General features: G+C 38.0%; 109 protein-coding genes and 1 pseudogene (2 of these 110 cut by a window edge). 54 read left to right on the forward strand and 56 right to left on the reverse strand.

Features of this window, described 5'->3' with window-relative positions:
• From AC0L3W_RS11160 to AC0L3W_RS11190, 7 genes are all read left to right on the forward strand, one after another.
• Positions 1-306 carry the 3' end of a YggS family pyridoxal phosphate-dependent enzyme gene (locus tag AC0L3W_RS11160; RefSeq protein WP_409438872.1) on the forward strand. 387 nt of this gene lie to the left of the window's left edge, so the window shows 306 of its 693 coding nt (coding positions 388-693); the start codon falls outside the window, past its left edge; the stop codon is at positions 304-306.
• A 24-nt stretch (positions 307-330) separates the two neighbouring features.
• On the forward strand, positions 331-1155 hold the full coding sequence (proC, locus tag AC0L3W_RS11165; RefSeq protein WP_290039390.1) for a pyrroline-5-carboxylate reductase: 825 nt from the start codon (positions 331-333) through the stop codon (positions 1153-1155).
• Positions 1156-1192: 37 nt separating this feature from the next.
• Positions 1193-1738, forward strand: coding sequence for a YggT family protein (locus AC0L3W_RS11170; RefSeq protein WP_290039391.1), 546 nt, complete (start codon positions 1193-1195; stop codon positions 1736-1738).
• A gap of 166 nt (positions 1739-1904) precedes the next feature.
• Positions 1905-2519 carry an XTP/dITP diphosphatase gene (locus AC0L3W_RS11175; RefSeq protein ID WP_290039392.1) on the forward strand — a complete coding sequence of 205 codons (615 nt, stop codon included), beginning with the start codon at positions 1905-1907 and terminating at the stop codon, positions 2517-2519.
• A gap of 175 nt (positions 2520-2694) precedes the next feature.
• Positions 2695-3837, forward strand: coding sequence for a radical SAM family heme chaperone HemW (gene hemW, locus AC0L3W_RS11180; RefSeq protein ID WP_409438871.1), 1143 nt, complete (start codon positions 2695-2697; stop codon positions 3835-3837).
• A 17-nt stretch (positions 3838-3854) separates the two neighbouring features.
• The gene (locus AC0L3W_RS11185; protein WP_290039394.1) at positions 3855-4607 is read left to right on the forward strand and encodes an AzlC family ABC transporter permease; all 753 of its coding nucleotides are present in this window, start codon (positions 3855-3857) and stop codon (positions 4605-4607) included.
• On the forward strand, positions 4604-4921 hold the full coding sequence (locus AC0L3W_RS11190; protein WP_290039395.1) for an AzlD domain-containing protein: 318 nt from the start codon (positions 4604-4606) through the stop codon (positions 4919-4921). Before AC0L3W_RS11185 ends, AC0L3W_RS11190 begins: the two co-directional genes overlap by 4 nt.
• 91 nt (positions 4922-5012) lie before the next feature.
• On the opposite strand, the gene recA is transcribed toward AC0L3W_RS11190, so the two are convergent.
• On the reverse strand, positions 5013-6062 hold the full coding sequence (gene recA / locus AC0L3W_RS11195; protein ID WP_409438870.1) for a recombinase RecA: 1050 nt from the start codon (positions 6060-6062) through the stop codon (positions 5013-5015).
• 94 nt (positions 6063-6156) lie between these two features.
• Positions 6157-6663 carry a CinA family protein gene (locus tag AC0L3W_RS11200; RefSeq protein ID WP_290039397.1) on the reverse strand — a complete coding sequence of 169 codons (507 nt, stop codon included), beginning with the start codon at positions 6661-6663 and terminating at the stop codon, positions 6157-6159.
• A gap of 45 nt (positions 6664-6708) precedes the next feature.
• Here AC0L3W_RS11200 and mutS point away from each other — a divergent pair, with 45 nt between their 5' ends.
• The 4 genes from mutS (at position 6709) to AC0L3W_RS11220 (ending at position 12905) form a co-directional block, all read left to right on the forward strand.
• Positions 6709-9309 carry a DNA mismatch repair protein MutS gene (mutS, locus tag AC0L3W_RS11205; protein ID WP_409438869.1) on the forward strand — a complete coding sequence of 867 codons (2601 nt, stop codon included), beginning with the start codon at positions 6709-6711 and terminating at the stop codon, positions 9307-9309.
• Between the two features lie 286 nt (positions 9310-9595).
• A complete protein-coding gene (locus AC0L3W_RS11210; protein ID WP_473575073.1) occupies positions 9596-10741 on the forward strand; it encodes a Na/Pi symporter in 1146 nt (381 codons plus the stop codon).
• Positions 10742-10953: 212 nt separating this feature from the next.
• Positions 10954-11655 carry a response regulator transcription factor gene (locus AC0L3W_RS11215; RefSeq protein WP_290039399.1) on the forward strand — a complete coding sequence of 234 codons (702 nt, stop codon included), beginning with the start codon at positions 10954-10956 and terminating at the stop codon, positions 11653-11655.
• On the forward strand, positions 11652-12905 hold the full coding sequence (locus AC0L3W_RS11220) for a sensor histidine kinase (RefSeq protein ID WP_290039400.1): 1254 nt from the start codon (positions 11652-11654) through the stop codon (positions 12903-12905). The genes AC0L3W_RS11215 and AC0L3W_RS11220 overlap by 4 nt, the downstream gene beginning before the upstream one ends.
• Positions 12906-13165: 260 nt before the next feature.
• Here AC0L3W_RS11220 and AC0L3W_RS11225 read toward each other — a convergent pair whose 3' ends face one another.
• A complete protein-coding gene (locus AC0L3W_RS11225) occupies positions 13166-13741 on the reverse strand; it encodes a nucleoside triphosphate pyrophosphohydrolase family protein (RefSeq protein WP_409438867.1) in 576 nt (191 codons plus the stop codon).
• 84 nt (positions 13742-13825) lie between these two features.
• Positions 13826-15133, reverse strand: a complete 1308-nt coding sequence (guaD, locus tag AC0L3W_RS11230; RefSeq protein WP_409438866.1) for a guanine deaminase — start codon at positions 15131-15133, stop codon at positions 13826-13828.
• A 299-nt stretch (positions 15134-15432) separates the two neighbouring features.
• Here guaD and AC0L3W_RS11235 point away from each other — a divergent pair, with 299 nt between their 5' ends.
• Positions 15433-16893, forward strand: a complete 1461-nt coding sequence (locus AC0L3W_RS11235) for a hypothetical protein (protein ID WP_290039403.1) — start codon at positions 15433-15435, stop codon at positions 16891-16893.
• A gap of 46 nt (positions 16894-16939) precedes the next feature.
• Here the strand turns inward: AC0L3W_RS11235 and AC0L3W_RS11240 are convergent, their stop codons facing one another.
• The 11 genes from AC0L3W_RS11240 to leuA all read right to left on the reverse strand — a co-directional run bounded on the left by AC0L3W_RS11240 (position 16940) and on the right by leuA (position 26244).
• The gene (locus tag AC0L3W_RS11240; RefSeq protein WP_290039404.1) at positions 16940-17821 is read right to left on the reverse strand and encodes a metal ABC transporter solute-binding protein, Zn/Mn family; all 882 of its coding nucleotides are present in this window, start codon (positions 17819-17821) and stop codon (positions 16940-16942) included.
• Between the two features lie 2 nt (positions 17822-17823).
• Positions 17824-18699 (reverse strand): metal ABC transporter permease, encoded by an 876-nt coding sequence (locus tag AC0L3W_RS11245; RefSeq protein ID WP_290039405.1) that lies wholly within the window; start codon positions 18697-18699, stop codon positions 17824-17826.
• Positions 18699-19430 carry a metal ABC transporter ATP-binding protein gene (locus AC0L3W_RS11250; protein WP_409438865.1) on the reverse strand — a complete coding sequence of 244 codons (732 nt, stop codon included), beginning with the start codon at positions 19428-19430 and terminating at the stop codon, positions 18699-18701. Before AC0L3W_RS11250 ends, AC0L3W_RS11245 begins: the two co-directional genes overlap by 1 nt.
• The gene (locus tag AC0L3W_RS11255; RefSeq protein ID WP_409438864.1) at positions 19430-20332 is read right to left on the reverse strand and encodes a metal ABC transporter solute-binding protein, Zn/Mn family; all 903 of its coding nucleotides are present in this window, start codon (positions 20330-20332) and stop codon (positions 19430-19432) included. Before AC0L3W_RS11255 ends, AC0L3W_RS11250 begins: the two co-directional genes overlap by 1 nt.
• Positions 20333-20389: 57 nt before the next feature.
• Positions 20390-20965, reverse strand: a complete 576-nt coding sequence (locus tag AC0L3W_RS11260) for a DUF6162 family protein (protein ID WP_409438863.1) — start codon at positions 20963-20965, stop codon at positions 20390-20392.
• Positions 20962-21288, reverse strand: coding sequence for a hypothetical protein (locus tag AC0L3W_RS11265; protein ID WP_409438862.1), 327 nt, complete (start codon positions 21286-21288; stop codon positions 20962-20964). Before AC0L3W_RS11265 ends, AC0L3W_RS11260 begins: the two co-directional genes overlap by 4 nt.
• Positions 21288-22121 (reverse strand): DUF4198 domain-containing protein, encoded by an 834-nt coding sequence (locus AC0L3W_RS11270; protein WP_409438861.1) that lies wholly within the window; start codon positions 22119-22121, stop codon positions 21288-21290. Before AC0L3W_RS11270 ends, AC0L3W_RS11265 begins: the two co-directional genes overlap by 1 nt.
• A gap of 32 nt (positions 22122-22153) precedes the next feature.
• Positions 22154-22672 carry a DUF2271 domain-containing protein gene (locus AC0L3W_RS11275; protein ID WP_409438860.1) on the reverse strand — a complete coding sequence of 173 codons (519 nt, stop codon included), beginning with the start codon at positions 22670-22672 and terminating at the stop codon, positions 22154-22156.
• A 13-nt stretch (positions 22673-22685) separates the two neighbouring features.
• Complete coding sequence (locus AC0L3W_RS11280) at positions 22686-23321, reverse strand: PepSY-associated TM helix domain-containing protein (protein ID WP_290039412.1); 636 nt, start codon at positions 23319-23321, stop codon at positions 22686-22688.
• A gap of 335 nt (positions 23322-23656) precedes the next feature.
• Complete coding sequence (locus tag AC0L3W_RS11285; RefSeq protein ID WP_409438859.1) at positions 23657-24349, reverse strand: response regulator transcription factor; 693 nt, start codon at positions 24347-24349, stop codon at positions 23657-23659.
• Positions 24350-24507: 158 nt separating this feature from the next.
• A complete protein-coding gene (leuA, locus tag AC0L3W_RS11290; protein ID WP_409438858.1) occupies positions 24508-26244 on the reverse strand; it encodes a 2-isopropylmalate synthase in 1737 nt (578 codons plus the stop codon).
• A gap of 280 nt (positions 26245-26524) precedes the next feature.
• Here leuA and AC0L3W_RS11295 point away from each other — a divergent pair, with 280 nt between their 5' ends.
• Positions 26525-27001 (forward strand): Lrp/AsnC family transcriptional regulator, encoded by a 477-nt coding sequence (locus tag AC0L3W_RS11295; RefSeq protein ID WP_409438857.1) that lies wholly within the window; start codon positions 26525-26527, stop codon positions 26999-27001.
• Positions 27002-27054: 53 nt separating this feature from the next.
• Complete coding sequence (locus AC0L3W_RS11300) at positions 27055-27723, forward strand: alpha/beta hydrolase (RefSeq protein ID WP_409438856.1); 669 nt, start codon at positions 27055-27057, stop codon at positions 27721-27723.
• 99 nt (positions 27724-27822) lie between these two features.
• Here AC0L3W_RS11300 and AC0L3W_RS11305 read toward each other — a convergent pair whose 3' ends face one another.
• Positions 27823-28689 (reverse strand): LysR substrate-binding domain-containing protein, encoded by an 867-nt coding sequence (locus AC0L3W_RS11305; RefSeq protein ID WP_290039417.1) that lies wholly within the window; start codon positions 28687-28689, stop codon positions 27823-27825.
• A 107-nt stretch (positions 28690-28796) separates the two neighbouring features.
• On the opposite strand from AC0L3W_RS11305, the gene AC0L3W_RS11310 reads away from it, so the two are divergent.
• The 4 genes from AC0L3W_RS11310 (at position 28797) to AC0L3W_RS11325 (ending at position 34318) form a co-directional block, all read left to right on the forward strand.
• A complete protein-coding gene (locus tag AC0L3W_RS11310; protein ID WP_290039418.1) occupies positions 28797-29930 on the forward strand; it encodes an S-(hydroxymethyl)glutathione dehydrogenase/class III alcohol dehydrogenase in 1134 nt (377 codons plus the stop codon).
• A 71-nt stretch (positions 29931-30001) separates the two neighbouring features.
• A complete protein-coding gene (gene fghA, locus AC0L3W_RS11315; RefSeq protein WP_290039627.1) occupies positions 30002-30856 on the forward strand; it encodes an S-formylglutathione hydrolase in 855 nt (284 codons plus the stop codon).
• Between the two features lie 276 nt (positions 30857-31132).
• The gene (locus AC0L3W_RS11320) at positions 31133-32812 is read left to right on the forward strand and encodes a methyl-accepting chemotaxis protein (RefSeq protein ID WP_290039419.1); all 1680 of its coding nucleotides are present in this window, start codon (positions 31133-31135) and stop codon (positions 32810-32812) included.
• A gap of 522 nt (positions 32813-33334) precedes the next feature.
• Positions 33335-34318, forward strand: a complete 984-nt coding sequence (locus tag AC0L3W_RS11325) for a hypothetical protein (protein ID WP_290039420.1) — start codon at positions 33335-33337, stop codon at positions 34316-34318.
• A gap of 67 nt (positions 34319-34385) precedes the next feature.
• On the opposite strand, the gene arsH is transcribed toward AC0L3W_RS11325, so the two are convergent.
• On the reverse strand, positions 34386-35117 hold the full coding sequence (gene arsH, locus AC0L3W_RS11330) for an arsenical resistance protein ArsH (protein WP_409438855.1): 732 nt from the start codon (positions 35115-35117) through the stop codon (positions 34386-34388).
• A 365-nt stretch (positions 35118-35482) separates the two neighbouring features.
• Here arsH and AC0L3W_RS11335 point away from each other — a divergent pair, with 365 nt between their 5' ends.
• Both AC0L3W_RS11335 and AC0L3W_RS11340 read left to right on the forward strand, forming a co-directional pair.
• The gene (locus AC0L3W_RS11335; protein ID WP_409438854.1) at positions 35483-37711 is read left to right on the forward strand and encodes a TonB-dependent siderophore receptor; all 2229 of its coding nucleotides are present in this window, start codon (positions 35483-35485) and stop codon (positions 37709-37711) included.
• Positions 37712-37776: 65 nt separating this feature from the next.
• Complete coding sequence (locus AC0L3W_RS11340) at positions 37777-38448, forward strand: Fe2+-dependent dioxygenase (protein WP_409438853.1); 672 nt, start codon at positions 37777-37779, stop codon at positions 38446-38448.
• Positions 38449-39055: 607 nt separating this feature from the next.
• Here AC0L3W_RS11340 and AC0L3W_RS11345 read toward each other — a convergent pair.
• Entirely contained in the window at positions 39056-40267 is a 1212-nt protein-coding gene (locus tag AC0L3W_RS11345) for a BaiN/RdsA family NAD(P)/FAD-dependent oxidoreductase (RefSeq protein WP_473573030.1), read from the reverse strand.
• A 280-nt stretch (positions 40268-40547) separates the two neighbouring features.
• Positions 40548-42035, reverse strand: coding sequence for a UxaA family hydrolase (locus AC0L3W_RS11350; RefSeq protein WP_409438852.1), 1488 nt, complete (start codon positions 42033-42035; stop codon positions 40548-40550).
• A gap of 244 nt (positions 42036-42279) precedes the next feature.
• Between AC0L3W_RS11350 and AC0L3W_RS11355 the strand changes: the two genes are divergently transcribed.
• Genes AC0L3W_RS11355 through AC0L3W_RS11370 form a run of 4 tightly spaced genes read left to right on the forward strand, consistent with a single transcriptional unit; the run spans position 42280 to position 46605 of the window.
• On the forward strand, positions 42280-43737 hold the full coding sequence (locus tag AC0L3W_RS11355) for a tagaturonate reductase (RefSeq protein ID WP_409438851.1): 1458 nt from the start codon (positions 42280-42282) through the stop codon (positions 43735-43737).
• Between the two features lie 13 nt (positions 43738-43750).
• Positions 43751-44737: a C4-dicarboxylate TRAP transporter substrate-binding protein gene (locus AC0L3W_RS11360; RefSeq protein WP_409438850.1), complete on the forward strand. Its 987-nt coding sequence runs from the start codon at positions 43751-43753 to the stop codon at positions 44735-44737.
• 45 nt (positions 44738-44782) lie between these two features.
• A complete protein-coding gene (locus AC0L3W_RS11365; protein ID WP_409438849.1) occupies positions 44783-45319 on the forward strand; it encodes a TRAP transporter small permease in 537 nt (178 codons plus the stop codon).
• Entirely contained in the window at positions 45319-46605 is a 1287-nt protein-coding gene (locus AC0L3W_RS11370) for a TRAP transporter large permease (RefSeq protein WP_409438848.1), read from the forward strand. Before AC0L3W_RS11365 ends, AC0L3W_RS11370 begins: the two co-directional genes overlap by 1 nt.
• Before the next feature lie 59 nt (positions 46606-46664).
• Here AC0L3W_RS11370 and AC0L3W_RS11375 read toward each other — a convergent pair whose 3' ends face one another.
• Entirely contained in the window at positions 46665-47594 is a 930-nt protein-coding gene (locus tag AC0L3W_RS11375) for a GntR family transcriptional regulator (protein ID WP_409438847.1), read from the reverse strand.
• Between the two features lie 138 nt (positions 47595-47732).
• On the opposite strand from AC0L3W_RS11375, the gene AC0L3W_RS11380 reads away from it, so the two are divergent.
• Both AC0L3W_RS11380 and AC0L3W_RS11385 read left to right on the forward strand, forming a co-directional pair.
• Positions 47733-48746: a zinc-binding alcohol dehydrogenase family protein gene (locus AC0L3W_RS11380; RefSeq protein WP_409438846.1), complete on the forward strand. Its 1014-nt coding sequence runs from the start codon at positions 47733-47735 to the stop codon at positions 48744-48746.
• A gap of 267 nt (positions 48747-49013) precedes the next feature.
• A complete protein-coding gene (locus AC0L3W_RS11385) occupies positions 49014-49610 on the forward strand; it encodes a histidine phosphatase family protein (protein ID WP_409438845.1) in 597 nt (198 codons plus the stop codon).
• Positions 49611-49681: 71 nt separating this feature from the next.
• On the opposite strand, the gene fkpA is transcribed toward AC0L3W_RS11385, so the two are convergent.
• The gene (gene fkpA, locus AC0L3W_RS11390) at positions 49682-50458 is read right to left on the reverse strand and encodes an FKBP-type peptidyl-prolyl cis-trans isomerase (protein ID WP_290039426.1); all 777 of its coding nucleotides are present in this window, start codon (positions 50456-50458) and stop codon (positions 49682-49684) included.
• 125 nt (positions 50459-50583) lie between these two features.
• Between fkpA and AC0L3W_RS11395 the strand changes: the two genes are divergently transcribed.
• Both AC0L3W_RS11395 and AC0L3W_RS11400 read left to right on the forward strand, forming a co-directional pair.
• Entirely contained in the window at positions 50584-51570 is a 987-nt protein-coding gene (locus AC0L3W_RS11395; RefSeq protein ID WP_409438844.1) for a WD40 repeat domain-containing protein, read from the forward strand.
• 8 nt (positions 51571-51578) lie between these two features.
• Positions 51579-51803 carry a SlyX family protein gene (locus tag AC0L3W_RS11400; protein WP_290039428.1) on the forward strand — a complete coding sequence of 75 codons (225 nt, stop codon included), beginning with the start codon at positions 51579-51581 and terminating at the stop codon, positions 51801-51803.
• Positions 51804-51846: 43 nt separating this feature from the next.
• Here the strand turns inward: AC0L3W_RS11400 and AC0L3W_RS11405 are convergent, their stop codons facing one another.
• The 4 genes from AC0L3W_RS11405 to AC0L3W_RS11420 form a co-directional block, all read right to left on the reverse strand.
• Positions 51847-52584 (reverse strand): NRDE family protein, encoded by a 738-nt coding sequence (locus AC0L3W_RS11405; RefSeq protein WP_409438843.1) that lies wholly within the window; start codon positions 52582-52584, stop codon positions 51847-51849.
• A 3-nt stretch (positions 52585-52587) separates the two neighbouring features.
• A complete protein-coding gene (locus tag AC0L3W_RS11410; protein WP_290039430.1) occupies positions 52588-53088 on the reverse strand; it encodes a DinB family protein in 501 nt (166 codons plus the stop codon).
• 147 nt (positions 53089-53235) lie between these two features.
• Positions 53236-53895, reverse strand: a complete 660-nt coding sequence (locus AC0L3W_RS11415; RefSeq protein ID WP_290039431.1) for a type IV pilus modification PilV family protein — start codon at positions 53893-53895, stop codon at positions 53236-53238.
• Positions 53895-55265, reverse strand: a complete 1371-nt coding sequence (locus tag AC0L3W_RS11420; RefSeq protein WP_409438842.1) for a hypothetical protein — start codon at positions 55263-55265, stop codon at positions 53895-53897. Before AC0L3W_RS11420 ends, AC0L3W_RS11415 begins: the two co-directional genes overlap by 1 nt.
• Before the next feature lie 333 nt (positions 55266-55598).
• Here AC0L3W_RS11420 and acs point away from each other — a divergent pair, with 333 nt between their 5' ends.
• The 3 genes from acs to AC0L3W_RS11435 all read left to right on the forward strand — a co-directional run bounded on the left by acs (position 55599) and on the right by AC0L3W_RS11435 (position 60201).
• Positions 55599-57548, forward strand: a complete 1950-nt coding sequence (acs, locus tag AC0L3W_RS11425; protein WP_409438841.1) for an acetate--CoA ligase — start codon at positions 55599-55601, stop codon at positions 57546-57548.
• Between the two features lie 153 nt (positions 57549-57701).
• Complete coding sequence (aroQ, locus tag AC0L3W_RS11430) at positions 57702-58145, forward strand: type II 3-dehydroquinate dehydratase (protein ID WP_290039434.1); 444 nt, start codon at positions 57702-57704, stop codon at positions 58143-58145.
• A 388-nt stretch (positions 58146-58533) separates the two neighbouring features.
• Entirely contained in the window at positions 58534-60201 is a 1668-nt protein-coding gene (locus tag AC0L3W_RS11435) for a hybrid sensor histidine kinase/response regulator (RefSeq protein ID WP_409438840.1), read from the forward strand.
• Between the two features lie 46 nt (positions 60202-60247).
• On the opposite strand, the gene AC0L3W_RS11440 is transcribed toward AC0L3W_RS11435, so the two are convergent.
• Positions 60248-60886: a response regulator gene (locus tag AC0L3W_RS11440; RefSeq protein WP_290039436.1), complete on the reverse strand. Its 639-nt coding sequence runs from the start codon at positions 60884-60886 to the stop codon at positions 60248-60250.
• Positions 60887-61272: 386 nt separating this feature from the next.
• Here AC0L3W_RS11440 and prmA point away from each other — a divergent pair, with 386 nt between their 5' ends.
• The 6 genes and pseudogenes from prmA to AC0L3W_RS11470 form a co-directional block, all read left to right on the forward strand.
• Positions 61273-62157: a 50S ribosomal protein L11 methyltransferase gene (prmA, locus tag AC0L3W_RS11445; protein WP_290039437.1), complete on the forward strand. Its 885-nt coding sequence runs from the start codon at positions 61273-61275 to the stop codon at positions 62155-62157.
• Between the two features lie 126 nt (positions 62158-62283).
• Complete coding sequence (gene dusB / locus AC0L3W_RS11450) at positions 62284-63246, forward strand: tRNA dihydrouridine synthase DusB (RefSeq protein WP_290039438.1); 963 nt, start codon at positions 62284-62286, stop codon at positions 63244-63246.
• Between the two features lie 18 nt (positions 63247-63264).
• The gene (fis, locus tag AC0L3W_RS11455) at positions 63265-63564 is read left to right on the forward strand and encodes a DNA-binding transcriptional regulator Fis (protein ID WP_113820037.1); all 300 of its coding nucleotides are present in this window, start codon (positions 63265-63267) and stop codon (positions 63562-63564) included.
• A 255-nt stretch (positions 63565-63819) separates the two neighbouring features.
• A complete protein-coding gene (locus AC0L3W_RS11460; RefSeq protein ID WP_290039439.1) occupies positions 63820-64398 on the forward strand; it encodes a YjaG family protein in 579 nt (192 codons plus the stop codon).
• 169 nt (positions 64399-64567) lie between these two features.
• A complete protein-coding gene (locus AC0L3W_RS11465) occupies positions 64568-64843 on the forward strand; it encodes an HU family DNA-binding protein (RefSeq protein WP_113820039.1) in 276 nt (91 codons plus the stop codon).
• Between the two features lie 225 nt (positions 64844-65068).
• Positions 65069-65812, forward strand: a pseudogene (locus tag AC0L3W_RS11470) (alpha/beta hydrolase family protein); the annotation flags it as partial.
• A 289-nt stretch (positions 65813-66101) separates the two neighbouring features.
• On the opposite strand, the gene purD reads toward AC0L3W_RS11470, so the two are convergent.
• From purD to nudC, 5 genes are all read right to left on the reverse strand, one after another.
• Positions 66102-67388, reverse strand: coding sequence for a phosphoribosylamine--glycine ligase (purD, locus tag AC0L3W_RS11475; protein WP_290039441.1), 1287 nt, complete (start codon positions 67386-67388; stop codon positions 66102-66104).
• Positions 67389-67654: 266 nt separating this feature from the next.
• The gene (purH, locus tag AC0L3W_RS11480; protein WP_409438839.1) at positions 67655-69247 is read right to left on the reverse strand and encodes a bifunctional phosphoribosylaminoimidazolecarboxamide formyltransferase/IMP cyclohydrolase; all 1593 of its coding nucleotides are present in this window, start codon (positions 69245-69247) and stop codon (positions 67655-67657) included.
• A 172-nt stretch (positions 69248-69419) separates the two neighbouring features.
• Positions 69420-69917 (reverse strand): GNAT family N-acetyltransferase, encoded by a 498-nt coding sequence (locus tag AC0L3W_RS11485; protein WP_290039443.1) that lies wholly within the window; start codon positions 69915-69917, stop codon positions 69420-69422.
• A gap of 150 nt (positions 69918-70067) precedes the next feature.
• Positions 70068-71132, reverse strand: a complete 1065-nt coding sequence (hemE, locus tag AC0L3W_RS11490; protein WP_409438838.1) for a uroporphyrinogen decarboxylase — start codon at positions 71130-71132, stop codon at positions 70068-70070.
• Between the two features lie 129 nt (positions 71133-71261).
• Positions 71262-72068 (reverse strand): NAD(+) diphosphatase, encoded by an 807-nt coding sequence (gene nudC, locus AC0L3W_RS11495; protein ID WP_290039445.1) that lies wholly within the window; start codon positions 72066-72068, stop codon positions 71262-71264.
• 428 nt (positions 72069-72496) lie between these two features.
• On the opposite strand from nudC, the gene rsd reads away from it, so the two are divergent.
• A complete protein-coding gene (rsd, locus tag AC0L3W_RS11500; RefSeq protein WP_409438837.1) occupies positions 72497-72970 on the forward strand; it encodes a sigma D regulator in 474 nt (157 codons plus the stop codon).
• An 88-nt stretch (positions 72971-73058) separates the two neighbouring features.
• On the opposite strand, the gene AC0L3W_RS11505 is transcribed toward rsd, so the two are convergent.
• Positions 73059-73400, reverse strand: coding sequence for a DUF3802 family protein (locus AC0L3W_RS11505; protein ID WP_290039447.1), 342 nt, complete (start codon positions 73398-73400; stop codon positions 73059-73061).
• Positions 73401-73468: 68 nt separating this feature from the next.
• Positions 73469-74770 (reverse strand): murein DD-endopeptidase MepM, encoded by a 1302-nt coding sequence (gene mepM / locus AC0L3W_RS11510; RefSeq protein WP_290039448.1) that lies wholly within the window; start codon positions 74768-74770, stop codon positions 73469-73471.
• A gap of 279 nt (positions 74771-75049) precedes the next feature.
• On the opposite strand from mepM, the gene metK reads away from it, so the two are divergent.
• Positions 75050-76198 (forward strand): methionine adenosyltransferase, encoded by a 1149-nt coding sequence (gene metK, locus AC0L3W_RS11515; RefSeq protein ID WP_113820049.1) that lies wholly within the window; start codon positions 75050-75052, stop codon positions 76196-76198.
• A 24-nt stretch (positions 76199-76222) separates the two neighbouring features.
• On the forward strand, positions 76223-76717 hold the full coding sequence (locus AC0L3W_RS11520) for a SprT family zinc-dependent metalloprotease (protein WP_473573094.1): 495 nt from the start codon (positions 76223-76225) through the stop codon (positions 76715-76717).
• A 681-nt stretch (positions 76718-77398) separates the two neighbouring features.
• Here AC0L3W_RS11520 and AC0L3W_RS11525 read toward each other — a convergent pair.
• Genes AC0L3W_RS11525 through AC0L3W_RS11535 form a run of 3 tightly spaced genes read right to left on the reverse strand, consistent with a single transcriptional unit; the run spans position 77399 to position 78997 of the window.
• Positions 77399-78142, reverse strand: coding sequence for an RNA methyltransferase (locus AC0L3W_RS11525; protein WP_409438836.1), 744 nt, complete (start codon positions 78140-78142; stop codon positions 77399-77401).
• Between the two features lie 11 nt (positions 78143-78153).
• A complete protein-coding gene (gene rimI / locus AC0L3W_RS11530; RefSeq protein WP_409438835.1) occupies positions 78154-78648 on the reverse strand; it encodes a ribosomal protein S18-alanine N-acetyltransferase in 495 nt (164 codons plus the stop codon).
• Positions 78602-78997 (reverse strand): DNA polymerase III subunit psi, encoded by a 396-nt coding sequence (locus tag AC0L3W_RS11535; RefSeq protein ID WP_290039453.1) that lies wholly within the window; start codon positions 78995-78997, stop codon positions 78602-78604. Before AC0L3W_RS11535 ends, rimI begins: the two co-directional genes overlap by 47 nt.
• A gap of 543 nt (positions 78998-79540) precedes the next feature.
• Between AC0L3W_RS11535 and AC0L3W_RS11540 the strand changes: the two genes are divergently transcribed.
• From AC0L3W_RS11540 to AC0L3W_RS11555, 4 genes are all read left to right on the forward strand, one after another.
• Positions 79541-81247: a dipeptide ABC transporter ATP-binding protein gene (locus AC0L3W_RS11540; RefSeq protein WP_409438834.1), complete on the forward strand. Its 1707-nt coding sequence runs from the start codon at positions 79541-79543 to the stop codon at positions 81245-81247.
• 59 nt (positions 81248-81306) lie between these two features.
• Positions 81307-82857, forward strand: a complete 1551-nt coding sequence (locus AC0L3W_RS11545; RefSeq protein WP_290039455.1) for an ABC transporter substrate-binding protein — start codon at positions 81307-81309, stop codon at positions 82855-82857.
• Between the two features lie 79 nt (positions 82858-82936).
• Entirely contained in the window at positions 82937-83914 is a 978-nt protein-coding gene (locus AC0L3W_RS11550; protein ID WP_290039456.1) for an ABC transporter permease, read from the forward strand.
• A gap of 1 nt (position 83915) precedes the next feature.
• Positions 83916-84863: an ABC transporter permease gene (locus AC0L3W_RS11555; protein ID WP_290039457.1), complete on the forward strand. Its 948-nt coding sequence runs from the start codon at positions 83916-83918 to the stop codon at positions 84861-84863.
• 71 nt (positions 84864-84934) lie between these two features.
• Here the strand turns inward: AC0L3W_RS11555 and AC0L3W_RS11560 are convergent, their stop codons facing one another.
• Positions 84935-85231, reverse strand: coding sequence for a Fis family transcriptional regulator (locus tag AC0L3W_RS11560; protein ID WP_290039458.1), 297 nt, complete (start codon positions 85229-85231; stop codon positions 84935-84937).
• Between the two features lie 133 nt (positions 85232-85364).
• Between AC0L3W_RS11560 and AC0L3W_RS11565 the strand changes: the two genes are divergently transcribed.
• Positions 85365-85523: a hypothetical protein gene (locus tag AC0L3W_RS11565; RefSeq protein WP_409438833.1), complete on the forward strand. Its 159-nt coding sequence runs from the start codon at positions 85365-85367 to the stop codon at positions 85521-85523.
• Between the two features lie 8 nt (positions 85524-85531).
• Here the strand turns inward: AC0L3W_RS11565 and AC0L3W_RS11570 are convergent, their stop codons facing one another.
• Complete coding sequence (locus tag AC0L3W_RS11570; RefSeq protein WP_290039460.1) at positions 85532-86362, reverse strand: ion transporter; 831 nt, start codon at positions 86360-86362, stop codon at positions 85532-85534.
• Between the two features lie 64 nt (positions 86363-86426).
• Positions 86427-87377, reverse strand: coding sequence for a YeiH family protein (locus AC0L3W_RS11575; RefSeq protein ID WP_409438832.1), 951 nt, complete (start codon positions 87375-87377; stop codon positions 86427-86429).
• A gap of 131 nt (positions 87378-87508) precedes the next feature.
• Between AC0L3W_RS11575 and AC0L3W_RS11580 the strand changes: the two genes are divergently transcribed.
• Positions 87509-87949, forward strand: coding sequence for a dCMP deaminase family protein (locus AC0L3W_RS11580; protein ID WP_290039462.1), 441 nt, complete (start codon positions 87509-87511; stop codon positions 87947-87949).
• Between the two features lie 1042 nt (positions 87950-88991).
• Here AC0L3W_RS11580 and AC0L3W_RS11585 read toward each other — a convergent pair.
• The 14 genes from AC0L3W_RS11585 to urtA all read right to left on the reverse strand — a co-directional run bounded on the left by AC0L3W_RS11585 (position 88992) and on the right by urtA (position 100624).
• Complete coding sequence (locus AC0L3W_RS11585; protein ID WP_113817810.1) at positions 88992-89198, reverse strand: cold-shock protein; 207 nt, start codon at positions 89196-89198, stop codon at positions 88992-88994.
• A gap of 303 nt (positions 89199-89501) precedes the next feature.
• Positions 89502-89690, reverse strand: coding sequence for a hypothetical protein (locus AC0L3W_RS11590; protein ID WP_290039463.1), 189 nt, complete (start codon positions 89688-89690; stop codon positions 89502-89504).
• A gap of 30 nt (positions 89691-89720) precedes the next feature.
• Positions 89721-90332 (reverse strand): urease accessory protein UreG, encoded by a 612-nt coding sequence (gene ureG, locus AC0L3W_RS11595; RefSeq protein ID WP_290039464.1) that lies wholly within the window; start codon positions 90330-90332, stop codon positions 89721-89723.
• 56 nt (positions 90333-90388) lie between these two features.
• Positions 90389-91084 (reverse strand): urease accessory protein UreF, encoded by a 696-nt coding sequence (locus AC0L3W_RS11600; protein ID WP_409438831.1) that lies wholly within the window; start codon positions 91082-91084, stop codon positions 90389-90391.
• A complete protein-coding gene (locus AC0L3W_RS11605) occupies positions 91074-91550 on the reverse strand; it encodes an urease accessory protein UreE (RefSeq protein WP_409438830.1) in 477 nt (158 codons plus the stop codon). The genes AC0L3W_RS11600 and AC0L3W_RS11605 overlap by 11 nt, the downstream gene beginning before the upstream one ends.
• Before the next feature lie 59 nt (positions 91551-91609).
• Entirely contained in the window at positions 91610-93313 is a 1704-nt protein-coding gene (gene ureC, locus AC0L3W_RS11610; RefSeq protein ID WP_409438829.1) for an urease subunit alpha, read from the reverse strand.
• Positions 93314-93315: 2 nt separating this feature from the next.
• Complete coding sequence (locus AC0L3W_RS11615) at positions 93316-93645, reverse strand: urease subunit beta (protein ID WP_290039468.1); 330 nt, start codon at positions 93643-93645, stop codon at positions 93316-93318.
• A 13-nt stretch (positions 93646-93658) separates the two neighbouring features.
• A complete protein-coding gene (gene ureA, locus AC0L3W_RS11620; protein ID WP_113817803.1) occupies positions 93659-93961 on the reverse strand; it encodes an urease subunit gamma in 303 nt (100 codons plus the stop codon).
• A gap of 12 nt (positions 93962-93973) precedes the next feature.
• Positions 93974-94888 (reverse strand): urease accessory protein UreD, encoded by a 915-nt coding sequence (locus tag AC0L3W_RS11625; protein ID WP_290039469.1) that lies wholly within the window; start codon positions 94886-94888, stop codon positions 93974-93976.
• A 39-nt stretch (positions 94889-94927) separates the two neighbouring features.
• The gene (gene urtE / locus AC0L3W_RS11630; RefSeq protein ID WP_290039470.1) at positions 94928-95623 is read right to left on the reverse strand and encodes an urea ABC transporter ATP-binding subunit UrtE; all 696 of its coding nucleotides are present in this window, start codon (positions 95621-95623) and stop codon (positions 94928-94930) included.
• A gap of 1 nt (position 95624) precedes the next feature.
• A complete protein-coding gene (urtD, locus tag AC0L3W_RS11635; RefSeq protein ID WP_409438828.1) occupies positions 95625-96434 on the reverse strand; it encodes an urea ABC transporter ATP-binding protein UrtD in 810 nt (269 codons plus the stop codon).
• Positions 96434-97594, reverse strand: a complete 1161-nt coding sequence (gene urtC, locus AC0L3W_RS11640; protein WP_409438827.1) for an urea ABC transporter permease subunit UrtC — start codon at positions 97592-97594, stop codon at positions 96434-96436. The genes urtD and urtC overlap by 1 nt, the downstream gene beginning before the upstream one ends.
• The gene (gene urtB, locus AC0L3W_RS11645) at positions 97594-99216 is read right to left on the reverse strand and encodes an urea ABC transporter permease subunit UrtB (RefSeq protein ID WP_409438826.1); all 1623 of its coding nucleotides are present in this window, start codon (positions 99214-99216) and stop codon (positions 97594-97596) included. Before urtB ends, urtC begins: the two co-directional genes overlap by 1 nt.
• Before the next feature lie 124 nt (positions 99217-99340).
• On the reverse strand, positions 99341-100624 hold the full coding sequence (urtA, locus tag AC0L3W_RS11650; RefSeq protein ID WP_409438825.1) for an urea ABC transporter substrate-binding protein: 1284 nt from the start codon (positions 100622-100624) through the stop codon (positions 99341-99343).
• A 284-nt stretch (positions 100625-100908) separates the two neighbouring features.
• On the opposite strand from urtA, the gene AC0L3W_RS11655 reads away from it, so the two are divergent.
• The 5 genes from AC0L3W_RS11655 to acuI all read left to right on the forward strand — a co-directional run bounded on the left by AC0L3W_RS11655 (position 100909) and on the right by acuI (position 109140).
• On the forward strand, positions 100909-104274 hold the full coding sequence (locus AC0L3W_RS11655; RefSeq protein WP_409438824.1) for an ATP-binding protein: 3366 nt from the start codon (positions 100909-100911) through the stop codon (positions 104272-104274).
• The gene (locus tag AC0L3W_RS11660; protein WP_354669228.1) at positions 104261-105151 is read left to right on the forward strand and encodes a response regulator transcription factor; all 891 of its coding nucleotides are present in this window, start codon (positions 104261-104263) and stop codon (positions 105149-105151) included. The genes AC0L3W_RS11655 and AC0L3W_RS11660 overlap by 14 nt, the downstream gene beginning before the upstream one ends.
• Positions 105152-105301: 150 nt before the next feature.
• Positions 105302-107386, forward strand: a complete 2085-nt coding sequence (locus tag AC0L3W_RS11665; protein WP_409438823.1) for an EAL domain-containing protein — start codon at positions 105302-105304, stop codon at positions 107384-107386.
• 89 nt (positions 107387-107475) lie between these two features.
• On the forward strand, positions 107476-108108 hold the full coding sequence (acuR, locus tag AC0L3W_RS11670) for an acrylate utilization transcriptional regulator AcuR (protein WP_290039477.1): 633 nt from the start codon (positions 107476-107478) through the stop codon (positions 108106-108108).
• 48 nt (positions 108109-108156) lie between these two features.
• Positions 108157-109140, forward strand: coding sequence for an acrylyl-CoA reductase (NADPH) (gene acuI, locus AC0L3W_RS11675; RefSeq protein WP_409438822.1), 984 nt, complete (start codon positions 108157-108159; stop codon positions 109138-109140).
• Positions 109141-109198: 58 nt separating this feature from the next.
• Here acuI and ald read toward each other — a convergent pair whose 3' ends face one another.
• Positions 109199-110329: an alanine dehydrogenase gene (gene ald / locus AC0L3W_RS11680; protein WP_290039479.1), complete on the reverse strand. Its 1131-nt coding sequence runs from the start codon at positions 110327-110329 to the stop codon at positions 109199-109201.
• A 179-nt stretch (positions 110330-110508) separates the two neighbouring features.
• Between ald and lrp the strand changes: the two genes are divergently transcribed.
• The gene (gene lrp, locus AC0L3W_RS11685) at positions 110509-110973 is read left to right on the forward strand and encodes a leucine-responsive transcriptional regulator Lrp (RefSeq protein ID WP_409438821.1); all 465 of its coding nucleotides are present in this window, start codon (positions 110509-110511) and stop codon (positions 110971-110973) included.
• A gap of 79 nt (positions 110974-111052) precedes the next feature.
• Here the strand turns inward: lrp and AC0L3W_RS11690 are convergent, their stop codons facing one another.
• Both AC0L3W_RS11690 and AC0L3W_RS11695 read right to left on the reverse strand, forming a co-directional pair.
• Complete coding sequence (locus tag AC0L3W_RS11690) at positions 111053-111820, reverse strand: SDR family NAD(P)-dependent oxidoreductase (protein WP_409438820.1); 768 nt, start codon at positions 111818-111820, stop codon at positions 111053-111055.
• A 150-nt stretch (positions 111821-111970) separates the two neighbouring features.
• The gene (locus AC0L3W_RS11695; RefSeq protein WP_409438819.1) at positions 111971-113341 is read right to left on the reverse strand and encodes an aminotransferase family protein; all 1371 of its coding nucleotides are present in this window, start codon (positions 113339-113341) and stop codon (positions 111971-111973) included.
• Between the two features lie 261 nt (positions 113342-113602).
• Between AC0L3W_RS11695 and AC0L3W_RS11700 the strand changes: the two genes are divergently transcribed.
• Positions 113603-114340, forward strand: coding sequence for a sulfite exporter TauE/SafE family protein (locus AC0L3W_RS11700; protein WP_290039483.1), 738 nt, complete (start codon positions 113603-113605; stop codon positions 114338-114340).
• A 616-nt stretch (positions 114341-114956) separates the two neighbouring features.
• On the forward strand, positions 114957-115343 hold the 5' portion of the coding sequence (locus AC0L3W_RS11705) for a glycerophosphodiester phosphodiesterase family protein (protein ID WP_290039484.1). 321 nt of this gene lie beyond the right edge of the window; 387 of the gene's 708 nt are visible here — the first part of the coding sequence; it begins with the start codon at positions 114957-114959; the stop codon falls past the right edge of the window.

The following is a 115343-nucleotide window of genomic DNA, read 5'->3' on the forward strand; positions in this document are numbered from 1 at the left end:
GTTAATATTAGCGGAGAACAGAGCAAATCGGGTACTACTTTATCGCAAGTATTAGAATTAGCTGCACAAGTTCAAGATCTTCCGCGCATAAAACTTCGTGGTATCATGGCGATTCCGCAAAAAAGTGACGACCCAAAAATAGTCGAGCAACAATTTTTAGCATTGCATGAGATTTACCAAACCTTGCAACAGCAATATAAAGATATTGATACGCTGTCGATGGGAATGAGTGGTGATTTAGAAAGTGCAATTAAATGCGGCAGCACCATGGTACGCATTGGTACCGACATTTTTGGCGCACGATAAACGTTAATAGAAAGGAAAAACATAATGCAAGATAAGAAAATCACCTTTATTGGTGCAGGCAACATGGCTGGCAGTATCATTAATGGTTTAGTAAAAGGTGGCTACCCTGCCAACTTGATTTGCGCATCAGCACCCAGTTTAACCAATACTCAAAAACTAGCGGACGACCTTGCAATTACAGCAAGCCAAGACAACAACCAATCAGCATCTTGGGCGGATGTGATTGTGTTAGGTGTTAAACCACAAATGATGGCCGATGTATGCCAATCATTAGTTGATGGTGGCGTTGATTTTACTAATAAATTAGTTATTTCAATCGCAGCCGGTGTGTCAGTGACACGTTTCCAATCAGTGTTAGGAGAGAGCACCGCTGTTATCCGTACTATGCCAAACACCCCTTCTTTATTACAAAAAGGCATGACAGGTCTATTTGCATCTCAACAAGTCTCTGCACAAGATAAAGACTTTGCTAGTGAATTAATGAGCGCCGTGGGTGAAATTGTGTGGGTTGAAGATGAAGCCCAAATTAATGGTGTGATTGCAGCAGCAGGTTCAGCGCCCGCTTACTTTTTCCTATTCATGGAGTCAATGCAAAAGAAAGCAATGGAAATGGGTTTCAGTAAAGAAGATGCACGTTTACTAGTCCAGCAATCAGCCATTGGTAGTGCAGAAATGGTAAAACAAAATGCTCACTTAGACCTTGAAACTTTACGTAATAACGTTATATCTAAGGGAGGTACAACTGCTGAAGCTATTCGTACCTTTAACGAACTCGACTTACCAGAAATCGTAGGTAAAGCGATGCAAGCGGCATCAGATCGTGGTGCAGAAATGGAAAAACTATTTTAACCCATTGCAATAAACATTCTATAAAAGGTAGAAATAAATGAATGCAGTTAACTTTTTAATCGATACCGTATTTGATCTGTATCTAATGGTTGTTTTACTACGCGTATGGTTACAATTGGCTAGAGCTGATTTTTATAATCCGTTTAGCCAATTCATCGTAAAAGCAACGCAACCTGTTGTTGCTCCTCTACGTCGTATTATTCCGCCAATTGGAGGGTTAGATACCGCCACGGTGTTATTTGCATTTGTTGTTGCAGTTGCAAAGATCTTAGTGCTCAGTGCTGTACTTAATTACGGTATTAACGTACCTATTGTCTTAGCTTCTGGATTATTTATCTTAGTAACGGCTATCTTTAAAATGCTTTTCTGGGTGTTAGTTATCCGCGCAATCTTAAGTTGGGTTAGTCAAGGTCAACATCCAGTTGAAGCCGTAATGATTCAACTAACGGAGCCGCTACTTCGACCTATTCGTCGTATCATTCCTCCATTAGGCGGTTTTGATTTATCGATGTTAGTTGTATTACTAGGCTTACAATTCGTAGAAAAACTAGTCACAGATCTACTAGCACAAATACTTGGTTAATCACCTCTGAATACCCATATTCAAGCAGTATGGCGAAATATCCTCGCCATACTTACCTCCTCTTCATAACTTTCCTTCACCTCAGCTAACAAAACAGTATAATTACCTAACCAACACTAAAAAAATCAAATACGCTTCACTTTCAACATCAATGTTAGGAATAAAAATGAAACAGAAATGGGTACTGGCAACAGGCAATCAAGGCAAAGTAAAAGAGATGAGCGAATTACTCAATAGCTTTTCAATTGAGGTATTGCCGCAAAGCCAATTTAATGTGCCAGATGTACCAGAAACCGGTACGACTTTTGTTGAGAATGCGATCATTAAAGCACGTCACGCGTCTAAATTGACTGGCCTACCAGCTATTGCTGATGACTCTGGTTTAGAAGTAGATTTTTTAAATGGCCAACCAGGCATTTACTCTGCTCGTTACTCAGGTGAAGCTGCGACAGACAGAGAGAACATCGACAAATTACTATCGAAATTAGTCGGTATTAACCCAGAGCAACGTAAAGCACGTTTTCAATGTGTACTGGTTTATATGCGTCATGAACTAGACCCGACACCAATTATTTGCCAAGGCACTTGGGAAGGTAGCATTACAGAAGAGGTATTCGGGGAACAAGGTTTTGGTTATGACCCAATATTTTGGGTTGAAAGTGAACAATCAACCTCAGCTCAGCTGACTAAACAGCGTAAAAGTGAATTAAGTCATCGTGGTAAAGCGTTAACTCAATTAGTGAGTTTATTAAAAGAACAATTATCAGCTAACGTGTCATAACGATTACATTAAATATATTATCTAAATTTTTCGCTGAAAAAACAGTTCAATTCAAGGCGAAAATTGACGTAAATAAAATAGATAAGCTATTTATTGTGATTGGTATGAACTCAGCTTTCACCATACAAGTATTTTAAAGCGACTTTTATAGTCGCTTTTTAGATTGGAAAAATTAATGTTACAACTTCCCCCACTCAGTTTATATGTTCATATCCCTTGGTGTATTGAAAAATGCCCCTATTGTGATTTTAATTCTCACAAACTAAAAGGAGAGATACCTGAGCAAGAATACTTAAATGCATTAATTGATGACTTAAAACAAGATTTACGTTTTGTGCAAGGACGCCGTCTATTTAGCATTTTTATTGGTGGCGGAACACCAAGCTTAATTTCAGCATCGGGTATTAAATCGCTATTGGATAATATCCAAACGTTAATTCCATTTAACGATAATATTGAGATCACCCTAGAAGCTAATCCAGGTGCCATTGAAAACCAAAAAATTGCAGACTTCAAAAGCGCAGGTATTAATCGCTTTTCATTTGGTGTACAAAGCTTTCAACAAGAAAAACTCACCAAGCTTGGTCGAATTCATGGGGTCGATGAAGCTAAAACAGCGGCAAAGCAAGCCCACCATGTAGGAATGAAAACCTTCAATCTCGACTTAATGCATGGTTTGCCAAACCAAAGTTTAGAAGATGCAATGAGTGACTTAAATACAGCGATCGAGCTTAATCCAACTCATCTATCTTGGTATCAATTAACCATTGAACCAAACACTCAATACTTTTCTCATCCACCTAAATTACCCGATGATGAAACACTTTGGAGTATTCAAGAAGCCGGTCTGAAATTATTAGCAGAGCATGGCTATCAACAATATGAGATATCTGGTTATAGTCGACCAGGCTGGCAGTGTCAGCACAATTTAAATTATTGGCGTTTCGGTGATTATCTAGGTATTGGCTGTGGAGCTCACGGCAAGCTGTCATTACCACTTGAAAACAAAATAGTGCGAACCACTAAAATAAAACATCCAAAGGGCTATTTGAATCCCTCTCGGGCTTACATGGACGACTGCATTAACGTTAACAAAGAAGATTTAGTCTTCGAATATATGATGAATCGTCTGCGATTAATGGAAACCTTCTGTTTTTCTGAGTTTGAAGATTACACAGGATTACCCCGTGCAGCGTTAAATCCAGCACTCCAACAAGCAGAAAAAAATGGATTATTAAAAGTGCAGTCTGAAACCTGCCAAGTAACAGAATTAGGCCATCGTTATTTAAATGAATTATTAACCATGTTTATGGATTAACTAACGGATATTTGAATATGCAAACAAACAATAACTCTAACAGCATTAAAAAAGCAGAATTCCTCGGCGGGGCAAAAGCAGCTGTGCCTTTGATCGTGGGGGGAATTCCTTTTGGTATTTTATTTGGCACCCTCGCTCCAAGCAGTGGCTTATCAGTTTGGGCAACCATGGCGATGTCATTAATTGTATTTGCCGGGTCAGCGCAGTTTATTGTGTTAGCACTGATTGCAGTGCAAGCTCCTTTAGAAGTTATCCTATTAACCACTTTTGTAGTGAACTTACGCCACTTATTATATGCGACAGCCTTAGTGCCTCATATTAGCCATTTGTCACTTCCATTGCGTAGCTTATTGGCCTTTGGTTTAACCGATGAAACCTTTGCAAATATGAGCCAACGCTATCAACCTAACTCACCATTAGGTGATGATCACCAGTTTGCCCACTTCTTCTATCTTGGCTCTATGTTTAGTTTTTATGTCAGCTGGTCATCTGCCACGGCAATAGGATTAATATTAGGCAATGTTATCCCAGATATGACCAGTTGGGGGTTAGAATTTGCTATGTCTGTCACCTTTATTGGTATGGTTATTCCATACCTCAACACAAAAGCGATGTTCAGTGCCATGCTAAGTGCTGCTATTGCTTCTTTATACTTTGCTCATTTACCTAATAAATTAGGCTTAATTGTGAGTGCATTAATTGGGGTTGCTATTGGCTTAACTGTTGTACATTTTCAAAAAGCATCTATTCCGCAGGAGAAGCAAATATGAATGAAGTTTGGTTAATTGTAGGTATGTTTGTGATCACTTTCGGGATTCGATTTATTATGTTCGCATTTGCAGGCAAAATCACCTTTCCAATCTGGATGCAACAATCCTTAAAATTTGTGCCACCAGCGGTATTAACAGCCATTATTGTTCCAGCAGTAGTGATGCCTACGGGTGAGATCGACTTCAGTTGGCACAATGTCTATCTACTCGCCGCAATATTTAGTGTTGTGATTAGTGTGGTCACTAAAAGCCTACTTAAAACTATCTTCTTTGGTATGTTGCTATTTCTATTACTGAAATTTTTGATGGGCTAATATCAACTATATTAAACACCAACAAAAAAGCCGATGTGGTTTAAACATCGGCTTTTTCATTTAAGGCTAACGGGTAGCTTGAGTTAATAGCTTACTCTGGTGCTGGGCCGTCTTGCTCTTGAGTTTCTGGTGTTAGTACTGGTTTAGCCAGTAAAATCTCACGTAACTTGCCATTTAGCTCTTCAGCTAACGCTGGGTTTTCCTGTAAGAATTTACAAGCATTAGTCTTACCTTGACCAATTTTGCTACCGTTGTAAGCGTACCAAGAACCTGATTTTTCAACTAACTCTTGCTTAACACCTAGGTCGATTAATTCACCCAAGTTGTTAATACCTTGACCGTACAAGATTTGGAATTCAGCTTGTTTAAATGGCGGTGATACTTTGTTTTTAACCACTTTAACACGTGTTTCATTACCGGTAATTTCATCACCATTTTTAACAGCACCAATACGACGAATATCTAAACGAACTGACGCATAGAATTTAAGTGCATTACCACCTGTAGTGGTTTCAGGGTTACCAAACATAACGCCAATTTTCATACGGATTTGGTTAATAAAGATAACCATCGTATTAGTTTGTTTAATGTTACCAGTTAATTTACGTAATGCTTGCGACATTAGACGAGCTTGAAGTCCCATGTGAGAATCCCCCATGTCTCCTTCAATTTCAGCTTTTGGTGTTAACGCCGCAACCGAATCGACAATCACCACGCCAACAGCGCCCGAACGTACTAACATGTCACAGATTTCTAACGCTTGCTCACCGGTATCTGGTTGAGAGATTAATAGGTCATCAACATTTACGCCTAATTTTCTTGCGTAAGATGGATCAAGTGCGTGCTCAGCATCGATAAATGCACAGGTTTTGCCTTGCTTTTGCGCTTCAGCAATTACTTGTAATGTTAATGTCGTTTTACCTGAACTCTCTGGACCGTAAATTTCAACAACACGGCCGTAAGGTAAACCGCCTATGCCTAAAGCAACATCTAGACCTAATGAGCCAGTTGACACTGATTCAACTTCCATCATGGCTGCTGCACCGTCTCCAAGACGCATGATTGAACCTTTACCAAATTGCTTTTCAATTTGGCCTAACGCCGCCGCTAATGCTTTATCTTTATTTGCGTCTTGACTCATTATTCTCTCCAGTGATTGGGTTTTTACTGTATATGCAAGCAGTATACTGACCATTTATACAGTATCAAGTTTTTTATTCAAAAAAGGGTTATATTTATACTGATCCTAGCGCATCCGCGTTCTCTATTAAACCTAAGAGTGCTAAACGAATGGCCTGTGTTCTTACTGCACTTCGATCACCAACAAACAGGTAACTCTCAGTTTTATGACCGCTATGTGCGTTATACCAAGCAATACATACAGTGCCTACAGGTTTTTCTTCGCTACCTCCATCGGGCCCTGCAATACCACTGATTGCGACAGCGATATCTGCATCTGAATTTTTTACTGCGCCAATGGCCATTGCATTAACCACTTCTTTGGAAACTGCGCCAAATTCATTAATTAAATCTGGATCAACACCTAGCATCTGGGTTTTGGCACCATTACTATAGGTAATAAAACTACGATCAAACCACAGTGAACTTCCAGAAATTTCAGTAATAGCGTATGCTACACCACCACCGGTACAGGATTCAGCGGTTGTCGCTACTAAGCCAGCATTAGTTAATTTTTCACCTAATACTTGCGCTAATTCTTGAACGGTTTTTTCAGTCAGCATAGTTTTCCGCCTTTTTTAGAAATAGTTATTTTAAGTGTATTCATTATGAAGCCAACAGCGCAAGAATTAAAACAACATACTCCCATGATGCAACAATTTTTAACCTTAAAAAGTGAGGTACCAGACACCTTACTATTTTATCGTATGGGAGATTTCTACGAATTATTCTTTGACGATGCACGTAAAGCATCACAATTATTAGGCATCTCTCTTACCCAACGCGGTAAAACCGGTGGTAATGCAATCCCAATGGCCGGTGTTCCTTATCATAGTGTAGAAGGATATTTAGCAAAGCTAATTAACCTAGGTGAATCCATTGCCATTTGTGAGCAAGTTGGCGACCCTGCCACTAGCAAAGGTCCAGTTGAACGTAAAATTGTACGTATCATTACGCCAGGTACGATCACAGACGAAGCTTTGCTAGATGATAAACAAGATAACTTACTGTGTTCTGTGTATCAGCAAGGTGATAACTTCGGCATCGCATCTCTTGATATTGGTAGTGGTCGTTTCATTGTTAATGAATTTACTAAAGCAGAGGCACTACAAGCAGAGATACAACGCTTGAATCCGGCAGAGTTGCTTTATCCAGATAACTTTGAATCAATAGAACTGATTGAGCATCTACCTACGATTCGTCGACGTCCAGAGTGGGAGTTTGAATTTGGTACCTGCAAGAACTTATTAACGCAACAATTGGGCACACAGGATTTAGTAGGTTTTGGCATTGAACAATCACACTTTGCAATTTGTGCCGCTGGTGCCGTATTACAATATTTAAAAGATACCCAGCGTACCGCCTTAACGCATATTCAATCGGTGACACTAGAGCAAAGTACTGACACCGTTATTTTGGATGCAGCGACGCGTCGTAACTTAGAGCTTACCTTTAACCTCTCGGGCGGAACCGATAACACCTTAGCACAAGTACTTGATACCACTGTTACCCCTATGGGTAGCCGTTTATTAAAACGTTGGATCCACCAGCCAGTACGTAATCTAACTGTCCTTAATTATCGTCAAACCATGATCCAAACATTAATGGATTTTGATTTAACTGATGCCTTATCAATTCCACTAAAACAAATTGGTGATATTGAACGTGTCATTGCACGATTAGCATTACGATCTGCGCGTCCACGCGACTTAACCCGTTTGCGTTGTGCTTTTTCTTTATTACCTGAGTTACAACACCTTATTGCAGAATTACCCAAAGAGTTGGTTACAACATTAAGTGAAGAGATGGGAAATTATCCTGAATTACTCAACTTATTAGAAACAGCCGTCATCGATAATCCTCCCGTATTAATTCGTGACGGAGGAGTCATTAAAGAAGGTTATAACGAAGAACTAGATCATTGGCGTAACTTATCCAAAGGTGCAACGGATTACTTAGAAGCGCTTGAGCAACGTGAACGTGAAAGCACAGGGATTAGCACCTTAAAAGTGGGCTATAACCGAGTGCACGGTTACTTCATTGAAATTGGTCGTAGCCAATCAGATAAAGTACCTGAGCACTATGTGCGTCGCCAAACCCTTAAGGGGGCAGAACGTTACATTATTGCGGAACTAAAAGAGCACGAAGAAAAGGTGCTATCTAGCCAAGGTAAAGCATTAGCATTAGAGAAGAAGCTTTATGAGCAACTTATCGACCTATTACTACCACACTTAAGAAGCTTACAATTTACCGCAAAAGCCCTAGCTGAGTTAGATGTGCTTAATACCTTAACTGAACGAGCATTAACCTTGAATTACGTTCGCCCTGTTTTACAGAAAGACAACGGCATCAATATTCAAGAAGGCCGTCACCCAGTAGTGGAGCAAGTGAGTAAAACACCTTTTATTGCCAACCCAGTTAATCTGCATAATGACCGACGTATGTTGATCATTACAGGTCCGAACATGGGCGGTAAATCAACCTACATGCGCCAAGTTGCTTTAATGGTATTGATGGCACATATTGGTAGCTTTATTCCAGCAGAAAGTGCAACTATTGGCCCTATTGATCGAATTTTCACGCGTATTGGTGCATCCGATGATTTAGCCAGCGGACGTTCAACCTTTATGGTTGAGATGACTGAAACGGCTAATATTTTGCATAATGCAACACCTAATTCATTAGTATTAATGGATGAGATTGGCCGAGGAACTAGTACTTTTGATGGTTTATCACTTGCCTGGGCTTGTGCAGAGCAACTGGCTGAGAAAATTCAAGCTTATACCTTATTTGCAACACATTACTTTGAATTAACTCGATTACCAGAAACTATTCCAGAGTTAGTCAATGTACATCTTGATGCCGTAGAGCATGGTGATAGCATCGCCTTTTTGCATGCCTTACAAGAAGGTGCTGCGAATAAGAGTTATGGTTTACAAGTTGCAGCCCTAGCAGGTGTCCCAAAATCAGTATTAGATAATGCAAAAACGAAGTTACAGCAATTAGAAGCATCTTCAATACAGGCTCAAGACAGCAATACAAACCAAGCAGTTGAAACACTAACAGTACCGAGTAATCCTCAAGGTAGTTTAGACTTTACAACTATTGAAGAGCATAAAGCCGTGACGCTATTAGCGAGTTTAGACCCTGATGAATTAACTCCTAAACAAGCCTTAGCCGCTTTGTATCAACTTAAAGAGCAACTATAAAAATATCAATGAGTTTATCTGTGTTCAAACAGATAAACTCATTTTATTCACTCCCTCATCACTTACAACTACTCCCCTACTCTGTTCACTAAACCCATAGATTTACCCGAAAAACTCAATAATCTCATTTAACTCTCAATTCTCGCCAAGTGTGACAGTAATATTTCAAAAAAATTATCAAATTATTACAATTGAAATATTTCTGTCACATTCCTCTGTTCTAATCGCCACGATAAAAAAATAAACAAATTAAATAATTGAAAACATCACGTTAGTAATAGGCTTAATAATTATGAAAAACGAAAATCACAACACAACACTAAATCAATACTTCAATTGGGCTGCAGTGGTGTTTTTAGTTTACTGTATGTTGGTTGCTGTTAGCAGTGTAAGTAGCGGCTTCAAACTATTTTCTGGTGGTGCTGCAGGCGCTGCTGAAATATTTCAATTTGCGAGCAACCCGTTAGTTGCACTTATTTTAGGGACATTAGCAACTGCATTAGTACAATCATCTTCCACTGTTACCGCTGTAACTGTTGGCCTTGTTGCAGGTGGATTACCTATCTCAATTGCAATCCCATTAATCATGGGGGCAAATATCGGAACAACAATTACTAATTCTATTGTGTCAATTGGTCACGTCCGTAACAGTGATGATTTTAAACGTGCCTTCAGTGCCGCAACTGTACATGACTTCTTCAACCTAATTGCAGTACTTATCTTCCTACCATTGGAGTTAATGTTTGGTTTATTAGAAAAAATGGCCGGTGCAACTTCACACCTATTAGTTGGCAGTGCAGATATGTCGTTGAAAGGTTTCAACTTTATGAAACCTTTAACGAAACCTGGCGTAAATGTTGTGTCAGATATTGCATCTGTTATACCAGGTAAGTTTGCTGGTATTGCAATGGTCATCATCGGTGTGACACTTATTTTATTCTCTGTTACTTTCCTAGGAAAAGTCTTACGTAAAGTATTAGTAGGCAAAGCAAAAGCTGTATTACATAGCGCATTAGGTAAAGGCCCAGTAGCAGGTATTACATCTGGCGCATTAATGACGGTAATGGTGCAATCCTCTTCAACAACAACAAGCTTGATGATTCCATTAGCCGGTAGCGGTATGTTTACCACACGTCAAATCTACCCTTTCACATTGGGGGCAAATATCGGTACAACCATTACAGCGCTATTAGCGGCTACCGCTATCTCAGGCGAAATGGCAGAAGCAGCATTAACCATTGCTTTGGTGCACTTTCTATTTAATTTATTGGCAGTAATCGTGATTTACGGTATTCCATTCCTACGTGAACTACCGTTAAAAGGTGCTGAAAAATTAGCTGAAGTAGGCACTAAGAACAAGTTCCTCGCCTTTGGTTATGTGATTGGGACTTTCTTTATCTTACCGGGTCTAATTTTGGTAGGTGTTCGTTAATTATAACTAGGTTTCCCATTTTTATTATAAAAGCGACTTTCGAGTCGCTTTTATCCTTTCTATAATATGCCTGTTAGCAAACAATCTATTAGTAGTGAACTCTTGTAAATTCAGCTTATGATAGTTGATTATAAATTAACCTCTAATTAACCCATTTATTGCTAGTATCATGTATCAAAATAAATTCTTTGTCGCATAAATCGAGGTTGTTCATGGATATAGATAAATTACAGTTATTATTAGTTGAGGATGATATTGACTTAGCCACCGCTGTAATCGATTACTTTGAACTTGAAAAGATCCAATGCGACCATGCTGCTAATGGCCTATCAGGGTTTAACTTAATCAAATCGAATCACTACGATGCCGTTATTCTCGACTTGAATTTACCAAAAATGGATGGACTAACGGTATGCAACACATTAAGAGCTGAAGGTGTCGATGTGCCTATTTTAATGTTAACAGCGAAAGACACACTGGATGATAAACTACAAGGTTTTGCCAAAGGTGCCGACGACTATTTAATTAAACCTTTTGCTATGGAAGAATTAATCGTACGCATTAAAGTATTATCTCGCCGACGCAGTGCACAAGCCAAAAAACTGATCATTAGTGGACTTTCATTAGACAACGAACAACAAATCGTAATGCGTGATGGTAAACGTTTAAAGCTATCCCCTATTAACTTCAAAATTTTAGAAACATTAATGTTAGCAAGCCCTAATCCGGTTAATCGAGAAAAGTTAATACAAAGTGTTTGGGGGGAGGAGCAACCCGACAGCAATAGCTTAAAAGTACATATGTTTAACCTTAGAAAAGCTGTAGATGGTCAAGGTGAAAATAAGCATCAAACAAAACTTATCCACACCTTAGTAGGTTACGGGTTTGTCTTAAAAGATGAGCAGAGCCAATGAAGATAAAACCTAGCTTACGCGTCTACTTTCTTATCGTAATGATCATTACCGGTATTACGACTATTTCTATTATGTCTGTAGTGAGTTTTAACTATTTTATCAATGGTTTAGATTTCTCAATACGTAAAGAGATGCGCACACAGGCTTATCAATTGCCTGTTTCTGAAGGCAAGCCAGTTAAACTGAATAATTTTATTATTGCCAGTACCTTTAATGATTTGCCAGAGTCTATTAAAAGCAAGATAGATGAAAAAAAGATGGAGGTTGGAGAGTTAGTTAAGAGCGTTGAAGGAAACCTTTTATTTGCTCCTCCTAAAGCCGGATATTTTGCGATGAAACTAGAACGCAATGGCGAAATACGTTTTGCTGCGACTTCATTCTTTTCTGATGTAGATAGGCCTTATACGGATAAATTATTCCCGCCTTTTAAATATTTAGTCATGATAGCCTTTACGGCAATGGCGTTATTTGCGTTAGTTCCTTATTTCATTTTACGTAAAGTGACTAAGCCAATTGAAAACTTAATGGCTTGGGCAAAACAACTTAATAAACAACAATTAACTAAACCAGCCCCTGACTTCCACTATAGCGAGCTTAACAGCTTAGCGGAAATCGTAAAGTCGAGCTTACAATCAGTACAAGCAGGCTTGGAACGAGAACAACAATTTTTAGGGTATGCTAGCCACGAATTACGAACCCCTATTGCGATCACGCGCACCAATACTGAATTATTGCGCAAAATGATTGAGAAAGAGATCAGCACAGAAAAGCAACTACAAGTCTTAGATAGGATAGAGCGTGCTAGTTTAAACATGACCAACTTGACGGAAACGCTGTTATGGCTAAATCGCCAAGCGGATAAATCGATTCCATTAAGTACCGTTTCACTTGGTCAATTAACCGAACAATTATTCAATGAATTACAATATTTACTCAATGATAAAAAGGTTGATATACAAATAAAAACCGATCAAACACAACATCAATTGCCAGCAGTATTATGCAGAATAATTATCAACAACCTAATCCGAAATGCACTACAGCATACTAATGAAGGTAAAATAGTGATCACGCAATCATCCCATCAACTGATAATTCATAATCAAGAGGTATCTGAAAATATGGTGGAGAACGATTTAGGGTTTGGCTTAGGACTTGAGCTAATAGAACGCTTAGTAAATCACTATGAATGGCAGTATAAGAATATAGCCACAGATAATGGTCATTATGTAGAGATTAACTTTGCCTGACCAAACTAATATTGAATAATACCAATGCACAAAAAAGCCAAAATACATTGCTGTATTTTGGCTTTTTTATGGTTATTTATTCGACATAATAACGGTATTATACCAATTATATTAAATAAATGATCTAAATTTCACGCAGGAAAAATGACTGAGTTCAAGGCGTAATTTAAGTTAAATAGCTGTTCTATTTGCGAAAATTACAACGAAGAAATAAGTTATTTTAACAAGTAAAATAGATCAGTTAATTAGTGTGATTAGTATTAGTTTACTAATGGGGCTAAATCAGCAGGACGGTAAAACACTGACTTTAATACCTTGCCTTTGCGTACGAGTTTGTTTTCTAACTGCACATCTTCAGCACACTTAGCGATGATAAAATTCCCTTTAACACTATCTGTTAATTGCACACCTTGCTTCGCATAAAAAGCAACAGTATCGTCGTACTCTTGTTGATTGCGACATACCTTACTCATGTTGCTTGAATGAACTTCATTCCAACAAGTAATGAAATCAATATCACGTTGCTTAGCGACATTTAAAAATAGATCAATTAAGTAAGCAATCGCTAGGTTATCTTCAACCTGCGTATCACCTAAATGTACCAAGCGTCCCATCAATACATAAACACTATCGACAATGGCGTCAGCCTGTTCTACTTTACAAGGTGCTTCAGCTAACTCAGTTAACTCTTCGATGATTAATGAGGTATGTAATTCATCGGCTTTTTCATCCATGCTTTCAGGAGCATTACACAGTAGATCAAAAGTTTCTCTAAACTGCGTAATATCTGTATAAAGCTTAGTATAAAGTTCAGTAGTTAATTGCGTTAATTTCATGGTGTTTCCTATCTGTAACAGAGTAATAGCAAAGTCTAAATTTAGCGCCCTATTATAGACAGGAAAAGTATTTAAATATATGGATTACGCTGCGCTATACACTAATTTACCTGCAACGTAAGTCGATTGGATATTACGCTCATCACCCAACATCATTAATGCAAATAACTTATCTTGTAGATTGGTTGAATTCTCAAGGCGTAAAGCTTGTAAATCGGTTGCAGCCCAATCTACAACAATAAAGTCAGCTTCTTTACCCGCAGTTAAATTACCTACTTTGTCAGCCATACTTAATGACTCAGCACTGCCTAAGGTCGCCATATATAAGCCTTTAAAGACTGATAGCGTTTGTCCTTGTAACTGCATAATTTTATAGGCTTCACTTAAAGATTGCAGTTGAGAAAAGCTAGTACCGCCACCCACATCAGTCGCTAAGCCAACACGTACTTTAATATCATCCGCTTTTTCTAGGTTAAATAAGCCACTCCCTAAAAACAGGTTCGATGTTGGACAAAATGCAATCACCGAGTCACTATCTGCCATGGTTTGCCACTCTTGCTCAGTTAGGTGAATACAATGTGCAAATACACACTTATCGCCTACTAATCCGTAATGGTCGTAAACATCAAGGTAGCCAGCACGTTCAGGGAACAATGATTTAACCCATTCGATCTCATCTTTATTTTCAGAAAGATGAGTTTGTACATACACATCTGGATATTCCGCTTTTAATTTACCAGCCATCGCTAATTGTTCGGGTGTAGAGGTGGGTGCAAAACGCGGTGTGATCGCATATTGCAAACGGCCTTTGTTATGCCATTTATCGATTAATGCCTTGGATTGGTCATAACTTGATTGCGCGGTGTCTAATAGATAATCTGGTGCATTTCGGTCCATCATGACCTTACCCGCGATCATGCGCATATCTATTTTATCGGCTTCTTCAAACAACGCATCAACTGACTCAGGATGCACAGTGCCAAACACTAACGCACTAGTTGTCCCATTCTTTAATAACTCATTAACAAAGAACTGCGATATTTTTTTCGCGTAGGCTTTATCTGAAAATTGTTTTTCTGTTGGAAAAGTATAAGTTTCTAGCCATTCTAATAATTGCTCGCCATAAGCGGCAATCATCTCTGTTTGTGGGTAATGGATATGTGTATCGATGAAACCAGGCATAATCAGTTGCCCACGTTTATCTTCTAATTGAGGGTATAAATCTGCACTTTCTTGTGAAAAAGTAGTCAATGAACTGACTTTACCATTTTCAGTGACCAGAATTCCGTCAGCAATGTATTGATATGCGTCTTCAATATTGTCGACTTTTGCAGGATCATTAAGGAAGTGTAAAAAGCTCGCGCGGATAGCTGTAATAGATTTTTGGTTCATAAAATTCGCCCATAGTTAAATTGAGATTAAAAAAATAACTATGATTTTTGACTTGAATTCAACAAGCCCTTGTTCAAGCGTTTTTATTATTAACAACCGAAAATCACCAAAAGCTAAGTTAATATATCCAATTTTTTTCAAATCCGAAAGTACTAATTACATATTATTAACATCTAAAAAAACACTTTGATTTAAAATATAAATAAAATAAATAATATAAAAAGTTAAATTAATTCACAGCTTTACCATTACAAAGTGTAATGACATAGCTATAATAGAGTCCCACTAAGGAGGACCCATTGCCCAACATCGCTCTAAAGCAAGACGGAAAATTATCGTTTAAACTCACCCACCACATGACACAAGGGACGTTTCGACGTATCGATTTATATTTTTCTTTGCCAAAAGAGATGGGTATTAATAAGAACACCTTATCTGAAAGTGATTACTTTAACGCAGGTATTGATGGTCGCCGTGCTTACCATACTCATGGTTTGCATTTACCTTTATTACACCGTCGCTTTGCAAGCCGAATGAAACGCTCTACTGCAGAGTACAAAAGCAACCTAAACATGTTTGCTTACCAATATATTTCAGCGTTAGAAACAGATGCCAATGAAGTGCTCGCTATTGGTGAAAATGAAGGATTAGAAGCTTTCTATGAGTCAGCAACTGAGCTAGCAGAGCATTGTTTAGATATCTTAAAAAAGCATCGTGGTCACCACCCTAAAAGTACAAAACTCAACTCGATCTATGAAAATGTGGATAACTATTTATCTTGGTTTACTGAGCAAACTATTCTTCGTATGTTAGTTAAAAAACCACGTCAAAGTGCTTTTTCAGAGGTCCGTTTATCATTACTGGCAATTTGTGAGTCAGAAAGTGAATACCGAAAGAAGAAAGGTTACAACTCAGATTCGACTCTGAAAGACGCTAACCGTATCGCCAATAAAATGCGCTTATTACGCCGCTTAATTGAATACAGTGTTATCTTCAAGAGTAAAACTATTGTACTTGGTAATATTACTCGTAAAGTAGTTACGGGCGTTGCCACAGCATTATTAATGAGTGTGGTCTTAGTATTAATTATCAAAACTCAGGGGGCCTTTAGCCAATTAACTGCACTCATGGTATTTATACTGTCGATTATTTACGGAGTCCGCGAAGTATTTAAAGATGACTTTAAAAATATTTTGTGGCGCTGGATACGTAAGGGCAAGCCGAAATGGGCTCGTACTTTGTATGATTCAACCAATCAACATGAAATGGCAAAACAAAAAGTTTGGCTGGATTACACCAGTAATGCCAGGTTGCCTCAACAAACCAAAGCCTTATTAGCTGAGCGTAATACTCAAAATAAACAAAGTGCACAGCTATTACATTACCGTATTGAAAGCCGCATCAGCAAAAATGGCTTTCAAGCTGGCTATGATACAATTGAAGAGAATATTTTATTTAGCTTACGTCCGCTTACTCGCTATGCAGAAGGTGGAACAGGTAAGGTATTTGAGCGTTTAAATGCAACCAATAATAAAGATAAAATACAAAGCACGACGATTGAAAGACGCTATCAAATCAACATTATTGTGGCTGTTGACCAAGGCCAATACTTAGAGCAATTCGAGCGCTACCGAATTACCTTAAACCGTTCTGGTATTGTAGAAATAGTGAAAGCGGGAGAGGCAAAAATTAAAGACCCAGCAGATAAAAAACGTCAATCGAAACTCTCTTCGTTATTACATATCAAACGACGTACTTAACTCATAAAAGTCGTTATCCAATAGCGGATAACGACTAGATACACTGCTAAAACAACCAAGATTGTAATGGCTGTTCTAAGCTGATCCCTTTACTGCCCCAACGGTCGATACTATTTACATGTAAGATACGCTCGAACTCTGGTAATAATTGTTTCAATCGAGCAGATACTTTTCTAGTGGTTAAGATCCACACTCCCGGAGATTCATCAATTAACGCTTTTAATTGTGCTTTATCTTGCTCCGTCCAGTTCAATTCCTCTTTAAACAAACGGTCTACTACAAACAATTGATTCGCAGAAGCAAAGTCTTCTAACTGCTCTGACAATAACACGACTGAGTCAATCTCTTTATCAAATAGCGTGGTTTGTTGCTGATTAATCAATTGACGAATATCAATCAACAATTGCTGTTGGTTTTTTTCAATGATCTGTTGTTGCTCTGGCCAAATTCGTTTTAAGTCATCACTAACAATACTCGACATAGTGCTTAAGTTATTCGGATTAAGCCAGGCATAAAGCGACGTGTTACCACTTGCTAATTGCACTGTCGCAACCCCTTTTGCTCTTGGTGAAATTGACTGAGAAGCATCGACTTCGATGATCTTAATATTACCCTGTCGCGCATAAGCAAATAGCGGGTCTTGTGGCCAAAGAGAACGCAATGTAATTACCACAGAAGCTTGTTGAGCTTCAGCCATCACTTTGCCTTCACCTTTTGTCGCAAACCAATGACCTAATCGTTCAATACCATATCGTTTAGGTGCAAGATACGTTGTTGTGATCGGCGTCCCCTTCATTAGCTGAGTCGCGAGCATATAGGTTACAGGGGTTGTAGTTAGGATATCTTTAGCCTCTGCATGGCTAGGTAGTAACAAGCTTGCAAACAGGATTAAACTAGACAAAGATTGTAAATAAATCGTTTTTTTCATGATTACTTTCTCCCAACAATACGCGTAACCGTAGCAATTAAAAAGAAACTTGCAGCCACTAAGATGATTGATGCGCCAGATGGTATAGGCAGTTTAAGCTCCATCGGCAATAAGGTACCGATAATACAACTTAAGGTCGCGAGCAGAGATGATAACAACACAAAGCTGCCCATGCTTTTAGTCATTAAGCGTGCCGTTGCACCTGGAATTAATAACAATGCCCCCACTAAAACAGCACCAACAATCTTGACCGCGGCTATGGTTACGAGCGTGATCATCATTACAAACAGATAATCATAGAAGTGCGTGTTATAACCACGTACTTTTGCAATATCTGGACTAATAGACGCTAATAGAATGCGATTAAAAGTAAACATTAAACCTACAATTATCAGTAAACAACTGAGGCCTAAGACTAATAAATCAAAGTCTGTAATGGTTAAGATTGAACCAAATAAGACGTTCTCTAGCATGTGGATATTAATTTTACGTGCTACATACATTAACAACGCCGCGCCACCAGCTAAAGCTACCGCAAGGAATACACCAACTAGGGTATCGTAAGGCACTGCTGTGCGATTGCGCACAAAATGCAATAGCAAGGCAAATATCATACAGAAACAAAATAACCCGATAATTGGATTTTCTGGTGGCTCTCCTAATAACACACCAATGGCAATACCAGTTAATGCCGCATGGCCAACCGCTTCAGAGAAAAATGCTAAACGTTTTGCAATGACTAAGGTACCTAGCCCTCCCAACAAAGGGCCGACTAGCAAAGCTGCGACTAAGGCATTGACCATAAATGCATAGGAAAAACTTTCACTTAACCAACCGGCTTCAGCCCCTTGGTTTGCTAATAAACGCAACGTATCCATTATGCGTCCCCACTTTTTTGCTGACTTGAATGATGACGATAATGGTTAAATAGTCGTTCTATTTTACTTGGTTTTAAAACGTCTTCCGCTTGCCCACTCTCTAATAAAATACCATTCACTACGTGTACAGTGGCTTGCAAGCGACGTACAGCACTGATGTCATGATGAACAATCAGAATAGTTTTCTTCTCTTTAACCAAGTCATTAATTAACGATTCAAAGTAACGTACACCTTGATCATCCATACCATTGGTTGGTTCATCTAAAATCAGTAAATCAGGATCATCTAATAACGCTTGTGCAAACAACACTCGTTGTTGTTCACCTCCGGATAACTGCCCCATACGAAACATTGCGCGCTTTTCCATGCCTACTCGAGCGAGTTGCTGTAATGCTTTTAATTTATGCTTTTTATTAAAGTTGAAAAACAAAGGAGAACGACTTTGATTTAATAATATAAAATCTAATACGGTCAGCGGTAAGCTCGGTTCAAAGGTGGCTTTTTGTGGTACATAACCGATCTTGCCTTTACATTGTTGCCATTGAAATTGAATATCACCTTTAAAGGGGGTTAGTCCAAGTATTGAACGCAGCAGTGAGGTTTTTCCGCCACCATTAGGTCCCATCACAACATGGCATTGTCCTGCTTCTAGCGTTGCAGTAACCTTTTCTAAGATGATGTTGTTTTCATAGCGTAAACTAACATCATTTAATATAATTGTTGGCCCCATTACGCGCCACCTGTTTGCTGTGCGGTATACTTCATCGCTTCGACCAAGGTGTCGATATTTTGTTGCATTTCGATCTCTACTTTATCTAACCGATAAGCTCCATGGGTCATGTGCGAGAACCGATATAATTTAATCCCAGTCTCTTTTTCAATAGTATCAACGTAACGATTAGGCATATTCAATTCATAAAACAGCACATCAATGCCCGATGAACGAATCTTTTCTATGGTTTCTTGTAATTGACTAGCGCTTGGTTCAACGCCATGAGCAGGCTCTATAACTGCAGAAACCTCAACACCAAACTCTTGTAGAATATAGCCATAGGCATTATGTGTGGTTGCTACCTTCATGCCCGCGGTATTGATGTCGCTCAATTCCATCATTGCCTGATGTTTCATCTTCCTAAACTTCAGCGCATAGGCTCTAGCGTTAGCACGATACAACTTAGCATTATCAGGATCAATTTTGCTCATTTCAGTGGCAATGGTATAAACCTTTTGAATCGTCGTAGACACTCCAACGAAGGTGTGAGGGTTTACGACACCGCTCCCCACTGACTGTCCCATTGCTGGCAATAAAGGCACATCTTTATTGGCTTTAATCACGATTAAGTCGTCACGATTAGCAGCTTTAATTACCTTTAAAGCGAAGTCATCATGACCAATGCCATTCACAATAATCACATCCATTTGGTTTAAACGACGTAAATCATTAGCTTGTGGTTGGTAGTTATGTGGATTAAAACCTTCATCGACTAATGGTAATACATCAACATGGTCACCCACTACCGCCTTTACATAACTAAAGTAAGGTTGCAGAGTAATACCAACAGTGAATTTCTTGGCATAAATTGAGGTGCTACAGACCAACAACAATAAGGTGATTGAGAGGCGTTTAAACATGGTAATGGTCTCGCTGCTACAATAAGGCCAAATATAATTTGGCCTATATAAAAATAATTAATGGTGGTGTGCTGTATCTTCAACTTCATTGTTAAAAATAACTTGTATCCAACCAGCGCTAATAAATTGCGCTACAGATAAATCTATTGAGTTGCTTTCTATCGACGTTAACGCATGTAGCAAGCTAGCTTGTTGATCTTTATCCAACCAAATATCTACTGTCTGACCTTGGCTATTTAATAAATAACGTGTTCCACTTTCAATTGGTTCGCTTTGATACACTCCCGGCGCAACCAATAACCATTGATGTTGGCCTCGGTGTTCCCAACTTTTATCTTTGACAAAAGGAGCTAACCAACTTTCCTCTAACTGCACCACGTCAGGCCATGTTTGATTCGTCTCATATAAATAACGAATCTCTTCATGAGCTAATCGAAGATCAGCAATCATAGCTAATGGAGAAGGGGTCAAGTCGTCGATAAATACCTGATGCTTTGCCAATGTATGATGGTCATCATGGGTGCGATTAAAAGGTAATAACAAGGCACCGAATACAAGGATAAGGGCACATAAAAAGGCAATCCAATACCCTTCATGCCCCCTATTTTCGCTAACAACGGATTGCGTGATCATTTTTCATCAATCTCTACACCGTCAACTTCAACTGGGTACTCGTGTCCAGAATCAAAGACAATGTAAAATTCATCAGCACTAAGCTTGAACGTTGCAATAGAACGCTTATCAGTTTTAACTTTAGCAATTAAGTTATCGTCATAATCATACATTTTAACGGCATAATCAGTTGCTTTACTGCCATCGCTATAACCTGCCTGGCATTCAATAATATCGCCTTTTGACCAGCACTCCATCAAAGGATAATGGGCTAATGCTGCGCTACTAATGAATAGCAAGCCAGCCCCGGCCACACTATTTCCGATGCGCTTAACCAATGACACTAAGGTAGTACCGCTTCAAAGGTTAGGTGCACAGCAACATTCATGTTGTCTGCTAATGGATTATTTTCAATTGGGGCTCTATGTGATGCTTTTAATAAATAACGACCAGCGATTTCAGGTGTAAACTCAATAAAACCTTGTTCATCACTTACCACATCTATTTGCTCTTGTTGGTTACGGTATAATGTGCCGTCGCGTGTAATTTCAGCTTTTACACCTGCTTGCGCTTTACCATTAAAGAACAACTGAAAACGCACAGGCTCTGTTGCCACGATATCAGCCGGGTTAGTTTCTGGTTGCAACTCTAAGTATTTACCTTCTAATGGGAAAGGCTTATCACTAGGTTTACCCACAGTAATGTAAGCTTCTGCACGGGTGTAGTTAAGTGTACTGCTTACATCGCGAGCACCTTCTGGTAATAATGCATCTCGCTCTATTTTGCTTGCTCGTAATCTTTTACGTGTATCACGTTTACCCGCTTTATATTGAGTTACGTAGCTTGGGAAGTTGTTAATTTGTACGCGGTGCGTACCTTCTTCAGTAAAATGAAAATCAAATACAGAGCGACGCTTGCCACGTAAAATTGTATCAGGACGTTCTTGTCGACCATCAGGCATAACAATACGTGCATTTTCAGCACCAGCTGGTTTATCTAATACAAAAGTACCATGTGATGCAGTTACATCAAATGTTAACCAATCACCACCTTCTTTAGAAATACTAAAATGAGACGGCAATATCCAACGCGGATGAGCATTCGCTACAGTAGAGAAGGCAAGACCAGCCACCATAGAGCAAAGAACAGTAACTATACTTATTTTTTTAGATAACATGTGATTCTCTCTTTTCATTGTTAATAGTAAATTTATTGAATATGGTAATGCAGATTAATCAAGCCAGTTTCTTCGGTAGGTTGCAACGTCAGCTTAAAATCTTGTTCGGCAAGTTGTATTTTTTGACGTAAATAGTTACGTCCACCATGCTCACGTACCACTTCAACATAGAAGGTATAATTACCTTGCTCAACAGGTTTACCTTGTTGGTCTAATCCATCCCATGAGAAACGGTACTGGCCAACAGGTCGAGTTGCAGAAGTCACGGCATCTACCACAGCGCGATCATTGCGCCCTACTTTACGCCACCAACTTCTTAAATCTTTTAACCACTCATCTTCACCAACCCATAGTTGGATAGTACGTACTGGTTGACGCTGTTCATCTTCAACCCAAACAGCAACATAAGGGCGTGCATAAATGCTCGCTTCTACAGCAGGAATAGTGAATTCAACATCCATCACAGCTTGTTCAGGAAGAGTCTTTGCATTCACCCAACTAGGTAAGGTAAGTAATAAACTCAATACATAAAACACACTTTTAAATTTCATTTTTAAACTCTCATTAAGGTACAGCAAATAGATAAATTAACAGGGTGACTACAGAACCAAAGGTCATCCATTTCAGTCCTAAACTAAAACTTTTCTTTTTCGGTACTAATAGACACACACCTGTTAAAGCAAAAAAGACCATTAAGAAACCACTAATATCAATAAACCACGCCCATACTTGACCGCTATTACGGCCTTTATGAAGGTCGTTTAGTACCGCCACGACACCATAATGTGTTGACTCTATTTCTGCTTCTTTAGTGACGAGGTTAATAAATACGGTGCTATTGAAGCCAGGGCCTTTGTAATCTAAAGAGACTTCTCCTTCGAGCATTTCCCCTTGCTCAATATCACTGAAAACCTGCATAGAAGAAGGTGTGCCAGAAAGGTTTGCTTTATGATTAAGGTAATCAAGTAAGCCGACTTTATTCACCGTCAAACGTGAGTTTTTCATGCTAAAAAAATGATCTGGAATAATTAATGTTTGCTGCTCGACCTGTGGAGTATCGCTGGTATATAAATTTGGGCGATTTAAAGTAATACCGCTAATAGCAAAAAACAAAACAACAAGTAATAAAGCCATCGAAACATAAATATGTAAGCGTCTTGCCCATAGTTGTACTTTTTTGTTTTTTAAAGAGAGAGCCATGAAAAAAGATCTTAATTAAGGAGCTGCTTATAAGGAATGCAAATGTAATTCATTATCATTTAATTAATAAATAAATTTACATTCTTTACATTTGGTAATTAAAGATAAGAACATAAAAATATATTAAAAGAATCGACTGAATTAAGATAAAAATCGACCTATAAAAAACGTTAATTTAAAAAAATAGTTTTTGGGAACGATTAAAAGAGAGTGCTTTTACTCTGTAGATAAAAATATTTTAAAGGCTTTCTATGGTTGGGAGAAAGTCCTTAAAAGTAGTTAACTAAAAAAAATTGAAAGGTGGACAGAAAATAGGCCGCTAGATTCCAATATTATTAAAGGAAAAAGAATAATAGAGGGGCAACTTTACTTAACCTCTCGCTAAAACTATAACCTTTACCGTGGACTGTTTTAATATGTAACTTAGACAAACCAGCATTAGACATTTTGCGGCGAATATTACTAATATGCACATCTAAATTTCGGTCAAACATCGAAAGATCTTTCTTTAACACCTCTTTCTGTAAGGTCGCTTTAGAAATGATATCTCCCTCTTTGCTTGTTAAATATTGCACTAATTGCTCTTCAGTATCAGTGAAAGGTAAGCGTGATATTTTAAAGGAGAATTGTTGGCTGCAATGGCTAAAGTTAGCGCGTTTTTTCTCTAAAGCGACCCGGCGAAGTAGTACATCTGTATGCACCAATAAAGCGTTGGCAGAGAAAGGCTTCATCAAGTATTGATCTGCCCCTGCTCTAAGCTGTTCAAGTAATGTATCTTGCTTATCTGGCTCACTTAAAAGCAAAATAGGAGCAGCAAAATCTTCATAGATCTTAGCAATCAACTCTACAATGAGTTCCGAGCTTGTGCAGTCATTAATAATAACAAGGTCTGCACCTTGTTGTTCTAGGAGGTTAAGTACACTGTCACTATTACTTAAGCAGGTCACTTGATGTGAAGCTTTGATCAGTATTTTAGTGATTAATGATCGACTTTCTAGATCGGTGTCAACCACTACTATATTAGACATAACAACCCTTATAAATGATAATGAGTCGTATTCTACTTTATGATTAATGTTTTATCAATATATGATTGTGGATATCTTGGCGGGAAAGGCGTGTCTCATGATTAATCGAGGAAAAACTTCGTAGAAAGAAGTATCTACGAAGTTTTCTTATACATTTATTAAGCTGAGATAGCCGCTGTTTTTGCTACTGATACATCACTACGACTTAATGCGTTTAACAACGCTTGCATTGAAGCTGTAACGATATCATCACAATGAGAGGCTGCACAGTAACGTTGGCCTTGAATACTAATTTGCACATAAGCCATTGCTTCAGCTTGTTCGTTCTCTGCCCCTAACTTACTTGGTAAAGCATGCTCATTGTAATCAAGTAACACGATGTCGTGTCCAATAGCGGCACTTAATCCCTTCACAAAGGCGTCTAATACACCTTTACCTTTACCAGATAGCTCAATATGTTGGCCCTGTGCCTGTACTTTAGCCTCTAAGGTATCAACACTGCCTTCTCGGCTTAACTGATAACTATCAATCGTTACCGCATGCACAGGGTTTAAATAAGTGTTCGAGAATATCTCATGAATTGCTGTTGGCCCTACTTCAGCTTCACTTTGCTCGGCAAAAGCTTGGATGTGAGGACTAAAATCAACCTGCATCCAACGTGGCATTTGAATACCGTAATCTTGTTCAAGTACGTACGCCACGCCACCTTTTCCTGATTGACTATTAATGCGGATAACTTGTTGATAGCTGCGTCCTAAATCACGAGGATCAATCGGTAAATAAGCCACCTCCCAATGTGCATCTGGGTCATCTTTACGTTTTTCTGCATCGATACTCATGCATTTGTTAATCGCATCTTGGTGACTACCAGAAAATGCTGCAAAGACTAACTCACCCGCATAAGCATGACGTGGATGAACGGCTAACTGAGTACAACGTTCAACCGTAGAAATAATACGGTCCATATCTGATAAAACTAATTCTGGATCAATACCTTGGCTATAGATATTCATAGCCATAGTCACGATATCCATATTACCTGTACGTTCGCCATTACCTAATAACGTGCCTTCAATACGGTCAGCGCCTGCCAATACACCTAACTCGGCAGCAGCAACACCACAACCACGGTCGTTGTGTGTATGTAAGCTAATTCTTACTGAATCACGATGACTAATATTATCGTTGATCCATTCAATTTGGTCTGCGTAAACATTTGGTGTTGATACTTCAACTGTCGCAGGTAAATTAATGATAACTTTATTATCTGGCGTTGGTTGCCATACATTGATCACTGCGTCACACACTTCTAATGCATAATCCATCTCTGTTCCAGTAAAACTTTCTGGAGAATATTGGAATGACCATTGTGTCTCAGGCTGTTGTTCAGCCATCTCTTTAACCCATTCAGCACCTTGAATAGCAATACCTTTAATCTCATCGCGAGATTTTTTGAAAACTTGCTCGCGTTGTACAGTAGATGTTGAATTGTATAAGTGTACAATCGCTTTTTTAGCCCCTTTTAATGCTTCAAAGCTACGTGCAATAAGTGGTTCTCTTGCTTGTGTCAATACTTGGATAGTCACATCGTCTGGAATATGGTTTTCTTCAATTAATTGACGTACAAAATCAAAGTCAGGAGCTGATGCAGCAGGGAAACCAACTTCAATCTCTTTGAAGCCAACATCCACTAATAACTTAAACATTTCTAGTTTTTGAGTTGGGCTCATTGGCTCAATCAATGCTTGATTACCATCTCTTAAGTCAACACTACACCAATCAGGCGCATGGTCGATTACCAGGTTAGGCCAACGGCGATCAGTCTTTTGAATAGGTGCAAAAGCACGATATTTTTTATGATTGAAACTAGATGCTTGATTATTATTGGCTGACATAAGACATTCCCTAAAAACGATTCTTTAATGGTTACTATTTGCTGGGTATCATACTAAGAAATTACAGATAAAGATAAAAGAATTAGCGAGTTGGCTCATCATGGTAAGAATATTGCCCCCCATTTCCGGTTAGAAACTTTGCTCGCTATCCATGGTGTAAACTATAGCGAACTTTTTTGAGTGAGTGATTGCAAAGTGACCATTAAAAAGTAAAAATATTGCAATAAATCACTACTAATAACAATAATAGTAGTGATCAATAACATTTTAAGGAGTTAGCATGCAATCAGTCGTAAAATTAGATCGGATAGATAAACAAATATTACAGCTCATGCAAGATAATGCCCGTATTAGTAATTTAGAATTAGCAGATAGTATTGGGTTATCACCGACTCCTTGCTCACGACGCGTAAAGCGCTTAGAGGAGTCTGGTATCATTGATAAACATGTCACACTATTAAAGAGCGCAGCCTTAGGCTTAAATCTAACGGCCATGATCGGTATCAGTATGGATCGACATACGCCGGAACGTTTTGAAAACTTTGAAGCATCAGTAACCGCGCTACCAGAAGTATTAGAGTGTTTAATTGTTACAGGGCAATCAGCTGACTTTTTATTAAAAGTCGTAGTACGTGATATGCAGCATTATGAACAGTTTCTATTAGGTCAAATCACTAAATTAGAGGGTGTGACAGGTGTCCATTCTAGTTTTGTGTTACGCGAAGTCTTAAAAAAGACTGCATTGCCATTAGATTAGCGTAACCTCTTTATACAAAATTACATTATTAAGTTATTTATAAGGAATACAATATGTCTTCAACTTTAGATAAAATCATCATAAACCCCACAGTGGAAGCTACTTCTTGCGTCATTTGGTTGCACGGTTTAGGGGATTCTGGTGCAGGTTTTTCACCTATTGTACCAGCATTAAAGTTACCAAAAGACCACGCTATTCGTTTTATTTTTCCGCATGCACCGGAGCAAGCAGTAACTATTAATCAAGGTGCAGTGATGCGATCTTGGTACGATATCAAAAGTATGGACTTGCATAACCGAGCAGATATCACAGGAGTCATGGAATCAGAACAACGTTTGCATGCTTTAATTCAAGAACAGATTGATAGTGGTATTACTGCAGATAAGATTGTACTAGCTGGTTTCAGTCAAGGTGGTGTAATTAGTCTATTTTCAGGATTACGCTACCCGCAAAAGTTAGCCGGTGTACTTGCTATGTCTTGTTACCTACCAAGCCCAGATCATTTACCTTCAGAGTTATCTATAGCCAATCAGCAAACCCCGATTATGCAGCACCATGGAGAGCAAGATGAAGTTGTTGCAATCAGTGCCGGTAAAATGGCAAATACACTATTGGTTGATGCAGGTTATCCGGCTCAATGGCAATCTTACATGATGCCACATTCAGTCGTTGCAGAGCAGTTAGTTGATATCGCTGAGTGGATCCAAAAAGTATTGAAGTAAAAGTAAAACTATCGCCCCGAAATCACTACATTTCCTATCAAAATCAAATAGAGATCGGGGTAAAAGTTAAATGGCTATTTTAAATAAAGGTTAGCATCACTACTTTAAGTTGGCAGATAAATGATCTATCAATAACCTTATCTTAGGTGATAAATAACGATTCTGTGGGTAGACGGCCCAAATCCCCTCCGATGGTTCTCTGAATTGATCTAAAATAGTCACTAACTGCCCTGATTCAATGTAGGATTGCACGTAATAATCAGGTAACTGTACAATGCCAATATTCTTTAAAGCGGCATCCACTAGACTTAAACCACTATTACAACGCAAATTACCTTTTACTCTGATATTTTTTTCTTTACCCAGCTCAATAAAACGCCAATAGTCACGAGTGCCTAGTAAACAGTTATGCTGTTTTAATTCAGACAATGAATGTGCTTCGCCGTGTTTTTGTAAATAAGCTTTAGATGCACACACGAAATTAGAACGCTGGCTTAGTTTTTTAGCAATCAAGCTGGAATCTTGTAATTGACCTAACCTGATCGCCACATCAAAACCACCATCAATAAGATCTACACGATTATTGGTTAACTCAGTTGTCACTTCAATACCATCATGTAAAGCGACAAAGTCATTAACCAGTGGTAGTATTTTTTGTTCGCCATAAGTCACGGGAACGGTAAGTTTGATATTCCCCTGTGGTTTACTTTGCAGATTAGTGATTGCTTGCTCTGCATTATTCAAACCATCCAGTAAATTACGACAATGTTGGTAGAATAATTGTGCCTCTTCGGTGAGTGATACTCTACGTGTGGTTCGATAAAAAAGTTTGACCTGTAAGCGTTTTTCTAAGGTACTAATTTGCCGGCTAACCTGTGCCGTTGATATATTCAGTTGTTTAGCCGCGAGCGAAAAGCTATTGCTCTCCGCGACGGCAACAAATTCATTAATCCCTTGCCATGACATTGTTACCACCTAGTAAAAGTAATTTTCATTTTAGATAGATTATCATTATTGTAGAAACAAATATAATAGTTACACAAAAATGACATACACACATAATTGGAGTAGATATGACAGATCAATTTATTAAATCAAAAGCAGCTATTGCATGGGGCCCAAATCAACCGTTAGTTGTTGAAGAAGTTGATGTAATGTTACCAAGAAAAGGCGAAGTGCTCGTTAAAGTTATCGCTTCGGGTGTTTGTCATACAGATGCATTCACATTATCAGGTGAAGATCCTGAAGGCTTGTTTCCAGTTATTTTAGGTCATGAAGGTGGTGGTATCGTTGAACAAGTTGGTGAAGGAGTAACCAGTGTAAGTGTTGGTGATCATGTCATCCCATTGTATACCGCTGAATGTGGTGTTTGTAAGTTCTGCACATCAGGTAAAACTAACTTATGTAGTGCCGTTCGTGAAACACAAGGCCGTGGGGTAATGCCAGATGGCACAAGCCGTTTTTATAAAGATGGTCAACCTATCTTCCATTACATGGGTTGTTCAACTTTCTCTGAATACACAGTATTACCTGAGATTTCACTAGCAAAAGTAAACAAAGAAGCGCCACTTGAAGAAGTCTGTTTATTAGGTTGTGGTGTAACAACAGGTATGGGTGCAGTATTAAATACAGCTAAAGTAGAAAAAGGCGATAACGTTGCGATCTTTGGTTTAGGTGGCATTGGCCTATCTGCAATCATCGGTGCAAAAATGGCCGGAGCAAATAAAATTATTGGTATTGATATCAATGAGAGTAAGTTTGAACTAGCGAAGCAATTAGGTGCGACAGATTGTATCAATCCTAAAAACTTCGACAAACCAATTCAAGATGTGATTGTTGAAATGACAGACGGAGGCGTTGAATACTCTTTTGAATGTATTGGTAATGTTGATGTAATGCGTAGTGCGTTAGAATGTTGTCATAAAGGCTGGGGTGAATCAGTAATTGTTGGTGTGGCTGGTGCAGGACAAGAAATTTCAACTCGCCCATTCCAATTAGTAACAGGTCGTGTATGGCGTGGTACTGCATTTGGTGGGGTTAAGGGGCGTTCTCAATTACCAGCCATCGTTGAACAGTATTTAGCTGGAGAATTCAAATTAAGTGACTTTATTACCCATACCATGCCACTTGAAGACATTAATAAATCATTTGATTTAATGCACAGTGGTGAAAGTATCCGTAGTGTAATTCACTTCGAACACAAATAAATAGATCGCTTACTTATGGCTAAGCATGTATCAATGCTTAGCCTCTTCATTGTTTTAAAAGGGCTATAATGATGATCCTTGAAAATATCAGTAGTAATAAACTCTTTGAAGGATGGCACAAACAATATACTCACCCTTCTTCTGTATTAAATTGTGAAATGCGTTTTGCTATTTATTTACCTCCTCAAGCAAGTGCTAATAACCCAGTACCTGTCATGTATTGGTTATCCGGTTTAACTTGTAGTGATGAGAACTTCATGCAAAAAGCAGGCGCTCAGAGATTAGCTGCTGAGTTAGGTATAGCAATTGTTGCACCTGATACTAGCCCACGTGGAGAGCATGTAGCAGATGATGAAAAACAAGCTTATGACCTTGGCTTAGGCGCAGGTTTTTACGTTAACGCGACACAAGCGCCTTGGAATAAACATTATCAAATGTACGACTACATTGTGCATGAACTACCAACCTTGATAGAAGCCAACTTCCCTGTCACTCAACAGCGAGTAATCAGTGGGCATTCAATGGGTGGACACGGTGCATTAACTATTGGTTTACGTAATCCAAACTTGTACACATCAATCAGTGCATTCAGCCCAATTTGTAATCCAACCAATTGCCCTTGGGGACAAAAAGCATTTACGGCTTACTTAGGTGAAGATCGCAATGCTTGGAAGGCTTACGATAGCTGCGAACTACTAGCACCATTAACTGAGCATCAACCTATTTTAATTGATCAAGGAACCCAAGATTCATTTTTACAAGAGCAGTTAAAACCAGAAAACCTTTCTGTACTGGTCACTAAAAATACTAATTACTTTAAACTTAATATGCGTGAAGGTTATGACCACAGTTACTACTTTATTAGCAGCTTTATAGAGTCTCACCTACGCTTCCACGCCTTAAATTTAGGTTTGCTTAACAAATAAATGCCTAAAAATTAATTAAGCTTTTTCATTTTCCGCCGATACAGTAAAGGCAGTATTTGCCTTTACTTTCTTCCATATCAACACTCGAAGATAGTTAAAAAGTTCATGCTTAGTCTCCTATTCAATCGTTTAAAGTTAAATATTATGCTTAATCGTGATAGGTGACGGTGATTTTTCAAACAGCTTGAGTGTAATTTTCACTCTCACTTTTTAGGTAGTAGTGATACAGTCTAATTATCGTATTTCACAATAACTTTTATACTATAAGGATTTAGTTTGAATTTATTTAGAAACTTAACGTTATCATTTAAGATATCAGGCTTGGTGCTGCTTCTATTATGCGCCCTCTTATTTATCTCGATTAACCTAGTCAACAACAGCAGGGAAGTGGTTAAAAATATCACTTTAGACTCAGAGATTTTAAAGTTTTACTCCCTTACCAACAACCAATGGAAAGAGATCACTAAAGCTTATCAAGACTCGGAAGAGATGGGCATGAAGTTTTCTGCTCGCGCCATTGAACAATCAGAGCTAGAGGCATCAACCAATAAAGTAAAAACACTGCTAGCAAGCTATCAAGGTAATTTATTGGCAATTAGTCCCACACTTCAACAACAATGGGATGAGCAACTTTCATTACCCCAAGATCAAGGTTTAATCGTAGCGCGCGACCAATTAGTAACGCAGATTAAGCAATTAGAAAGCGCTTTATCAGACTTAACAAACGTCTGGTTAACCCAAGCGACCTTTGTAGCACGTAAAAAAGCAGAAAAGGCTGCGCGTTTAGCCGTTCCTCCAATTCTAGACAGTATCGAGCGCATTAATAATATGCATGATGAATTAGTGAATATTCGTGCAACCAACATTATTGAAAAAGAAAATTACATCATGATTCAATCAATGGTGTTAGCCGTGAGCATCTTCTTTATCGTGATTGTGATTTCTTTTTTAATCATTAGGAAACTCAAAACAGACCTGCATAGTATTGTTTCTGCTACTTCTTCTTTAGCTCAGGGAGATCTGAGTAAAAATATTGATGTAGGTAACAATAAAGACGAGATCAGTGAAATTAAACGCTCAGTCTCTTCGATGACCAGTAATTTAAAAGGTATTTTCCAGTCAGTGATTGCGATGGCTAATAATTTAAATGACTCAACCAATGGCTTACTAAAAGATAATCAGCAAAGAATTGAAGATGCTGAATTTCAACGCACTAGAATGACAACCCTATCAAATTCAGTGGATGACCTTTATCAAGTGTCGACACAGCTTGCTGAACATGCGGACAATGCGGTCGCTAAATCAGACAATGCTATTGAGTCGGCACAAAAAGGTAAAGAGATAGTGTACGACACTATTAATTCTATTGAAGATTTAGCTAGTGAGATCGAAAACTCAGTGACAGCTATTCAACAGTTAGATATTGAAGCAGATAATATTACCAATATTTTAGAGGTGATAAAAAGTATCGCTGACCAAACTAATTTACTCGCATTAAATGCAGCTATTGAAGCAGCACGAGCCGGAGAACAAGGCCGAGGCTTTGCTGTAGTCGCCGATGAAGTTAGAAATTTAGCACAGCGTACACAAGATTCTACTGGTGAAATTCAAGTCACATTAGAAACCCTAAAGCGCAGTACTTTGAGTGCAGTCTCTGTGATTAATAATAGTCACAATAAATCACTACAAAGTGTTGAACATGTTTCCAATACAGGTCATGTAATTGATGAAATTAATATTTCCGTGGAGCAAATTAAAGATATTTCCAAACAAACCTCTACAGCATCGCTTATACAAACCAATACCTTGGATGAGATCCGCGCCAATGTGAAAGAGGTTAACCAAGTTACCGAAGAGAACAATAATCGAGCTCAAGTCTCAATGGCTTCTGCTTCTTCATTATCGGACTTAAGTGAAGAACTACTGAGTTCTGTTAGTTACTTCAAATTAAAATAAATTTGGCTCTTATAATTTAATTAGCCATAGATAATTAGGTATTCATCTATGGCTTTTCTCTTCTAGCTTTGCCTACCACTTCCATCACTTTAAAAATTGCCACAATAGTAATAAATACTTCATGGTTGTCGCTTATATTCCCCACAACATATAACACTGTCTCATACTAATTATATTAAAAAATGATCTAACTTTTGCATAGAAAAATGACTTAGTTTAAGGCGTAATTTGAGTCTTTCGAAGATTAACTTCGTTAATAATATATCGAAGAATTAACGACAAAATAAGTTATTTTAACAACTAAAGTAGATCCATTAATCAGTGTGATTGGTATCAGTCACTTTGAATATAAAGAGACTGTTATTATGCAAAGTTTAAGTTGGGCGAAAATCAGTGTGTGATGAAATTATTCTAACGTTTTACAGGTCTTTATCTGGACTTTTTATCAATTCAGTGAACTTTCACGAATTGCATGGCGTATATGTTTTAAACTGTAATAATATTCCTTAGAAGGTTTCTCAGATGGTGAAAGAAGTCGTGCTGCGTTTAGGTGAAAAAATGATGCCTAAAGCGCCAAAAGTATTACTGAGCAATGGTGATTATTGTGTTCCTCAACACTATTTGACCTATCATCACACGCTAGCAAGTGTGGAAGCATTAATATGTGATATTGAATACGATCCAAGGTATGTGGTTTTTGCTGCACAAGAAGCCAATGGTTTATATATTCAAGTCGGCGTAATTGGACACGATAACTATCACAAAAAATCGTCACTAAAACAGAATAAAGAAAAGTTATTATTTGGCAGAAAATGGCGTGTTGAGCCTGAACTACCAACCTCCGAAATCATTCAAAGCGTTTTTTTAGCAATTAAAAAATCTCGTGAGCATGAAGTAAGAGAACTATTTAAACTAACACTTAATGACAGTACAACCACCCCATTCAACACACATATAGATTTACCTTTAATGGCTGAGTTTTATAATAAAGATGAGCTGGTTAATGAGCAGCACATCACCTTTAATGCACAGCAAGAAGTGGAAAATACACTGGCTAAAATTAGTTACGATCACAGCACGTTAAGCTTACTTGATGTACAGCAGCGACCAAATGGCCTGTGGTTAGTGGATATCAATGTCCATCAAAGTGAGCGCAGTACCTTGATAGAAATGACTAATGCGACATTATACCTAATGGTTGAAGACCTTTCGTTGAATACTTTGAGTAGAGGGTTAATGCATGAGTTTGTTAGATTAAGTGATTTACATGTGGATAAACATTTTAATTACCGAGGCTTTCACCGTTTTGATCCAAGTATAGACATTGCAGATATTGCCGACCTATCACAACAAACTCGTAAGCATGAATTAGCTGCTCACTTTGCTAGTGAGTTTTCTAAAACGAATCAAAAAGTAGATTTGATGCGTATTCCTCCAGTGCAAGCCGGAGCCCTAGCCAAAAAGCATAAACAAGTTATCGAACAATATTTACAACCTGCTAGTTAATACAAGCTTAATCTAAAACTCTATTTGAACATCGCAATGATTAACGATGTTCAAATCAGTAACTTATTTATATCGTCTTTTGATTAACTCGTTCACTCAACTGAGCTGCACTTTCGACTCGCTCAGAATAACGGTCAACCATGTAATCTTTATTATCACGTAGTAATAAAGTAAATTTCATCAACTCTTCCATCACATCCACAATACGATTGTAATAAGATGAAGGTTTCATACGCCCATCTTCTTCAAATTCCAGGAATGCTTTTGCCACCGAGGACTGATTTGGGATAGTAAACATACGCATCCAGCGACCTAGAATACGCATTTGATTTACCGCATTAAAAGATTGAGAACCGCCACATACTTGCATAATCGCTAAGGTTTTACCCTGTGTTGGCCTCACTGCACCAATACTTAATGGCATCCAATCAATTTGGCTTTTTAGAATACTTGTCATCGAACCGTGACGCTCTGGCGAACACCAAACCTGCCCTTCAGACCAAATCATCAATTCACGTAACTCTTTTACTTTAGGGTGGCTTTCATCTTCTGTATCGGGTTGCGGTAAACCCGTAGGATCAAAAATTCGAGTTTCCGCCCCCATTGCTTCTAATAAGCGAGCACTTTCTTCCACTGCTAAACGGCTATAAGAACGTGTTCGTAATGACCCATAAAGTAATAAGATCCTTGGCTTATGAATACCTTCAGTCACTAAAGGTGTAATAGCTAACTTATCTATAGTTGGACTATCAAAAGCTTGTTCGTTGATATTGGGTAGATTTGAATTGGTATTGGACATTTTATTCTCCTAAAGGACCTACAAACTAAAAACACTAAACTAAACGTGTAGACTTCACTCAGCAAAACAAACATAACATAAATAATATATACAAATAAACACATATAAAATCACATCATTAAACCAAAATAAGATAATCCATCCACTTAAAATAATTTATTCAAATTCAGTGGCTTATCTTCCTATCATTATTTGGTGAAAATATAGCGACTGATGCTTTAGAAGGCCAAACAACAAATGTAAAAAATGTAAATTAGCCCTCCAAATAATGGTAATAATTATCATTTAGTTTAAAGTCCGCGCCAGTATATTGGATATACATAAATGGATTAACAAAATCATTATCTAAAAGGAAACTATGGAGCATGTCTAGCAAGTCTTTCAACACCTCAAAATCTCTTTCTCATTTAGCAGTAGGATCAGCGCTGATCACAGCACTATCTCCAACCTCATTTGCCACAGAAGTAGAGGCTGAAGATGGAGCATCGAGCCTTGAAACAATTACTGTAACAGCAGAGTCAGAACAGCAAGGTATTAATAATACCGTTGACTCAACAGCAACAAAAATGAACCTAACATTAAAAGAAACAGGTCGTTCTGTTGTACAAGTATCAGAGAAAGAAATCAGTGATATGGCTGCTGAAGATACACGTGATATATCTGAATATGTTGCAAGTTTCCACACTGAAAGCTCTGCTGCTCGTCGTGTGATTGTTCGAGGAATTGAAACTAATATCGATAATTTTATGGTGAATGGTTTACGTTCATTGCAAGGTGGGGAAACAGGTACAGGGTCACGTTTACCGAGCACTTATAACCTTGAGTCTGCGACTTTCCTAACTGGATCTGATGCAATTTTATATGGAACTGGTGTTGGTGGCGGTATGGTAAATGTCACCACTAAAAAGCCTAAAAAAGAATCTGAAACAACCTTAGGCATTAAAAATCGTTCTTTTGTTTCTGATGACACGGGTTACTTTGAAAGAAATCAAACATCAGTAAATATCGACTCCACAGGAGAATTAGTGAGTGACAAAGTATTGTATCGAATCAATGCAGAGCTCACACCTGATGCTGATGGCTACCAAGAAGGTCGTTCTTATGATGACCAACTAGTTGATGCTTCATTAACTTTCTTAATCGGTGAAGACACAAAAATCACACCACGTGTAGAATATAAAAACCAAGAAAGAGTTGGCGGAAGTGCTTGGACAGATGGAGTATTCACCACTAATTTTGCGAACGGCACATTAGGTGATACCACCAATAGTTACGGTAGTGTTATCAATCGAGGTAGTTACTATGGTAGCCCCTTGGATAAAGGTACAACTGAATCTACTACATTAGAACTCAGTATTGAACACCAATTACAAAATTGGACATTAAATGCTCGAGCTGCCGCTGTTCAAACTGAATCAGAATCTCAAGATTTATACATTAGTAATAGTAGTGCTTTAGGTAACAGTATCGGTGATACCACCTTCGAAAGAAAATGGGTATACGCTAAGGGTGAAGATCAATACGCATTATTAGATATGAATGCTGAAGGCAAGTTTGATACTGGTGAGCTTGAACATCATATGATTGTAGGGGCTAACTTCCGTTATAAAGAAACTAAGTTTATGCGTAACTTCCAAGATAACGCAGAAGCAGTAGGCCTTTATACAATTGACCTTTATGATCCTGATAGTCAGTTATACTCTGCTATGCCTGACTCTTTAAAAGAAGGCGACTTCTCTACCGCTACTGATAAAGAGCTTAATTTATACCTAAAAGATCGTATTTCGCTTAACGACTTTACCCTTGCATTAGGTGTTGGTTTTACTAAATACGTCGGTGAAGAAACAAGCTCAAGTGATGATGCTTACGATCAAGACCTGACTAACTTCATTTATGATGTAGGTGTTGTCTACCGACTTAACCCTGAAATCAATCTATTTGCTTCATACAGCCAAGCTTATGAGCCAGTTGATACTTCAAACCTAATTCAATATGGTCAAGATGGTGTTGAGTATGAGTCAGAAGAAAGTGACAACTATGAAATAGGTGTAAAAGGCGATTTCTTTGATAAGAAACTAGATGCAAGTGTTACATTGTTCTACATTAACACTAAAAATCCAACGAGCACTGAAACCATCGATGGAGAGCGCGTCTTAACACAAGAGTTAGGCGAAGCATTTAGATCAACAGGTGTAGAAGTTGATGCCATCTTCCACTTTAATGACCAAATATCTAGCCGCGTTAGCTATGCTTACACAGATGCACATGATACTTCTGGTGATGATGCAGGTAGACAGGCTAACTATACTCCATATCATGCATTCTCAGTATGGAATAGCTATGCGATGCAAAATGAACCAATGCGTTTTGCCTTAGGTATGCGTGCGGAAGGTTCTCGCAACGATGGTGATTATACTATTCCTGGTTATGCAGAGTTCGACTTTGGTGCTTACTACGAAATGGAAAAATGGGATGTATCACTTGTGGTACGTAACCTATTTGACAAAAGCCGTGTAGTAACTACACCAAACTGGGTTTCAGCAGAAGCCAATGACCCTCGTTCAATCACCTTGGACTTTAAATACCGTTTATAACGGTTAAAATGGGTGGGCAGTAATATTACTGTTCACCCTCATTAACAAAGGTAATATAAAACCTCATGATCACCATTCTAGAAAATGTATTAGATAAAGAAACCTTAGTTAACATCCATAATACACTTACACTAGGAGAATTTTATGCAGGTTCCGACACGGCAGGTTGGGCTGCTAAATCAGTAAAAACTAATCAGCAATGGCAAGCAACGCCAGAATTAGAATCTGAAGTAACTAACGCCCTAACCAGCCAATTGGTTACACACTCAGAATTTTCCACCAGCACTTATGCTAAAAAAATAGCCCCTTTTTTGATTAGTCAAAGCCAACATTCTGGTGGTTATGGTGATCATGTAGATGATGCGTTAATGGGTAGTGAAGCAATACTCAGATCTGATCTTTCTTGTACATTATTTCTTTCCGATCCAGAGGATTACCAAGGAGGAGAATTAGTTTTTTCGTTCGGAGTACAGCAACTCAGTTATAAACTACCCGCAGGACATGCCATTATTTACCCTTCGACATCACTACATCAAGTCACGCCTGTTACTCAAGGAGTAAGGCATGTTGCGGTAACCTGGCTAGAGAGTTACATACGTCATGCAGAACAACGTGAAGTACTGAAAGATCTTGATAGTGCCAGACGAGATATAATGAAACAACAAGGTAAAAGCAGCGCCTTTGACAAAATCAGTAAATCACACGCTAACTTATTACGTTTATGGGCTGAAACCTAAGCTAGGCCGATAGGCAGTAATAAAAAATAGTGAATTTAACCTGTATATCGAAGATAAAGCCAGTTCAAACTGAGGACTCCTGCAGTACTTGCCACTTAAAGCGAAGAGAAAAGTTAAGTAGATATTTAAACTGTTAATTGAAGAGATAACATATAGTTATGTACAATAATATATGTGATAAAGCTTAAGCCGTTCATATTCCACAATCTTTACTCCACCACTAACCCATAAATATTCCTATTTCATCAAGTAATATTTCAATCATAATTTGAGTCGCTTTAGTCTGATATTTACGCTCTTTCTAGACTAAATATGCCTTATACTTTGATTGCTCATACTCTTCAAAAGTACATACCAGTTTTTTATTATCTTTAACAACATTTACAGATAGAGAAGCAATACAATCTGGTTTTGAAGTTGGGACTCGAACTACCGTTGATGTCTTAGACACTGTAAATGATTTATACGGATCAAAAAATGAACTAGCTGATGCACCTTTTGATTACATCATCAATATGCTAGAAGAAAAGTAAAATAAAAATTAGCCTCTGTAAAACACTAATGAGTAACAGAGGATAACTCAATGTTAGTAAAACTCACCTTCTCACTAAACAGCTTGCCCTGCAGCCCAACCACAGCTCCAGCACCAAGCAAAGTTAAAGCCACCTAACCACCCTGTTACATCCATTGCTTCACCTACAAAGTATAATCCTTTAACTGATTTACACTCCATGGTTTTAGAAGAGATAACATCAGTATCAACGCCGCCTAAAGTTACCTCCGCAGTGCGGTAGCCCTCTGTACCGTTGATTAAAGGTTGCCATTGATGGAACAGCTCTACAACTTGTAATAACTCTTTTTCAGTGAACTGTTTTAAAGGGCGGCTTTCAATTTCGGCAATACTTAATAAACATTCCACCACTCGTTTTGGTAAATGTTGTGATAGCAGTGTTTTTAACGCTAATTCGGGGCGGTCTTGCTGGGTTTGAGTCAGTAATAAGTTTAAATCTTCACTTGGTAATAGATCGATTGAGATCGTATCACCAGCTTGCCAATAGTTCGATATTTGTAAAATAACTGGGCCACTTAGCCCTCTGTGGGTGAATAATAACGCTTCACTGAAACTCATTGGACGATCTTTTTTAGTCGCATTCTTTTTAATTGCAGTGGCCGATGCGGGTAAACTAACACCTGATAATTCAGTTAGTTTCTCTTTTTGAGTCGGCTGTAAAGTAAAAGGCACTAAACCAGCGCGTGTTGGTTTCACTGGCAAATTATACTGTTCAGCCAATTGGTAAGCAAAAGGCGTCGCACCTAGCTTAGGTAATGACAACCCGCCTGTTGCAACGACTAATGATTGGCATTCAAAATCACCTTGTGAGGTTTGCAGACTGAAATGGTCATCGCCTAGTTGTTGATGTGTTATTACTTCACATTGCGTTTTGATAGTCACGCCTGCTGCTTGGGCTTCATCTAATAACATTTTTACTATCTGTTTAGCACTATCGTCACAAAAAAGTTGCCCATGATCGCGCTCATGCCATGCAATATTATGTTTATCCACCATGGCAATGAAATCCCATTGCGTGTAACGACTTAAAGCTGATTTAACAAAATGAGGATTACTACAAAGAAAATTACTTGGCTCCACATATAAGTTAGTGAAATTACAACGTCCACCGCCACTCATAATAATCTTTTGACCAATACGCTTAGCATGCTCGATAACCAGTACTTTTCGTCCTCGTTTACCTGCCTCAATAGCACACATTAAACCAGATGCACCAGCACCAATTACCACTACGTCAAAACCAATCACATCAATCACCTAACACTTGTTCATTATCGTCTAAAATTTATCGCACAAGGATACACTATTTGCCATTTTATAAGTGCTTAAATTTACCTATATCGTCACCATAATATAGTGAGAGTTTAACCATAGGAAGGCCTCTTTGAGGATGAACGAAGAAATTACAAAAGAAGGAAAAGTATCGCTAGATGTGATGTTAATGGCCATATCTTTTATAGACAAATATGGCCTTTGAATGTTTCAATACCGCATCAAAGACCATACTTCATATCACGTAAAATTTTAATTAAAGCGTTACCCCTGATTTAAATAACGCTAACTCTCTGATGTTATTTTTTTCATTACATGTTTTTTGACCATTCACTATTTTTATAATTTCATTTAAAAAATCATTTGAAATATCTATCATCTCTCCACCTTCAACGAGTGAACCAGCATTAAAGTCTATCCAGTGGCCTTTTCTTTGGAATAAGTCAGAATTAGTAGATATTTTAACTGTAGGTACAAACCCACCATAAGGTGTTCCTCGCCCAGTTGTAAATAACACTAAATGGCAACCACTAGCAGCAAGTGCCGATGTGGCAATAGCATCATTGCCTGGGGCACTTAATAAATTTAGCCCTGGTGTTTTTAATAGCTCACCATATTTTAACACGTCAACAACTGGGCTATTACCGGCTTTTTGAGTACAGCCAAGCGACTTATCTTCTAATGTACTAATGCCTCCACTCTTATTACCTGGAGAGGGATTCTCATAAATTGGCTGGTTATGATCAATAAAGTACTGTTTAAATTCATTGACCATTGCAACAGCTTTATTAAATATGTCTTCATTAATGCAACGTTCAAATAGGATATGTTCCGCACCAAACATTTCAGGTACCTCGGTTAATACGGTTGTTCCTCCTTGTGTCACTAAATAATCAGAAATAACGCCAAGTAAAGGGTTTGCAGTGATCCCAGATAACCCATCTGACCCACCACACTCCAGCCCAATTCTTAACTTACCTATTGAACATGGACTTCTCTTATCCTGAGAGATAATTTGATAAATCTCATTAATGTGCTCTAGACCTACTTCTACTTCATTCATTTCCTGCTGGGTCACCATAAAATGAATACGTTGTTCATCATAATCCCCCAATAATTCCTTAAGAGGTTCTACTTGGTTGTTTTCACAACCTAGCCCGATGACTAAAACGCCACCTGCATTAGGATGAAGTGCCATATCAGCTAAAATTTTCTTTGTGTTTTCATGATCATCCCCCAATTGAGAGCACCCAAATTGATGAGGGAAAACGTATATGCCATCAATAAGTAACTGCGGGTTATTTTCTATAAAGCGATTAACAATTTGTTGTGATATACCATTCACACAACCTACTGTAGGAATAACCCAAAGCTCATTTCGGATGCCTATTTCTCCATTATTTCTTTGGTAGGCTTGTATCTCTCTCTCTGCGATGTGCGTATCAAAATGTACTGGCTTAGGCTTATATTGGTAATCATTTACATTAGATAAATTAGTTTTAATATTATGAGTGTGCACTATTTGTCCGGATTTTATATCTTCAATAGCGTGGCCAATAGGGCTTCCATACTTAATAATGGATTCTGCATTGTTAATATCTTTTATCGCTATTTTGTGGCCTCTACCAACCATCTCTTTCGCGATCACAGATTGGCCATTAATATTAATAACTTGACCAGTTTCTATATCTTTAAGTGCGATAATAACGTTATCTGTAGGGTGTATATGGGTAAACTGTTTCATATTTTGTCTCTTCTGTTGAACTTCACCTCACCCATTTAAGTATTTTATATTTAAAAACACAACAAAAAGGCGACATACGCCCCGAAAATCCGGTTTTTTATAATAAAAAACCAATAAAAATCCGTTTTAAACGATTTATATCTCGTTATTAGCTATTTTGCATAAGCCCCCTGTTTTTATTACTTAAGATGCCTTCAGTTTTTAAGTACGGCTAGATTAATAAATATTTGAGGCATTATTTACCATGAAAAAATTAAATCGTTCAACTCACACACTGCCGATATATCCAGTCAAGATTATTCAATTTGGTGAAGGTAATTTTTTACGTGCATTTGTAGACTGGCAGGTGGATTTATTAAATGAGTTCACTAATTTTAATGCTGGCATCGCTGTTGTTAGACCTATTAAAGCCAATCATCCTAAATTAGATGAACAAGACGGACTTTATACAGCTTTGATACAAGGAATTAATGAAAAGGGAGATATTGTTTCACAGCCAAGAATTATCTCTTCAATTAATAAAGAGATTCAAGTTTATGGTGAATTTGATTCTTTTTTACGTGAAGCTGAAAATGAGCACTTGGAATGGATTATATCTAATACGACAGAAGCAGGTATTACTTTTGATGCCGAAGATCGTTTAACAGAGGATCCTGCTAAAACTTTCCCAGGTAAAGTTATTCAATTTTTGTTACATCGTTATCACTATTTTTCAGGGGACTTAACGAAAGGAGTTATCTTCTTACCTTGCGAGCTCATTGATTATAACGGAGAACAGCTAAAATCCGCTTTATTACAATATTGCTCATTATGGGAACTAAGTGATAATTTTAAAACCTGGCTAGTCAAAGCCAATACCTTTTGTTCAACATTAGTGGATCGTATCGTAACTGGTTACCCCAAAAGTAACATTAAAGAAATTGAATCTACACTTGGTTATCAAGATGACTTTTTAGTATCTGCTGAATACTTTTATCTCTTCGTTATTCAGGGGCCTAAAGAGCTGAATCAAAAATTATGCCTTGATAAATATCCACTCAACATCAAAATTGTTGATGATATTAAGCCTTATAAAGAACGAAAAGTAGGTATATTAAATGGTCTGCATACTGCATTAGTACCCGTTGCTTATTTAGCTGGAATTGATACTGTTTCGACGGCAATGAATGATAAACAAATCGCAACGTTTATCGACAAACTACTTATCGAAGAAATTATTCCTAGCCTCAACATGGATCAAGACGATCTTGTCAGCTTTAGTAACGAAGTTATTAATCGCTTTAAAAACCCTTATATAGAACATTTTTTAATATCTATATCACTTAATTCATTTGCTAAATTCAAATCTAGAATTCTGCCTCAATTACTGAGCTATATTCAAACCAATAAACAACCACCTAAATTATTGGCTTTCTCTTTTGCCGCCCTTATTTGTTTTTACCTTGGTAAAAGAGGAGAGCAAACCATACCAATAACCGATGAAGAGTGGATCATTAACTCATTTATTGAGTGGGCTCCTTTATATGAAACCAATATACAACAACTTGTCAGCAACGTACTGAGCCTACAAAAAATTTGGGACAGAGACCTTAATTTAGAAAAAGCCCTCACAAATGAAGTCACTAACCTATTAACGAGCATTAAAGATACTGGAATCAGAAATACCTTAAATAAAGAATTTTCAATAAACGAACCACAATAAACAAGGACATGATATGAAAAACTCAATAATCAAAATAGTTACAGCATTGGGATTAAGTTGCGCACTTTCTAGTGGAGTTCAAGCAGCAACAGAAGTCATGATTGCATATGGTAATCAATCGGGTGAACCCATTGATAAAGCGATGCACTTTTGGGCAGATAAAGTAAAAGATAAATCACAAGGTGAAATAGTATTTCGTTTATTTCCATCAAGTCAGCTAGGAAGTGAAACAGAAGTGCTAGAGCAAGCTAAGTTTGGTGCGAATATCATCACAATTAGTTCATACGGTTATTTAATGGATACGATACCTGATTTTGGTGTGATTAATGCACCGTATTTAACACAATCTTTCAAGAAAAAATCTCAATTATTACATACAGAATGGTTTAACGGTCTTGCAAATCAATTAGAAAATAAAGGGCTAAAAATAGTTGTGCCTGACGTTGTTTATGGCACACGCCATTTATTATCTAAAAATAAAGTAACAACACCAGCCGATTTAAACGGTGTAAAAATCAGAGTACAGCATTCACGAGTGGCAATTTCTACTGTAACCGCTATGGGTGCAGTTCCAACACCAATGTCTTTGGCTGATGTTTATCCGGGTATCGCACAAGGAGTCATTAGCGGTGTAGAAAACCCACCAGCTGTACTTTACGGTGGTAAGTTTTATGAAGTGGCGAAGAATTTAAACCTGACTTCTCACTCTAAACATATGTCTCCTTTTGTTGCTGGCACTAGTTTTTGGAATAAGTTAACCGATCAAGAAAGAGAAATAATCATCAGTACAAGTCAAGAAATGGTGGCTTATGGTGCTAAGTTGGTCGAGGCTTCAGATCAAGAGATGATTGAGCAATTGAAAAAAGAAGGTGTAACTGTAAATAAAGTTGATATAGCTGCTTTTGAAGCAGCTGCTCGTCAACAAGTACCTAAAGATTTTTCAGAGTGGACACCTAACCTTTACCTTGATACACAAGCTAAACTGGCAGAAATGAAATAATAAATATTTAGGGCTTAACCGCCCTAATTATTTGAGGAGAAAGGAATGAATTCTGTGACTGAGCCTAGAGCAAGTTTCCCCCCACAGAACAACTATCTATTAAAGAGTATCAGTTTGTTTAACAAAGTGGATCAAATCATAGCTTCATCGTCACTTGCACTTATCGTATTACTAACCGTTTATGGCGTTGTAATGCGTTATGTACTTAATGCACCAAGTGCTTGGGTAGAAGAGGTGTGTTTGGCTTTATTTGTCTGGTTTACCTTTATGGGAGCCAGCGTACTAATGAGTCATCAAGAGCATGTAAACGTTGATTACTTAATAAAGAAATTACCTATTATAGTATATCGCTTCATCAATGACATATTAGTGCCCATAATGATAAGCATTGCATTAATATTCATGCTTTTTTACGGACTCCAACTACTACAAATGTCTGAAAATCGCTTTACTTCTACATTAAAAATACCTTATGCCTACATATACGCAGCGATCCCTGTTAGTGCATTTTTCATGTTATACCACCAGTTTAGAATTTTTATCGTGAAACCATTAATGAATGAAAAGTCAGGAGAAGTGTAATGGATATTATTATTCCAATTATCGCATTAATGATTTTATTTTCATTAGGTGTACCCGTTGCATTTTGTCTATTTATTTCTACATTAGGCTACTTCGTATTAAATGACAGCATACCGTTAGTAATTGTTATTCAAAGATTAGCAGGTGGATTAGATTCTGTAACTTTACTAGCTATTCCTTTTTTCGTTATGGCCGGTGTATTTATGAACCAGACTGGCATCAGTAAAAAATTATTAGGTTTTTGTGAAGTATTGACGGGGCATATGAACGGTGGTTTAGCACAAGTAAATGTTGTATTAAGTACCCTCATGGGAGGGCTTTCTGGCTCTAATATTGCAGATGCAGCAATGGGTTCTAAACTGCTTGTACCACAAATGGTTGCACGTGGTTATAGCCCTGCATTTTCTGCGGCAGTTACTGCAGCATCATCATTAATTACTCCTATCATTCCGCCTGGTATCGCGCTTATTATTTATGGTTATGTCAATAATGTTTCGATCGGAAAACTATTTTTAGCAGGTGTTGTTCCAGGCTTACTTTTATGTGTCATGATGATGGTATTAGTGTCATTTATCGCGAAAAAAAGAAATTATCTTTCAGTACGAGAGAGGCCCGCGACTAAAAAGGAAGTATTCCTCTCTGCTAAAGATGCAATATTAGCTTTATTGTTACCTGTTATTATTATCGGGGGTATTCGATTCGGCATATTCACGCCAACAGAAGCCGGTGCAATTGCTGTTATATATGCATTATTTTTAGGCTTTTATGTTTACAAAGAAATGTCAATAAAGACCATGTGGCAAGCAACCAATGAATCAGTATTAGCTGCTGCCAATGTTTTATTCATCATCTGTGTTGCCTTTGGTTTTTCAAAGTTTTTAACATGGGAAAGGATACCGCAAAATTTAGCTTCTTGGTTAACAGTTGCCGTAGACAGCCCGATTGCATTCTTATTATTAGTTAACTTATTTTTACTAATTGTTGGTATGTTTTTAGAAGGCAATGCGGTGATGATTGTATTAGCTCCACTGTTAGCACCTGTCGCGCATCAATATGGTATTGACCCTGTACACTTTGGTATTATCTTTATTTTTAACAGTGCAATCGGCACCATAACTCCTCCTTTAGGAACTGTTATGTTTACCACCTGCTCTATAACTAAAGTTGCCATTGAAGACTTTATTAAAGAAGTATTACCGTTTTGGTTATTATTAATTGCAGCACTATTAATAATTACCTTTGTACCTGTTGTATCAACTGGTTTACCTAATCTTGTTTTTGGTTAACTAAACCTCACTTATAGTTCAATGAACTGCATTATTTAAGCTCATTGAACTATAATCTGTTATTCAATCTCTTCCGGCAGTAACTCTTGATCTAAACTTCTTCCCATTGTTCGTTTAGCCGTTTGTAAATGACGCGTCAGCTCATTCAAAGCACCGATATCATCTCGCATGACTATTTTCCCTAGAATCAACATATGCTCATCTATCGCAATTTGATTACGAGTTCGTAGGTCTGAATTATTCCACTGATAATGACAATGAAAAACAAAAGAAATGATATCGAAAAAGCTATCCATAAAAGGGTTATCAGCTGCTGACAGTATTAACTTATGTAGCTTACGATCTAATGCGGCAAAATCACGAGGATTATTAATAAGCGTTTTTCTAAAATCGCGATGTTCATTTAGTAATAATTTCGCTTCTGCCCAACGAGAGTCAGTCGTAGGTAAATTCATAAATTTACATAAGGCATGATTTTCAAGCATTTCGCGTAACTCAAAAAGTTTATTGGCATAACTTGGGTCAAACTTTTTCATCATCCATTTTCCTCTATGGATGTTTTCAATTAGCTCAAAACGTGAAAAACGAATTAAATACTCTCTAACAACTTGCGTATCAACATTAGCACTTTTTGCTATTTGAGCTTCCGTAAAAATATCACCCGGCTTAATCTCTTTATTATTTATCGCTTGTGTAAAGTAGTTATCAATTTGACTTATTTGGTTAGCAGATGTTGTTTTTAACTCTTTAATTTCTGTAAATTTATCTTCTTCTTCGGGTTGTCTGGTGACCTGTAATTTAGAACCATTATATTCAAGAATATTATTCCCGATTAAATAATTAATCGTGTATCTAATCGTTGTTCTACTCACATTGTAAAGCTCAGCTAGCGATGTCTGAGAAGGCAAAGGAGACTTAAGGTTGCCCGTAGAAATACCTTCTAATACCTGATTAATTACTATTTTTCGTAAATCTTGATTTCTTCCCATACCCCACCTGATTTTTATAAGTATAAAGTACCGTTACAATTCAGAAAAGTGCGGACTTGATCTCGTTTTATTACCTTTAATGGACATTATCTTATACCCAAGTTGATAATAAATAAACTTTATTACGCAGGAGTATTTATGAAAAGCATTGTGTGTACTGAGCCCTATAAGCTAAGTTATCGAGAAATAGAAAAACCAAAAATCACTGAAAAAGAAGTCTTAATCAAGGTTAATGCGATTGGTATCTGTGGTACAGATATCCATGCCTTCACAGGCCATCAACCTTTTTTTGATTACCCAAGAGTATTAGGCCATGAAGTATGTGGTGACATTACAGAATTAGGTCATTCTGTTACCCGATTTAAAGTTGGCGAACGCGTTTCATTAATCCCATACGTAGCTTGTAATGAATGCCCATCATGCCTTAGCGGCAGAACCAATTGCTGTGAAAACATTTCTGTTATTGGTGTACATGAAAATGGTGGGTTTGGTGAATATTTAGCGATTCCTGAAAGTAATGTATTACCCGTCGGTGATATTGACCCCGTAACAGCTTCATTAATAGAACCTTTTGCTATCAGTGCTCATGCTGTACGAAGAGCAGCCGTTAAACAGGGAGAAAATATTCTGGTTGTTGGTGCAGGGCCTATCGGTTTAGGCGCAGCAGCCATTGCCAAAGCTGATGGAGGAAATGTAGTTGTTGCCGACACATCTCTAGAACGACGCACTCATGTGGAAAAAGTATTGGGTGTCCCTACTATTGATCCAGCAGCTAAAAACTCAGAAGAGTCTATTCGAAAGAATTTCTCAGGTCATCTAGCGCAAACGGTTATTGATGCGACAGGTAACGCAAGAGCAATGAATAATGCTGTTAACTTAATCTGTAATGGCGGTAAAATTGTTTTTGTGGGGTTGTTTAAGGGAAATCTAGAATTTAGCGATCCTGATTTTCATAAAAAAGAAACCACTATGATGGGTAGTCGCAATGCAACTCCAGAAGATTTTAACAAAGTCGTACGCTTAATGTCTTCAGGTGAGATTTCATCTGAAATGATGCTGACTCATACATTTAACTTTTTAGACATTGGAAATACATTCAATGAGCAAGTGGTTGGTAATAAAGATCTATTAAAAGGCGTTATACTTTTATAAATCTTAGTGTGAGTTTTAGTGTGAGTTTAATGAAGAATAAGCTTCATTAAACTCTGCTTATCACTCAGATGCTATACCTCTTATTATATTAATCTACTCTCCTCACGCCTTATCTATCACTCTTTTTACATTTACAATCAAAAATAAGTAATATATTCATACTGAAAGACACCGATAGTTTGAAATAAAATACTGTCATTTTCACTAATTAAAATAATATCATAATTAAAAAATGAATATACGTAGGCTATGAATATAAGGAAATTGATGACTAATATTTACTTAATTCGCCATGGCGAAACCTTATTTAATCAACAGGGATGCTTTCAAGGGCACTCAGATAGCCCATTAACAGAAAAAGGCCAACAACAAGCTTTACAGCTAGTCGAATACTTTAAAGCAATTCCTTTACAACAACTCTATTGCAGTGACCTAGGCAGAGCTCAGAATTCTGCAGCTCCATTAGCTATAACACATCAGCTTACTTTACATACTAGTAAGCGGTTACGTGAGATTAGTTATGACTATTTAGACGGACAACCTAAACTGCAGTTAACATTACAAGATAAACAAAAGCTACAGCGCTTATTTTCTGGGGAACTAGGTTATCGTATTGGTAAAGGAGAGACCTTACAAGAAGTGCAAAAGCGAGTTGTTAATAAGCTAAATGAAATTGCATTATCACACCCAGGTCAATCTATAGCAGTTATGACACATGGATTATCGATTGTGATGTTGCTAAAACAAATTTTGCACATCCCAGTGGATGCACCTCGGCAATTTAATATTCACAATGCTAGCGTCTGTCATCTAACTTATGAGGCAGATCAATGGACACTACAAAGTATTCAACGTAACGATTAACTTTTGAAAAACCAAGCACAAAAAAAGCCACTAAAAAGTGGCTTTGGTAAATCAGTTACGCTTTAAAAGCATTATTCAGCTGTTTTCTTTTCTGTATCTGCCGCTTTCTTTTCAATATCTAATAATTCAACTTCAAAGATAAGTGTTGCATTGGCAGGGATAGAGCCAGCGCCTTGTTCGCCATATGCTAAGTCTGCAGGAATAACAAACTTGTATTTCTCACCAACACTCATTAATTGAACACCTTCAGTCCAACCAGGAATAACGCGGTTTAGTGGGAATTTAGCTGGTTCTCCACGTGCAACAGAACTATCGAATTCTGTACCGTCAATTAATGTACCAACATAGTGAACAGTTACTGTATCTTCAGCAGCAGGTTTAGGACCTTCCGCTTCAGTAATAACAGAGTATTGTAAACCAGAGTCAGTCACTGTTACGCCTTCAGCTTTTGCATTCTCTTCTAAAAATGCTTTTGATTCCGCCGTTGCTTTTTCTGATAACTCTAGCTGTTTTTTCTCTGCAGCTGCTTTAACTTCTGTATCGTATACTTTTAGTGTTTCGATCATCTCTTCATCAGTTAATTTAGAGTTTCCACGTAATGTATCAGTGATACCTTGTAGGATAACTTCTTTATCTAATGTCATGCCGAATTCAGCTTGTTTTTCTAATGTAGTCGAAACGTAACGAGAAAATGAAGCACCGATTGCGTAGGCTGCTTTTTCGTTAGCATCTTTAAAATTCACAGCAGTTGCTTCTTGAGCCGGGGCAGCTGATTCTTGTTCTTGGTTACAACCTACGGTCAATGCAACTGTAGCTGCTAGTAAAGAAACTTTAAAAATGTTTTTCATTGTTACTCCAAATATTAAATTAAAACAGATAGCTTTTGATTTCACTTCAAAAATTGTAAAGCAGTATCTAAAACAGTTAACTTATACTAACCTTATAGCTGTTTACCAACAAAGACAATTTAATCATGCAATTAGCTAATACTTTTAAATCCCTTTTACTCGTAAGCACCCTATTTTTAACTGCTTGTGAGCAATATCCACAACCTTTACAGCAATTTGAGCATGCTGCAGAGGGAGCTTTCAGTGCGGAAATCTCCGATAATGGAGATTATTCGCTTATATCTTCCATTCACCATGGTATCAGTTTATGGGACAACCGAAACAATAAACTATTGTTCAACTGGTATCACCATCAAAATCAAGAGAATGACGTTTTTATTGTGCGTTTATCTGCGAATAATAGTGTTGCCTTAACCGCTAGCCGAAATGAGTTTGCGTTATGGGATACCAAAACAGGAAAATCTCTAGGGTTTTACCAAGTATCAGATTCCCCGATACGCGATATTCAGCTATCAGAAAACGGCAATGTTGTAGCTTATGGACAGGTTAACGGTAAGTTAGTTCACATTAATTTACGGTCAGGACGCCGCTTAGAAGCGCCATTACACCGAGAAAAAGTGAATAGTCTCGATATGTCTAGTAATGGTCGTTATGTTTTATCCGGTGGTAACGATCACCAAGCCTTTTTATGGGATACAGATACGGCACAAGTGTTACAACGCTTTGAGTTTGATCAACGAGTTAGCTTGGTAAGATTAGAGAAGGATGGGCGATTTGCTTTTATTGCAGATACTCAAAAAGCGTCTCAAATCTGGAATTTACAAACAGGTAAGTTACAAAGTACACTTATTTATAAAGCCCGCCAATCAATTTTCTCTACGGTACGCTTTATCCAAGATGGGCAATACTTGTTAACCGGTAATGCTATCCAATCGGTTAGCCTGTGGGATACAAACACAGGCCTTAAACGACAAGAATGGGCTGTTAGCGCAAGAAAAGAGACACGTCCTAAAACAGCTGTAGTATACTCTGCTTCATTATGGAGCGATTCAGAAATTGCGACTGAAAGCTCCGCAGGCTTATTAGAAATTTGGCCATTAGGCCCTTTATAAGAGACATCATGACGAATAAACAAAGTGAATTAGAAGAACGCATAGAACAATTAGAAATGAAGGTTGCTTTTCAAGAAGACAATATCGACACACTTAACCAAGAGATATTTGAACAGCAACGCCGTACCCAGCAATTAATTGAACAAGTGGCCTTATTAGCAGTAAAACTAAAAGAAAGTCAGCCTAATCAGCTGGCGTCAGAAAAAGAAGAGATGCGACCACCTCACTACTAAACACTGCCAAAACTCGCTCAATTATCACTGACTGACAACCCCTTCAAAAAGTCAGTGATAAAGGCTCATTAGCTTGCTCAGTAAAGTAATCAATGTAATCTAACTTTACTTTTTCTCCTAGTACACGTCCTTGATTCACTTCAATATGCGTAAAGCTAACTGTTTTAGCATCATCACGAAACATTTTCACCGAACACTTCCCAGATTCACCTTGATGCTGGTGGTATTGAATATAATCATCGATACTGGCCGTTTGCACATTAATAACATTAAGGAAGTGCTTTTTACGGTAAGCTGATACTGTCTCGAAATCCACACCTGAAGAGGTTACTGGAAGCGAGGAGTCTAGTGTTAACGGTGAATGACTTAGCACCTTCCCATCCCATATATACTGTTGAGCTCCCCCATGTTGTTTGTTTGATGATAAATCACCATCAAAAACACACAATTGGAAAGCTTGAAAACAACTCAAGTCCATAGTTATTAACTGTTGGTGGACCTGCCGAACATTCTCTAATAAACGAGGGATAATAACGCCACGGCTAGTGAAGTTTTTTAAGCTTGGATCAATTTGCGCTTGATAATAATTAAGCAGAGCTAAACTAACACCACTTTGATGTACTGCTATCCAAGTACCTCCACCTGTTGGGTCAATTGGATAAACAGCATTTAATGCATCATTAGCAATGGGAGCGATCGCTTGAGGTCTAGCTCGTTGTTCATCTCTATTAAAAAATAACTGATAACCTTGTTCAGATAATCGATAAGTTAATGTACACATTATCTAACCTGCACGTAAAAAGGTCGCCGTTGCAGGAGCAATACCTAAATCACGTTCAATATCGACTTCTTGAACTTGTGCAATATGTTTAATAGTCGCTAAATGATGAACTGTATGGCTACCCACAAAAATAACTTCTCGAGCAAGAGTTGTATCTACAGTAGCAACTTGCTTATCGACAACCGAAATCTCAGTAGACAATTTAACATTCGTTGCAAGTTGCTCCGGGGTTAAGCTTTGTAAAAACAAACCAATATCTTGGATTGCAGCTTGTGCAGCTTTTGGGCAACTTTCAACAACACCACCACGACTGCGTTTGTCGTAATCGATTAAGCCGTCTGAAAAGCCATTAATGACAGACTGGTAATGGTCTAATATATGACGCATATGTGCGCCTGCAGAGCTCATAAACATCGGAGAAATGATTTCTGTATACTGAGCTTCTGTCACTGCTGCTAAATAAGTATTAGCTTGTTGTAGTATGACAAGTTGGCTTTCTATCATTGGCCAAACATTCCTTCAAATTAAATAATATAAGTTAGAGTACAATGAGTACTTTATAGTTCAATTGTAACATGGCCACACTTGTTTATTTATCACAAAGTCATAACATCGAAGGAATTTACACTATTCTTTCTTTTATCAAAAAATTTAATGATTGAATAAATTTAATTGATCTATTTGCCCATAACTATCCCACCCTATTTTTGCATCAGTGCTGTTAATAGGTGGTTTACTGTTATTAGAATAAAGTCCATTCGCTTTATATACATGACTGTTATAAATAACAAAGTCACCTGCTTGATATTCTTTATTAGGGTCAAAATAAAGCATTTCACTGATTGCAACGCTAGGCGTTACAATGGTCGGAAATAGCGCTTCAACTTGTTGTTCGAATTGTTCTGATATCACCGTCATCAGATTAATTTGTTGTGTATAAACAACCCGCTGAACTTCCCCTAAATAATTAGACCAAGATATATGCAAATTAATTTCTTTAAATTGATTATTCGCATTAAAATCGCTGGATACATTAGTAATTTCCCATTCAATAGAGAATATTGTATTGGACAATTGTATATCAGTTTCTATTTTATTGTGTAGAGCCAGTATGTCATTAGGGGTATTTGCACTTAATAGAGCTTCTAATTTACTAGTTGCTAATGAAATAGCTGACGCATGTGCAATATTGTTATTTTGTTGCTGCGAAATTTTTATTTGTAAACCACTCATATTCAATGCGGTTAAACTGACAATAATTAGTGACACTAATATCTCCACAAAAGTGAAGCCCTGTATGTCTTTGACCATTAAAAATCCCTCCATGTACCTGCGACTAATTGATAATGACTTGCCGAAGGGAGCACCGCGATTTTTTGATACAAGGTTTTCAATACTTGTTTATCATAACGCACGGACAAATCATCAGATGTCAGCCTATTGCCTCCTTCTAATGATTGAGTATAAGAGCAACTGTATTCACTTAATAACGCTCCATTTACTGTTATACCTGAAAGGTTCACTGCCTGTTGTTGATTAAGTTGTTGGCTACTTTGTTGTAAACCATCTTGGGATAAAAGGTGATCACTGCTATCTATAAGCGTTTCACTATCAGGTAACAGGTACAACATACCAATCACAGTGCTTTGTGTATCTTGAGGGGCTATAAATGTACCTCCTTCCATAAACACCATTTTAGGAGACTCGGTACTTCCGACTGTAAAATGCTGCTCTCCTGACAATGGACTAGAGGCAACATCTAACGGGCTGATTTGACAGTCCCCTTCGATATAAATAATAGAAATGGTCTCTTCTAACTGTGATAACTGATGCGAACAATCCATGGCATTGCCATAACGCATATCAATGTAAGCGACCTGCTCAGATTCAATAAAATGTTGTTTTGCATCTGCCCAAGTAACAGCAAAAGTACTCTCGAATAATGAGCGACTGTTTTTGATGTCGTCAATTGGAGAAATTTGATCGAAGATAGCATTACTAAACGATGCCGCATTTCCCCATTGTTGTTGTTTAACCTCTTGTATGCGCGATGCCCCCTCTACATCAACTAATTCACCATAAACCGCCTGCTCTTCCACACCTTTATTATCAGGGCATAAAGCAAGGTTTTGCTCATTTAAACTCACATCCGGCTGACTAGTAACAATATTATCGGCAATATTACCCGGAGATAAACACTCATCAGGGGGGACACCTTCACATCCATCATTAATCGTATCTGTTGAATTGAGACTCAAACGGCCATTACTGAGCAAGGGAGCATTGGGGAGGTCAAAATCGACATCATAATAGACTTCTAAAGATATAATTCTAAGCGCAGATTTATCACTAGAATAACCCGTTGATGAAATTGCTAATTTATTATTGGTTAGGCTGGTTACGCTCACTTCATAAGTTAACGAAAGGTGATCAGGAGTAGAATAAGTGAAGGGTAATTGGCTTAACATTTCATGCGCATTGATGGGGGAAGTTAATTTGTTCAATACCAAATTAATACCTGACTCTGCGTTAATAAAGGCCTCACTATTAGTATAGTAATTACTCAGTACTTTATTATCCATGAGTTGTAAATAAGCCATATTGGTGGTGTAGGCGATACTTGCAATGCTTAATACCATCACAATAGTTAATACCGCAAAGCCACGGTGTTTGTTGTCCATAACTTCTCTCCAGTGCTTTTGCATCCCACACTAAAGAGACTAACGCTTTCTCCAATACCCAATGACGTTTTATGCTCTTCTGTGGTGTTCATTAAGCGTAGCCACAAAAGCATAATATACGAGTGATAAAGTAAAAAATATTTGATGTTTGGTTTACTTTTTTCTTGATATTGATCTCAAATCTACAGCTAACTCAATGAGTATTAACATTTATTTAACAACATAGGCCTATCTCACAATAACGATTTTATCTGTCATTTAGAATCAAGTGATAAATGATTAAAAAGCATTAACCTTTTAAGTAATGAATTTTACGTAATAACGGAGCGAGCAATGAGCGAAAATAATGTTTACCCAGTTTCATCTGAAGCAGCCAAGAAAAGCTTATTAACGAACGATCAGTACCTATCTGGTTATGCTGAATCAATCGAAGATCCTGAAAAGTTTTGGAATGAAAAAGGGAAAATTTTAGATTGGATTACCCCTTACACAAAAGTAAAAAACACCTCATACGCACCAGGCCAAGTTAATATCAAATGGTTTGAAGATGGCGAATTAAACGTTTCTGTTAACTGTATTGACCGTCATTTAGCAACACGTGCAGATCAAATCGCACTTATTTGGGAAGGCGACACACCAGATCAAGACGCTAATATCACTTTTCAAATGCTGTACACACAAGTATGTCAATTCGCGAATGCATTAAAATCATTAGGTATTAAAAAAGGTGATGTAGTTTGTCTATATATGCCTATGACACCAGAAGCAGCCGTTGCGATGTTAGCTTGTACTCGTATTGGTGCAGTCCACTCTATTGTTTTTGGTGGCTTTTCACCGGATGCGATTGCAGGTCGAATTATCGATAGCAACGCAAAATTAGTGATCACTGCAGATGAAGGCCGCCGTGGAGGCAGAACGGTTCCATTGAAGGGGAATGTTGATGAAGCATTAATGCGCGATGGAACAAACTGTGTTGAACACGTCATTGTCTTAAAAAACACTGGTGCAGATATTAATTGGCAAGCAGGTCGAGATATTGACTGGACAGAGATAACCGACGCTCAACCTGCAGATTGCACACCAGAAGTAATGAATGCGGAAGATCCATTATTTATTCTCTATACCTCTGGCTCTACCGGCACACCTAAAGGTGTACTGCACACCACTGGCGGATACCTTGTTTATGCCGCAATGACCTTTAAGTATGTCTTTGATTATCAAGAAGGTGATATTTATTGGTGTACTGCAGATGTAGGGTGGATAACGGGCCACAGTTATTTAGTCTATGGACCATTAGCGAATGGCGCGACAACATTATTATTTGAAGGTGTTCCTAACTACCCTACTACAGCACGAATGAGTGAAGTAGTAGATAAGCATAACGTCACATTACTCTATACTGCACCGACCGCAATTCGCGCATTAATGGCAAAAGGTGATGAAGCAATTGCTGGTACCAAACGCAGCTCATTACGCATACTTGGCTCAGTTGGTGAGCCGATTAACCCTGAAGCTTGGCAATGGTATTACGACAAAATAGGCGATAAACGTTGTCCTATTGTTGATACTTGGTGGCAGACAGAAACAGGCGGTATCTTAATTACCCCATTGCCAGGCGCAACAGACCTAAAACCAGGATCGGCAACACGACCATTCTTTGGTGTTAAACCAGCTCTTGTAGATAATGAAGGGAATATTTTAGAAGGGGCTGTAGAAGGTAACTTGGTGATGCTAGATAGCTGGCCAGGCCAAATGCGCACACTTTATGGTAATCATGATCGCTTTGAACAAACTTACTTTTCAACCTTCGACAATATGTATTTCACTGGCGATGGTGCTCGTCGAGATGAAGATGGTTACTATTGGATCACAGGTCGCGTGGATGATGTATTAAATGTTTCAGGGCACAGAATGGGAACGGCAGAAATAGAAAGTGCATTGGTATCGCACCCTAAAATAGCAGAAGCAGCTGTTGTAGGTGTTCCCCATGAGATCAAAGGTCAAGGCATTTATGCCTACGTTACACTAAATTCAGGAGAGTACTCTTCTCCAGAACTGTACGCAGAAGTAAAACAATGGGTTCGTAAAGAGATCGGTGCTATCGCAACCCCTGACATTTTACATTGGGCTGAAGGATTACCTAAAACACGTTCAGGTAAAATTATGCGTCGAATTTTACGTAAAATAGCCACAGGTGAAAGCGATCAGCTTGGAGATACATCAACGTTAGCAGATCCAAGTGTCGTGGAGCAATTGATTAAAGAAAATCAAGAGATCCAATAAATATAGCAATGAGAAGTTAAACTTTGTACTGACTCTATTCTTATTTAGAGCAGAGCTTACTGATAGCCAACAAGACACTTTACCGATAAACTCCTCGATAACCTACCCGTTATCGAGGTGTTTTTTTATTAGGTAAAGACAAAGGAGTAAGTAGTGAAGGTATTAGTATTAAATGGCCCAAATCTCAATTTATTAGGCAAACGTGAACCAGAAGTTTATGGTAGCCAAACACTCAACGATATTATTGAAGGCCTACATGCAGAAGCAAAACCGTTAAATATAACGCTGTCACACTTACAATCAAATCGTGAATATGAACTCATTGAAAAGATTCATGAAAGTGCAGGTGAAATAGACTTTATTATTATCAATCCTGCTGCATTTACTCATACTAGCGTAGCAATAAGAGATGCTTTATTAGGTGTCGCTATTCCCTTCGTAGAAGTACATTTATCTAATATCCATAAACGTGAAAAATTTAGACATCACTCTTACCTTTCAGATATTGCATGTGCAGTAATATGTGGGATGGGTGCACAAGGTTACTCGTTTGCTTTACAAAGCGCATCACGATTTTGCCTGTCTAAAGGTCAGTAATTTTTAGCAAAATGAGCAAAAAAAACTATAAAATTCGTATTACAAACTTAAAAAAAGTCATTTAATTTCAAGAATGTTAAAAACTACCCGTTCGGGTAGTTACTTTCTGAAGAGGCTTGAGGCATTGTATAGTTGTCTTAAGGAATTGAGGCATAGTAGTACACCCACTTTGATGCCGACTAAATGGATTTTTTATTCGATTTGTAATAAAAAGACATATTACAGGCGAGCCTAACTTTGTTAGGCTTTTTTTTTGCCTTCCGTTTATACTATATTTATTCCGTTAACTCGCTCATACCTCAGATTAAAGATCCATTACTTGGAAATCTAATCAAACCTCGGTATACCAATAAGTTAATTTCAACAAATAGTTAAAATAGAGAGTGTAATGCACCAAGATACTTCCGATATACATCAAACAAGGTGGCAGTCATTACGTCATTTTAATATTGTGATCATGATTTCATTTATTTTCTTTTTTCTGATCGGCTCAGTACAAAGTTATAGTGCTTTAAATTCATCACCTATCTTTATCAGCACATATCATTTCCCTGTTTCGATATTATTATTCTCTATCGTAGCGTTATTTGGCCTAGTGAAGAAAAAAGAGACATTAACTCATTTTCTTATGCCAATAATCTGTTTTTCCATTACGCTTTTTGTCTCTATTAATAGCCACTTTCAAGAGCAAACTTATCAAAATAGTTTTTTATACTTAGTTTTATTACTCCCCTTTTTTTATTCTTATCTTTTTGCATACAGTAAAGCACAGCTCATATTTAATAATCTATTTTTAGCACTTTGTTACGTATTCTCTTCACTGCTAGGAGAAACCAGTACATTAGTATTTTTATTTAATAGCACTTTTTTAATAAGCTTGTCATACCTGACTATCTTTACCCCACACCGAACTCATAACGATCAACAAACCATTACAGAAGTGAAACAAGAAAGCACCAACTTATTGAGCCAACAAAGTGCGCGCTATTTGAAACGTATTGTGCATGATATTAGACAACCTTTAAGCAGCTTGTCTTTATATGGTCATTTATTAGAGAATAAATTGGCTGGAACTGCGCAAGAAAAACTAGCTAAAAATATTAAGCTGGCTTCAGAAGACTTGGATAGATGGATGGCAAGTTTATTGGATTTGGCACGCCTTGATAGCGGTACGATCACGCCTAAAATAAATGAGTTTAGTTTAGCATCTGCACTATTACCTTCGATTAAGAAATACCAACATCAAGCATCATCATCGGGAATAAAATTAACTAGCCGTTTATCTGAATTAACCGTTAAAAGTGATAAAAGATTATTAACGGAGATAGTCGAAGTATTACTGAGTAACGCCCTCATCCATGGCAAACAAACACCAGGCTCAAAAGTATTACTTAGCGTTCGACATTACAAAAATAAAGCATTACTGCAGGTTTGGAACCAAGGCTGTCAAATTGAAACTACCCTCTTTGAAAGCTTATTTGATGAAGTCGCATTAGCAGAAAACCTATTACACAATAAAACCAAAGGAGTCGGTTTAGGCTTAGCGGTAGCACAACGAAAAGCCTTATTGTGTAGCACAAAAATAGAGGCTGTTACTAACCAGCATGGTAGTCGTTTTAGTGTCATGTTAGAAACAGCAGAGCATGTTACCAAACATATTAATCTTAATAAATTTTCCAACATCTCTACACACTATAAAATATTATTAGTTGATGACGACCAAGGCATTTTAAATGCGTTAAGTATGTTGCTTGAAAACTGGGGATACATTGTTGACAGCGAAGAAACAGCAGAAGCTGGTTTACAAAAATATTACGCCAACCGTTACGACTTAATCATCACTGATTATCGCTTTCCTAACCATAAAACAGGGTTAGATATGATTAAAGAAATAAAAAAGAAAGATAATATCCCAGCCATTTTATTAACAGGTGAAGCTGACCCAGGGAAATTAAAAGAAGTTCAGGACACAGGAAAAATAATTAATTACAAAATTCTAAATAAACCGGTTAAACCAGCATCATTGAGATTTTTATTGAAACAGTTATTAAACTAAAAAATATAGAGCAATCTATCCAAGTATTAGGCAGCTTGAAATTTGATTAGACCTTTATTAAACCAAGCTTCAATGCTTTATCGACGGCTTGTATACGACTTGATGACCCAGAGACATCTAAAGCTGTATATAGGCCTTTTTGATGAAATTTAACTGTATCCTGCGAAATACATAGAATATCCGCAATTTCTCTGTTTTTTCTTCCTTCATGAATCAGTTTAAGAATTTGTAGCTGTCTTTCTGATAAGTGGAAGATTTCTTTATTTCTTTCTTCTAACTCAGCGATCTCTTGAATTTCTAAAGCAACATTTTCAGGTACAAAAATATCACCAGCAAAAACACTTTGTAAAGCATCTAGCATAGCGTCTGGAGAGTAAGACTTAGGGATAAAACCTGCTGCACCTTTTTGTAAGGCGTAATAAACATCTTGGTAGTCTTCACAGGCAGATAATACCACTACTGGAGAGACAACTTCTTGCTTCGTTAGTGCTTCTATTAACGCTAAGCCACTCATATCGGGCATATAGAGATCCATCAGAATCAAATCAGGTTGAATCTGTTTTATTTCTGGCAGCGCTTGAATTGGGCTGTCAAAAGTCATCACCGTATTGCCTTCATTTTCTAAGGTTAATTTTAGACCATATAAAAAAAGCTGGTGATCATCAATAATCACTATTTTATTCATTGAAACACCTTTCCTTTCTGAAACCCACTATTTCCAATGAAATCACTCGTCCTCATTCAGGAGTTAATTAGTATACTGTCTTTAAACACATTAAAACTTAAAAAGAGGTCAACAAAATACCATTTTCTATAAAATTGCGTTCTAAAACACTATAAATTTCAATATCTAAGCATATTATTATACCTATAAAAGTACTGAGGAAAGATACCTTAGAATAGGTAAATATAAATTTTTTTACATCCATTTCATTACATCAAGATGACAACTATTGAACATCAGTTGTCTATTCCAGTGATACTCAAATCCATTGCTAGCGCTATATTAATCAACTAATTCCCTGTATTCTTGCACCCTATCTATCTACCGTAATCAAAAAAGAGAAAATCATGCCTTGGATTCAGCTTAAATTAAATGCAAGCAACACAAATGCAGAAGCAATTGGTGAACTATTAATGGATAACGGAGCCCTATCTGCAACGTTTACAGACTCCCAAGACACACCTATTTTTGAACCTATGCCCGGTGAAACTCGTTTATGGGGAGATACAGACGTAACAGGCCTATATGACGCAGAAACAGATATGTTACCTGTAGTCGCTTTATTAAAAGCCAGCGATTTATTAGCTGATGACTTTGCGTTTAAAATAGAACAACTTGAAGATAAAGACTGGGTACGTGAATGGATGGATAATTTCCACCCAATGCAATTTGGTCAGCGTTTATGGATTTGCCCTAGCTGGAAGCCAGTTCCTGATGAAAATGCGGTTAACGTTATGTTAGACCCAGGACTTGCTTTTGGGACCGGCACTCACCCAACTACAGCTTTATGTCTAGCTTGGTTAGATGCACAAGACTTAAAAGATAAAGTGGTTATCGATTTCGGTTGTGGATCAGGAATTTTAGCTATTGCAGCATTAAAGTTAGGCGCTAAAAGAGTTATTGGGATCGATATCGACCCACAAGCAATTACCGCAAGTCGTGATAACGCCCAGCGTAACCAAGTATCAGACCAACTAGAGCTATATTTACCAGAAGATGCCCCTGAAGGGATCACTGCAGATGTTGTGGTAGCGAATATTCTTGCTGGTCCATTACGTGAACTATCAAATAATATTGAGTGTTTAGTAAAACCACAGGGTAAATTAGCATTATCTGGAATTTTAGAGCAACAAGCAGAGGAATTATTGTCCGTTTACGGTCAATGGTTCGATATGGATGCAGCTGAAATCAAAGAAGAATGGGCCCGTTTATCGGGGATAAAGCACGCTTAAATTACTGAGAACAAAGTGTTGCTCAATTTGCAAGCAAAATAATTTCAAAATGGTTAATAATTAACCTTTATTCTGGGTGAAAAAATGCGTAGACTACGCCGCCTTAACTTAGAGAACGCTTAGAATATGCGCATTGGACAGTATCAATTAGACAATAATCTTATTTTAGCCCCGATGGCTGGCGTCACTGATCGCCCTTTCAGAGAGCTTTGCCGAAAGCAAGGTGCTGGATTAGCCGTATCGGAAATGTTGTCATCCAATCCTCGTGTTTGGAATAGCACTAAATCTAAGTTACGAATGGACTACCATGACGAATCAGGTATTCGCTCTGTACAAATTGCTGGTTCTGAACCACTAGCGATGGCTAACGCTGCACAGTTAACCGTTCAGCAAGGTGCTCAGATCGTTGATATTAATATGGGTTGCCCAGCTAAAAAAGTGAATAAGAAAAAAGCAGGCTCAGCATTATTACCACACCCTGAATTAGTGAGAGCTATTTTAGAAAGTGTTGTTGATGCTGTCGATGTGCCTGTGACTTTGAAAATTCGCACTGGTTGGGATCCAGAAAATAGAAATGGATTAGAGATTGCACAGATCGCTGAAAAAGCAGGTATCCAAGCACTATCAGTGCACGGTCGTACACGCCAGTGCCTTTTTAAAGGCGAGGCTGAATACGACACTATAAAAACGATTAAAGAAAGTATAACAATCCCTGTGATTGCAAATGGTGACATTACCTCTGTAGAGAAAGCTAAATATGTGCTGGACCATACAGGGGCAGATGCCATTATGATTGGACGAGGCGCACAAGGTGCACCTTGGATATTCAATGAAATTAACCACTATCTAAACACCGGGCAACATGCTCAACGTTTAGCGCAAATGGACGTTACAGAAATACTCATAAATCATGTGCAAGCTTTGCATGTTTTTTATGGTGATGTAATGGGGCCTCGAATCGCTAGGAAGCACGTCGGGTGGTATTTAAAAGAGCAAGACAGGTTAGGTTATTTTAAGCGAAAATTTAATGCAATAGACAACGCCACCGAGCAGCTTATTGCGTTAGAAACTTATTTAAATCAATTGTAATTAAAAGAGTTAACACCCATGTTTGAACAAAATATTTCTCAAGAAGCACTGACTACAACAACTAATATTCCTGCTACAGGGCAAATAACTCAACGTCCATTACGTGACTCAGTACGTCAAGCTGTTTCAGGTTACGTGGCAAAATTGAACGGTCAAGATACGACTGAATTATATGAATTAGTATTGGCAGAAGTTGAAGCGCCAATGTTAGATATCATCATGCAATACACTCGTGGTAATCAAACTCGTGCAGCAACTATGCTAGGTATTAACCGCGGTACGTTACGCAAGAAGCTTAAAAAATACGGCATGGGCTAACCCTCACTTATTTTAATCTAAAAAAGCGATCTTAATGGTCGCTTTTTTTATGCCTGAAACCCGCTAAACAATCTAATGGCAATACCGCTAATTATCTACTCATTTGATTAACGGAGTTGGTATAACTTTACCAAGAAATATCCCCTTTCCTAAATGAATACATTATCTGTTCCCATAAAAGAATCAAATATATAAAGACAGAATGGTGATTTGCCTATAATCTTAACTTATTTTGAAAGTATCAATAGGACGATTATGTTATCGCTTTCCATTAATGACCGCCTGACTAACCTACAGGCTTGGCAACAAAGCGTGTTTTGCATGGCTTTAGCAGAGCAAAATATCACTCATTTCACCATGTTTAGCCAAGCTATTGACAGTGAAAATGCAGCTATTGCAGAAAATATTTTACAATTGTTTTGGGAAAAAATGACCGTAAAAGGCGCCAAAATTAACTTCACTATTCAAGAAGAAAACTTTGATGCTATTATTCCGGAAAGCAGTGATTATGATTTTTATGGTGTTTATCCAGCGGTAGATTATTGTGTCATTACGCAATGTATCTTCAATTCTTTTACCACTAAATCAAAAGAAGAAGCGCTTAATGCAAGCCAAACCAGTTTTGCAACTATCGCTAGTTTCATTGAATTACAGACAGACCAAGAAATTGATGAAGAAGAATTATTACAAGAGCCGTTATTTATTGAGCAATTAGCTCTACAAGAGACTTTACTTAATATGTTAGAAAATGAACGCAGCCCTGAACTTATTAAATCAATAAGAGTCCATATCAATGCGTTGGAAAGTACTAGCATTGGTATCTCAACGCTGTAGAATCACGCGAAATCATTATAATTTTGTGATTTTTAACACATTAAGGTAAATAAATTGCTACTTTCTTCATTTTTAAAGTGATTATGCTTTACTTGCAAGGAATGAATGCAATACATTAAATAAGTGTTTAAATTCTTACGCATATTTTTATACTAACGGAAGTCAAATAATGAACAAAACTCAACTTGTAGCAGACATCGCAGAAAAAGCAGACCTAACTAAAGTACAAGCTAAAGCAGCTTTAGAACAAATTTTAGCTAGTGTAACTGACAGTCTAAAAGATGGCGAACCAGTTCAACTAATCGGCTTTGGTACATTCAAAGTAAATCACCGTGCAGCACGTACAGGTCGTAACCCACAAACTGGTGCAGACATTGAAATTAAAGCAGCTAACGTTCCTGCTTTTGTTGCTGGTAAGGCGCTTAAAGAATCTGTAAACAAATAATCATTATTTGTGTCATAGAGACTATGACCTATTGTTAATGTTTAATTATATTAAACCCTCTTCTTAGAGGGTTTTTTTATATATACTCCTCTCGTATTTTTTCTCCCCACCTTTTTGTTTCAAAAATGTTAAATAATGTCAATATTCATGTTAATTTTACTAAAAATGTGATCTAATAGGCGTTTCTATTTATCAACATAATTTATTACTCATAAGGAGTCCAGCATGCGCCAAAAGGTAGAATTTACTAATGGAAGTAACATGCTTAGCGGTGTTTTAGAAACACCAACATCTGACATTAAATTTTACGCGCTATTTGCTCACTGTTTTACCTGCAGTAAAGATGTCGCAGCGGCATCTCGTATCAGTAAAGCATTAACAGCAAAAGGGATTGCTGTTTTCCGTTTTGATTTTACTGGGCTAGGTAGCAGTGCTGGGGATTTTTCGAATACTAACTTTTCATCTAATGTACGCGATTTAGTAGCTGCAGCTGATTTCTTACGTAAAGAGTATAATGCACCTAAACTATTAATCGGTCATAGCTTAGGTGGCGCAGCCGTATTAGGCGTTGCGAATAAATTAGCTGAAACTGTAGCGGTAGTAACCATTGGTGCTCCTTCAGATGCTGCACACGTTGCACATAACTTCTCTGACCATATTGATGAGATCAATACCAAAGGCGCTGCAAAAGTTAACTTAGCGGGTCGTGACTTCACCATACAAAAACAGTTTTTAGATGATATTAATAGTTACGGCAACAGCCATATTAGTAAACTAAAACGTGCCCTATTAGTCATGCATTCTCCTATCGATAATACAGTTAGCATTAAAGAAGCGGAAAAAATCTATCAAGCGGCATTACACCCTAAAAGTTTCGTCAGTTTAGATAAAGCCGATCATTTGTTAACCAGAAAAGAAGATGCTGAATACGCTGCAGATGTGATCGCAGCATGGGCAAACCGATACGTATTAACGCCGATTCGTATCGCGTCTTAAGTTATAAAAAATTAATACCAATTATATTAAATAAGTGTTCTAAAATTAGCACAGGAAAAATGATTTAGTTTGAGGCATAAATATCGTAAATAACTGTTTCATTTACGATATTTATATCGAAGAAATAAGTTATTTTAACAAGTGAAATAGATCAGTTAATGAGAATGATTGGTATAACTTGTTTATAGCAACAAAAAAGCCCCCGACACCTTATACATATAAGGTGTCGGGGGCTTTTTACGATCAGTACTTAACTGAGGTATTATTGCTCATTCTCACGTGCAATCGCACGGTAAGCAATATCGTTACGATGGAACATACCATCCCAACTAATTTGCTTAGTTAGCTCATAAGCCTTCTGTTGAGCTTCTGTGACAGTGTTTCCGAGTGCAGTTGCGCAAAGTACACGACCGCCGCTAGTCACTACCTGGCCATCTTTTTCTGCAGTACCGGCATGGAACACCTTAAGACCTTCACTTGCGCTTGGAATACCAGAAATAACATGGCCTTTAGTATAATCAGCTGGGTAACCGCCTGCAGCTAATACAACGCCAATTGCAGCACGAGTATCAAACTCTGCAACCATACCATCAAGCTCACCATTAACACCTGCTAAACACAAAGTAACTATGTCAGACTTCATGCGTAGCATAATAGGTTGAGTTTCTGGATCACCAAAACGACAATTGTATTCAATCACTTTAGGTGTGCCATCAGCCATGATCATAAGACCCGCGTATAAGAAGCCTGTGTAAGTATTACCTTCAGCAGCCATACCTTGCACTGTAGGGCGAATCACTAAGTCCATAATACGGTCATGCATTTCTTGCGTTACTACTGGTGCAGGAGAATAAGCGCCCATACCACCAGTATTTGGCCCAGTATCCCCATCACCAACACGTTTATGATCTTGGCTAGTAGCCATTGGCACAATGTTTTCACCATCTACCATTACAATAAATGAAGCTTCTTCACCATCTAAGAACTCTTCAATCACAACACGATGGCCAGCTTCACCAAATGCATTACCCGCTAACATATCTTGAATAGCATCTTCGGCTTCTTGTAATGTCATCGCAACGATCACGCCCTTACCAGCAGCAAGACCATCGGCTTTAATTACAATTGGAGCGCCTTTTTCACGTACATAAGCCAAAGCAGGTTCAATTTCAGTGAAATTCTCGTACCATGCAGTTGGGATATCATGACGCGCTAAAAAGTCTTTAGTAAAGGCTTTAGAACCTTCTAGCTGTGCAGCGCCTTTAGTAGGTCCAAAACAAGCTAGTTTTGCTTCACGGAAGGCATCAACTACACCAATCACTAAGGGTGCTTCAGGGCCAACAATCGTCAGTTCAACATTGTTTTCTTTAGCAAAAGTGACTAAAGCATCGATATCTTCAACACCGATATTAACGTTAGACACTTTATCTTCTAGTGCACTACCCGCATTACCAGGTGCAACAAAGACATTCTTAACTTCAGGGTTTTGTGCCGCTTTCCATGCTAATGCATGCTCACGACCACCATTACCAATAATCAGTACATTCATATTACATCCTCACACAGTGCAGATCGTTGTTATTTCAGCGCTATTTTCTCGTCAAAAGTACTCATTTAGCGTGCTAAACTCCGTGCTTTATTGTCAAACTAACTTGAAATAACTCTGGCTCTGAACCGCTTACATCATTTGGATAAAAAGGTGACAAATAGCCACCTCATTAACTAATTCATTTCATTGTATTTTTGCTAAGTGATTTAGTTTGAAGTCAAGGCAAAAGCGCCGAGTTCGAGCTAAAGCACGACACAAAAAATCAATTAATGACGGAAGTGACGCATTCCTGTGAATACCATCGCCATGTTATGTTCATCAGCAGCCGCGATAACTTCATCGTCACGCATTGAGCCACCTGGTTGAATCACACAGCTAATACCCGCTTCAGCAGCGGCATCAATACCGTCACGGAATGGGAAGAATGCATCAGAGGCCATAACAGAACCTTCCACAACTAGATTTTCATCTGCTGCTTTAATACCTGCAATTTTAGCACTGTAAACACGGCTCATTTGGCCTGCACCAACACCGACTGTTGTGCTGTTCTTAACATAAACAATGGCGTTTGATTTTACAAATTTAGCCACTTTCCAGCTAAACAGTAAATCGCTCATTTCTGATTCTGTAGGTTGACGTTTAGACACCACTTTCAGGTCGTCTAGCCCTACCATACCTTGGTCACGATCTTGTACTAATAAACCGCCGTTAACACGTTTAATGTCAAACTCTGTAGTTTTCGTCGCCCATTCACCACACTCTAATAGACGTAAGTTCTTTTTCGTAGCTACGATTTTTGCAGCTTCTTTACTAACAGAAGGGGCGATGATCACTTCAACAAATTGGCGAGAAGTAATTGCTTCTGCCGTAACTGCATCTAACTCGCGGTTAAAGGCGATGATCCCGCCGAATGCTGAAGTTGGGTCTGTTTTGTATGCGCCTTCGTAAGCATCAAGAATAGTACCAGCCACTGCAACACCACATGGATTTGCATGTTTAACGATCACACAAGCTGGCTCAGAGAATTCTTTAACACATTCTAATGCTGCATCAGTATCAGCAATGTTATTGTAAGATAATGCTTTACCTTGTAATTGTGTTGCCGTTGAAACTGATGCTTCTTGAATATTGTTTTCAACATAGAAAGCTGCTGCTTGGTGTGAGTTTTCACCATAGCGCATATCTTGTTTTTTCTGGAATTGAGCATTGAAAGTACGTGGGAATTTAGATTCCTCATCGCCTTCATTGTTCTCACCGTAAGTTGGCACCATAGTACCAAAGTAGTTTGCAATCATGCCGTCATATTGAGCTGTATGCTCATAAGCAGCAATCGCTAAATCAAAGCGTGTTTTGTAAACTAAACTTCCATCATTTTCATTCATTTCAGACAGAATGCAACCGTAGTCAGAAGCGTTTACAACAATAGCAACATCTTTATGATTTTTTGCAGCAGCACGTACCATAGTTGGTCCGCCGATATCGATGTTTTCGATAGCATCTTCTAACTTACAATCTGGGTTTGCAACAGTTGCAGCAAATGGGTATAAATTAACCACTACCATATCAATTGCTTGAATATCATTGCTTGCCATAATATCTTCATCGATACCGCGACGAGCAAGAATGCCACCATGAATTTTAGGATGTAAAGTTTTTACACGACCGTCCATCATTTCTGGAAAACCAGTGTAATCAGAAACTTCCGTCACTTTAATGTTATTTTCTGCAAGTAATTTACATGTGCCGCCCGTTGATAGAATATCAACCCCTTTGTCAGCTAATTCACGTGCAAACTCTACAATACCAGTTTTATCAGAAACACTGATCAGTGCTCGTTTAATTGTTCGGCTATTTTCCATTATCTTTCACATTCCTCGGTTAATGTTTTCATCGGTGAAACATTCAATTGATTGGCTTTTCCAAAAAGTTGAACTTGCGCGCATTCTACCCGAATCGAAAGCATTTTATTCACTTTGTTAAATAAAAAAGCAAAAAAATATAGGAATTAACCTCAATCATTCACAAGCGAGCTCACAATCCCCTTTTATAGAGGTAACTAGCAATACCACGGCATGTCACCTCTTTGGTTTTTTGAAAGTTTAGTGCACTCATCAATTGCATGTTGAGTTGGTTCTTTTGTGAAATGACAGTTTGTAATTCAGGCAACTGATACACAATAAGTAATTGCTCAACGAGTAAGCTTAAGGTAGGTAATAAATCTTGGTGATCATGGAAATCTGGCAATAGACGAAGAATAAATGAAGGTTCGATTTGGTCATCAATAAAGCAGTCTTGTAAACCTGTACATCCAATGACAAACCCACTCTTAACACATTGAATAGCATACATTTTATGTTTTTTATTATTCAGTAAGGTGTCAAAACAGTCATTTGCTTGTTGCTCTGATAGGATGCCAGTAATGCTATATTTCATACACAATGGGTGCTGTACTAATTGTACAAAATCTTGTTTGTCTTCGGCGGTAAAGGGGCGAACGGTTAGTTGCTGATGCTCAATAAACAAAGACATATTAACCTCATTGATAACAAATGAGAGTTTATCATATCGTTCAAAAAACAAACAACTAACCTTAGTGGGTTAAAAATGAGAGATCAATACAAATAAAAAACATGCCGAAGCATGTTTTATTAAGTCAAATTTAAATCCAATTTTGTACGCTTACTGATGATAATGAGTACTTAATTCATGCACCGCATCAACAAACACTTTCGCATTTTCTGGTGGTACGTCTAAGTGAATACCATGCCCCAAGTTAAAGACATGACCAGAGCCTTTACCGAAGCCATCTAAAATAGTAGCGACCTCTTCTCGAATGCGTTCAGGTGATGCATATAACATAGATGGATCCATATTACCTTGTAGCGCAACGCGGGAGCCTACACGTGCTTTTGCTTCTTTAATATCAATCGTCCAATCTAAACCTATGCCATCACAACCAGTATCTGCAATCTTCTCGATCCATTGACCGCCATTCTTAGTGAATAAGGTAACAGGTACTTTTTCCCCTTCATAATTACGGATTAAACCATCAACAATTTTATGCATATATTGTAATGAGAAATCCTGGTAATCACGTGGCGATAAAATCCCTCCCCAAGTGTCAAAGACCATTACCGACTGTGCGCCAGCTTTAATTTGTGCGTTAAGGTAACTGATCACTGAATCAGCCAACTTATCTAATAATGTATGTAAAATTTGCGGGTCAGCAAATGCCATTTTTTTAATTTTAGTGAAAAATTTTGAACCACTTCCCTCGATCATATAAGTCGCTAATGTCCAAGGGCTTCCGGAGAAACCAATTAATGGCACTTCACCTTTTAAATCACGACGAATAGTACGAACCGCATTCATTACATACTGAAGCTCACCTTCAGGGTCAGGCATGATTAAGTTGTCTACATCTTTTTTACAGCGAATAGGGCGTTCAAATTTAGGGCCTTCTCCCTCCGAGAAGTATAAACCTAAGCCCATTGCATCTGGGATAGTTAAAATATCAGAAAATAAAATAGCAGCATCAAGGTCAAAACGACGTAGAGGCTGTAAGGTTACTTCACAGGCTAAATCAGCACTACGACATAGTGACATGAAATCACCAGCTTGAGCACGAGTCGCTTTATATTCTGGTAGATAGCGTCCTGCTTGGCGCATCATCCAGACAGGCGTTTTATCTACTTCTTTCTTTAGCAAAGCACGAATATAGCGATCGTTTTTTAAATCTGTCATTAGTAACCTTTTCTATTTTAGCTATTGATAGCTTTTATGCGATAATTCTAAATTATTGATAGAATATACCTTCCTTTACTTCATAAATGAATTTGGTATTACCTATCACTTCGATACCTAAGCCCTAGCTTAACGACATCGCTTTAATGTTTTCTCAATTAATTTCCGCGCAATTGTGCCATGCTTTGGTACGATTGGTAAATTATCAATATCATACCAATTGGCTTCCACTAGCTCATGCGGATCTACCACAATCTCTCCGGATGCATAATCAGCTATAAATCCCATCATCAGAGAATGTGGAAAAGGCCAAGGCTGACTGCTCACATATTGAATATTTTTGACCTTCAACCCTACTTCTTCATAGACTTCTCGCTCGACACAGGCTTCTAAGCTTTCTCCTGCTTCAGTAAAACCTGCTAAGGTTGTATAAACGGGGTAATTGTCTTTGTGATGACGACTGTGCAAGGCTAATAATATTTTTTTCTTATGGCGAATAGCCACAATAATACAAGGTGATACACGAGGATAAGCGCGATGTTGGCAGTGATAGCACTTCATTGCAATTTCCCAATCTATAGGGTTCATTTTTTGCCCACATTGCCCGCAAAATTGGTGCGTTTTATAAAACAGACTAATTTGAAAGGCACGTCCTGTCATATCAAAAAGCAGATCATCAACACGCCCTAACAAGGAGCGCAGACCAACATATTCTCCGATTCCTACATCCAAGGGTTCAGGTAAATCCACAAGATAACAAGGCTGTTCCATGTAGTGCCCTAATAATCGCTTGTTTTTAGTTATGCCATCGGGAAAAGGTAACTCACTAATACATCCAAAAGGGATAAAATCACCTTTATCTAATGCGACTAATTTACCCTGTGATAAAATAAACCACCATGCATTTAGCTCGTCTTTTGTACTCAATTCAGCCATAACCACACTCTTGTAAAAATGAAACAATATAATGCAACACTGAATGGGTATTAAACAAGTCTTCTAACGAGCAAATTTGTTATTGATAATCAACAAATAATCATAGCCATCACCGTTATTATAAGTAATGATATGGACACTTTATTTATGTCTGCCCTTTTACAATGGGCATAAGTTCACAGTAAATTGTCAATAGGTTGTGTAAACTAAATGTCTATTTGTGTTAATAAATTATATTAAATAAGTGGTCTAAATTTTGTGTATGAAAAATGGCTTAGTTTAAGGCGTAATTTTAGTTAAATAGTTGTTCCATTGACGAAAATTACAACGAATAAATAAGTTATTTTAACCAGTAAAATAGATCAATTAATTGATGAATTAGTTTATTAACCTAAGTCATTGATGACGATTCACTTACAGGAGGTTTTATGCTTAAAAAACTAAAGCAAGCAAAAGAGGAATGGGGTGGCACACTGTCTATCTTAGATAACTGGCTAGATGAACGACAAATACTGGTTATTTTATATTGTAAGTTAGCAGGGTTACCACCTTACCAACAAGAAAAGCGTAGCTTACCTGAACAAGCTGTTATTACTGAGTTTTGCCAAGTGCTATTAGACTATGCTTCTACCGGCCACTTTGAAATTTATGAACAAATTATCGAAAAATCAAAGCTAGATGGCGAAGAGAACCTGAAAATAGCGCAAGAGCTCTATTCTAAAATAAACAGTACAACAGATACTGCGCTCAATTTTAATGATACCTATGCAGAAAATGCGTCGGACCAAACTTTACTGAACTTTGATCGTGACCTTTCAGAGTTAGGACAAGTAATGGAAAGTCGATTTGAACGAGAAGATAAACTATTAGAAGTGGTGCATCTACATCATACTTTTGCATAATAATGGCTGAGTAACTTCATATAATCTATGGGGCATCAATCAAGCTAAAAGCATGCTTTTAGCTTGATTGATGACAAACTTGAATACTTTATAAATAAGGTACTTGAGAATCTAAACTGTTTTTAACTAACAGAAAATACTCTTTAATAAATTCAATTTGCTCTTGTGAAGCTTTGTACTCCCAACACTTCCCTAATATTTGCTCAATATCTTCTACTAACTTATCCCCTTCAGCCACTACCATTAAACGTGTTTCATTACTTAATTGCGGTTGCTGCTCACAAAAACTCATTAATAGTTGTGATACTTCGTCTAAAACAATATCTGCAATCACTTCGCCTGTAGCAGGTCTTGAGCTACCTTCAAAGATACTTAAATTGTCAGCAAAGTAACCAATGCATGCATCGTATGCATCACTTTTTAATAACATAATGTATGTCTCTATCTAATAATATACTTAATAGCTAATATCACTATTTTAAGCAATATTTGGAATAATTAAAGCTCGCCCATTTCACGTAATGACAAGTCACGACGTTTATTAAAGGCTTTACGCTCTTTTTCAGGCACTTTTTGAGATAATGGTAAATTCACCTTCATTGCATCCACAGGTTTATTATAAACATGGAACTCATAGTGTAAATGAGCCCCAGTAGAACGTCCTGTATTACCAGACTTAGCAATAAGCTTACCCATCTCTACACGTTGTCCTTTACGAACAAGGATTTTGCTCAAGTGTAAAAAACGCGTTGTATACTTACGACCGTGTTTGATCACGATATAGTTACCTGCCGCGGGATGGTAACCCGCACGAACCACAACACCATCACCCGTTGCATAAACATTTGTACCAACTGGCACAGCAAAATCAGTCCCGTTATGCGGACTTATACGTTTAGTAATAGGATGTAATCGACGCGGATTAAAGCGAGAGCTAATTCTTGGATGTCCGTTAACTGGATATCGACGGTAAGCTTTCGTTAATCCTTTGCCATCTTTATCGTAATAACGCCCGTCTTCATTGAGGAAGGCAGTGTAGTTACGCGACTTTGTTTTAATGATGACCGCCAACACCTCACTATCAAAACTATAAGCTCCTTCAATATATTGTTTGGCAACTAACACATGGAATGTATCACCCGCTCGTAATTGGCGATTGAAATCAAATTGATCCTGCAATGCACTTGATACCTGTTGAATTTGGCTAGCTGATAATCCACTTTTTTTTGCACTAACGTAAAAGCTACCAGTCACACTTCCCTGGTAATAGCTATTACGCCATTCGCCCTTTTTTATATCTAACTTTGATACATAGGCCCCATCCTTTAATACAAAGCTAAGGGTATTTGCTCGGTCAATAATCACTTTTAACGCTAATAATTGATTATCAGGGCTAATTAATAATTGTACTTCTTGGCCTGGTAGTAAATTGGCTAAACGAAGATATTCCGTATCAGCTTCTAACAATTCTTGCAGCACCGCAGCAGATATTCCTTCATCGGAGAATATCTCACTTAACGTATCACCCGCAGAGATTGTTTTTTGTATTTCTCGATTACCGGAGAACTCGGGAAATAATTTATCACTACCAACATTGATAGCATCCAAAGGCTCTGCAACAGCATAATCCCCTTTCGCTGTTTCACTAATTGGCAATACTAGCTCACGTTTGATTTTTTTATTTTTATCCCCATGAGTGGGAATTAAGCTAATGATAAGTAGGAGAAGAAATAAAGAAATAACCACCCAAAAATGCAAACGAGGCAAGTTATTTACAAAGAAAAGTGCTTTTTTAAACATGATTTTACATTGGAGCAACAAAGACATAAACGATCTCGATTAGACAGGGAAAAAACATAACCGCAAAATTTAAATGTTTGCGAGTATAACCCATAGAAAAGCTATGTTTAAGACAAATAAACAGCAATTTTATTGTTCTACGACTATTAAAGTAAGAAAACAGTTCTATCTTATTTAAAAATAATAGGGTGTTATCCATCATAAAAAAATGTATTATAGACGTCTAGATGTAAAAACATCCAAAGAATGTTAATTTAAATATCCCGAATAGGAGTTCACATGTCACGTGACTTATTTACTTCAGAGTCTGTTTCTGAAGGTCATCCAGATAAAATCGCCGATCAAATTTCTGATGCGGTACTTGATGCAATTTTAGAGCAAGATACTAAAGCACGTGTTGCTTGTGAAACCTACGTAAAAACAGGCATGGTAATGGTAGGTGGTGAAATCACTACTGATGCTTGGGTCGATATTGAAGAGATTACGCGTAAAACAGTACGTGATATTGGTTACACTAGTTCAGAAATGGGTTTTGATGCTGATTCTTGTGCGGTATTAAATGTAGTAGGTAAGCAATCGCCAGATATCAACCAAGGTGTTGACCGTTCAGATCCACGTGAGCAAGGGGCTGGTGACCAAGGTTTAATGTTTGGTTATGCAACTAATGAAACTGAAGTTTACATGCCAGCACCAGTGACTTACGCACATCGCCTTGTTAAAAAACAAGCCGAAGTACGTAAAAGTGGTCAACTAGATTGGTTACGCCCAGATGCAAAAAGCCAAGTAACGTTCGCTTATGACCAAGGCAAAATTGTAGGTATCGATGCGGTTGTATTATCAACACAGCACCGTGAAGATATTAAACAATCAGATTTAGTTGAAGCGGTAATGGAAGAGATCATTAAACCAGTACTACCAGCAGAACTATTATCTGAACGTACTAAATTCCATATCAACCCAACAGGTCGCTTTGTTATTGGTGGTCCGGTAGGTGACTGTGGTTTAACAGGTCGTAAAATCATTGTTGATACATATGGCGGTACAGCTCGTCACGGTGGTGGTGCATTCTCAGGTAAAGATCCATCAAAAGTTGACCGTAGTGCAGCATACGCAGCTCGTTATGTAGCAAAAAATATTGTTGCTGCTGGTTTAGCTGATCGTTGTGAAATCCAAGTATCTTATGCAATTGGTGTTGCCGAGCCAACATCAATCAGTGTAGAAACATTTGGCACTGAAAAAGTAGCAAAAGGCTTAATCGTAAGCTTAGTCAGTGAACACTTTGATTTACGTCCATACGGATTAATTGAAATGTTAGACCTAATCAAGCCAATCTACCAAGAAACGGCTGCTTATGGTCACTTCGGTCGTGAGCAATTCCCTTGGGAATCACTAGATAAAGTAGAAGCTCTAAAAGCAGCGGCATTTTAATCTTAGTTTAACGACCATCGATTAATGCTCACGTTTGAAGATAAAAAAGCACTCGCAGCAAAAGGGGAAGATTGTTTCATCCTAGCCGAGTGCTTTTTTGATTGTCACTTTCCTAGACCGACCTACTTCTTTAACCAACGAGGTCGAAGCGCTGGGACAGCACATCTGCAAAAGAACATCATCAAATTTAACCCCATACTCTACGCACAAAATAAAAAAATTTTTATTGAGCAAGTCGTTGCCCATGAAGTTGCACACCTAATCACTTACCAATTATTTGGTAAAGTAAGACCTCATGGTAAAGAATGGCAAAGCATCATGACACAGGTTTTTAAGCTCCCCGCTTCAACCACTCATCAATTAGATGTCAGAGATGTACAGGGAAAACTATTTACCTATCGTTGTGATTGTACAGAGCATCAACTAACTATCCGCCGCCATAATAAAATTAAAAAAGGCACAACCTACTTATGTCGACAATGTAAATCTGCATTAGTGGCTATAGGATCTGATAGTTAAAAAGTTTATAAAATAAAGTTAACCGTGGGATTAATATTGCAGACTACTCCAACCCCCCGCCTTTATAGGCTGCAATATTAATTTTACCAATTCACCGATGGGTGGCTTATCCCATGGTGTAGACAAACTTTCATGGAAAAGTTTATCTATTAATGAGGCTTGTATTGTGCGGTACAAGACTCATTTTTAACCTATACTAATAATGTGCGTTATCAGTATAAGTTAGCGTTACAGAAAGTATTAAAGAATAGGACGATTCTCTTACTCTCTACAGAAATAACGGGTTTACCACCTATTAAGGACTTACTCCTTTTTATGCATCATCTTCTGGACAGGAAGATTACTTCATAAATTCAGTCAACTTAATAGCCGCTATCTCTGCCAACAACTAAATGATAATAGATATCATTATTATCTGTCAACAAGTAAAATCAATAATTTTTAAAATAAAATAAAAACGCCTATAGCCTAAGGTGAGAGGGAGTTATTAACCATTCTTAGTGTAGGCATTAAAGATATTTAATTAGCAACATAGTTAATCAGTATCTTATTGTTTTGTTTGATTTTTATTCAGAAGGATTTGTTAGAGGTGTTTTAATTCAGTCAAATTTTTTAAATTAGGCATAAAAAATCCGATACAAAGATCGGATTTTAAAAAAGCAAAAAATGTTAACTAGCTCACTATCTTTTGAAGTTATCTAAGATAATACCAGTTGCCATCGCCACGTTTAATGATTCGGCTTGGCCAAAGTTAGGAATAGTAATTTTATCGGTAATTAATTTTTCAACCGAATCAGAGATACCATGCGATTCGCTACCCATAACAATTAATGCACTACTCGGTAATTTACATTGATGAATATTTTTACCTTCTAAAAAAGCACCAAAGATAGGTTTATCTTGCGCACTTAAATATTCAGTAAGATCCGCGTGACTCACTTGCACACGAGCAAAAGAGCCCATAGTCGCAGCAATCACCTTTGGATTGTAAAGGTCAGCACAGTCTGGGCTACACACCACATGTTTAATGCCATACCAATCAGCGACACGAATAATCGTACCTAAGTTTCCAGGATCTCCTACTTGGTCTAGCACCAATACTAATCCGGCGTGTTGCTGTTCTGGAGGGGTAAACATTTTGCATTTAACCACAGCAATGACACTATTATTGGTTTTTAAGGTGCCAGCTTTTTGCAACTCTTCTTCGCTACTTTCAATCGTTTTGGCAATTAACAGCTGATCAGTCAGTTGCTTAGCTTGTTTGTTAATGTAGTCCGTTGTCGCAAATAAATTAACGATGTCAAAGTCAGATTGAAATAACTCACCAACATTTTTTTCACCTTGAACAAGAAACAAGCCTAACTTTTTACGTTGTTTTTTAAGTTCTAAAGAATGAATAAGTTTTAACTGATTTTTAGAAATCATGGTTTTTCCAATTATAAATAACAACACATAATAATCGCATCTTCTCGGCCATTATCTGTAGGATAATAAGCAGGACGAATATCAACTTCTACAAAGCCTAACTTTTGATATAACTTAATGGCTGTTTGATTTGATGCGCGAACTTCTAACCAAATTTCCTGCTGTGCTAATTCCCTCGAAAAGCCTTGTAAATAAATCAATAATGCTTTGCCTAGGCCTTGCCCTTGATACTCAGGCGCAATGGCAATATTCAATAGAGTCACTTCGCCAGCGACATAACTCGCAATAAAATAACCTACTATTTTATCATTTAAGAGTAATACATGGTTAATATAACGCTTCCCAAAATTGCTCATAAATAATTTTTCTGACCAAGAGTGGCTATGTGCGGCTGATTCAATGGTTAATACGTCAGGAAGGTCACTGATCGCCATAGCAATAATGGCAGTATTATCTGGGTTACTGACGGTAGGCACAGAACTGTTTCCAAAGTGTTTGTTTTGCATGACGCTGCTCAGCAAGTATTGCTAAAGCAGGAGAATGTAATAGCTGATGAGCAGGCGCAACCTCAAGTTTCCCGATAGTCGACCATATCAAAGTAGGTAATTCCCCCTGCTGATTTTCAAATTGCGCTAAAGAGCAGTGAGTCACTTTATCTTTATCAATTTCAAAGGCATTGAGAATAGCTTGCATCAATGGATGCTGCTTATCTTCTTTGGTACACACCACCAATAATTCACATTGCGATAGATTTAACTGTTTATGCACTTCTTCAGCTTTAAATAACGCAGGTTTTCTTACTTGCCAATGAGTAATCCCCATCTCCTGTAAAAAAACTGCTTGTTGGTGTTTCATAATCAGCCTGACATCAAAAATAGAAGCGCTAATATAACATTGATTAGTAATGGATCGAAGTATTAGCCTCAAACTAGCACTGTTATATGGTCAAAAAAATAGAGCTATTACCACGACAGTAAGCACTTTAAATAAATTTATAGCGATTACATCAAAAAACTGAGCGTTATAAACGACACTGAACACCAACAAGTTGACCATTTAATCAGGTTTATGCTAATTATAGTCGCCCTTAAGCTAATTAACTTAGTCAAAATTGCACTGTGCTTTAATCTATATCAAAACCGATTTCAGTTAAGATTGCTTAAATATGTTACTTTTGGTGACTTAATATACGATAAAAATATCGTTACTTTGAACTGTGCTACATAAATCACATTTAACATTTGTCGACATAGGTCACATAAATTAATGTGATCCATTAAGTATTTATGACATTAAGTAGACCAAAGGAAGCAATGGATGCGTGTTCTGTCACAAAAATATAAATTTACTCAATCGTTTTTAAAGCTTAAATCCTTAAAAACTATAAGGGATTATTAAATGTCATTATTAGAAGTTAGCAACCTACGTATTGAGTACCCATCTCGATTTGGCGTACATGCAGCAGTAAAATCACTATCATTCTCGATTAACCGTGGAGAGATTGTTGGTGTTGTCGGAGAGTCAGGCGCAGGCAAATCTACCGTAGGTAATGCCATTATCGATTTACTCAGTCCTCCTGGAGTGATCGCAGCAGGTGAGGTATTTTTAGACGGTCAAAAGATATCAGGCTTAACATTGGATGAAATGCGTAAAGTTCGTGGCAATAAAATCGGCTTTATCTTCCAAGATCCAATGACCTCATTAAACCCACTATTTACTGTTGAACAACAACTCTTAGAAACTATTCATGCAAACCTAAATGTTTCACAAAGTGATGCAATAGCTCGTGCTATCAACCTTATGCAACAAGTAGGTATTCCAGAGCCTGAAGTACGTATTAAACAATATCCTCACCAATTCTCTGGCGGTATGCGTCAACGTGTGGTTATTGCTATTGCCCTCGCGGGTGAACCTGATTTAATCATCGCTGATGAACCAACAACGGCCTTAGATGTATCGATTCAAGATCAAATATTGACCTTAATTCGTAACCTATGTATCGATAAGAATGTCGGATGTATGTTGGTTACACACGATATGGGTGTAGTATCAAATGTCACTGACAAAGTGGCAGTAATGTACCGAGGAGACCTTGTTGAATTTGGAGAAACCGAGAAAATACTCAGCGAACCAGAGCACGAATACACACGTAGCCTTATTTCAGCAGTACCTCGTTCAGATCGTAAACTAGATCGATTTCCTTTAGTGAGTTACATCGAAGAAGCTCATGAACTGCAAGCTCTGGATATCAAAAATCATTGGCTAGGGCAAAGTGAGCAACAGCGTGACTATCAAGGTCCGTTATTAAATGTTGAAAATGTCAGTTTGCGCTTTGTCACGAAAGACTCGTTTTTTGAAAGTAAACGTGAATATGTACAAGCCAACAAAAATGTTAGCTTTAGCATCAATGAAGGTGAAACCTTTGGTTTAGTGGGTGAATCAGGATCAGGTAAATCAACTATTGCACGTGTTATTACCGGCTTATATCCACCTAATGAAGGAAAAATAACCTTTGAAGGCATAGACTTAACAGCAATAAAGTCAGAGCGTGAACGACGCCCTTTCCGTCGTCAAATGCAGATGGTGTTCCAAAACCCTTATACTTCGATGAATCCTCGTATGAAGATTTATGACATCATTGCAGAGCCGATTCGCTTTCATAAACTAGCCGCTTCTGAGTCTCAAATTCAACAAATTGTATTCGATCTACTAGATCATGTTGGTTTAGGAAGAATGGCGGGCGTTAAATATCCACATGAGTTTTCTGGTGGCCAACGTCAACGTATTTCTATCGCTCGCGCACTAGCAACTCGCCCTCGTTTATTAATTTGCGATGAGCCAACGTCAGCGTTAGATGTATCGGTACAAGCACAAATTTTAAATCTGTTAAAAGATTTACAGGATGAGCTAAATTTAACTATGTTATTTATTAGCCATGATTTACCAGTAATACGTCAAGTTTGTGACCGTATTGGGGTAATGCAACAAGGGCAATTATTAGAAGTTAATGAGAGCGAGCAGCTATTTACTCAACCTCAACATGCTTACAGTAAGCATTTGATTTCTTTAATGCCTGAATTTAAAGGGTTACGGAACAGTCTCTAATGCCGTTTCACGATTAGAACATTAACGTTAAATAAGTATTTTCATAAAAGGAGTTTTAAATGAAGTTTCTAAAAACCAAACTAGCCGTTGCTTTACTTGCTACCGGTTTAAGCTTTGCATCATCAGCGGCAGATATTACCGTTGCTTACGACTCAGACCCAGTAACACTTGACCCGCACGAGCAACTGTCTGGTGGCGTTTTACAAATGTCACACATGCTATTCGATCCACTAGTACGTTTCACTAAAAGCTATGACTTTGAGCCGCGTTTAGCAGAAAAATGGGAACGTGTTGATGACACTACATTCCGCTTTACCCTGCGTCAGGGTGTGAAGTTCCATTCTGGCAATACAATGACTGCTGATGACGTAGTATGGACGTTTAATCGTTTAAAAGAATCTCAAGATTTTAAAGCGGTTTTCTCTCCTTATGAGAAATTAGTCAAAATTGATGATTACACGGTTGAACTAGTATCTTATGAACCTTACCCACTAGTTTTACAAACAGCGACTTACCTATTCCCAATGGACAGCAAGTTCTATTCAGGTGACATGGATGGTAAGGATAAATCAGAAATTATTAAGCATGGTAACTCGTTTGCTTCAACACACGTATCAGGTACAGGTCCATTTACTATTGAATCACGTGAACAGGGCGTAAAAATTGTCTTTGATCGTTTTGATGATTACTGGGATAAACAATCTCCAGGTAACGTAGACAAACTAACATTGGTGCCAATTAAAGAGAATGCTACTCGTGTTGCAGCATTACTATCTGGTGATGTTGATATGATTTATCCAGTAGCACCTAACGATCAAAAACGTGTTATTGATACTAAAAACATCGAGCTAACCACAGTCGCAGGTACTCGTATCATTACGCTGCAAATGAACCAAAACTCAAATGAAGCATTGAAAGATGTGCGTGTTCGTCAAGCGATTGTATACGCGATTAACAATGAAGCGATTGTTAAAAAGATCATGAAAGGCTTTGCCACTACAGCTGGTCAACAAGGCCCTGAAGGTTACGCTGGTTACGATGCAGACTTAGTACCACGTTACGATCTGAAAAAAGCTAAAGCATTGATGAAAGAAGCGGGCTATGAAGATGGCTTTAAATTATCAATGATGGCCCCAAACAACCGTTACGTGAACGATGCTCAAATAGCACAAGCAGCAGCTTCTATGCTGGCTAAAATTGGTATTACCGTTGACTTAAAAACCATGCCTAAAGCACAATACTGGCCTGAATTTGATAAATGTTCAGCAGATATTATGATGATCGGTTGGCATTCAGATACAGAAGATTCAGCGAACTTCTCTGAATTCTTAACGATGACACGTGATGCTGAAACTGGTAAAGGTGCTTACAACTGCGGCCATTACTCAAATCCAAAAGTGGATCAACTCGTTAATCAATCAAACGCAGAAACTGATCCAGCAAAACGTGCAGAGATGTTAAAAGAAGTTGAAGATATCTTATATAACGAAGCTGCATTTGTGCCTCTACATTGGCAGAACCTAGCGTGGGGTGCAAAGTCTAGCTTAAACCTTTCACCTGTTGTGAATGCAATGAACTTCCCATACCTAGGGGATCTCGTTGTTAAATAAACAACTTAGTTAATCATATACCACCATAATAAAACGACCCAACCTCTGGGTCGTTATTAACTTTATAGGAAACAACTCCATGTTTACCTTTTTGGTCCAGCGAATTTTTCAAGCATTGATAGTAATGTTTGTGATCAGCCTAGTCGCATTTGCAATCCAAGATAACTTAGGCGATCCACTTCGAGAAATGGTAGGCCAATCCGTATCTGAAGCAGAACGACAAGTGTTACGTGATGACTTGGGATTAAACGACCCTTACATCACTAAGTATTCTCGTTTTATTAGTAATGCAGTACAAGGCGATTTAGGTGATTCTTATTTCTTTAAACGCCCTGCTGTAGACGTCATATTAGATAAGTTGGAGGCAACACTAGAGTTAGTGCTCGGCGCTTCTATTATTATTGTTTTAGTCTCTATTCCACTTGGCGTGTATTCCGCTATTAATCCAAAAAGTTTATGGACGAAGGCGATTATGGCATTTAGTAGTATTGGTATCTCCATTCCAGTTTTCTTAACCGCTATAATTTTAATGTATGTTTTTGCCATTGAACTGCAGTGGTTGCCCTCCTACGGCCGAGGAGAAACACTCAATGTATTGGGTTGGGAAACAGGTTATTTAACAACCGATGGTCTGTTGCATCTTATATTACCTTGTATCTCACTAGCCTCTATTATGCTGCCTTTGTTTATTCGTTTAGTACGTTCTGAAATGCTCGAAGCATTAAGTTCTGAATACGTGAAATTTGCGACGGCTAAAGGTCTAGCAATGAATAAAATCTATTATCAACATGCGCTTAAAAACACCATGTTACCGGTATTAACTGTAGGTGGTGTACAAATTGGCACTATGGTCGCTTACACCATATTAACGGAAACCGTTTTCCAATGGCCTGGTACAGGCTTCTTATTTTTAGAGGCAATTAACCGTGTTGATACGCCATTGATTACCGCTTACGTGATCTTTGTTGGATTAATTTTTGTAGTAACCAACACCATCGTTGATCTATTGTATGGCGTAGTGAACCCGACGGTAAATATCACAGGGAAAGGAGCATAATATGTCTAGTATAATGGAACAAAACCAAGCTCCATCTCGCTTACAGCGTTTTAAAAACTCTGATTTCATCTACCACTTTAAACGCGATAAAGTGGCGATGTTTAGTTTCGCTGTATTTTTAGCTTTTTTTATTGCCGCTTTATTTGCACCAGTCATTTCGCCTACTAACCCCTATGACCTTACATCAATCGATTTAATGGATTCTGAGTTACCACCATCATGGTTAGAAGATGGTGAAGAACGCTTTCTGTTAGGCACTGATGACCAAGGGCGAGATATTCTATCGACCATACTCTACGGCTCACGCCTATCACTGACGATTGGTTTCCTGGCCGTTGCGGTACAATTGGTGTTTGGTATCGTAATTGGTTTGTCAGCAGGATACTTTGGTGGGCGAGTCGATAGTTTATTAATGCGTGTTGCTGATATACAACTGTCATTCTCTACTATGATGGTAGCAATTATTATTACCGCCATTTTTAAAGCGAGTTTTGGTGCAGAGTTCTTTGCTGAATATGCAGTCATCATGCTGGTAGTGATTATTGGTATTGCAGAGTGGCCGCAATATGCGCGTACTATTCGCGCTTCTGTGTTAGCGGAAAAGAAAAAAGAATATGTGGAAGCGGCTCAGGTCATGGGCTTTAAGTCGATGCGTATTATGTTCCGTCACATTCTGCCAAACTGTTTATCACCTATCTTAGTAATTTCAACGGTACAGGTAGCGAATGCTATCATGTCAGAAGCCGCACTATCATTCTTAGGATTGGGGCTACCGGTGGATCAGCCATCATTAGGGGCATTGATTAGTATTGGCTTTAAATACATCTTCTCGGGTGCATGGTGGATCACAATCTTCCCTGGGATTGTATTAATCAGCTTAGTACTGGTGATCAACTTATTAGGTGATTGGTTGCGTGATGTGTTTAATCCTAAAATATATAAAGGTTAATACATTTAAACATTAACCACTCTACAAATACTTAAATAGCCCAATAGGTTTTTACTTACTGGGCTATTTTTTTATGCCTCTACCATCCATTTGATCTGTTTATTAGCATCATCTATTTTAATATTTACCTCATTTAACTTTTGCATAATGAGCTTTTTCAACAACGCAGCTTGCCCTGATTCAATCAATTCATCAATATGCTTTTGGCTAGCAAAAGCACACGTCACCACTAAAGACTTTGGGAAACTATCAAATTTAACCCTATGGGTTATCCACTGATAACCATTAATATCTTCCAATGCAAACTCACAGACTTCGGTTAATGTTTTACATAATTGCTTTTCTATTTTTTTATCGCTTTTCTTCATTTAAATATCTTAATCTTTTTATGATGGTGATGAGTTAAGGGCAAATCGCTATTAGTTAGAAGATTTATTTATTATCCCTTTCTCTAGCAGTTGTGAATAATAGGTTATTGTTTAACACTAATAGGAAAGATAAGTGAAAGCACCCATTATTATTAGTTTAGTTATGTTGTCACTGATCGTTGCAGTATTAAGCCATGGCATCATTGCCGCAGCTTTTTCATTACTGGCCTTTGCTTTATTGCTCTACTTTGTTGCAAATCAGAAAACTGGAACTAAGCCACCACAAGAATAATTTTCGCCTTACTTCTGCTTCAATAAAGCCTTAATTTCTGCTAATTCTTGTTGTAAATCAGCCATACTTGGTTGGTTTTCTTTATCACTTTCTAAATCAGCTTCTAACTGCCTCTCCTGCTCTAATACATTAACGACAATACCAATCACCATGTTCAAAAAAGCGAATGCAGTAAAAAAGATAAAGGTTAAATAAAAGCTCCATGACAACGGATAAACAGCCATGGTTTCATACATAACATCTGTCCAGTCCTCAAAGGTCATTACTCGAAATAAGGTTAATAAGCTCACCGCAATATCACCCCATAACGTTGGATTAATAGCAGCAAAGAAAGTGGTACCGATAGCAGCGTAAATATAGAAGATAATAAACATCAGCAGCATGACATAACCTAGCTGTGGTAACGCTTTAATTAAAGAGTTAATAAGGATACGCAACTCAGGAATAATAGACACCATACGTAGTACACGAAAGATACGTACTAATCGACCTAATATCGCTAATTCACTATCTTCAATAGGGATTAAGCTGACCAAAACAATGAAGGTATCAAAGACGTTCCAAGCATTAAAAAAGAAACGTTTTTTATTAGGCTCGCCAATAAAACGGATTATAATTTCAGCTAAAAAGATAACCGTAATAGCAACATCTAATACCGATAAAACCTGCAATGTTGTCGCAGACACTTCATAGCTATTAGCGCCTATCATTAATGCCGAAAAAATGATGATAGCAATCACAAACAACTCAAAGATTTTGTTATTGCGGATTTCATAAAAGCGGCGTTCTAACCCACTTAATTCAGTTTTGCTTGGATGGTTTTGATCGGTATTTGTCATGAGTTAAGCCCTAAAAAATAATTAGGGCTAGCATAAAAGGAATCAGATAAAGAGTCTAGGCATATTATGCCAATGTAAATTGAATATACCCTAACACGACTGATGCCACGGTTACCCATAATAAGATACCTAATAACATTGGCTTATACCCTGCATTTCTAATCGTTTTCACCGTAATCCCACAACCAATCAGGAATAAACAGACCACTAATAAACGCTTACTAATAAAGAATACCTCTTGGTATGCACCATGGAATTGCGGCAAAAAATGTGCAATGGCAATAGCAATGCAGTAATACACAATAAACATGGGCACCGATACTTTTTTTCTATCACCTTTAAAAATGCATGCACTGATAAAAGCAACAGGCACTATCCATAGAGCACGTGCTAACTTCACCGTTGTAGCAATCTCTAAGGCTTCATCACCATAGGCAGAAGCTGCACCCACTACAGATGATGTATCATGTATCGCAATAGCACTCCACAAACCAAAGTTATATTGACTCATTCCTAAAGCATGACCAACCAGTGGAAACACAAATAACGCGATGCTGTTTAAAATGAACACTGTAGCTAAAGCATGAGAAGTTTGTTCGTTATTTGCTTGAATAGCTGGCGCCACAGCTGCAATAGCACTACCGCCACAAATCGCGGTACCTGAAGAGACTAAATGCCCAGTTTTTGAATCCATCTTGAATACTTTAGTTAATAAGCTACCAATCAATAAAGTGCTAAAAATAGAGCCCACAATCAAGCCGAAATTACCAGAGCTTGCTTGCACAGCTTGGTCAACATTAATGCCAAAACCTAAACCAACAATAGAGATAGCTAATAGACGCTTTGTTAACATACCTATATCAATTTGAGTTGGTACTAACCCTAGTGTCGCCAGTGTGAAACCGAGCACTAATGCAACCGGCGAAGAGATAATAGGAGACAGGCATAATGCACCAACAACAGCGAATAGAATAATATGTTTATTACATTGTATTTTGCTAATATCACTAATCATTATTACCTCCTAATTTGACTAGCAGATAATATAAAAGCACCAAGATTAAGTATATTCGAAAGAATTTAATCAAAGGTTAATAAAAACTTAACAGCAGACGATAACCTACCAGCATAAGGATTAACTTGAATATGATTTCTAAATGGGCACCTCGATTCATCCAGATGGCAGAATTAGTTGCGTCTTGGAGTAAAGATCCGTCAACACAAGTAGGCGCAGTGATCACCGAACGAAATCGCATCGTATCATTAGGCTTTAATGGTTACCCTCAAGGTATTTCTGATAGTGCGGGAACAGACCTACGTGAAATAAAACTACTTAAAACCTTACATGCCGAAGAGAATGCAATACTTTATGCTAAGCGCGATTTAAACGGCTGTGAAATCTGGGTCACCCATTTCCCCTGTCCTAATTGTGCAGCTAAAATAATCCAAACAGGTATTAAGGCCGTACATTGTCCAGCGCAAAGTGACGACTTTTTATCTCGCTGGGGGGATAAAATTAAGCTTAGTGAAGATATGTTTAATCAATCAGGTGTGGCCGTTGATTGGCTTCCGTTAGATGAAATCTAACATTAACTATTTATCAGTGTGATGCTATTAAGAAGAGCATCACACTAGCTAGATCAATAGAAAATTTATAACGTAAAATTATCAGTTATTAATGAAGGGATAAATTTTTAGCACAATTTGTTTAAATAAAATGCAAATAATACTAGTATTATATAGTTATATGCCTTATGATGACTTTCGCTCTGAAATTAAAGCGTTATTAATGTCACCATAAAGTCCAAGATATTCTCTGCTACATCGTTTTCGTTGTCCTTAGTATTTCCCTCAGCTTGATAAAAACCATTCAATAATCCCAAGTTCAGTGCATGCAATTTTGCAATTAACTTTTCGTGCGTATCTCGATATATAAATTGAGTACAGTAACGATTTTTATCCCAACGGCTTTACATAAAGTACAGGGAATTAACACCATAAGGAAAATATATGGCTCGTTCTACAGGTAGAAAAAGATTTTGGTTCCAACTTAACAAAGATGAAAACCAACAAGTAATGAAAGAGAAAGAAGTAACAGCAGAAAATTAAGCAATAAAATAAAGAATTTAACAAGAGCAGATTAGCCCCGCTCGGTTAACATCAAACTGATTAAAGAATATCAGTTGAAGCAAGATTTAACATGCAAATAGTATAAGGTGCCTCTAACCTTATCAGCTTTCTCAAAAGCACTTATCAAGTTATCACTTAATAAGACAAGCACCATTCATAACGTGCAAAAATTAATGTGCTGCTTTTATCTGAAGTAGCACAATAAAGCCCTTCATTTTTAACACTTCCCAATAATGCCAATCACAATAAATAGCTTATCTATTTTATTTGTTAAAACAGCCCCCTTTCTCGTTGTAAATTTCGTAAAGAGAACAGCCATTTACGCCTTGAATTAAACTGATTTTTCCAGCATGAAATTTAGATAATATATTTAATGTAATCGACTTAAATATATCGTTTTTTATTTTTTAAACGCAAAAAAAATGGCAAACCCTTACGGATTTACCATTTTCTTAGAATAGTTAGCAGCTTATTGAAGCGGCTAAAATATCACAGCAACTTAAAGTGCTACGATACCTTCAGCTTGAGGACCTTTAGGACCTTGGCTTACTGTGAATTCTACTTTTTGGCCTTCAGCTAAAGTTTTGAAACCTTCGCTTACGATTGCACTGAAGTGTGCGAATACGTCTGGACCAGCAGCTTGCTCGATGAAACCAAAACCTTTAGATTCGTTGAACCATTTAACTGTACCTTGAACTTTAGACATAATAATTATCCTGTTTGTATATTTGAAAACTGCCTTTAATAGGCTTGCATAGCGTAAATTAGGCTGGAACTTAAAAACTACAAACGAGGTATTATAACTAAAACAACGATATGGAGAATGTAAACAATAGGCTTTATTTCTGCTGACCTTTATAGTATCTGAACCCCAACTTAAGTCAACTAATGATTAGTTTAAATGCGTTAAAAACATCAATAATTTACAAGAATCGGGAAACTATAATCTAAGAAAGGGCAATATGTAGTGAAACTGCTAGCTTAATGCTAACAGCCACTATTTTTTCGCTTAAAGTTTAGCGTTTTGCTTTTTTTTATTTTTAAAGTAACTCACTGCTTTTACTATAACAACAGCAAGTAACATCCAAAATACAGCATGATAAAGCATATGTAATGCACCATCACCTAATGCATGGTCAGCGTGTGCAAAGGCTTGAGAAGTCAGTAATAAACTGAAGATAAACGTTAAAAATTTCATGTTTTTTCCTTGTTAATTTTAAAAAGCAGGCTATTTCAGCATGCCCTGTGTTTCAATAAAGTCGATAATATCATTTAAACCTTGCTGTGTTTTCATATTACTAAAAATAAACGGTTTATCTCCACGCATTTTCTTCGCATCTCGATCCATCACTTCCAGTGAAGCTCCCACTAAATCAGCTACGTCTATTTTATTAATTATCAACAAATCGGATTTAGTAATGCCTGGACCACCTTTACGTGGAATTTTATCACCCGCAGAAACATCAATAACATATAAGGTTAAGTCTGATAATTCAGGGCTAAAAGTGGCACTTAAATTATCACCACCACTTTCTACCAAAACAAAGTCTAAGCCAGGATGACGAGCGTGTAACTCATCAATAGCCGCGAGATTCATTGAGGCATCTTCGCGAATTGCTGTATGCGGACAACCACCTGTTTCAACCCCCATAATACGATCTGACGCTAAGGCATCATTACGAGTTAGAAATTGTGCATCTTCATGGGTATAAATATCATTTGTTACCACCGCCATTTCATATTTATCACGCAGAGCTAAACAAAGTTGACTCAATAAAGCCGTTTTACCAGATCCGACTGGACCACCTACACCGATACGTAATAATTGTTTTTTTCTCATTCTATTTCTCTCATATTGCTAAAATAATTTGCATAAGCTTAAACTTCAATTAGATATTAGGAACGAAATAACCGTGTATATTGCGTTTCATGCCAAGCACTAGCCATCGCTAGTCGCGGTAAACTTGCACCAATATCTGCATCATCAAGCTGATTGGCAATATTGATTGCGTCAGATACTTTGTCGCTTAAATCAAAAAGTAAATTTTGTGCTTGGGTTTGTCCTAATGGCACCAACTTAGTCGCTGCAGCCACTTGATTATCTAGGTATGTCCAACAATATCCGCTTTGTGCAGAAATTAAATCCAATTCACAAAGGTAAGCAGCAATTGTAAAAATACTCACAAAGCTGCTATCTGACTGTGTAAATAGCTCGTTGTAAGGATCGCTATCAATACCATCTAACTGCTTTAATAAACGAATTAATGCTTTGCCCATTGCGACATCTGCAAGGCGTAATTCACTGCTTTCACGACAAGCAATAAGATGTTGATTATGGGTTATAAAGCTTGCGAAATCATCTTGCTCCAATGCTTGATACAACCTTTTTAATAGAGCTAAATCAGTGCGAGCAATCGATTCTTTAAGATTCAACTCAATCCAATCAAAGGTACTTTTTTGATTGTTTACCCAGCCCATTTCCGTTGCGTACTCCAATCCTTGTGAGAAAGAAAATCCACCGACGGGTAAGTTAGCACTGCATAATTGTAATAGTCGATTGAGCTTAATAGGGGTCGCTATATTAATGTTCATGATGGTGCCCAGCATGAGAATGGCGATGAGCATGCCCACTACCTTTACCATAAGCACCATTTTCAGGTGCAAATACTGCAGGTGTTTTATCGATTATTAAGCCATAATTTTCAGCTAGTTCTTCTAATACGTGATCAGGTTTAAAACGTACCCATAACTCACCAACTTGTAATGTCGTATGACGGTTGCCTAAGTGATAACAGACTTTACTAAACGTTAGCCAGTCCTTACCAATCGCAGTAGATACGGCTTCGGCTTGCCCTTTCACTTCGATTAATAAGCCACATTCTGTTTTTAGGATTTCGCCCACTAAAAGAGGATGACCGCGATCTACAAAAATACCGATATCTACACCTTTATCTGTGACACCTTTGATGCGTGATTTCTTACGCGTATCATGATCCAATGTAATCGAATCATTAATATCATCATGGGTATGATCCAACCTTTCAAATACTTGTAACATTGTTTACCATTTTCCTATTATCTTGTTTTTATTGTTATTTTTATAACGCACGTAATAAATTAGAACAAGGTGTAACGCTGTGCTAACGGTAACTCCGTCGCAGGGTCACAAGTTAATAGTTCGCCGTTTGCGCGAACTTCATAAGTTTGCGAGTCAACTTCAATATTCGGCATCCAATCATTATGAACCATGTCTTTTTTACCAATATTACGAGTGTTTTTACACACCCCCACTAAACGAGTCATCCCTGCTATTTCAGGTACATTTTTATCGATTGCAGCTTGCGATAAAAAAGTCATTGACGTTTTAGCTGCAGCACTACCGAATGATCCGAACATTGGACGATAGTAAACAGGCTGAGGTGTTGGAATAGAAGCATTTGCATCGCCCATTGGAGCAGCGGCAATAAAACCAGACTTTATGATCATTGATGGTTTAATCCCAAAAAATGCAGGCTTCCATAATACTAAATCAGCCATTTTTCCTACTTCAATAGAGCCAACTTCATGACTAATACCGTGACTAATGGCTGGATTAATCGTGTATTTAGCGATGTATCGTTTAGCTCGGAAGTTATCGTTTCTCTCTGTATCAGGGGATAATGGACCGCGTTGTTGTTTCATCTTATGTGCAGTCTGCCAAGTACGCGTGATCATTTCACCAACACGCCCCATCGCTTGAGAATCAGATGAAATCATACTGATAGCCCCTAAATCATGCATGATATCTTCAGCGGCAATACTCTCTTTACGGATACGTGAATCGGCAAAGGCAATATCTTCTGGAATAGAAGGGTTTAAATGATGACAAACCATCAGCATATCTAAATGTTCATCAATGGTATTGACTGTATATGGTCTTGTTGGGTTGGTTGATGAAGGTAATACATTGGGCTCACCACAAGCACGAATGATATCAGGTGAATGACCACCACCAGCACCTTCTGTATGGTAAGTATGAATAGTGCGCCCTTTAAATGCACCGAGTGTATCTTCTAAAAAACCTGACTCATTTAAAGTATCAGTATGGATAGCAACTTGTACATCGTATCGCTCAGCAACCGATAAACAATTATCAATAGCTGCAGGGGTTGTTCCCCAATCTTCGTGCAGTTTTAACCCACACACTCCAGCTTCAATTTGTTCTTCAATAGCTTTGGGTAAACTAACGTTTCCTTTCCCTAAAAAACCGAAATTCATTGCAAAGTCATTGGTGGCTTGCAACATTTTATGAATATTCCAAGGCCCAGGCGTACAGGTTGTCGCTTTAGTCCCCGTTGCAGGTCCAGTACCACCACCGATCATAGTGGTCACACCTGACATTTGTGCTTCTTCAATCTGCTGTGGGCATATAAAATGAATATGAGCGTCTATGCCACCAGCCGTTAGAATTTGACCTTCTCCTGCGATGACCTCAGTACCTGCACCTATTTCGATATCAATATTATCTTGAATGTCAGGGTTACCGGCTTTACCAATAATAGCGATACGTCCATCTTTGATACCAACATCCGCTTTGACAATCCCCCAATGATCCAGAATTAATGCATTAGTGATCACTAAATCAACGGTTTCAGAACATGATACTTGGCTTTGACCCATACCATCTCGAATAACTTTACCACCACCAAAAGTGACCTCTTCGCCATATTCAGTAAAATCTTTTTCTACTTCAATCCACAAGTCAGTATCAGCTAAACGAACGCGGTCACCCACTGTCGGACCAAACATATGCGCATAAGCATGCTTATCAATTGTTGCCATGATTATTTACCTCCCTCTGAGTCGCTTGGAATATCACCTTGAATATCTCCTCGGAAACCAAATACACGACGCTTGCCGCGATAAGCAATCAAGGTAACGTCTCTTTTTTGCCCTGGCTCAAAACGCACCGCAGTACTTGAAGTAATATCTAGACGGTAACCTTTGGTTATATCACGCTCGAAAACTAAGGCTTTATTGACTTCGTAAAAATGGTAATGCGATCCAACTTGGATGGGACGGTCACCGGAGTTAGCAACACTGACGGTTATTTTTTCACAACCAACATTTAGCTCTCGAGAGCCACTATCCGTTATAATTTCACCTGGAATCATAAACTTTACTCCATTAAATAATTGGGTTGTGTACCGTCACCAACTTTGTACCATCGGGGAAAGTCGCTTCTACTTGCACTTCTGGAATCATTTCTGCAATACCATCCATCACTTGATCTCGGGTTAATAGCGTACGACCGTAATCCATCATTTCAGCGACAGTTTTACCATCACGCGCACCTTCCATGATCTCCATAGAAATATATGCCATTGCTTCTGGGTAATTAAGTTTTACACCTCGCTTTAAACGACGCTCTGCTAATAACGCAGCAGTAAAAAGCAATAACTTATCTTTTTCTCTTGGTAATAAATCCATAATAATCTCTTTTTATGTATGCCAAACTCTAGGTTGATTTGCTGCTTTATTTACTAATATGGGACGTAATATTTCCCATAAGTGTATAAAAAGCTGTTTACATTGTTGTGCGTGAGAACCGAGATAACGCATTACTAATAGCCCTTCAATATCGGTAATGCTAATTGTGCTTTGAGCATTCACCTCAATCATTTTTTGGCGTAGCTGCTCAACTAAATCTGCGCGTTGTTGTTTATCAGTTAGTTGCTTTGGGGCATAAGCTAGAAAGGTCGCAAATACGCTATGGCCAGCCAAGCCTGCAGGGTGAGTTAATAATTGGTTAGCAGGTGATAAAGCAATACGATCATGATAAATCAATTTGCCATCGCAAAATAAACGGTTGAGTTGGCAGTATTTACCCTCAACAAATGGTTGTGCTGAATCAGGCAGTCCAAGACAGGTTATATCCCAGCCTAAATAAGCACTGCTACTAGTTAGCTCGATATCCACTGTATTAAATCCATCAGCTCCTTCATAGACGATGGTTTCTTGCGGAAAATTTTCACACTTAGCATCGGCTTCAATGGTGAAATTTGTCATCTGCGCTTGTTTAGTATCACCAATCTCTAAATTGGTACGAGCACGATAAAAGCGCCCAGCACCGGGCGTAGTAAATAAGAGATGGGCTTGTTCTTGAATAGTGACATTAATACGCAGTTCATCACCTGAAACAATACCCGCAGGTGGGTGTAAAAGATAGATATGAGCACAGTCACGCCCTTCAGGGTAAAACGCTTTTTGTACCGATAATGGCCCTTTACGTTGTGTAGCAGTTAATTGCGTACCCACAGAAGTATGGCTAAACTGCAAAGATAAATGAGCAAGCCACTGATTTTTCAATGGCTTACTCATCCTAGGTTTGATTTCATCAACAACTGTGTTGGTCATTATTATCTATTAAATCCTTTAATTGATAGTAGAGCTAGTCTATACCGCTAAGTACTGGCTGACGAGTTGATCATCTAAGGCACTCATCTCCCCAGAGGCAATAACTTGACCTTTTTCCATGATATGGAAGTTCTCGCCAACGGCGCGAGCAAAAGGTAACTTCTGCTCGACCAAAATAATAGTCATTCCTTGTTCTTTATTAAGCTTTAATAATACATCTCGAATCAGTTGCACGATATTCGGTTGAATCCCCTCATTCGGCTCATCTAGAATCAAAATATCAGGGTTTAACACCAAAGCACGGCCTATCGCTAATTGCTGTTGTTGACCACCAGATAAGTCCCCACCACGTCGATGTAGCATCTCTTTTAACACAGGAAAAAGTTTATATATATGATTTGGAATGGTTTTACTTTCCTGTCGACTACAATTTAAGCTGATTTTTAAATTTTCTTCAACAGTCAATTGTGGAAAAATATGACGCCCCTGTGGCACATAACCAACGCCGATTTCAGGACGTTTTTCTACACTACTTTTACTCATATCCTGGTCGTTGATAATTAGCCTTCCCGAGGAGATTGGCAACAGCCCCATGATAGTTTTTAATAAGGTAGTTTTACCTACCCCATTACGTCCCATAATGCAGGTGCGCGATCCTTTCTTTATGTTAAGATCCAGATCCCAGAGGATTTGTGTACCGCCATATTTTTGATTTACTGATGTTAATTCAATCATATTAGTCTTGCTCCTCGCCTAAGTACACTTCCCTCACTTGTTTATTGGCTTGCACTTCATCCATTGAACCCTCCGCTAATACTGTACCTTGATGTAAAACTGTTACCTTACGAGCAATAGATCGTACAAAAGCCATATCATGCTCAACGACCACAACAGAGTGTTTACCTGCTAACGAGGTTAATAGCTCAGCAGTTCGCTCAGTTTCTTGAGTAGTCATGCCGGTTACTGGCTCATCTACTAGCAACAACCTTGGCTCAGCAGCTAATAGCATACCTATTTCTAGCCATTGCTTTTGACCATGCGATAAACGCCCTGCAGGATAATATCGCTCGGCTATTAAACCGATGGTTTCTAACACTTCATCTATTTTGTCTTTTTGCTCTCCACTCAGCTTATGAAATAAAGAAGTTAAAATACCTTTATCACCAGATAAGCTCAGCTCTAGATTTTCAAAGACAGTAAGCGCCTCAAATACTGTTGGCTTTTGAAATTTACGGCCAATGCCGGCGCGTGCAATTTCAGATTCATCTAATTCCAGCAAGTCAATTTGCTGACCAAAACTAACCTTCCCAGTATCAGGACGTGTTTTTCCGGTGATCACATCCATTAGCGTCGTTTTACCTGCGCCGTTTGCACCAATTAAACAACGTAATTCACCATCACCTATATACAAATTAAGGTCATTAAGTGCTTTGAAACCATCAAAACTAACACTGACATCTTCTACATATAAAATCATGCCATGGCGTGTATCGGGATTAAGGTTCTCGGTTGAATATAGCGGCGAACCATGTTTATTAACTATCATTATTTATTCTCCGCAACAGGGGGGGTATTCTCTATATCACTCTGTTTAGCTTGACTAGGAGGATCTAATTTATCCATTAAGTTAGTCACTAAGCCTGCTAAGCCTTTCGGTAATAACAAAGTCACCAACACAAACAAACCACCCAGTCCAAATAACCAAGCTTCAGGCATAATCGCGGTAAAACGTGTTTTGGCGTAACTCACGACGATTGCACCAACTAATGCACCATACAGAGTGCCACGCCCACCAATCGCTACCCATATAACAATCTCAATTGAATTAAGTGGCGAGAACTCTCCTGGGTTAATAATGCCAACTTGTGGCACATAAAGAGCACCAGCCACACCAGCCAACATGGCCGAGACAACAAAAATCCACACTTTATAATGTTCTGGTTTATAACCTACAAAGCGAACGCGACTTTCCGAATCTCTGATAGCTGTCACTACTCGGCCCATTTTAGAGTTAACAATGAAGTGACTAATGCCATAACCGATTGCCAGAACGACAGCAGTAGCTACAAATAAAGCAAGTTTGGTTGTTGGTGACTGTAATGAGAATCCAAATAGCTCTTTAAAGTCAGTTAGTCCGTTATTACCACCAAAGCCCATTTCATTTCGGAAGAATGAAAGTAATAGCGCATAAGTCATTGCCTGCGTCATAATCGATAAATAGACACCGCTAACTCGTGAACGAAACGCTAATGTACCGAAGATATAAGCTAATAAACCAGGTCCAGCAAACACCAGTAATATCATGACTAATGCATTGTCCGAACCAGCCCAATACCATGGTATTTCAGTCCAGTTTAAAAACACCATAAAGTCAGGTAGCTCGGGATTGCCATATACACCACGATCACCGATTTGGCGCATCAAGTACATCCCCATCGCATAACCACCTAGGGCAAAGAAGGCGCCATGACCTAAACTTAATATGCCGCAGTATCCCCAGACTAGATCAACCGCTAAGGCTAGTAAGGCGTAACATAAATATTTACCCAATAGACTGACCGTATAATCACTCACATGTAAAGCTGAACCTTCAGCAAAAAAGAGATTACACACAGTTACATAGAGTGTTGAGATAAACAGTATTGCAATCACAACATGCAAACTGCTCATTTTTTTTATCATTGGTGAATTAAGTAAAGTATCCATTATTCTGCCGCTCTCCCTTTTTGTGGAAATAGTCCTTTAGGTCGTTTTTGAATAAACAAGACTAGACTGACTAACACAATAATATTGGCTAATACTGGTCCCATTGATGGTTCCAATATTTTATTAAAAGTACCCATGGTCATCGCTGCCACTAAGGTTCCCCATAAATTCCCCACCCCACCAAATACAACAACAAGGAAAGAATCGATAATATAAGCTTGTCCTAAGTTTGGCCCCACGTTAGTTAACTGGCTTAATGCCACACCAGCGACACCCGCAATTCCTGAGCCTAAGCCAAAGGTGATCGCATCAACCCAGGAACTTTTAACACTTAATGCTCTAGCCATATCTCGATTTTGTGAAACCGCACGAACATGTAAACCTAATGAAGAGCGTTTCAAAATCATCAGTAATGAAAAGAACACCATTAGTGAAAAAATAATAATGTATAAACGATTATAGGTAATTGATAAAACTGGATTAATTTCCAAAGAACCGCTCATCCACAAAGGCGCTTCTACCTGGCGATTTAACGGAGAGAAAACCGTTCTAACAAGTTGTTGTAAAATAAGGCTGATACCAAAGGTCGCTAATAAAGTTTCTAATGGACGACCTTTAAGAAAACGAATAACACCGCGTTCAATTAAAATACCAACAAAGCCCGACACTAAAAACGCAGCGGGTACGGCCATTAATAATGAATATTCAATTAAGCTAGGGAAAGTTTGCTGAATCACATAGGTGGTATAAGCTCCTAGCATCATCATTTCACCGTGAGCCATATTGATAACACCCATCACCCCAAAGGTGATCGCTAAGCCTATCGCAGCTAATAACAATACTGAACCTAAGCTCAATCCAAAGAACAGATTTTCAACTAACTTAAAGACACTAATTTGTTGTTCAATATCGTCAATAGCATTACTTAATTCTGCTTTTAACGAACCACCTTGCTGTGATCCTGGTATTTTCTGCAATTGACTGACTAAAGCATTTTTAACACTTGGCTCTAAACGGTTTGAAAGTTGTTTAGCTGCAGATAACTTTTCAGCGTCGTTACCGTTATCTAACTGCTCAACTAGCAAAATTGCTGACATTAGGTCTCTTGCTTCACTATCTTGCTCAGTTTTAATCAGTTTATTGACAGCTGTAATAGCAGCTTTATTTGGTTTATCTAACAGTAATTTTAACGCTGAAATACGCACATCGACTTGATCACTCGTTAAATCTAAATTTGCTAATAGATCTCGAATCTGGCCACGTAGACGGTTATTGGTTCTTACTTTTTTAATGGCTGATTTACTGACAGTAGGTAATGCTTCGTTACTCAACACATCAATTAATTGGTACTGGTTGTTAGTATCTTCAGATACTGATACCACTTGTTTATTGGCTTTTAAGTAATATAGGTCACCTGCCATTAACGGCTCTAAAATAGCACGTACTTGCGGTGCAGATGTGTCGGCAATTTGCTCGATTAAAGACGACAGTTTATTTAATTTAGTGGAAGGCAACTGCCCAACCAACGAAATAAGTTCAGATTCACCTTGCACGTCGTCCTCTGCAGCAAATACAGGAAGCGATAAAACAAAGAAAAAGAGAAAGGGGAATAGGCGCAACATGGACTGTTCCTTAGAATAATATATTCAGTTCATTAAATGGGAGGAACATCTCCCATTGGGTGTTTAATGACAAGCAAAGGAACAACGACTAAGCGTTAATTCACTTTGCTAGAAAAGGTTATATTTAGAATTGTTGACCAGAACATTTTGCAGTAGTGATATCAAAGTTGCCGCACTTGATTGGTGAAGTCCAATCAGCAACTAAGTTTTTAGAGCTTGGTAAAAAGTCTGACCATGCATCACCGATTACTGTATCAGGCGTTTCCCAAACTACTTCAAATTGACCATCTTCTTGAATCTCACCAATTAATACTGGTTTAGATAGATGATGATTTGAGTTCATTACAGCCGTACCACCCGTTAAGTTAGGAACAGCGATACCGATCATTGCTTGCTCTACCGCATCAACGTCAGTTGTACCGGCTTTCTCAACAGCTTTAACCCACATTTTAAATCCGATGTACGTAGCTTCCATTGGATCGTTTGTTACACGCTTATCATCACCGATGTACTTTTTCCATTTTGCAATAAATTCAGCATTCTCTTCAGTATCAACGCTTTGGAAGTAGTTCCATGCAGCTAAGTGACCAACAAGTGGTTTAGTATCAAAACCAGATAACTCTTCTTCACCCACAGAGAATGCGATAACTGGAATATCTTCCGCTGAGATACCTTGATTACCTAACTCTTTGTAGAATGGGATATTAGCGTCACCGTTGACGGTAGAGATTACAGCTGTTTGTTTGCCTTCAGAGCCAAAACGCTTCACATCAGAAACGATACTTTGCCAGTCTGAATGACCAAATGGCGTGTAGTTAATCATAATGTCTTCTGCTTTAACGCCATTTGCTAATAGGTAAGCCTCTAAAATTTTATTGGTTGTACGTGGGTAAACGTAATCTGTTCCTAATAGAACAAAACGTTCAGCACCAATATCATTCATTAAGTAATCTACCGCTGGAATAGCTTGTTGGTTAGGCGCAGCACCTGTGTAAAATACATTTTTAGATGACTCTTCACCTTCGTACTGTACAGGATAAAACATTAACCCATTTAACTCTTCTAATACCGGTAATACAGATTTTCGTGAAACTGAAGTCCAGCTACCAAAGATAACATCCACTTTATCTTTCGCTAATAACTCACGTCCTTTTTCCGCAAATAGAGGCCAATTTGAAGCTGGGTCAACAACCACAGGTTCAATTTTTTTGCCCAATAGACCACCGTTTGCATTTTGGTCTTCAATCATCATCAATACTGTATCTTTCAGTGTCGTTTCACTGATCGCCATCGTGCCTGATAAAGAATGTAAGACACCAACTTTAATAGTGTCTGCAGCATATGCAAAGTTAGTCATTAAACCTGTTGCAACAATCGAACTTGCAACTATTAGCTTCTTCAGTTTCATAGGTAATCCCTTTCCTTTTAGTCTCTAGTGATTAGTGTTTGTACTTGGCAAATGTATCAATCACGCGCTTTTCCAAGTGAGGTTAGTATCTAGGAATTGTGGCAAGGAAAGAATGCGTAGAAGCGCGCAATAGACTACGCAATTATGCGCATATAGAAAAAATATAAGGTCAAGTATGATACGCGCGAGCTTATATCAGTAACAACGTTTCATAACAAAGATGGCAAAGAGGTTAAGATACGCTAGGATGGCACGTAGGATGGTTAAAGGAATAATCAATTACCATGGAATCAAACCAAAAAATACTGAAAGCCCGTCGTACCTATAATAAACTCGTCGCTAATGAGATGATGGAAGACTTTGCCTTGCGTTTTACTTCTAAGCGCGCAAGAAAATGGTCTTTGAATCGAGTGTCTATGACTGCGTTGGGGATTGTGTCATTTTTAGTATTAGAAGCGATTGGTGGAGCTATTACTCTAGAATTTGGCTTTACCAATGCAGCTTGGGCAATTCTTGCGGTAACCTTAGTAGTGTTTATCACCGGCCTCCCAATTAGCTATTACGCCGCTAAATATGGTGTCGATATTGATTTACTTAGCCGTGGCGCTGGGTTTGGTTATATTGGTTCCAGTATCGCTTCGCTAATTTATGCCTCCTTCACGTTTATCTTTTTTGCCCTTGAAGCCGCAATCATGGCGATGGCCTTAAAGATTCTATTTGCAGTGCCTTTACCGATTGGGTATATCCTCAGTACCATTATCATCATCCCTCTAGTGACCCATGGCATTACCTACATTAGTCGATTTCAAGTTTGGTCATCACCTATTTGGGTTGCTTTACAACTATTGCCACTTTTTTTTGTTTTTACTCACAGTGATAGTCAATTTAAGGAGTGGATTACTTTTACTGGTAATGCAGGGGTGCATGGTAGCGAGTTTAATCTATTACTGTTTGGCGGCGCCTCTGCCGTATTATTGGCTTTGGTGGCACAAATCGGCGAACAGGTAGATTTTTTACGCTTTTTACCTGAAAAACCAAAGAAAAAGTCTGGTCGCTGGTGGATAGCGTTATTAGTGGGGGGCCCAGGTTGGATGCTATTCGGAGCATTGAAACTATTTTTAGGATCTTTTCTCGCTTACTTTGCACTACAACAAGGTATACCAGCAAACCTAGCCAGTGATCCTGCTCATATGTATCAATTAGCTTATAGTTATGTCTTTGATAACACCACTGTTATCTCTGTCGTTGCCTGCGGCTTTGTCATTTTATCGCAATTAAAAATTAACGTAGCCAATGCTTATGCAGGTTCGTTAGCTTGGTCTAACTTTTTCTCTCGCGTTACTCATAACCATCCAGGCCGAGTTGTATGGATGGTATTTAATGTGGCCATCGCTCTATTATTAATGGAACTCGGTATCTACCAGACGATTGCCAGTATGTTATCGGTTTATTCGGTTTTAGTATTAGCTTGGTTAAGTTCTGTTGTAGCTGATTTAATCATTAACAAGCCTTTAGGGATCAGCCCTAAACATATTGAATTTAAACGCTCACATCTATTCGATATTAACCCTGTTGGTGTTGGCTCTATGCTATTGGCATCTATAGCTGGTTTCACCGCTCATATGGGATTTTATGGTGAGACAGCGGAAGCATTAGCCTCCTTTATAGCCTGTTTTCTACCTTTTATTACCGTGCCATTAATTGCTTGGTTAACCCAAGGTAAATATTACTTAGCCAATAATCAAGAAATTGAAATTAAGCAATTTTGCGAGTGCCACATTTGTGAGAATAGCTTTGATCAAGAAGATATGACCTTCTGTCCAGCTTACGGTAAAGCTATTTGCTCTTTATGTTGCAGCCTAGATGTACGCTGTGCTGACCAATGTCGTCCTCATGCAACTATTTCACAACAAGCACACGATTTCTTTACTCGATTTGTCAGTGAAAAGGCCTTAAAAGTACTGACGACACCATTAACTCAGTTTATTGCATTAACCTTAGTATTAAGCCTGATAAGTGCCGCTATTTTATTTTTGGTGTATCTGCAGGTGCCCTTAGAAGGTGCGCAGGTAAAACAACTATTTGCAAATACCCTAATTAAAACATTTTTTCTGTTAATCATTATTATCGGCATTATTAGTTGGTTATTTATTCTCGCCCGGGATGGTAATCAAAATGCACTAAAAGAGCTGCGTTCACAAACCAAAGCGCTTGCCAAAGAAATTGATGCCCATGAAACCACCTCTTTTGCATTGCAGACTGCCAAAGAAGTGGCTGAATCAGCTAATCAGGCTAAAAGTCGTTATTTAGCAGCGTTAAGCCATGAACTTCGCACCCCCTTAAATGTACTGCTAGGTTATGCTCAGCTACTGCTGCGCGATCAAGCTTTACCGCCTAAGCAGCAAGAAACTATTGCAATTATTCGCCGTAACGGCCAACACCTCGCAGACTTAATCGAGAGCTTATTAGAGATATCTAAGATTGAAGCAGGTCGAGTAACACTTCAGCGCGATGAATTTAATCTAAAAGCCATCTTGCAGCAATTAGTTGATATGTTTCAGATGCAAGCAAGCAAAAAAGGCATTAAGTTTAATTATATCAGTAGCCCAAACTTACCTGATTATGTGGCGACGGATAAACAACGTTTTAGACAAATTTTGATTAACCTGATCTCCAATGCAATTAAATTTACCGCACAAGGTTCGGTAACTTTTAAAGTCACTTACCGCAGTGAGGTAGCGAACTTTAGTGTGATTGATACTGGTGCCGGTATTGCGCTTCATGACCAAGAGATCATCTTTAAACCCTTTGAGCAAATTCGCCATTCACAATCTCAATCAACTGGTGGAACTGGATTAGGCTTAACTATTTCACGCTCTCTTGCTGAATTAATGGGAGGTGAGATAACCTTAAACAGTCAACTCGGTCAAGGCAGCACTTTTAATTTTCGTTTAATGTTATTCAAACTACATAAAGATCCAAAAGAGCCTGAATTAACCAAGTCAGAAGCGATTGGTTATGATGGCCCAATACAATCTATCCTCGTTGTTGATGACAATCTCAATCAGCGAGAGTTAATGACAGATCTTTTATCACCTATTGGTTTTAACATACTATTAGCAGAAGACGCAGAGCAGGGTTATCAACAACTACAACAGCAAAAAGTTGATCTGATTTTAATGGATGTGCAAATGCCTAATATCAATGGATGGCAAATGGTCAAAACGCTACGTGAACAACATTACCATATGCCAGTATTAATGCTGTCAGCGAATGCACGAGATGCAGAGTACAATCAACAGGCAGAGGGATACCATGACGGCTACATTGCCAAACCACTCAATTTAGATGCATTATTAGGCAAAATAGCACAGTTGTTAGATTTACAATGGCAATACAAACGGACTGATAATGCTTTTAAAGATAAAGATAATCAAGCCCACAAACCTAAGTTAGGGGTTGAACAATATGAAGCCTTAATTGCAATGGCTGAAATTGGTTATCTATCCGGTTTTAAACATAAATTTGATGAAATAAAAGATGAGTACCGTTACCCAGCAGGAAGTGAATCACAAATTCTTGAATATGTTGAAGTGTGTAACTTCCCTAAAATAATTGAATATTTAAACGAGTTAAATGATGGATCATAATAGTAGTGATGTGGTGTTGGTGGTTGATGACTCACCAGAATCATTAGGCATGCTCAATGTTGCTTTAAATAGCCAAGGCTATACGGCACTGGTTGCATTAAGTGGCCAACAAGCACTGGCAATAGCAGAGAAAGTACCACCTGATGTTGTATTGTTAGATGCAATGATGCCTGAAATGGATGGCTTTGAAACGTGTCGCCGTTTAAAAATATTATTACCTAATACTCCTATTATTTTTATGACAGGCTTAACTGATGTAGAAGATATTGTGAAAGGCATTGAAGCTGGTGGAGTGGATTACGTAACTAAACCTATCTCTCCCGATGAAGTTATTGTGCGTATAAAACGCCATATTGAAACGGCAAAATTAGCACTCAGCGCACAGGACGCATTAGATCATGCAGGCAAGACAGTGTTCTGTGTTAGCCCTGTAGGTCGTTTATCTTGGGCGACCCCCCATGTGCATGAGTTAATCGATCAAGTATCACCAGGCGATGCTAGCCCTTGGGCAACTCTCGCGCCATTAATAGAAAAATGGCTAGCGAATGATACAAAGACTGAATTAGTAATTAATTGTTTTGTTAACAAAATCAGTATTGCCTACGAACGTCAACAACAACAGATGCACTTGCTGAGAATTGTTCAAAATAAAACACAAAAATCAGCAACAGACTTACAACAAAAGTTACCTATTACAAAACGCGAGTCTGAGGTTTTATATTGGGTTTCCTATGGTAAGACTAGCTGGGAAATATCTCAAATATTAACCATGAGCCCGCGTACCGTAAATAAACATCTGGAGCAAATATACAAGAAATTAGGCGTTGATAATCGCACTTCTGCAGCTGCAATTTCAATCAGAATACTAGAAGGCTAGTTTACCTTATACCTAAAAGTAAGTATCATCGCGATTTCATATTTTGGGGCAGAGGATAGTAACCTAGCTCATAAATTTTCACTTTTATCTGAAAAATAATAACCAATTAACTATAGTGTTATTATGATCTGAGTTTTTATTGCGAGAACTATGAAATCAATAAATAAATACGAGCTTCTAGAAAAAGCAATTCTGAATGATCCATTACATCAATTGTTTGATGCAGTGGATGCTATTTCTGTTCAGGGCTATAACGAAGATCGTCGAGTTATTTATTGGAATAGAGGCAGTGAAATAATTTATGGTTACACCGAAGAAGAAGCAATTGGACAAAAAATTGAAGACCTGATTATACCTAAGGATATGTGTGAATTTGTCATCAGTGCACATCGTGATTGGGTTCAAAAAGGCATAGAGATCCCTGCATCAGAAATAACCCTTCATGACAAAGATGGTGCTGATGTTGAAGTGTTCTCTAGCCATGTTATGTTTACAAATCAATACAATAAAAAACAAATGTACTGTGTTGATATTAATATGACAGACACCAAAAATGCCCAGGCTCAAGTGTCCTTTAAAGAACACATGCTACAAACCATTTTTGAAGCAACGCCAGATCTTTTTTTCTTAATAGAAAAAGATAGCACCATCACCGACTATTATGCTGGTAGCAGTAAAAACCTGTATACGCCCCCTTCAAAATTTATTGGTTATAAAATAAGTGAGGTATTACCTGCCGACGTTGCTAATAAATATAATACATATATAAACAAAGTGATTAAAGAAGCAGCTCCATTCACTTTTGAATATGAACTTATGTTGCCTCACGGGTTAACCTATTTCGAAGCGCGTATTAATTATTTGCCTGAATACCAACAAATATTAACGATCGTACGTGATATTACTGAACAACATAGATCGTCACAAACCATTAAACAACATGCGTACTATGACACTCTCACAGCCTTACCTAATCGCTTTTTATCGTTAGACAGATTATCACAAATGCTCAATGAAGCAGATCGTAACAATGAAAATGTAACGGTCTGCTTCCTAGACTTAGATGACTTTAAAAAAGTAAATGATTCTTTAGGTCATGAAATAGGCGATAAGCTATTAATTGAAGCAGCTAAACGCTTAAAAAAAGCAACCCGTAAAACAGACACTGTAGGTAGATTAGGCGGTGATGAATTTATTTTATTATCGCCAGGTTTACACGATGAAATGAGTATCAAAGTCGTTGCACAGAACTTACTTGAGGTATTCCGTAAGCCCTTCCACATCGATGGTCGAGAATTAATCGTTACTTTAAGCCTAGGTGTCGCTGTTTCACCAGATAATGGCACTACAGTTTCAGATCTTTTACGAAATGCTGATACCGCGATGTATCAAGCTAAAACGTTAGGTCGAAACGCCTACTCTTTTTTCACAAAAGAGATGAATACAGCCATGATACGCAGGTTTGAAGTGGAAGAGCAGATGCGCAATGCGCTTGAACGTGACGAGTTCGAGGTATTTTATCAACCTCAATTCGACTCAAGGACACAAAACGTTATTGGTGCAGAAGCTTTATTACGCTGGCATAACCCCGCTTTAGGAAATATTTTTCCTGACGAATTTATCCCTATTGCAGAACAAACAGGTCTAATCGTTCCAATTGGCCAGTATGTGATCAACGAATCCCTTAGCTTTTTAAGCTTATGGCAAACTCAGCAAAACAATGATTTTGTAATGGCAGTCAACTTATCTCCTCGTCAATTTCGAGATAAAAAACTTCTTAAAGTAATTAAAGAAGCACTTAAAAAAGCCAACCTTAGTCCTGACCATTTAGAATTAGAAATAACGGAGGGTGTATTAATGACAGGCCAGTCTTACATTACAGAAGCCTTGATTGAACTACAAGAATTAGGTGTGAAGTTATCCATGGATGACTTTGGTACTGGTTATTCATCACTCAGTTATTTACGACAATATCATTTCGATGTGCTTAAAGTTGATAGAAGTTTTGTGAATGGTATTACCATTAACAAAGAAGACCGAGACTTGGTTAAAGCGAGCATTGCGATAGCTCATAGCTTGGGTTTAAAAGTAGTCGCCGAAGGCGTAGAAATCAGTGAACAGCTCAATATTTTAAATGATTTAGGTTGTGACTACGTACAAGGTTATTACTTTAGTAAACCAATGCCGGCTCAGAAATTCTTAGATTATACAGAGAATTACCAGATAGAAACTTAATCACACTCTTTCAAGGTGATTCTCCCTTCATTATCAGTCTTTTTAATAAACATTTTGAATTAATTAGACGATCGGTCTATTATATTGTGATGACAATAGAAATAACAAAGCCACGGCGTGGTAGACCGCCAAAAAATACGACTGATAATCGAGATACACGCGCAGAACTAATACGTAGCGGACTCGAACAACTGACTGAAAGTGGATTTTCCGCATCAGGTATTGATCCTATATTGAAAAAAGTGGGCGTACCGAAAGGATCTTTTTACCATTACTTTAGTAGTAAAGAAGCTTTTGGTTTAGCCGTGATTGATAGTTATGCAAACTATTTTGCGCATAAACTGGATACATATTTATTAGATGAGAGCTATCCAGCACTCACCCGTATTGCTAACTTTGTAGAAGATGCAAAGTCAGGATTGGCTTATCACCACTTTAAGCGCGGCTGTTTAATTGGCAACCTAGGTCAAGAAGTGGACTTGTTGCCTGAAAGCTTTCGCCCCATTTTAAGCCATGTTTTTATTACTTGGCAAAACCGTATAGCTGACTGTTTAGAGCTTGCAAAAGCAAACCATGATCTATCACAAAGCGCAAACACGGAAAAGCTAGCAGAATACTTCTGGATTGGCTGGGAAGGTGCAGTCAGTCGAACACGATTAACACAAAATACGACACCAATAGATAACTATTTTCATCATTTTATGACGGGATTACCCCGCTAAAATTTATTTTCAATATTTAATAGACGATCGGTCTAATAGGAGCAATATATGTTCAAAGGCGTTTTAATTGAAAAAGATGAACAAGGATACCGTTCTGCTTTACAACAAATAGAAGAGAGTGTGTTACCGGAAGGTGATGTCACCATCAAAGTAGCTTATAGCACTCTGAACTATAAAGATGCATTAGCAATCACAGGTAAAGGACCTGTTGTACGTAACTTCCCAATGATCCCCGGAATCGACCTCGTTGGTACAGTAGAAGAGACTGCTAGCGATAAATTTAAAGTCGGCGATCAGGTTTTACTTAACGGCTATGGTGTAGGTGAGGTTCATTGCGGCGGCCTCGCTGAGAAAGCACGATTAAACAGCGATTGGTTAATTCCTTTACCTAATGCTTTTTCTGCTCGTCAGGCCATGTCCATTGGTACTGCTGGTTACACAGCTATGTTATGTGTGATTGCATTAGAAAAACATGGCATTACTCCTGACAGTGGTGAAGTTTTAGTAACAGGAGCAAATGGTGGTGTTGGTAGCTTTGCTATTAGTATTTTAGCCAAACTAGGCTATCAAGTTGTGGCTTCTACTGGACGTATGGAGCAAACCGAGTACCTCACCAAATTAGGGGCATCAGAGGTTATTGACCGTGCTTTATTAACTGAACCAGGCCGTCCATTAGCCAAAGAGCGTTGGGCAGCAGCAATCGATGCAGCTGGCAGCCATACACTTGCTAACGTTTGTGCAAGCCTTAAATATGGTGGCGTAGTCGCTGCTTGTGGTTTAGCACAGGGTATGGATTTATCTACCACTGTTATGCCATTTATTCTACGTGGTATTACCTTAGCAGGTATTGATAGCGTAATGCGCCCAACAGCAGACAGGGTTGAAGCTTGGGATCGATTAGCTAATATTTTAGATGCATCAGTATTTGATGATATTGCCAAAGAGATTACGTTAGAAGAAACGATTGATACCGCTGAACAACTGATTCAAGGAAAAGTACGCGGACGCGTGGTTGTGAATATTGCAGGTTAGCTTTGTAACAGATAAAAACAAAAAATGAAATATGCCCACTTTATGTGGGCATATTTTTTTAAGCAGAAAAAGGGGTCGCTAATGCTTCATCTGGAGATACAAAAGGAATATTTAAGCTTTCAGACACGCTAAGGTTAGTCACTTTACCATGCATTACATTTAAACCATTTTTCAAATGTTTATCTGTTAATAAAGCGTCTTTATAACCTAACTTAGCAAGACGTAATATATACGGTAATGTCGCGTTATTAAGCGCAAACGCAGAGGTTCTAGCAACAGCTCCAGGCATATTTGCTACACAATAATGCACTACATCATCAACAATGTAAGTTGGATCACTATGCGTTGTTGCTTTGGACGTAGCAAAACACCCACCTTGATCAATGGCAACATCCACTACTGCAGAACCAGCACGCATTTTTTTAATCATTTCTGCACTTACTAATTTAGGTGCCGCAGCCCCCGGGATTAATACACCACCGATCACTAAATCAGCATCTAAAACTAATGATTCAAGGTTATATTTATTAGAGTAAGCGGTTTTAATAGTGGAACCAAATTGTGCATTTACTTTACGTAGGGTATCAATATTGTTGTCAACAATGGTAGTGTCTGCCCCTAATCCAATTGCCATCTGTGCTGCATTACAACCGACAACACCACCACCAATAATTACTACTTTAGCTGGTGCAACTCCCGCAACACCACCTAACAATAAACCCACACCACCATGTGACTTCTCTAAACATGCAGCGCCTGCTTGAATAGACATACGTCCAGCCACTTCCGACATTGGGGCTAATAACGGTAAGCTACCATTATCACTGGTCACGGTTTCATAAGCGATGCAAACTGCTTTACTATCAATTAGGTCTTGAGTTTGCGCAGGATCAGGAGCTAAATGTAAATAAGTAAATAATAATTGATCAGGGCGCAACATTGCACGCTCAACAGCTAATGGCTCTTTTACTTTTACAATCATCTCTGATTGAGCAAAAACCTCTTCAGCTGTCGCAAGTATTATTGCACCTGCATCAATATATTCTTGGTCACTACAGGCAATTCCTTGACCTGCTGATTGTTGGATATAAACCGTATGCCCTGCTGATGTAACTTCTTTAACACTAGCTGGTGTCATACCTACACGGTACTCGTGAACTTTAATCTCTTTTGGTACGCCGATAATCATATACTGCTCCTTAGAATGATAGTGACTTGTTTAATAAATAAGCGTTATCAACAGTATAAAGATTAATAAATAGTTTTATTCGCTCTATTTTTTTATTTTTCTGTATTTTTATAGATTAAAATATTACATATAAGTATTATTGCAGTTAATAATTTTACGATATTGAAAGGATGCAGTTTATGTCACTAGATAGGATAGATAGAAATATATTACGAGAGTTGCAAAAAAATGGCCGAATTTCGAATGTAGAATTATCTCAAAAAATTGGGTTAAGCCCAACACCTTGTTTAGAGCGGGTTAAACGTTTAGAAAAGCAAAAAGTCATTCAATCTTATACCGCTCTACTTGATCCTGAGCATTTAGGCGCCTCTTTACTCGTCTATATTGAGTTAACCTTAAAACGTTCTAGCCCAGATGTATTTGAACGCTTTAATGAAGCAGCGAAACAACTAGACTCAATCTTAGAATGTCATCTGGTTTCTGGTGATTTTGATTACCTCTTAAAAACCCGAGTTGCAGATATGTCAGCTTATAGAAAAGTACTCAGTGAAACACTATTATCACTGCCTAATATTAAAAGCTCTAAAACCTATGTTGTAATGGAAGAGGTAAAATACCTCACCACTATCAACATTCCTAATTAATCAATACTAATATAACCATCCAAATAAGCACTGACTTGATAGACCTTAAACGTTAAGGCCTATCAATAATTTAAGGTGTTTATTTTTTTACAATTTTAAAATTGTCCCACGCCTGTGATGTTGGCATAACTTCTAAACTGTTAATATTAAGATGCGCAGGCTGCTCCGCTATCCATAAAATAATATCTGCAATATCTTCTGGTTGAATCGCGTTAGCGCCTTGATAGATTTGATCATACTTATCTTGGTCGCCATTAAATCGAACCAAACTAAACTCACTCTCAGCCATACCTGGCTCCAAGCTCGTCACTCGAATACCTGTGCCTGCAAAATCACTACGTAGATTACGTGAAAACTGTGCAACAAAGGCTTTACTTGCGCCATATACATGGCTACCAGGATATGCCCAGTTACCAGCAATGCTTGCCAAGTTAATAATAGTTGAAGAAGGTTGTGCTTTTAAAGTTGCTAAAAAACTGTGAGTCACATTGACTAAACCTGTGACATTAGTATCAATCATAGTATGCCAATCAGATAGTTTTGCTTGATCAGCTGGCTCCGCTCCTAATGCAAGACCCGCATTATTCACTAGAATTGCTACTTGTTTAAACGCATCCGGTAAGTTGCTAGTAAATTCAGCAACCGCTTCGCTACTACGAACATCTAACACCGCATAATAAACACTAGTTAAAGGTGATAACTCTTCGGTCAATGCCTTTAAGCGCTCTTCTCTTCTACCGGTAATAACTAAAGGGTAACCCTGTTGGGCAAATTTTTTCGCCGTTGCTAAACCAAAACCAGCTGTTGCACCGGTAATAAGTACTACAGGACGTTGTGATGCAGTCATATCGAATTCCTTAAAAAATACAAATGAGAATGTATCCAGTTGCTTAATTTAAAACCCTGAACACCTATAATAGAGAGCAGTAAGATAAAGTTAAATAACAATCTTTACCTTACTGCTATTAATCCCGCTTAGATAGGGGCAATTAATAGATTAAAGATCTGTAAACTCAGTAAATACAGCATCTAATGTATCAACAATAAAATCAGCTTCTTCATGTGTTAACGTTAATACAGGGCAGAAACATAGGGTATTATTTAGATATTTAAACGAACGGTTAGTACGTCCGATAATTAACCCTTTTTTCATACATGCACCAGCAATTTTAACGGTTACCGTTTCAGCTACAGGTGTTTTAAGCTCTTTATCGCTGACGAGTTCGATACCTAGTAACAAGCCTTTACCGCGTACATCGCCAATAATGGCATGTTTTTCCGCTAAACCATGGAATTTTTCTAATAAGTAATCCCCCATTACAGCACAGTTTTCAACTAGATTTTCTCGTTCTAAAATAGCTAAATTTGCAAGTGCTGCTGCATGGCCTGCTGTGCAACCTGCGTATGTACTAACATCACGGAAGTACATTTCACGATCATCTCCTTCCGACAAGAACTCTTCGAAGATGGCTTCTGTAGTCACTACACATGAAATGGCTGCGTAACTAGATGCTACCCCTTTTGCTAGCGTCACAATGTCAGGCTTTATACCGTAGTGCTGGTAGCCAAACCACTCTCCCGTTCTGCCCATGCCACATACCACTTCATCAATATGAACTAACACGTTATATTTTTTACAGATTTCCATCACCGCAGGCCAGTAGCCATCAGGAGGAGTTATCACACCGCCACCCGCGGTAATTGGTTCAAAAATAACAGCACCTACCGTATCAGGCCCTTCTCTTAGGATCACTTTTTCTAGTTCTTTTGCCGCTAAAATACCGTAATTAGCCACATTACCAAATTGACTACGGTACTCACAACAATGTGGAAATTCAACAAAACCAGAAGCAAATGGACCGTAATGTTGACGGCGCTCTTCTTGCCCTGTTGCACTTAGCGTACCGATCGTTGAACCATGATAATCACGCTCACGATATAATATTTTATGTTTCTTCCCGCCATATTTTTGCTGGGAAATTTGACGTACAATTTTAAACGCTTTTTCATTGGCTTCAGAGCCTGAGCTTGCGTAATAAACACGGCTCAAACCAGGCATTTTCTCTAATAATTTTTCAGAGAATTCAGCTGCAGGTTCAGTACCTGCAGTACTTGCAAAGAAATTAAGTTTAGCTATTTGATCGCGTACTGCATCTGCAATTTCTGTACGTCCATAGCCTACATTCACACACCAAACACCACCTGATGAAGCATCAAGGTAACTGTTTCCCTTAGCATCCCAAACGCGAGACCCTTCACCCTTCACCATCACTAATGGGTCTTGATTTTTTAATACACTATGTTGACTCAAATGGTGCCATACGTGGTTACGATCTCGTTCGATTAACGTGCGTGTTTGTGCTTCCATCTGCCCTTCTCCTTGAATTAATGTGTCATACCAATTTTGTTGATTATGTGATTGGTATAAATATCGTCCATTTCACATTAACTTAGAAATAAAGTCTTTCCCTAGCACCAGCTGAATTATTCGATAGAGCCAGATTTTTATCTTGGATATCTCTCAATTTATAGAAAAACATGGCTCTACAATTAATCATTTTTGGCCCTACTCTTACCTTTCAAATGCAAGGATAGTAGCCTCGAAAATTACTAATATTAAGGAAGATAAGTGGAACAAATTTGGTACGTAATGCCTATTGTAATCTTTGCAGCGATAGTCCGGGGCTATAGTGGTTTTGGCTTTGCTGTCATTGCAGTGGTTGGTTTAAATTTCTTTTTTGAACCTCAGCAAAGTGTCGCAATTGTATTGTCTCTAGATGTCCTGTGCAGTATTAATCTGTGGAAACAAGCGGTTAAACAGGCAGACTTCCCGACTCTTCGTAAACTTATCTTCGGTGCTATCTTAGGCCTACCAATCGGTTATTGCTTCCTATTACTGATTCCAGCAGAGATTTTAAAACTACTTATTTGCGTAGCGATCCTCGGCTTGGCATTATTGCTTTTTTCTAGCTTTAGACCATTTAATGCCGATAAAAATAGCAGCAAGATAGGCTTTGGTGTGGCCGCTGGAGCAGGGACAGCAAGCGCTTCGATTGGTGGACCAATGATAGTTTATTATATGTTATCTAGTCATTTGAGTACCAGTACACAGCGTGCCACTATGATCTTGTTTTTCATTGCAAGTGAAGGCCTTGCGGTAATCTCGCTAATCAGTGGAGGGTTAACCGATAGTACCTTACCCACCGCAGTATTAGTCTTAATCCTACCGGCGCTGATTGCCGTGAAATATGGTCAGTACTTATTTAACAAAAAGCCTCCAACATCATTAAAAAGCTTTGCTTTACCGATCATGGTAGTGGTTGCACTGTTAGGCATGGCTAATAGCTTTGTCACTTTGACGGCTTAAGATGTAAACCTGAAAAATTTAAAGCCCTGCATAAACTCGGTTTATGCAGGGCTTATAACAAGTGGTTAGCAAACTGAAAAGGCGCTTCCGCCCGACTTCGAAGTTATAGACAGAGAAGCAACAGAACGTGATGACAAATAGCCACTGATATTGGTAACATCGATACTGCTTTTAAACACTTCAAATAAAGATTGGCCATTGAGTGAAAGCTCGATATTGTCCAATACTAATAGCGTCCTCAGAAACAAAAAGCTTGGCCTTTACAAACTCTATAGCGGGTGTTGTTGTATTAATGAGATAACTTAGTCAATCGCTCGGTGTTTTTGCAGAAACATCGGCGCTTAATAAAAGAGTCGCAGCGACTAAGCTTGTTGAATATTTTTTAAATATTTTAAGGCTCCCTTCCAATTAAAATTATCAGTAATACTTTTCTTCAAAAAGCAATAAAGCGTAAGTTGATCGCAACTTTAGGTTCATGTGAACTTTATAATGTTTTTGACAGGATTAAGCTGTTCGTATGAAAGAAAACTGGCTAAAACATTCATCATTTGATGACACATTCTTGTAATACTTATTTGAGAAGCTATATTGATACTTAAATGGGGATAAAAAAATTATGTTAATTACTGCACATCGAGGCTTATCTAGCGTAGCCCCAGAAAATACCTTAATTGCCATTCAGAAAGCCATTGAACTAGGGGCCAAGTCGGTAGAGATAGATGTACAGATTAGCAGGGATGGTGTGCCCGTTGTGATTCATGACTTTACCGTTAATCGATGTACCAATGGACGAGGCTTAGTGCAAGATATCGATTATCAGGATTTAGCTCGGTTAGATGCTGGATTATGGTTTTCCGATGAATATGAAAATGAACATATCCCTACTTTAGCCGCGGTGCTAGCACTGATAAAGAAACACGGTATCGCCTTAAACATAGAGTTAAAAATACAAAATGAAATACATATATTGGCTCTCTGCGAACAAGTAATCGCAGTTATTGAG

The sequence above is a fragment of the Psychromonas sp. KJ10-5 genome, from assembly GCF_055808325.1.

Excerpts from the sequence above, each read along its gene's own strand:
- hemW (WP_409438871.1), top strand. The coding sequence starts at position 2,695 with ATGTTACAACTTCCCCCACTCAGTTTATATGTTCATATCCCTTGGTGT.
- AC0L3W_RS11420 (WP_409438842.1), bottom strand. The coding sequence starts at position 55,265 with ATGGACAACAAACACCGTGGCTTTGCGGTATTAACTATTGTGATGGTA.
- AC0L3W_RS11560 (WP_290039458.1), bottom strand. The coding sequence starts at position 85,231 with ATGAAGAAAAGCGATAAAAAAATAGAAAAGCAATTATGTAAAACATTA.
- ureC (WP_409438829.1), bottom strand. The coding sequence starts at position 93,313 with ATGGCAACAATTGATAAGCATGCTTATGCGCATATGTTTGGTCCGACA.
- AC0L3W_RS11355 (WP_409438851.1), top strand. The coding sequence starts at position 42,280 with ATGAAAAAATTAAATCGTTCAACTCACACACTGCCGATATATCCAGTC.
- guaD (WP_409438866.1), bottom strand. The coding sequence starts at position 15,133 with ATGAACCAAAAATCTATTACAGCTATCCGCGCGAGCTTTTTACACTTC.
- AC0L3W_RS11660 (WP_354669228.1), top strand. The coding sequence starts at position 104,261 with ATGATGGATCATAATAGTAGTGATGTGGTGTTGGTGGTTGATGACTCA.
- AC0L3W_RS11505 (WP_290039447.1), bottom strand. The coding sequence starts at position 73,400 with ATGTTATTAAAAAGTGATGCATACGATGCATGCATTGGTTACTTTGCT.
- metK (WP_113820049.1), top strand. The coding sequence starts at position 75,050 with ATGTCACGTGACTTATTTACTTCAGAGTCTGTTTCTGAAGGTCATCCA.
- AC0L3W_RS11215 (WP_290039399.1), top strand. The coding sequence starts at position 10,954 with ATGGATATAGATAAATTACAGTTATTATTAGTTGAGGATGATATTGAC.
- AC0L3W_RS11525 (WP_409438836.1), bottom strand. The coding sequence starts at position 78,142 with ATGATTTCTAAAAATCAGTTAAAACTTATTCATTCTTTAGAACTTAAA.
- fis (WP_113820037.1), top strand. The coding sequence starts at position 63,265 with ATGTTTGAACAAAATATTTCTCAAGAAGCACTGACTACAACAACTAAT.
- ureA (WP_113817803.1), bottom strand. The coding sequence starts at position 93,961 with ATGGATTTATTACCAAGAGAAAAAGATAAGTTATTGCTTTTTACTGCT.
- AC0L3W_RS11615 (WP_290039468.1), bottom strand. The coding sequence starts at position 93,645 with ATGATTCCAGGTGAAATTATAACGGATAGTGGCTCTCGAGAGCTAAAT.
- arsH (WP_409438855.1), bottom strand. The coding sequence starts at position 35,117 with ATGTCCAATACCAATTCAAATCTACCCAATATCAACGAACAAGCTTTT.
- AC0L3W_RS11415 (WP_290039431.1), bottom strand. The coding sequence starts at position 53,895 with ATGGTCAAAGACATACAGGGCTTCACTTTTGTGGAGATATTAGTGTCA.
- AC0L3W_RS11460 (WP_290039439.1), top strand. The coding sequence starts at position 63,820 with ATGTTATCGCTTTCCATTAATGACCGCCTGACTAACCTACAGGCTTGG.
- AC0L3W_RS11585 (WP_113817810.1), bottom strand. The coding sequence starts at position 89,198 with ATGTCTAAAGTTCAAGGTACAGTTAAATGGTTCAACGAATCTAAAGGT.
- AC0L3W_RS11305 (WP_290039417.1), bottom strand. The coding sequence starts at position 28,689 with ATGTCATGGCAAGGGATTAATGAATTTGTTGCCGTCGCGGAGAGCAAT.
- AC0L3W_RS11570 (WP_290039460.1), bottom strand. The coding sequence starts at position 86,362 with ATGACAAATACCGATCAAAACCATCCAAGCAAAACTGAATTAAGTGGG.
- AC0L3W_RS11275 (WP_409438860.1), bottom strand. The coding sequence starts at position 22,672 with ATGAAATTTAAAAGTGTGTTTTATGTATTGAGTTTATTACTTACCTTA.
- AC0L3W_RS11625 (WP_290039469.1), bottom strand. The coding sequence starts at position 94,888 with ATGACCAACACAGTTGTTGATGAAATCAAACCTAGGATGAGTAAGCCA.
- AC0L3W_RS11535 (WP_290039453.1), bottom strand. The coding sequence starts at position 78,997 with ATGAAACACCAACAAGCAGTTTTTTTACAGGAGATGGGGATTACTCAT.
- AC0L3W_RS11540 (WP_409438834.1), top strand. The coding sequence starts at position 79,541 with ATGTCATTATTAGAAGTTAGCAACCTACGTATTGAGTACCCATCTCGA.
- fghA (WP_290039627.1), top strand. The coding sequence starts at position 30,002 with ATGATCCTTGAAAATATCAGTAGTAATAAACTCTTTGAAGGATGGCAC.
- AC0L3W_RS11385 (WP_409438845.1), top strand. The coding sequence starts at position 49,014 with ATGACTAATATTTACTTAATTCGCCATGGCGAAACCTTATTTAATCAA.
- hemE (WP_409438838.1), bottom strand. The coding sequence starts at position 71,132 with ATGACAGATTTAAAAAACGATCGCTATATTCGTGCTTTGCTAAAGAAA.
- AC0L3W_RS11405 (WP_409438843.1), bottom strand. The coding sequence starts at position 52,584 with ATGTGTACATTAACTTATCGATTATCTGAACAAGGTTATCAGTTATTT.
- AC0L3W_RS11175 (WP_290039392.1), top strand. The coding sequence starts at position 1,905 with ATGAAACAGAAATGGGTACTGGCAACAGGCAATCAAGGCAAAGTAAAA.
- AC0L3W_RS11605 (WP_409438830.1), bottom strand. The coding sequence starts at position 91,550 with ATGTTACAAGTATTTGAAAGGTTGGATCATACCCATGATGATATTAAT.
- AC0L3W_RS11690 (WP_409438820.1), bottom strand. The coding sequence starts at position 111,820 with ATGACTGCATCACAACGTCCTGTAGTACTTATTACCGGTGCAACAGCT.
- AC0L3W_RS11295 (WP_409438857.1), top strand. The coding sequence starts at position 26,525 with ATGCAATCAGTCGTAAAATTAGATCGGATAGATAAACAAATATTACAG.
- mutS (WP_409438869.1), top strand. The coding sequence starts at position 6,709 with ATGAAGCCAACAGCGCAAGAATTAAAACAACATACTCCCATGATGCAA.
- AC0L3W_RS11380 (WP_409438846.1), top strand. The coding sequence starts at position 47,733 with ATGAAAAGCATTGTGTGTACTGAGCCCTATAAGCTAAGTTATCGAGAA.
- AC0L3W_RS11365 (WP_409438849.1), top strand. The coding sequence starts at position 44,783 with ATGAATTCTGTGACTGAGCCTAGAGCAAGTTTCCCCCCACAGAACAAC.
- AC0L3W_RS11395 (WP_409438844.1), top strand. The coding sequence starts at position 50,584 with ATGCAATTAGCTAATACTTTTAAATCCCTTTTACTCGTAAGCACCCTA.
- AC0L3W_RS11410 (WP_290039430.1), bottom strand. The coding sequence starts at position 53,088 with ATGATAGAAAGCCAACTTGTCATACTACAACAAGCTAATACTTATTTA.
- AC0L3W_RS11555 (WP_290039457.1), top strand. The coding sequence starts at position 83,916 with ATGTCTAGTATAATGGAACAAAACCAAGCTCCATCTCGCTTACAGCGT.
- AC0L3W_RS11550 (WP_290039456.1), top strand. The coding sequence starts at position 82,937 with ATGTTTACCTTTTTGGTCCAGCGAATTTTTCAAGCATTGATAGTAATG.
- acuI (WP_409438822.1), top strand. The coding sequence starts at position 108,157 with ATGTTCAAAGGCGTTTTAATTGAAAAAGATGAACAAGGATACCGTTCT.
- nudC (WP_290039445.1), bottom strand. The coding sequence starts at position 72,068 with ATGGCTGAATTGAGTACAAAAGACGAGCTAAATGCATGGTGGTTTATT.
- AC0L3W_RS11225 (WP_409438867.1), bottom strand. The coding sequence starts at position 13,741 with ATGAAATTAACGCAATTAACTACTGAACTTTATACTAAGCTTTATACA.
- AC0L3W_RS11245 (WP_290039405.1), bottom strand. The coding sequence starts at position 18,699 with ATGGATACGTTGCGTTTATTAGCAAACCAAGGGGCTGAAGCCGGTTGG.
- urtC (WP_409438827.1), bottom strand. The coding sequence starts at position 97,594 with ATGGATACTTTACTTAATTCACCAATGATAAAAAAAATGAGCAGTTTG.
- AC0L3W_RS11520 (WP_473573094.1), top strand. The coding sequence starts at position 76,223 with ATGCTCACGTTTGAAGATAAAAAAGCACTCGCAGCAAAAGGGGAAGAT.
- prmA (WP_290039437.1), top strand. The coding sequence starts at position 61,273 with ATGCCTTGGATTCAGCTTAAATTAAATGCAAGCAACACAAATGCAGAA.
- AC0L3W_RS11300 (WP_409438856.1), top strand. The coding sequence starts at position 27,055 with ATGTCTTCAACTTTAGATAAAATCATCATAAACCCCACAGTGGAAGCT.
- AC0L3W_RS11465 (WP_113820039.1), top strand. The coding sequence starts at position 64,568 with ATGAACAAAACTCAACTTGTAGCAGACATCGCAGAAAAAGCAGACCTA.
- AC0L3W_RS11325 (WP_290039420.1), top strand. The coding sequence starts at position 33,335 with ATGGTGAAAGAAGTCGTGCTGCGTTTAGGTGAAAAAATGATGCCTAAA.
- urtE (WP_290039470.1), bottom strand. The coding sequence starts at position 95,623 with ATGATTGAATTAACATCAGTAAATCAAAAATATGGCGGTACACAAATC.
- AC0L3W_RS11375 (WP_409438847.1), bottom strand. The coding sequence starts at position 47,594 with ATGGGAAGAAATCAAGATTTACGAAAAATAGTAATTAATCAGGTATTA.
- AC0L3W_RS11435 (WP_409438840.1), top strand. The coding sequence starts at position 58,534 with ATGCACCAAGATACTTCCGATATACATCAAACAAGGTGGCAGTCATTA.
- AC0L3W_RS11250 (WP_409438865.1), bottom strand. The coding sequence starts at position 19,430 with ATGGGGCCAACAATTATATTAAATGATGTTAGTTTACGCTATGAAAAC.
- purH (WP_409438839.1), bottom strand. The coding sequence starts at position 69,247 with ATGGAAAATAGCCGAACAATTAAACGAGCACTGATCAGTGTTTCTGAT.
- AC0L3W_RS11200 (WP_290039397.1), bottom strand. The coding sequence starts at position 6,663 with ATGCTGACTGAAAAAACCGTTCAAGAATTAGCGCAAGTATTAGGTGAA.
- AC0L3W_RS11545 (WP_290039455.1), top strand. The coding sequence starts at position 81,307 with ATGAAGTTTCTAAAAACCAAACTAGCCGTTGCTTTACTTGCTACCGGT.
- ureG (WP_290039464.1), bottom strand. The coding sequence starts at position 90,332 with ATGAGAAAAAAACAATTATTACGTATCGGTGTAGGTGGTCCAGTCGGA.
- AC0L3W_RS11370 (WP_409438848.1), top strand. The coding sequence starts at position 45,319 with ATGGATATTATTATTCCAATTATCGCATTAATGATTTTATTTTCATTA.
- AC0L3W_RS11255 (WP_409438864.1), bottom strand. The coding sequence starts at position 20,332 with ATGTTTAAACGCCTCTCAATCACCTTATTGTTGTTGGTCTGTAGCACC.
- AC0L3W_RS11240 (WP_290039404.1), bottom strand. The coding sequence starts at position 17,821 with ATGAAAAAAACGATTTATTTACAATCTTTGTCTAGTTTAATCCTGTTT.
- AC0L3W_RS11260 (WP_409438863.1), bottom strand. The coding sequence starts at position 20,965 with ATGATCACGCAATCCGTTGTTAGCGAAAATAGGGGGCATGAAGGGTAT.
- AC0L3W_RS11270 (WP_409438861.1), bottom strand. The coding sequence starts at position 22,121 with ATGTTATCTAAAAAAATAAGTATAGTTACTGTTCTTTGCTCTATGGTG.
- mepM (WP_290039448.1), bottom strand. The coding sequence starts at position 74,770 with ATGTTTAAAAAAGCACTTTTCTTTGTAAATAACTTGCCTCGTTTGCAT.
- AC0L3W_RS11350 (WP_409438852.1), bottom strand. The coding sequence starts at position 42,035 with ATGAAACAGTTTACCCATATACACCCTACAGATAACGTTATTATCGCA.
- acuR (WP_290039477.1), top strand. The coding sequence starts at position 107,476 with ATGACAATAGAAATAACAAAGCCACGGCGTGGTAGACCGCCAAAAAAT.
- AC0L3W_RS11600 (WP_409438831.1), bottom strand. The coding sequence starts at position 91,084 with ATGAACATTAATATAGCGACCCCTATTAAGCTCAATCGACTATTACAA.
- AC0L3W_RS11280 (WP_290039412.1), bottom strand. The coding sequence starts at position 23,321 with ATGGCTCTCTCTTTAAAAAACAAAAAAGTACAACTATGGGCAAGACGC.
- leuA (WP_409438858.1), bottom strand. The coding sequence starts at position 26,244 with ATGTCAGCCAATAATAATCAAGCATCTAGTTTCAATCATAAAAAATAT.
- AC0L3W_RS11220 (WP_290039400.1), top strand. The coding sequence starts at position 11,652 with ATGAAGATAAAACCTAGCTTACGCGTCTACTTTCTTATCGTAATGATC.
- AC0L3W_RS11575 (WP_409438832.1), bottom strand. The coding sequence starts at position 87,377 with ATGATTAGTGATATTAGCAAAATACAATGTAATAAACATATTATTCTA.
- AC0L3W_RS11285 (WP_409438859.1), bottom strand. The coding sequence starts at position 24,349 with ATGTCTAATATAGTAGTGGTTGACACCGATCTAGAAAGTCGATCATTA.
- AC0L3W_RS11590 (WP_290039463.1), bottom strand. The coding sequence starts at position 89,690 with ATGAAATTTTTAACGTTTATCTTCAGTTTATTACTGACTTCTCAAGCC.
- AC0L3W_RS11440 (WP_290039436.1), bottom strand. The coding sequence starts at position 60,886 with ATGAATAAAATAGTGATTATTGATGATCACCAGCTTTTTTTATATGGT.
- acs (WP_409438841.1), top strand. The coding sequence starts at position 55,599 with ATGAGCGAAAATAATGTTTACCCAGTTTCATCTGAAGCAGCCAAGAAA.
- AC0L3W_RS11335 (WP_409438854.1), top strand. The coding sequence starts at position 35,483 with ATGTCTAGCAAGTCTTTCAACACCTCAAAATCTCTTTCTCATTTAGCA.
- rimI (WP_409438835.1), bottom strand. The coding sequence starts at position 78,648 with ATGCAAAACAAACACTTTGGAAACAGTTCTGTGCCTACCGTCAGTAAC.
- dusB (WP_290039438.1), top strand. The coding sequence starts at position 62,284 with ATGCGCATTGGACAGTATCAATTAGACAATAATCTTATTTTAGCCCCG.
- AC0L3W_RS11360 (WP_409438850.1), top strand. The coding sequence starts at position 43,751 with ATGAAAAACTCAATAATCAAAATAGTTACAGCATTGGGATTAAGTTGC.
- proC (WP_290039390.1), top strand. The coding sequence starts at position 331 with ATGCAAGATAAGAAAATCACCTTTATTGGTGCAGGCAACATGGCTGGC.
- AC0L3W_RS11310 (WP_290039418.1), top strand. The coding sequence starts at position 28,797 with ATGACAGATCAATTTATTAAATCAAAAGCAGCTATTGCATGGGGCCCA.
- recA (WP_409438870.1), bottom strand. The coding sequence starts at position 6,062 with ATGAGTCAAGACGCAAATAAAGATAAAGCATTAGCGGCGGCGTTAGGC.
- lrp (WP_409438821.1), top strand. The coding sequence starts at position 110,509 with ATGTCACTAGATAGGATAGATAGAAATATATTACGAGAGTTGCAAAAA.
- AC0L3W_RS11400 (WP_290039428.1), top strand. The coding sequence starts at position 51,579 with ATGACGAATAAACAAAGTGAATTAGAAGAACGCATAGAACAATTAGAA.
- urtB (WP_409438826.1), bottom strand. The coding sequence starts at position 99,216 with ATGTTGCGCCTATTCCCCTTTCTCTTTTTCTTTGTTTTATCGCTTCCT.
- rsd (WP_409438837.1), top strand. The coding sequence starts at position 72,497 with ATGCTTAAAAAACTAAAGCAAGCAAAAGAGGAATGGGGTGGCACACTG.
- AC0L3W_RS11170 (WP_290039391.1), top strand. The coding sequence starts at position 1,193 with ATGAATGCAGTTAACTTTTTAATCGATACCGTATTTGATCTGTATCTA.
- urtA (WP_409438825.1), bottom strand. The coding sequence starts at position 100,624 with ATGAAACTGAAGAAGCTAATAGTTGCAAGTTCGATTGTTGCAACAGGT.
- AC0L3W_RS11185 (WP_290039394.1), top strand. The coding sequence starts at position 3,855 with ATGCAAACAAACAATAACTCTAACAGCATTAAAAAAGCAGAATTCCTC.
- purD (WP_290039441.1), bottom strand. The coding sequence starts at position 67,388 with ATGAATGTACTGATTATTGGTAATGGTGGTCGTGAGCATGCATTAGCA.
- AC0L3W_RS11190 (WP_290039395.1), top strand. The coding sequence starts at position 4,604 with ATGAATGAAGTTTGGTTAATTGTAGGTATGTTTGTGATCACTTTCGGG.
- AC0L3W_RS11695 (WP_409438819.1), bottom strand. The coding sequence starts at position 113,341 with ATGGAAGCACAAACACGCACGTTAATCGAACGAGATCGTAACCACGTA.
- AC0L3W_RS11340 (WP_409438853.1), top strand. The coding sequence starts at position 37,777 with ATGATCACCATTCTAGAAAATGTATTAGATAAAGAAACCTTAGTTAAC.
- fkpA (WP_290039426.1), bottom strand. The coding sequence starts at position 50,458 with ATGAAAAACATTTTTAAAGTTTCTTTACTAGCAGCTACAGTTGCATTG.
- AC0L3W_RS11485 (WP_290039443.1), bottom strand. The coding sequence starts at position 69,917 with ATGTCTTTGTTTATTGAGCATCAGCAACTAACCGTTCGCCCCTTTACC.
- AC0L3W_RS11655 (WP_409438824.1), top strand. The coding sequence starts at position 100,909 with ATGGAATCAAACCAAAAAATACTGAAAGCCCGTCGTACCTATAATAAA.
- AC0L3W_RS11665 (WP_409438823.1), top strand. The coding sequence starts at position 105,302 with ATGAAATCAATAAATAAATACGAGCTTCTAGAAAAAGCAATTCTGAAT.
- urtD (WP_409438828.1), bottom strand. The coding sequence starts at position 96,434 with ATGATAGTTAATAAACATGGTTCGCCGCTATATTCAACCGAGAACCTT.
- AC0L3W_RS11580 (WP_290039462.1), top strand. The coding sequence starts at position 87,509 with ATGATTTCTAAATGGGCACCTCGATTCATCCAGATGGCAGAATTAGTT.
- ald (WP_290039479.1), bottom strand. The coding sequence starts at position 110,329 with ATGATTATCGGCGTACCAAAAGAGATTAAAGTTCACGAGTACCGTGTA.